We start from the raw sequence: 115,343 nt of genomic DNA on the forward strand, positions 1-115,343 counted from the left end.
ATATAACAGGATGGGCATTTGTAACGTAACGTCACGCTTGCGCCATCCACAGCGGCGTGTCGTAGATCCTGTCAGAAATGACACCACGAGTGATCTGGCAAATAGTATTACCATTTATTTTTACGGACGTCGAATTTCAGCTATACCTGCCAGTGCAGCCACCGCCGGAGTCCGGTTGTCCAACCCCGGGATCCAGCCATTTCCTATAAAAAACTACGGAACGCCTTACATGCCTATTCATCAAAAACTGCTCAGCGCCATTGGATTGACCCTCATGACTGCTTCCATCTCTGCCCATGCGGCAGGCTTGACTTCGACCCGCGAAAGCTTCGGCGCGCTGCCCGATGGCACGCCGCTGGAAAAGATCACCCTGAGCAACAGCCACGGTATGAAAGCTAGCATCATTACCTACGGCGCCACCTTGCAGGCGCTGCACGTACCCGACAAAAAAGGCCAGGTGGCGGATGTGGTGCTGGGCTTCGATGACGTGCAGGGCTACCAGGCCAATCCCACCGTGTATTTCGGCGCCACCATCGGCCGCTTCGGCAACCGCCTGGCCGGGGGCAAGTTCAGCCTGGACGGGCAGACCTATTCGGTACCGCTCAATGACAAGAGCAATGCCCTGCACGGCGGCACTCGAGGGTTCGACAAACACGTCTGGGCCGTAGAGGCCACGCAGGATGCCGACCAGGTCGCGGCCACCTTCACCTATCGCTCGCCCGATGGCGAGATGGGCTTTCCCGGGACCCTGGCGACCCAGGTCACCTACAGCCTGAACGAACGCAACGAACTGCGCGTGCAGTACAAGGCCACCACCGACAAGCCGACCGTGCTCAACCTGACCAACCACAGCTATTTCAATCTGGCCGGTGCCGGCAGTGGCGATGTGTTGAAGCAGGTGGCCACCTTGCATGCGAGCCGCTACACGCCGGTGACGGCGAAGTTGATCCCGACCGGCGAGTTGGCACCGGTGAAAGGCACGCCGATGGATTTCCTCGCCCCTACCGCCATTGGCAAGCACATCGGCGCCAAGCATGAGCAACTGGCATTCGCCGAGCCGAAACAAGGCGGCTTCGATTTCAATTGGGTGCTCGACAGCGCAGGCGACTTGAAACGCGAGGCCGCCAAGGTGACCGACCCGGTGTCGGGGCGCACCTTGACGCTGTACACCACCGAGCCGGGCGTGCAGTTCTATACCAGCAACTTCCTCGACGGCACCGTTCGCGGCAAGGGTGGCAAGGTGTATCCGCACTGGGGCGCCTTCACCCTCGAAACCCAGCACTTCCCCGATGCCCCCAACCAGCCCACGTTCGCCAGCACCCGCCTCGATCCCGGCCAGACCTACACCCACACCACGGTGTTTGCCTTCTCGGCGCAGTGATTCGGCCTGACCGACCGCAGCGCCCGTTTCGCGGCCACGGACCGCTCCTACGTGAGGTAGACAGCGCCTGTAGGAGCGGTCATCGGCCGCGAAAGGCTGACTGCGATGTGCCTGACCGACCGCAGCGCCCGTTTCGCGGCCACGGACCGCTCCTACGTGAGGTGGACAGCGCCTGTAGGAGCGGTCATCGGCTGCGAAAGGCTGACTGCGATGTGCCTGATCGACCGCAGCGCCCGTTTCGCGGCCACGGACCGCTCCTACGGATATCGGGCATGGATCGTGGGCAAAAAAAAGCCACCGCACTGACGTGAGGTGGCTGAAAATCTAACCAAAGAGAGTTGAAGCAGAGCACTGGGCCAGTCGCTATGCGGGGAAGAATCAGCGCCTGGCCTCGTATTCAAACTTCGAAATCAAAGATACCAGCCGAACCGAGGCGCCACTATTGCGTTCGTCAATAGTCATTATCGACACACCAAACGTGCCGCAGGCACTCAACGGTGCGCAAGCGGATGCGCACCTGACACCTGATCACGTACACTCGGTCTTCGTTAACATCTTGATACGTATGCGCTGATCGCGTGACCCATTGACTGGCACAAGAACGTCGACCTTGAAACGCAACTCCACCGCCATATTCTCCCAGCCCGGCTTCCGTGCCTTCCTCATGGTGCGTCTCGCGGCCATGTTCGCCATGCAGATCCAGGCCATCGTTGTCGCCTGGCACATGTACGACATGACCCGCCATCCACTGACACTGGCCTACGTCGGCCTGGCGCAGTTCATCCCCATGGTGCTGTTGCTGCTGCCGGCCGGGGATCTGCTGGATCGCTTCGACCGGCGGCGCATCCTGCAGATCAGCTGGAGCGTGTCGGTGCTCTCCTCCGCCGCGCTGCTGTGGCTGGCCCTGAGTGAAACCGTCGACACCTGGCCCTACTACGTCGCGTTGTTCGTGTTCGGCTGTACCCGCGCGTTCACCGGGCCCGCCGTGCAGAGCCTGCTGCCGCAGATCGTTGCGCGCGAGCATCTGGCCCAGGCCATCGCCACCAACAGCATGATCATGAAAGTGGCGGTAATTGCCGGCCCCCTGCTGGGCGGGCTGCTGTATGCCGCCATCGGTGGCTGGACGTTCGGCATCTGCCTGCTGGGCTTCGCCCTGGGTGTGCTGCTGCTGCAGTGGGTACCCAGCGTGCGCATCGTGCGGCCGGTGGATGATCAGACCACAGCAGTGAGTCGCTTCACCGCTGGCATCCGCTTCATCACCTCGCGGCCGATCATCCTCGGTGCGATATCGCTGGACCTGTTCGCGGTGCTGCTCGGTGGCGTGGTCGCCCTGTTGCCGATCTATGCTGCGGAAATTCTCCATGTCGGCCCCGCCGGGCTGGGCCTGCTGCGCAGCGCCATCGCACTGGGTGAACTGGGCATGGGTTTCTACCTGAGCATCCGTCCGCTCAACGCGCGGATGGGCCAGCGCATGTTCCTCGCGGTGGCCGTGTTCGGCGTGGCCAACCTGGTGTTCGCTTTGTCCACGTGGTTCTGGGTGTCGTGCGCGGCGCTGTTCGTCGCTGGGGCAGCAGACATGATCAGCGTGTACATCCGCTCTTCGCTGATCCAGTTCGCCACGCCCGACGATATGCGTGGACGGGTCAGCGCGGTGAACATGTTATTCATCGGCTCTTCGAACGAACTGGGCGAATTCCGTGCAGGGGTCAGCGCGACGGCGCTGGGCACGGTGCCAGCAGTGTTGTTCGGCGCTGTCAGTACGCTGGTGATCGTCGCCTTGTGGACACGGCTGTTCAGACCGCTGTGGACCATCGAGAACAACGAGCAGGCATTGCCCGAGCGCCAGAAGACACCAGCCTGATCACGACCGGCTAGCGCCGCGCGGGGCATGGCGGCAGAACCACTCCTGGTTGCCCTTGAGCTCGGCACGCAGCTGCGCCACCAGTTCGGCAATCGCCCGACTGCTGGACAACGGCTGGGTATCGACACCTACCATCAACAGGTCGACCTGACCACTGGCCGGGTCGGACACTTCGACCGTCATGGTGCCCCCCGGATTCAATGTGCAATGGCATTTGAGGGGTGCGAAGCTGGCTTCGACGATGCGGCGCATTTCAGTGGTGGGAATCATCTAGAGCTTCTCCTGGCGATGTCATGGCTGGAGACGTGTCGCAGCGTGAGTACGGCCACTCGGCAGGGCGGCGCGCTCACGCTTTCAGCGTGGTGCGGCAGGCAGGCACCGAGGGCTGCCTGCACAAGGCTACCAGACTCAGTCCTTGGTGCCATAGGGCGGATATTTATCTGCGTCACCGGTTTTTTCCGACGTGTCGCCTTCGGGCTTCTTGGCGGGCCCGATCGGATCGACCTGCGGGTCGGAAAGGTCGGGAGAGTCCGGGTCGAACCCCAGGTCGTTATCGGGCTTGGTCTCGTTGCTCATAAATCCTCCGGTCTTGAATGGGGGCCATCGGCGCGATAGCGCTGCTCCAGCATCAGGCGACGCCTGGCGGGATGCCGTCCTTGTTGAAATCCTTCAGCCGTTCCTTTTCTTCCGGGGTGGAATGGGCGGGCGTCTGGTCCTCGGTGTCCTCGGCGGGCGGTTGCTTGTCATCGGCCATGATCGGTTCCTTTATCAATGAGGGGCTCTACACTGTGAGCCTGCAGACCGATCCGGGGTTCCGTGCAATCGACCCGGCCGCTGTCGTCATGGCCGATACATCGCGTCGCTCCTTTCGCGGCCGATGACCGCTCCTACGGTGGCATGAAACTTTCGTCAGCTCCAGGCACTCAATGTGCAGCCGCGCTCGCATGGCTGCTGGCGGTCCGACTGACAATCCCGAGGAATACACGATGATCGCTCGCTGGCGCTGGGCCCTGGGTCAGATGACCAAACGCTTGTGGTTCCGCGCAAGCCTGTTCTCCCTGACGGGCATCGCCACGGCGCTGATTGCCATCGTCTTCAAGGACTTCGTGCCCGCCGACCTGCCGACGCGGATCGGTGCCGATTCGGTCGACAAGATCCTCGCGATCATCGCGTCGAGCATGCTTGCGGTCACGACCTTCTCGCTGAGCACCATGGTCAGTGCCTATGGCGCCGCCAGCAGCGGCGTAACACCGCGTGCCACCTCACTGGTGATGGAAGACGCCACGACCCAGAACGCGCTGGCAACGTTCATCGGCTCGTTCCTGTTCAGCCTGGTCGGGATCATTGCCCTGAGCACCGGGGCCTACGGCGCTCAAGGGCGGGTGGTGCTGTTCGCGGTGACCATCGTCATGATCATCCTGATCGTCTATACGCTGCTGCGTTGGATCGACCACCTGTCCAAGCTGGGCCGGGTCGGCGAAACCATCGACCGGGTCGAAGCCGCAGCGTTGCAATCCCTGGAAAACCGCGCGCGCTGGCCGTACATGGGCGCGGCGCCCTACCCGCTCGATCTGATGACTCCGCCAACGGCAGCAACCGTGCGCAGCGAGGACACCGGCTACGTGCAGCACATCGATGTCGCCGCCCTTGGCGCGCTGGCCGAGAAGCACGGGCTGCAGATCTACCTGAGCGTACTGCCAGGCGCTTTCCTTCACCTCGGCGCAGATCTGGCCTGGTTTACCGCGGACAGCGACGGCCAGGCGCAGACCCAGGCAGACCTCGCCGCGGAAATCCGCACCGCTGTCACGATCGGCCTGCGCCGTACCTTCGAACAGGACCCACGTTTCGGCATTTCGGTCCTCGCGGAGATCGCTTCGCGCGCCCTGTCGCCGGCCACCAACGACTCGGGCACGGTGATCGACGTGATTGGCCGCGGAGTCAGGTGCTTCACCGCCTGGCATGTACACAGCACTACCGATTCGACATCCCGCGAGATTGATCCACACTGCCGCCGAGTGCACGTTCGCGGCTTGCAGGTGGCCGATCTGTTCGACGACTTCTTCACCTTCGTGGCGCGCGACGGCGCCGGGCTGCTGGAAGTCGACATTCGCATGATCAAGGCGCTGATCAGCCTGAACGAGATCAGCCCGCAAACCTTCGCCGCCCAGTGCCGGCTGCATGCGACGCGCCTGCTGAAACGCGCCGACAGCGCGCTTACCCTGGATGAAGACAAGCAGCGGCTGCGTGAATTGGCCAAACCTCTGCTGGGCTGAACGCCGAGCACCGCCGCCCGAAGCGTCCACTGGGGCGATGGCGCTGAACTTGTGCAGCTGTCGACGGGCCTGAGTTGACACCTGCACTTGCAGGCAATCACTGCTCAGACGGAAAACGATGATGAACATAGCCTGGCTGGCCTGGGGATCGCTGGTATGGAAGCCGGGGGCTTTACAGGTCTGCAGCCCGTGGCACACCGACGGCCCTGCATTACCCGTCGAGCTTTGCAGGGTCGGCGACGGCGGCGAGCTGGCCACGGCGATCTGCCTGAATGCACCTGCTGTGCCATCTCTCTGGGCGTTGCTGGACACCACCTCGCTTGACGACGCCTGTCAGGCACTGCGCGAACGTGAACAGATACCCCATTCGCGCGATGATGGCATCGGCAGTTTCATCTGCAGCGACCGGTCGACCGGGGTCCTTGCCCAATGGGCGCGTGAGCGAGAACTGGATGCAGTCATCTGGACCGCTTTGCCGCCGCGATTCGCGGGTATAGAGGCACGGATACCCACCATCGACGATGTTCTCGACTATCTGCAAAACTTGACGGGTGAAGTGCGAATACATGCGCGGGAATACATTGAACAACTGCCGCAGCAACTAGATACGCCTTACAGAGACGTCATTCGTCGTTCGCTGGGTTGGGGAGGTTGAAGCAGTAGGGGAAGTGCGCGGGGGTTGCTGCACTTCCCTACCGTTCAATGGGCTGAAGGCCAGCAATCGAACGGTTGGGAAGACACTTTACGCGCAGCAGAATCAGCGACGCAGGAAACGGCTTACCAGTACGAAAATGGCAGCGCCAATGGCCAACGAGGCACCTGGCTTTTCCTTGACGAAGGCAGACACATTGTTCAGCGCGTCGCCGTAGGTCTTGGTCAGTTGGCCAGCCGCTTCACGACCTGCGCCTTCTGCCTGCAGGGAATGGTCACCGACCAGTTTGCCCACTACACCTTGAGCCTTGCCGGCGATCTTTTCTGCTACGCCTTCGATTTGTTCGCTTTTCATGTTGAGCCTCACTTTGATCATCGTTTTAGTTACAGTACTTGAAGTATGTAAGCCGGAAGCTTCGTACTTGCTGCCTGAACTTAGGGCGTTGCCGGTTGGAAATAGTTCCGATCTTATTTTCAGTGTTCATGTTGGCGAATTCGGACGCTCGGGCACGCTCAACCTACGGCTTCCAGCGGAGCACCGATCGACAGCGAGCGCAGATAGTCGCCGAAGCCTTCACGGCAGCGACAATCCAGCCGGGCGCTGGTCGTCACGCAGTTGATCGAAGTCCAGGTAATGGACGCCCCGACCTCTTTCAGGTCGGCCACCAGGTGCACGTCCTCGTGGGCCGTGAGCGGCTTGAACCCGCCAACCCGGCGGTAGGCCTGGGCACTGACGCCCATGTTGGCGCCGTGGACATGCTTGTGACCTTCCACCGGGGTATAAAGAGCGTCGTAACGGCTGCGAACTTCCTCGGCATGCAGCGACCAGTCATCCACGCGCACCGTGCCGCAGACCGCGTCAGTGCGAAAGCGCAGCTGATCGACCAGCCAGGTGGGCGGCACGAGGGTATCGGCATCGGTGAACGCCAACCAGCGGGCGCCTTGATCCAACAACAGTTGAGCACCCGCGGCGCGCGTACGACCGACGTTGCAGTGCGCCACGGCCACGCTCTGTACGGGGTAGCGGTTGACCACTTGCTGGGTACCGTCGGAACATTCGTCCAGCACGATAACCACCTTGACCTCTTCGCCCGACAGTCCAGGATGCTCACCGGCAATCAGCAACGACTCGATGCATTGAGCGACCACTGCTTCTTCATTATGAGCTGGGACAATGATTCCGATCATGGACGATACCTGTCGAGGAGATGCCGGCATCCGGCGGCTGTAAGTCTCTTGACCTATCTATCGCGCGTTGGTTGCAGATAGATACGACGGGTGGTAGTTCGGCAAATGTTCATTCCAATTTGCAATTCACTTTCTCCCCTCCAGAGGCCCAACGACCCGTACCGGGGTGTCGATCAGCCAGCGCTGCAAGCCTGAACGAATTAATGTAGGGCATGGTGATCAACTGCAACAGAGGACTTGGCGAGGAGCGTGACAATGGCAACTCGAAGGACAAGCATAGGCTACTGGCACTGGGTGTTGCTGCTGGCGGTGATCGCCTCGGGCTGGCAGCCGCTGGACCGCCAGACCTGGCTGATCGAAAACATTCTGGTGCTGGTGGGCGCCGTGGCCGTGTGGTTCACCCGTGACCATTTCCAGTGGAGCCGACGCGCGTGGGTGATGGTGATCATCTTTCTATGCCTGCATCAGGTGGGCACGCACTTCACCTACCCCCAGGTTCCCTACAACGAAGCGTTGTACCTGGTCAGCGGGGTGGACGTGAATGCAGCGCTGGGCTGGGAGCGCAATCAATATGATCGCTTCGTGCACCTGGCCTACGGCCTGCTGCTCAGCCTGCCGTTGCGGGAAATCGTCAGTGAGAAATGCCAGCTCAAGGGTGCGTGGGCATCATTGATCGCCTGGTCGCTGGTGCTGTCGACCTCGATGCTCTATGAACTGATGGAGTGGGCAGGCGCCGCGTACGTGGGCGGTGGCGACTCGGCCTTCGTCGGTGCCCAGGGCGATTTCTGGGATGCCCAGAAAGACATGGCCGTAGCGGCGGCTGCCTCGCTGGTGGTGCTGACCTGCCGCGGCCATGCGCTGCGCGCCGGGGTTTCGGCGCTGCGCGGGCGATTGACACCGCACTGAAACGCCCAGCGGCTCAATGCATCGATACCTCAATGCATCAATACATAGCCAAGCATCTGTTTCGCCATGCGCCACGGCTGCCAAACCGAAAGGTGATCGAAGACTCTCCCGGAATTTCCCATCACCCCCATGACCGTCACGTAGACGACGCCTTTCCTGATCAACCTCGATATCTTTTTCTTGCTGTAACGCAACAATCAGGACACCTGCACAAGTGGGTTTCGCGACATGGCACTTCTGCAACGGCGAAAACGAAAAAGCCCCGCCAATGCGGGGCTTTTCGATGTTTGGCGGGAAACCAGGGATTCGAACCCTGGGAACGCTATTAACGTTCGCCGGTTTTCAAGACCGGTGCATTCAACCACTCTGCCAATTTCCCGAATGTCTTGCTGGTTGCTTTGCGGGCGCCATAATACCGGAATGAAACACGCTGTCAAACTCTGGATAGAGCGGCTGGGCAAGGGTCTGATATGATCTTTGCATCTGAACGTTTCAGACGTGTTCAATCAAAGGAGTCTCGCCATGCGCGAACAGGATTATGCAGTTAATCAAGGCTCGCAGGTGCAGCAGCTAGAAGTTAGCCGCGTCCTGCGCAACACCTACGGCTTGCTGGCACTCACCCTGGCTTTCAGTGGCGTGATGGCCTACGTCGCGCAGCAGATGCGCGTCGGCTACCCGAACATCTTCGTCGTGCTGATCGGCTTCTACGGGCTGTTCTTCCTGACCAACAAGCTGCGTGATTCGGCCTGGGGCCTGGTGTCCACCTTCGCCCTTACCGGCTTCATGGGCTTCCTGCTCGGCCCGATCCTCAACCGCTACCTGGGCATGCAGGGCGGCGCCGAAGTGGTCAGCTCGGCGTTCGCGATGACGGCGCTGGTGTTCGGCGGCCTGTCGGCCTATGTGCTCATCACCCGCAAGGACATGAGCTTCCTGGGCGGCTTCATTACCGCAGGCTTCTTCGTGCTGCTGGGCGCCGTGCTGGCGAGCTTCTTCTTCCAGATCGCCGGTCTGCAGTTGGCGATCAGCGCCGGTTTCGTGCTGTTCTCGTCGGTGTGCATCCTGTTCCAGACCAGCGCGATCATCCATGGTGGCGAACGCAACTACATCATGGCGACCATCAGCCTGTACGTGTCGATCTACAACCTGTTCGTGAGCCTGCTGCAGCTGTTCGGCATCATGGGTCGCGACGACTGATGCACCGTTGCCCTGTCGAAGCCCGCCTCGTGCGGGCTTTTTCTTGCCCCTGGTTCGGGTATCTTCGGCAAAAACCGGTTTGCCCCATGGGCGCCGCGCCGTAGAATCGCGCTCCTTTCGATTGAGCCATCGCGCTCTTTTTGCCGGAGCCTTCGCGCTCTTTCTCAGGAGCCCTTGCCATGAGCACCCCACAGCCACCCAGCGACGAATTGATCCTGGGCCTGGAAGACCGCCCTCGCCCACTGCTGGGCATGCTTGCCGCGCTGCAGCACCTGCTTGCGATCATCGTACCGATCGTCACGCCTGGCCTGCTGATCTGCCAGGCACTGGGCGTCAGCGCCCGTGACACCAACATGATCGTTTCCATGTCGCTGGTCATTTCAGGCATCGCTACCTTCGTTCAATGCCGACGCATCGGCCCGTTCGGCGCGGGCCTCTTGATCGTGCAGGGCACCAGTTTCAACTTCGTCGGCCCGCTGATTGCCGGGGGTGCGCTGATGGTGCAACAGGGCACACCGGTGGAAGCTGTGATGGCGGCGATCTTCGGCGTGGTCATCGCAGGGTCGTTCGTGGAAATCGGCATTTCGCGAATCCTGCCCTTCGTCAAACGGCTGATCACGCCGCTGGTCACCGGTATCGTCGTACTGATGATCGGCCTGACCCTGATCAAGGTCGGTCTGATCAGCATGGGTGGCGGCTTCGGCGCCATGGCCAATGGCACGTTCGCCAACGGCGAAAACCTCATGCTCTCCGGCCTGGTACTGGCGATCATCGTGGTGCTCAATCGCATTCCGGTGACCTGGATGCGCAGCGCCGCCATCGTCATCGCTCTGGCCATGGGCTACGCGCTGGCCGGTTACCTGGGCCGACTGGATTTCACCGGCATGCACCAGGCCGCGGTATTTCAGGTGCCCGTACCGCTGCACTTCGGCCTCGGTTTCTCCTGGGCGTTGTTCATTCCAATGCTGGTGATCTACCTGGTGACGTCCCTGGAAGCGATCGGTGACGTGACGGCGACCAGCAAGGTGTCACGCCAGCCCGTAGAGGGCCCGCTGTGGATGCAGCGCATCAAGGGCGGCGTGCTGGTCAACGGGACCAACTCGCTGCTGGCCGGTGTCTTCAATACCTTCCCCAGCTCCATCTTCGCGCAGAACAACGGGGTCATTCAGCTCACCGGCATCGCCAGCCGCCACATCGGCGTGTGGATCGCCGGGATGCTGGTTCTGCTCGGTCTGTTCCCGACGGTTGCCGGGGTGATCCAGGCGGTGCCGGAACCGGTACTGGGTGGCGCTGCCATGGTGATGTTCGGCGCGGTGGCCGCCTCGGGCATCAATATCCTTGCCAGCGTCGACCTCGATCGTCGGGCACTGCTGATCATCGCGGTATCGCTCGCCCTCGGCCTGGGTGTGGCTCAGGTGCCGGAGTTCCTCGCGCACATGCCAGGCGCATTGCGCAATGTGCTGGAGTCGGGTGTAGCCACTGGCGGTATCTGCGCGCTGCTGCTGAACTGGTTTTTGCCAGCCGGGCCTGTGACTCGTCACTGAGCTGGCCCGAGCCTGCGACAAGGCCTGCAGGCTCAAAGATCGAAGCGGTCCACGGCGCGGCGACGCTCGTTGTCGTCGCGCATGTCGTAGGCCGCAGTGGTCTGGATATTGGTGTGGTGCGCCAGCTTCTGGGCAATCGACAGGTCGTGCTCTTCGATCACTCGGGTGATGAACGAACGTCGGAAATCATGGGGCATGATCTTCACGCCGACCTGAGTGCCGCGTTGTCGGGCGATGTAGTAGATGGCGTGCTTGGTGATACGCTCGCGGGTGATGTGCGCGCCGCGGCGGATGCGATTGAAAAGAAAGTCGTCATCGGCCTGGCCTGCAGGAAGCTGGCTGCGGCGAAACGCCAGCCAGGTCTGCAGATGCGCGAACGCCCAGCCTGGCGCGTACTTGATCAACTCCTTGTTGCCCTTGCCGGTCACGCGAAGGCTGCGCTCGCTGAAGTCGACCTGGGCCAGGTCGAGGTTGACCGACTCCGACTTGCGCATGCCAGAACCATACAGGATGGCGATGACGGCGGCGTCGCGCAGTCCCTGCGGCCGTGGATCGTTGGCGCAGACCTCCATCAGGTCGCGGATCAGGCTGCGCTTGAGGTTGCGGCCGTTGCCCAGGCGGGTGCCCTGCATGGGCTTGACCGAGCGAATCTTGAGCAGGTGATCCTGGTCGATCAGGCTCAGCCGCCACGCCTCGTTCATGACCCCGCGCACGGCGTTGACGTAAAGCGAGGTGGTGTTGGGGGCGTAGCCATCTTCGCGCAGGGCGGCCACCAGCGAGGTAACGTGCCCGGGTTCGAGACGGTGCCAGGGCACCTCGCGAATGTCGACGTCCTCGAAGCCCAGCCGGTCCGCGGCATCCTGCAATACGTATTGCATGGTCGTGCGGCTGGACGGCATCAGCCGCGCGAGATATTGCAACAGAGGGTTCTGCAGATCAGACAAACCGGGGGATCCTTGAGTGCCAGGGTAGACGCCCGACATTCTAGCATCCGCGTCGATGCCTGGCCCGTCCGCCCTACCCGGCCGGTTCGATCAGAAGTTACCGCGCAGCGCCTGCAGGCCACCTTGATAGACACCGTCGAAAATTTCCACCGCCTCGGCATCACTCATGCCGACCGGGTTGAAGCGACCGCCCCACTCCACTCGGCTGTTGCCGGCGTCCACCTCGATGACCTTGAGCGTCGCCAGGTAATCGCTCACCGGAAAGGGACCTTCGATGATGGAGTAGCTGTAGGTGCGCGCGGCGTTGTCGTAAGTCTCCAGACGCTCGACGATGACGGTACCGTCCACCGTGGTCAGGTGGCGCAGCCGGCCGTTTTCCTGGGCTTCGCTGTGCTGGATCATGGGCAGCCAGTCGGCCAGGGAGTTGAACCCGGCCACCAGATTCCAGACCTGATCGGCCGATGCCGGAATGTCGATGCTCGCTTGCGTGCTTGCCATGTCATGGCTCCTGTCGGTGGGCTGAGGCTACAACGGTAGCGGTCGTTCGAGTGCGCGGCAAGCCGTTAGTGCATTCGTTATGCGGCCGATCCAGCTGGGGCGATCATGCCCTCGCAGTGGGCGCGGGCGCGGCACCAGCAATGGATACATGCTGCGCAAACGTTGTCCCATGGAGGCCAGCCCGGCCTGGATCCGTTCATTGAAGGGGCGTTTGCAGCGTCATGAGAATCATCGAAAAGACCGGCGCGCCAGTACGCGCCCTGACCCCTGCCGAACAGCAGTTGGTCACCGAATTCGTCGAAGGCCGCAGTGAAGGCCCGAAGCTCCTGCAGGCCAACCAGTGGCTGATGAAGGTCCGCGCCCAGGGCCAGTGGCTGGCGTGCGATTGCCGGCCCGGTACGCTGCCGGTGATGAACGTGACGCTCAACAGCAGTACCGGCACGCTGTTTTTGAAGAACAACCCCGGCACGGCCGAGCATGCCGAGGGTTGCCCCTTCATCCATGACGAGCGTGACAGTACGCCTGGGCGCGAGGATGAAGGGCCACTGCCGGCCGCCTGGTTGCCCCCCGATGTGCCGCTGAAGCTGATTGGCGATTTCCGCGCCCCGGCCATGCCCGGCACGCCTGGCACCGCCGTGGTGGCAAGTCAGCGACGGGAGCAGCACCGGTTGCTCTCGCTGCTGCTGACGTTCATCGAAGCCTCTGGGCTCAATGTGTACGCCACGCACCTGAAGAAGGATCTGACCCGCCAGTTCGCCGACCTGCGCGAAGTGGCCACGCGCTACCCGCTGATCGACAGGGTACCGGCGAGCAATTATCTGGAAACCCGCATCGACATGAAGCACATGATGATGCTCAAGGCACGCCTGAAGGATTCCACCGCCTTCATTGGGCAGCGCCGCTATGGGCTGCTGCTCGACTGCGTGTCCGACGTGGTCGGGCGCAAGGTGCTGACCGAGCGCAGCACCGCCGGCTTCGACTTCCAGGGCCATCATCTGTTGTGGGGTGGCGCGCGCAGCAGTGGGCCGCTGCTGGCCCTGGCCCTGTATTCACCGGCAACCGCCGGCAGCCAATTCTATGAAATGGTGCATGTGGCGACGGTGCCGGTGCTGACCCGCGGGCATCTGTTCCCGGTGTTCCGCGACGAGGAACGCGAAGCGTTGAAGATGCTGGTGTCGCTGATCGACTGGATGGCCAGCAAAGGCGTCAAGGTCGTGATGCGCCGACCGGTGATCGGCGCCATGGTGATGGACGAACTGGTGCTCAGCTCTGACCTGGACCGGGTCCTCTCGGTTTCGCTGATGAAAGAGCCGCTGGGTCCGGAGCCCAGTTCCGAAACCTTCAAGCGCCTGGCCGACTTCAAGAGCCTGGAGACCTTCCGCAAGTACGTGGCGGGCTTCTTCATGCGCGAGCGCGATTGACCCACGGCGCGCTTGCGTCCTAACCGCGCAGCTGCCAAAGCAGGGCGATATCGCGGGCGCGATCGCTGAGCAGCGCACTGGCTTCGGCGCACGCCTGCTCCAGGGTCATCGGGCCGGACGCAAGGGAAAAAGCGGCATCGATGCCATGGGCGTACAGGTCCTGGTAACCTTCGCCCAACGTGCCGGCCAGTACCACCACCGGGACACCCGCAGCGCGCGCAACGCGGGCCACGCCGAAGGGGGTTTTGCCGCGCAGGGTCTGGGCATCGAAGCGCCCTTCGCCGGTGATCACCAGGTCGGCGCCGATGACGGCATCGGCCAGGCCCACCAGTTGCGCTACCACTTCGACCCCTGGGCGGAACGAGGCACCGAGAAAGGCCTTGGCCGCGAAGCCCATGCCGCCTGCTGCGCCGCAACCAGGCGCGTCACGGCAGTCCTGGCCCAGCACCGCTACGCAGTGATCGGCGAAGTGGTCCAAAGCCTTGTCCAGGGCCAGCACCTGTGCGTGTGTAGCGCCCTTCTGCGGGCCGAAAATGTGCGAGGCGCCGTGGGGACCGCACAGCGGGTTGTCGACGTCTGCGGCGACTTCGAACTGCACATCGGCCAGACGTGGGTCGAGGCCGCTGGCGTCGACCTTGGCTACTTGTGCTAGCGCCAGGCCGCCACGGGGCAATTCAGTGCCCTGAGAATCGATCAGGCGCAGACCGAGCGCGCGGAGCATGCCAGTGCCGGCATCGTTGGTGGCACTGCCGCCGATGGCGAGGATGATGCGTCGTGCGCCGGCCTCCACGGCTGCAGCGATCAATTGGCCAGTGCCATAGGTGCTGCTGTTGCAGGCATCGCGTTGCTGGCGCTGGAGCAGTTGCAGCCCGCTGGCTTCGGCCATTTCGATGACGGCGGTGCGCTCGTCGGGCAGCCAGCCCCAATGGGCCTGAGTGGCTGCGCCCAAAGGGCCGTCGACGACGAGGCTGCGCAGCTCGCCCTGGCAAGCCGCCATGATGGCTTGCATGGTGCCTTCGCCGCCATCGGCCATCGGCCGCTCGACGAGCTGGGCGTCGGGCAGGGCCTGGCGCAGGCCCTGGGCGATGGCTGAAGCAACGTCGGCGGCGCTCAGGCTGTCTTTGAATGAGTCAGGGGCGATGACGATCTTCATGGCAGTTCTCCAGTTCTTGTGCGCCCATGCTGCCATTTTCACCGCCTCCGCGCGACTGCCGTCACGCGTAGGAGCGGTCATCGCCCGTGAAGGGCTTGGCGCGGAGTGCCTGATGCACCGCGGTGCCCTTTTCGCGGCCACGGACCGCTCCCTTTTCGCGGCCACGGACCGCTCCTACATGGGTCGTAGGAGCGGTCATCGGCCGCGAAGGGCTTGGCGCGGTGTGCCTGGTGGAACGCGGTGTGGCCTTCGCGGGCAGAGCCCGCTCCCACATGGGAGTGCGGGCTTGACCTTCCCATGGTGGGAAGGGTCAGAGTCGAGGTACAGGCTGAAAGGAGGAAGGCAGCATGGCTGCGAACGAAAGTGTGATCGAGCTGGGTATCCACGGTATGACCTGCGCGTCGTGCGTGGGTCGGGTCGAGCGAACCCTGCTCAAGGTGCCAGGTGTGACGGCAGCGGCGGTCAACCTGGCCACCGAGCGCGCTCGCGTGGAAGGCCGCGGCGTGGACGCCCAGGCCCTGATCGCCGCCGTCGACAAGGCCGGCTACAGCGCCAGGCCGCTTGAGCACACTCCAGACGCCATGGCCCAGGCCAATCAGGAAAGCCAGCAAGACGCCGCGCGCCTGCGGCGCGACCTCGGTTGGTCGGTGATGCTCTCGCTGCCCGTGGTGATAGTGGAAATGGGTGCGCACCTGATACCGGGCTTCCACGCCTGGATCCAACTGCACCTGAGCCAGCAGGATAACTGGCTGCTGCAGTTCGCCCTGACCACGTTGGTGCTGATCACCTGTGCCAGGCGCTTCTACCTCAAAGGCACCGTGGCGCTGCTGCGCGGCGCGCCAGACATGAACTCACTGGTGGCGGTGGGCATCCTCGCCGCCTACGGTTTTTCCCTGGTGTCCACGTTCGCCCCGCAGCTGCTACCCAGCGCTACGGCCACCGTGTATTACGAAGCGGTGTGCGTGATCATCTGCCTGATCCTGCTGGGCCGCACGCTCGAAGCACGCGCCAGGGGCCGCACGTCCCAAGCCATCAAGCGCCTGCTCAGGCTCCAGCCACAGACTGCCTATGTGCAACGCCAGGCGGGCTTGATCGAAATCCCGCTGGAGCAGCTGATACAGGGCGACGTGGTGCAGGTTCGCCCCGGCGAGCGGATTGCCGTCGACGGCACGGTGCTCGCCGGCGACAGCTTCGTCGACGAGTCGATGCTCACCGGCGAGCCCATGCCGGTGCGCAAGCAGCCCGGCGACCAAGTGGTCGGCGGTACCCTCAACCAGAACGGCACGTTGCAGCTTCGAGCCACAGCCTTGGGCAGCGCCAGCATGCTGGCGCGGATCGTCGCCATGGTCGAGCGGGCCCAAGGCAGCAAGTTGCCGATCCAGGCGCTGGTGGACCGGGTGACCGTGTGGTTCGTGCCGGTGGTCATGGCACTGGCACTGGCCACTTTCATCGGCTGGTACTGGCTTGGCCCGACCCCAGCCCTGGGCATGGCCCTGGTGCATGCGGTGGCCGTGCTGATCATCGCCTGTCCGTGTGCGATGGGCTTGGCCACGCCCACCTCGATCATGGTCGGCACCGGCCGTGGGGCCGAGTTGGGTATTCTGTTGCGCAAGGGCGAAGCATTGCAGCAACTGAGCCGCGCGCGAGTCGTGGCACTGGACAAGACCGGCACGCTCACCGAAGGCCAACCGCGTCTGACCGACCTGCAACTGCTGCCCAACTTCACCCGCGAGCAGCTATTGCCTTTGCTCGCAGCCGTGGAAGCGCTCTCCGAGCACCCGTTGGCACGGGCCATTGTGACAGCAGCGCAGGACGCTCAGCTCGACTGGCCCGAGGCCCGGGATTTTCAGGCGCACACCGGCCATGGCGTGCGCGCAACGGTCGGCGCACAGGACGTGGCCATCGGTGCCGAACGCTATATGACGCAGTTGGGGGTGGACACAGCCGCCTTCGCCAGCCCGGCACAGACGCTGGCCGAACAGGGCAAGAGCCCCTTGTATGCGGCGGTCGACGGCCAACTGGCGGCGATGATCGCCGTGGCAGATCCGCTCAAGTCGACTACCCTGGCGGCTATCCAGACCCTGCACCGGCTCGGCCTGAAAGTGGCAATGATATCCGGGGATGACCGCCGAACCGCCCAGGCCATCGCCACCCAGTTGGGTATCGATCAGGTGGTGGCGCAGGTTATGCCAGAAGGCAAGGTGGCCGCCGTCCAGGCGTTGCAGCGCGAGTATGGCCTCACGGTCTACGTGGGTGACGGCATCAACGATGCACCGGCGCTGGCCCAGGCCGACGTCGGCATTGCAGTGGGCAGTGGCACGGACATCGCCATCGAAGCCGCGGATGTGGTGCTGATGTCGGACAACCTCGGCGCGGTGGCCACGGCCATCGCCTTGTCTACGGCAACCCTGAACAACATCCGCCAGAACCTGTTCTGGGCCTTCGCCTACAACGCGGCCCTGATTCCACTGGCGGCGGGGCTGCTGTACCCGGTCAACGGGCTGACCATGTCGCCGCAGGTCGCGGCGGGAGCCATGGCACTTTCATCGCTGTTCGTGCTGGCCAACGCCCTGCGGCTCAAGGGCTTTCAGGCATCTGCTAGGCGATCATAGACGCTGCCGGTCGATTCCGTTCGCCACGCGCAGGATATCCGCCATGACGGCCAAGGCAATCTCGGCGGGCGTCTTGCTGCCCAGGTTCAGGCCGATCGGTGCGTGGATACGCTGCTGGGTGGTCGCGTCCAGCCCACCGATGCGCTCGAGACGCTCGAAGCGCTTTTCGCTGGTGCGCATCGAGCCCATTGCACCGATATAGAAAGCCGGTGTGCGCACCGCCTCGAGCAGGGTCAGGTCATCGAGTCGAGGGTCGTGGGTCAACGCCACCACGGCGGTCGCCGAATGACAGCCGCCGTCGGCGATGAACACCGCAGGCAAGACTTCGTGCACGTGCACGCCGGACAGGTCGAAACGAGCCAGCACTTCGGGACGCGGCTCGCAGAGGATCACTTCATAGCCAAGGGTCAGGGCGAACCCCGCGCAGAATTCGGCGACCGGCGACAGGCCGGCGAGGATCAGGCGCTGTACGGCGCCGATGCGAATGCAGATTTCTTCGTCGCTGACCCGCACCCGTGCATCGCCCATGTGGCCTGCACGGATGCTGCGCCGATCGCTGCCCGGCACCACCTGCCGCGCCACCAGTTCGCCGCCGGCGAAAGCCTGTTCGATGTGCGCCAGATGCTCCAGCGTGGCTGCATCAGGCGCGAGGTATTCGACCAACACGTCGAGAACGCCGCCGCAAGGCAGCGCCATGGTCGGCGCCAGGCCGCCGTCGCCGTAGCGCACGACCTGATTGATTGGTGTGAAATAACCGGCAGCGACACGCTCCAGAAAGTCGTCCTCCACACAACCACCGGACAGCGATCCGCAATGTTCGCCATTGTCCAGTGCGACCAGCATCGCCCCCGGCCCGCGTGGAGCCGAACCGTAGGTCGACAATACCGTGCACAGCCATACGCCCCGGCCCTGGCCGAGCCAGGTCCGGGCCTGCTGTATGACCTGCAGATCAAGCTGCTTCATCTATTGATACCCGCCATCATCCTGCGCAATGTGCCAGCGCCCTGCCCTGCGACGCCCGCTCTGGTGCAACAGACCGCACGTACAGGGCAATAGTTTTCCGCAGACCGTGAAAGGATGACGGCAGGGGCTTGCGACTAGGACCCGCGATAGGTGCTGAAGCCGTAGGGGCTGAGCAGCAAGGGAATGTGATAGTGCTGCTCGGTGTTCTTCACTTCGAAAATCACCGGGATTTCCGGGAAGAAGGTTTCATGCCCGACCTTGCGGTAGTAGTCGCCGGTCTTGAACACCACCCGGTATTCACCCGGCGCAAAAGTGCGCTGTTCCGGGTAGAGGCCGGCGATCCGGCCTTGCTCGTTGGTCACACCCTGCCCCAACGGTTGCCACTGGTTACCCGAATGCTGCTCCAGGGTCACTTCGATACCGGCCGAAGGCACACCCGTTTCCAGGTTCAGTACGTGCACGCTCAGGGGGTTGGCGGCCATCGCGAGGCTGGACAGGGAGGCCAGGCTGGCGGCCAGGATAATTTTCTTCAACATGGTGTATTGCTCCTTCAAGAATGAATGGCCAGACCGACGGATTCGGTGGCCTTGATTGCGCAGGCTTCGTCCTGCTCGGCGCCGCCGGCACCGGCGATGCCGATCGCACCGACCAACTGCTTGCCTTCGTAGACCGGCACGCCGCCGCCCAGCAGCAGCAATTGCCCCAGCGAGGTCAGATTGGCGGCTTCGGGGTTGTTGCGGGCACGCTCGGCGAACAGCCGCGTCGGCGTCTTGGTCGACAGCGCGGTGTAGGCTTTCAACCGCGCGGCCTCGGTGTTGTGCGGGCCTACGCCGTCGCCGCGTTGCTGGACGATGACGTTGCCGCCACGGTCCAGCACCGCCACGGCGGCCATGCAGCCGCTGCCATTGGCCAGCCGCTGCGCGGTCGCCAGGTCCAGGTCAGGGTGCTGGGCCAGGGCGGCGTGGGCCTGGGTGGCGAGCAGACAAGCCAGGGTGAATGTCATGCAAAGGGCTTTCATCGAGCATCTCCGTGATCAGTGGCTGGCACCTTAGCAATCCGGTCACGACAGAACCCCGTCGCAGCGATTACAACTTTGTAATAGGCAATCGGCCGCCGGGGGCCTAGCCTATGCGCGGGTACAGGAGCTGAACGATGCGTGTGTTGCTGGTTGAAGACGAAGCGAAAACGGCGAATTTTCTCGCCAAGGGCCTGGGTGAGTCCGGCTTTGCCGTGGACGTGGCGCTCAATGGGCTGGATGGGCGCTACCTGATCGAGCAGCAGCCCTATGACCTGGTGATCCTGGACGTCATGCTGCCCGGCCTGAACGGCTGGCAGTTGCTCAAGCTGATTCGTCAGCAAGGCGCGACACCGGTGTTGTTCCTGACCGCCAAGGACGCCATCGAAGACCGTGTGCGTGGGCTGGAGCTGGGCGCCGACGACTACCTGGTGAAGCCGTTCGCCTTCGCCGAACTGCTGGCACGCGTGCGAACGCTGCTGCGCCGGGGCGCGGTGCGCGAGGTCGAGCATTATCAGGTGGCAGACCTGGAGGTGGACGTACTGCGCCGCCGGGTCAGCCGCGGTGGACAGCGCATCAACCTGACCAACAAGGAATTCGCCCTGCTGCACATGCTGATCGGCCGGCCCGGCGAGGCGCTGTCGCGCACGCTGATCGCCTCTCAGGTATGGAACCTGAATTTCGACAGCGACACCAACATGGTGGAAGTGGCGGTCCGACGCTTGCGGGCCAAAGTCGACGACCCGTTCATGCCCAAGCTGATTCACACCGTGCGCGGCGTGGGCTACCGGCTGGAGCACCTGGATGAGTGAACGCCGCCACTCCCTGGCCTGGCGCCTGGCGCTGGCCGTGGCGGTGGTCTGCTCACTGGTGATGAGCGTGGTCGCGGTGTTTCTCTACCGTTCGCTGGCGGCCGAAATCGCCTACCGCGACGACATCGCGCTGCTCGGACGGCTCGAGCAGGTGCGTACCCTGCTGCACGACAGCGACAGCCTGGGCGCACTGCAGCAGCGTCCGCAGCTGTATCAGAACATGCTCGGCAATCAGGAAAGCGTGCTGCGCGTGCGTCGCGCCGATGGCAGTGTGGTGTTCGAGATCAACCCCCACGGCGAAACCTTGGGCGATCCACCACGCATCGGCCTGGCTCGGCGGCCGAGCCGGGCCGACATTCGCCTGGACCACGGCGCCTCGTTGCTGGCCGGCGACGCTGTCGGCCCGGCCGGCGAAGCCTTGACGGTGATGGTCGGCAAACGCCTGCACGAGCGCGAGGCGATCCTGGCCAGCTACCGACTGCGCCTGTACCTGGCAGTGGCTGCCGGGGCGCTGCTGGCCTGGGTCATCGGCCTGTTGCTGGTGCGTCGCGCCCTGACGCCGTTGCGCGAAATGGCCGACGCGCTGGCGTTGATCGATCTGCGCAATCTGCACCGGCGACTGGCCGATACCGCCGCGCCGGTGGAGCTGCAGGCGCCGATCCAGGCGCTCAACGGCATGCTGGTGCGGCTCGAACAGGGCTTCGAACGGCTGTCGCAGTTCTCCGCAGACCTCGCCCATGAAATCCGCACGCCGCTGCATAACCTGTTGGGCAGCACCGGCCAGGCACTCAACCAGCCTCGTAGCGTGGACGAATACCGGGAACTGCTCGGCTCTAACATCGAAGAGTACGAGCGGCTGAACCGCATGGTGGAAAACCTGCTGTTTCTGGCACGTGCCGACCACGGGCAGCGGCCGGTGCACTTGCAGGCCATTGACCTCACCCACCTAGGCGAAGAACTCTGTGATTATTTCCAGCTGCTCGCCGACGAGCGCGGCGCCGCCCTGCAGCACGCGCTGCACGGCACCCTGCAGACCGACCTGCAATTGCTGCAGCGGGCTCTGGGCAACCTGCTCGCCAACGCGGTCCGCCATGCCCGCCCCGGCACCACGGTGCTGCTCAGCCGCCACGACGAGGCTGGGTTCGTTGGTCTGACGGTGCGTAACGAAGGCGACACCATTGCACCCGAGCATTTGGCGCGATTGTTCGATCGTTTCTTCCGCGTCGACCCGTCGCGCACGGAACCGGGAGACTCGGGTGGCCTGGGCCTGGCAATCGTGCAGTCGATCATGGTTCTGGTGGGCGGCAGCGTCAGTGTCCACAGCGCTGAGGGCGTGACCAGCTTCACTTTGAGTTTTCCCGATAAAGGCGCTTTGGAGTCGTGAGACGCAGGGTCATAGCGACACTTCATCGGTCGGATAGAAAATATCTCTGAGCAATACCGGTTTGTCTGCGGTCGATTTCCATAGTGGTTACAGACCCAATCCCGCAAACCCGTACCAGGAGATTTCAAATGGCCGTTGCCAATGTGAAACAGGAACTCAAGACCGTATCGTCCGTGAAGGCCAAGGCCGAGAAAGGCGAAGGCGCCAGCTTGCAGAACCAGGCCCAGGTCGGTCAGGAACTGGCAGTATTGCTGTCTGACGTGTTCGCGCTGTACATCAAGACCAAAAATTACCACTGGCACATGAAAGGTTCGCACTTCCGCGACTATCATTTGCTGCTGGAAGAGCAAGCGACCCAGATCTACGCCATCACCGACGTGATTGCCGAGCGCGCCCGCAAGATCGGCGAGCCGACCGTACGTTCGCTGGAGCAGATGGTGCAACTCAAGCGCCTGGCCAGCAGCGAAGTGGCTGACCTGTCGCCAGAAGACATGCTGACCGAGCTGCATGACGACAACCAGTCGCTGGCTGCCTACATGCGTACTACCCACGGCGTCACCGACGAAGCCAACGACCTGTCCACTACCAGCCTGTTGGAAGAGTGGATCGACCAGGCCGAAGAACGCGCCTGGTTCCTGGGTCAGACCGTCGGCAAGTAATGCCTGTGGTGGGTGTTTGACGCTGGCATCAGCCCCGCGTCATTACATCAGTGAGCATGAGCGTGGTCGGGGGCATTCAGTGCCCTGGCCACGGCTTCGACTTCCAGAGTTTCCTCCTCCCCTTGTGCGTTCTTGATCTTCAAGGTCAATGGCACCGCGTCGCCCTCCTTCACCTGCGTTATCAAACCCATCAGCATCACGTGATAGCCATTGGCATCGAATACCACGGGCTCGCCCGCAGGCAGGCTGACTTCGTCGACCGGGAGCATGCTCATGACATCGCCGTTCATGGTCGACTGGTGGATTTGCGTGTCTTTGGCGACGGGTGACTGGACGCTGATCAGGGTGCTGTCGGAGTCCGCTGTGAGGGTCATGAACGCACCTGTAGCGGGTTGCCCCGGCACAGTGGCGCGCGCCCAGGCATCTTCGACCGTGGTCTGGGCCATGGCGTAGCCGGTCAGGCTCAGGGCTGCCAGGAGCGTGGCGAGTTGGCGGACGGTATTCTTCTTGGCAATGGGTTTCATCAGCAGACTTCCATTACGGTGAGCAGATCCTCGGCGCACTCTTGTGCGGTGAGGGAATGGGACAACCCCAGGCGCAGCACGCCGCGGGAGTCGAAGACGTAACTGGTCGAGGTGTGGGAGATGGTGTAGGTGTCGCCGATCGGGACCTTTTCGTAGAACACCTTGAACTCCTTGGCGACATCGGCGGTTTGTTCCAGGGTGCCGCGCAGGGCCACGAAGGTGGGGTCGAAAAGCTTGACGTAGGCGTCGAGCACTTCGGGGGTGTCGCGCTCGGGGTCCAGGGTGATGAAGATCACCTGCAGGCGGTCGCCGTCACGGCCCATCAGCTTCTTGGCCTGGACGGCCCGCGCCAGGGTGGTCGGGCAGACGGCCGGGCACTGGGTGAAGCCGAAGAAGACCATGGGCATCATGCCGCGGAAGCTGGACAGGGTCTTCTCGTTGCCTTGCGGATCCTTGAGCCGGAACGTGCGGCCGAGGATCTCGTTGCTCAGGTCTTTGCCGTGCTTGAACGACAGCTTGTTGCTGTCGCCACATCCGGCCAGCGCGCCAAGACCGAGGATGCCCATGCCGGCGAGTACTCGACGGCGGGTCGGAAAATCGTTCATGCCATTGTGCCCTCTGGAGAGGGCCGCAGTTTAAAGGCCAACGCTACGCTTGGGCACCGCAACCTGTCACATTTTGTTTAATCGCGGCCGATGATCGCTCCTATGGATGTACCGAGATTCTACGTAGGAGCGGTCCGTGGCCGCGAAAAGGGCAGCGCGGTCATTCAGGCATACCGCGTCGCGCCCTTCGCGGCCGATGACCGCTCCTACGGAGGTGCCGGGATTCTACGTAGGAGCGGTCCATGGCCGCGAATGGGGCGCTACGGTCGGTCAGGCGCACGGCATCGCGCCCTTCGCGGCCGATGACCGTTCCTACGGAGGTAACGTGACTCGCCGCACTTCTAAAAGACCGACCAGCCGATCCGTTCGCTGAGCAGCTCGAGGGCCGCCATGCCGGCCAGGGAATTTCCGGCAGGATTGAGCTCCGGCGACCAGACGCAGACGGTGAACTGCCCCGGTACCACTGCGACGATGCCGCCACCCACGCCGCTCTTGCCAGGCAAGCCGACGCGGTAGGCGAAGTTGCCGGCCTCGTCATACAAACCACTGGTGGCCATGATCGAGTTGACCTGCTGGGTTTGGCGCCGACTCAACACCTGCTCGCCACTGTGCTTGCAGTAGCCATCATTGGCCAGGAAGCAGAACGCGCGAGCCAGGTCGACGCAGTCCATGCGCAGTGCGCAGTGGCTGAAATAGCTGCGCAGCACGGCCTCGACATCGTTGTGAAAATTGTCGAACGACTTCATCAGGTAGGCCATGGCAGCGTTGCGCGCGCGGTGCTGGTACTCCGACTCCGCCACCCGACCGTCGACGATCACCTGGGGGTTGCCCGACAGCCGTCGGGCCAGGTCACGCATGGACAGCGCCGGTGCGGCAAAGCGCGACTGGTTGATATCGCAGATCACCAGCGCACCGGCGTTGATGAACGGGTTACGCGGCCGACCGCGCTCGAACTCCAGCTGCACCAGGGAATTGAAGGGTTGTCCGGAGGGTTCGTGGCCCAGGCGCTGCCAGATGTCTTCGCCCGAGTGGCCAATCGCCTGGACCAGACTGAACACCTTGGAGATGCTCTGAATGGAAAACGGGGTATGCGCATCGCCTGCGCTGAACACCTCGCCGTCGTTGCCGTACACGGCGATGCCCAGCTGCGCGGCAGGCACATCGGCCAGTGCCGGGATGTAATCGGCAACCTTGCCTTGTCCGATCAGGGGGCGGACGGCATCCAGTATCTCAACCAAAAGCGCTTGCATCGGGCTACTCGCATCATGGGATCAAGCCATAGACGGCCGCTCTCGCCTACGAATCACAGCCCCCCTGTGGGAGCAGGCTCTGCCCGCGAAGAATGGCACGCGGTGAACCGGTAAAACCGCAGCGCACCCTTCGCGGCCACAGACCGCTCCTACAAGGGATTGCGCTTCCCCTGTAGGAGCGGTCATCGGCCGCGAAGGGCGTTATGCGGCAGGCCTGTCAGCGATAACCCCGCGCCTGCAGGTCGAACAGTTCCGCGTAGCGTCCGCGCTGGGCCATCAATTGTTCATGATCGCCGCGCTCCAGCACCCTGCCCTGTTCCAGCACCACGATATGATCGGCGTTGCGCACGCTCGAAAAGCGATGGGAAATCAACAGCGTCATGCGGCCTTGAGCGTACTCGCGAAAATGCTCGAACACTGCCGCTTCCGCGCTGGCATCCAGCGCTGCGGTGGGCTCATCGAGTATCAGGATGTCGGCATCGCGGCGCATGTAGGCGCGGGACAGGGCCAACTTCTGCCATTGCCCGCCGGACAGCTCCTGGCCGCCCGCAAACCAGCGTCCCAACTGCGTGGCATAGCCGTGCTCCAGACCTTCGATGAACGGCTCGGCCGTGCCCTGCACCGCTGCCTCGCGCCAGCGCTGCGTGTCGTCGAACGCGCGCGTATCACCGACCCCCAGGTTTTCCCCGACACTGAACTGATAGCGGATGAAATCCTGGAAAATCACGCCGATACGCTGACGCAGCGCGTCTTCCTGCCATTCCTGCAGGTCGCTGCCGTCGAGCAGGATGCGCCCCTGGTCCGGACAGTACAGACGCGTCAGCAGCTTGATCAAAGTGGTCTTGCCCGACCCGTTTTCGCCCACCAGCGCCAGGCTCTTGCCAGGTACCAGGTGCAGGTCGATGCCTTGCAACGTCGCGCGGCTCGCGCCGGGATAGCTGAAACCCAGCCCTTCGCAGCGCAGGCCATCGCCGGGCTTTACGCCCTGGGTGATATCGCCCTGCGCAGGCTGCACCGGGTAGGCCAGGTAGTCATACAGGTCGGCCAGGTAGAGGCCGTCCTCATACAAGCCGCCGATCGCCGTGAGGCTGCTGCTCACCGCGCTCTGGCCCTGCTTGAACAACACCAGGTACATGGTCATCTGGCCCAGGGTGATATGGCCGTTCACCGTATCGATGACGATCCAGCCGTAGGCCAGGTAGAACGCCGCCGTACCCAGCAGGCCCAGCACGAAGCCCCAGCCGTCACGGCGCAAGGTCAGCCGGCGGTCCTCGGTATACAGTTTGGTGAAGGTGTCGCGGTAGCGCTGCAGCAACAACGGCGCAAAACCGAACAGCTTCACCTCTTTGATATAGCCTTCGTGGGAAAGCAACGTTTCGATGTAGTTCTGCCGACGCGTCTCCGGTGCGCGACGACTGAACAGGCGGAAGGCATCCCCGGAAAAATGCGCTTCGGCAAAGAACACCGGCAACGCGCCGACCACCAGAATCGCCAATGCCCAGGGGGAAAAATGCACCAGCAAGACGCCGAAGCTGACCAGCGAGATCAGATTCTGCACCAGCCCCAGCGACTTGCTCACCAACGCCAGCGGTCGCGTGGACGCTTCGCGGCGCACCCGTACCAGTTTGTCGTAGAACTCCGAATCCTCGAATTGCATCAGCGACAGGGTCTGGGCTTTCTCCAGAATCAGGGTATTGACCTTCTGCCCCAGTTGCACCCGCAGCAGCGCCTGCTGCACGGACAGGCCGCGCTGCGCCGCGGCCAGCAATGCCAGCACGCCGGCTTCCATCAACACGTAGCGCAGCACTGGCCACAGGGGCGCCGCACCGGTTTGCTGGTGCATCTGCATGGCCGCCACCACCGCATCGACGATGCGCTGGCCCAGCCAGGCGGCCAGTGCCGGCAGGATGCCCGCAGCCAGCGTGGCCAGCACCAACCCCAGCAACAGGCCGGGCGAGGTCGCCCACACCAACTGCAGGGCGCGCCGGGCCTGGCCCAGAAAAGTCTTGAGGCGGGAGAAGGCAGGCATCGACGAAAGCATTCCTTGAACGAGATAAATGGCCGCGGCCATGACACAATTTAGGTTCCAGCCCAAAGTCGACAACTGCGTGGCGGACTTATTCCAGGCACCCATGGTCATTTAACGGATGAATGCATTCAAATCTATCGCCCTACCCGTCTGGTTGCGTCGCGTCCTGCGGCCATTGCTCGATCCCTACCGCCGTTACCGGCATGCCCGCCTGATCCACGCGGCGCGCATCGTCGCCGCCTTGCTGGTGTCCATCCTGCTGACCAGCGGTTTCAGCCTGCCCCACGGCGAATGGGCCTCGGTCACCCTGCTGATCGTCATTGGCGGCCTGCAGCATCACGGCAACATCGGCAAGAAATCGGTCGAACGTGCCTACGGCACGCTCATCGGTGCCGCGCTCGGGCTGGCGGTGGTGGCCCAGCAAAACTACTTCGAAATGCCCATCGTGACCTACCTGCTGATGTCGGTGGCGTGCGGCTTCTTCGCCTACCACGCCATCGGCAAGGGCGGCTATACCGCGCTGCTCTCGGCCATCACCTTGTTCATCGTCGCCGGCCATGGCGATAACCCGATCACCGATGGCCTGTGGCGCACCGTGGACATTCTCATCGGTATCGCCCTGGCGCTGGCGTTTTCATTCGCCCTGCCGCTGTATGCGGTGTATTCGTGGCGCTACAACCTGGCCACCGGACTGCGCGGCTGCGCGACCATCCACAGCCGCATCGTCAGCGGCCAGCCGGTGTCGGCCGACGAGCACTTGAAGCTGATGTCCAAGCTCAACGCGAACATGGTCCAGTTGCGCTCGCTGCTGCCGTCGGTGTCCAAGGAAGTGAAGATTTCCATGACCGAGCTGGACGCGATCCAAGGCCACTTCCGCATGTGCCTGAGCACCCTGGAAATCCTAGCCAACCTGCGCCCCAGCGGCACCGACCGCAATGCCATGGCGCAATTGCAGCAGTGCCTGAGCGGTGAACACCGGCATATTCGTCGACAACTGGTGGGCATGGCCCGCGCGCTGCGCGACGGTGCCACCGAGCGGCTCGAGCGCAACTATGCCGGCCTCGATGCCGACGCGCCCAATGTGGTGCCCGGTGAGCTGATCGGCTATCGCCTGTTGACCCTGCAGTTGGTCAACAACCTCGATGGACTGCAGCAACTGCTGGCCAAGACCGCCGGGCGCTGGAAGATCTGACCTGGGTTGCCGCCATGGGCAGCACACCGCCACTGGATTGAACTCCGCCGGTGTGGGCCGCCTCAAACCTTGCATGAGGCAAGAGCGATGGCCATTCCGGTCCATCACGCCGTTTCGAGGTCGTGCATGAACATCGATAAATTGAGTAGTCACGTCAACAATGGCGAGGTCAGCGAAGTGAACCTGGTGTCCATGGAAGGTGGATCGTACGTGCTGCACGCCATCCTGGAAGGCGTGTCGCAGCCGGTGGCCGATGCCAAGGGTGCGACCCTGCACGTGGCCTCGGTCGAGGAAGCGCGCAAGGTGCTGTCCGGTGTCGCCGATATCAAGCTGTTTCTGGTGCAGGGCAATGCCCACGATGAAATGATCGGCAACCCCGAAGAAGGCCACCAGGTCATGCGCGAAGAAATCCCCCTGCGTTCCAGCCTGTAACCCGCTTTTCTCCGCAACGACGGCGAACTGTCCAATGGCACATCCCTGGATGTGCCATGCTGCATGGCCCCTTCGGGTAACGGACAACCGCCATGAACGCGTTTCTGAATACCCCCTTCCGAGCTGCCCTGCGCAGCGATCCCTGGCTTGCCACCGCCCCCGTACGTGAAGAACTGTTCGGTATCGAACGCCTCGAACAGCATGCCCAGAGCCTGGCTGCTGCGCAGACCGTGAGCGCCCGGCCGCCACGGGTGTTGTCGTTGCAACGTCGCCTCAAGGACAACGCTCAGGTGCTGCTGGTGGCCTACCGGGCCAGCGCGGCGGCGGTGGCCGATGGAATCGCCGTGGTGCCCGCCGCCCAGTGGCTGCTGGACAACTACCCTCTGGTCGAAGAGCACGTCCGCGGTGTCCGCGAGGACCTGCCCGCAGGCTATTACCGGCAATTGCCCAAGCTGGCGAGCGGGCCCTTCGCCGGCTACCCAAGGGTGTTCGGCCTGGCGTGGGCGTTCGTCGCGCATACCGACAGCTTCTTCGATCCAGCGACGCTGCAGCGCTTCATCAACGCCTATCAAAAGGTCCAGCCGCTGACCATCGGCGAGTTGTGGGCGGTGGCGATCACCCTGCGGATCGTGCTGATCGAGAACCTGCGACGGCTGACCGATCAGATCACCGCCGCTGACCTCGCTCGCCTGGATGCCGAAGCTCTGGCCGATCGCCTGTTCGCTGCCGGCTGTGCGCAAAGTGCGCTGGACGACGACATCCGCAGCCGCAGCGCCGAGCCGTTGTCGGAACTGTTCGCCGCGCAATTGGCCAAGCGCCTGCGCGACAAGGACCCGATCACCACCCCGGCCCTGGCCTGGCTTGCACAACGCCTGCACGAACAGAACAGCAGCGTCGGCCAGGCCGTCAGTCACGCCCAGCAGCGCCAGGGTGCCTCCAACCTCAGTGTGCGCAACGTGATCACCAGCCTGCGGCAGATTTCGTCACTGGACTGGGCGCAATGGTTCGAAGACGTCAGCCTGGTGGACGCCAGGCTGCGTGCGGGCAGCCGTTTCGCCGCCATGGATTTCACCACACGCAATCTCTACCGCAGTGCCATCGAACAGTTGGCACGCGGTTCCACCTTTTCCGAACTGCAGATTGCCGAGCAGGCCCTGCAGTTGACCAGCGCCAGGCCCGAGCAGGAACGCGAAGCCGATCCTGGCCACGTACTGATCGCCGAAGGCCGACCGCTGTTGGAAGCGGCGATAGATTTCCATCCATCGGTCGGCTTGCGCTGGCTGCGCTGGCAACGGCAGCTAGGCGTTGGCGGCTATGTCGGCCTGCTGCTGGCACTGACCGCCGGGCTGCTGGCCATCCTGGTGGCACTGCTGCCCGCCGCGCCGGCCCTGTGGCTGACGGCATTGGTGGTGCTGGGCGCGCTGCCCGCCTCACAGCTGGCCAGCGCCCTGCTCAACCGCGCGGTGACCCGATCCTTCGGCGCCATCGCACTGCCGGGGCTGGACATGCTCGAAGGCGTGCCCAGCCCATGGCGCAGCCTGGTCGCTGTGCCCACCCTGCTGGGCAGCGAGGCAGATCTGCTGGAAGACATCGAGCAACTGGAAGTGCATTACCTGTCGGGCAACTGTGGCGAGCTGTATTTTGCCTTGCTGGTCGATGGTGGTGACGCCGCTGAACAGCACAGGGACGACGATCGGACCCTGCTCGAGGCCGGCCATGCGGCCGTGGCCACACTCAATCGGCGGCACGGTCCGGGCGAGGCCGGCGCGCGATTCATGCTGCTGCACCGCGAGCGCCGCTACAACCCGGCACAGGGATGCTGGATGGGCTGGGAGCGCAAGCGCGGCAAATTGCACGAGCTCAACCGGCTGCTGCGCGGCGATGCGCACACCAGTTTCGGTGAGCAGACCGTGCCGGCAGACGTGCGTCTGGTGATCACCCTGGACGCCGACACACGTCTGCCCCGCGACGCCGCGCAGAGGCTGGTGGGCAAGTTGGCGCACCCGCTCAACCGACCGCGGCTGAGTCGCGACGGACGCAACGTAGTCACCGGCTACGGCATCCTCCAGCCACGGGTCACGCCGAGCCTGCCGCTCGACGCCGAAGGCTCCCTGTACCAGCGGGTGTTCTCCAGCCCAGGCGGGGTGGACCCCTATGCCGCAGCGGTATCGGACGTCTATCAGGACCTGTTCAGCGAGGGGTCCTACACGGGCAAGGGCATCTACGATGTGGATGCCTTCGAGGCCGCCCTGGACGGCCGTGTACCTGACGACAGCATGCTCAGCCATGACTTGTTCGAAGGGATTCACGCGCGGGCCGGGCTGGTCAGCGAGATCGAAGTGGTCGAAGCCTTTCCGGCGCGGGTCGACGTTGCGATGCGCCGGCAGCACCGTTGGACAAGGGGCGACTGGCAGTTGCTGCCGTGGCTGTTGAAGGCGCAACTGCCGGCACTTGGCCGCTGGAAAATCATCGACAACCTGCGTCGTTCGCTAGTGGCGCCGGCCACTTTGGGCGCCCTGCTGGTCGCCTGGTGCCTGCCTGGGCCGGCGGCCTGGATCGCAACTTTCGCCGTGCTTGCCTGCAGCGCCCTGCCTGCCGTGTTGGCACTGCTCCTGGCCGCGCCGCGCAAGCGCCCGGCGGTACTCTGGCGCAGCCATGGCCAGCGCCTGACCCATGACCTGCGCCTGGCCAGTTGGCAGTTCGTGCTCGACCTGGCGTGGTTGCCCGACCAGGCCTGGTCGATGCTCGATGCCATCTTCCGTAGTGTGTACCGGGTCTTTCACAGCAAGCGCCTGCTGCTGGAATGGACCACTGCCGCCCAGGCCGGCGCAGCGCCGCGCCCGGGCCTTGGCGCACACGCTCGACGCATGGCCCCGGGACTGCTGCTGGCCTTGGCCGGTTGCGCCGTCGCACTGGCCAAGGCGCCTGGCAATGCCGCGCTGATCGTGCCGTTTGCCCTGCTGTGGCTGACGGCCCCATTCATCGCACAATGGGTCAGCCGCAGCAGTTCGATCACTCCCTGCGCGCCCGTGAACGCCACGCAGGCACAGGACCTGCGGCTGATTGCCCGACGCACCTGGCGCTACTTCGAAACCTTCGTGACGGCCGGTGACAACCACCTGCCGCCCGACAACTTCCAGGAGCAGCCCCACCCGGTGGTTGCCCACCGCACCTCACCGACCAATATGGGCCTGTACCTGCTGGCGGCCGCCAGTGCGCGGGACTTCGGCTGGGCCGGCACCCGCCAGACCTTGCTGCGCCTGGAGGCGAGCCTGGCGGTGATGCAGACGCTGGAACGCTTTCGCGGGCATTTCTACAACTGGTACGACACCCAGGATCTGCGCCCGCTGCCGCCGGTGTACGTGTCGGCGGTCGACAGCGGCAATCTGGCCGGGCATTTGATCGCGTTAGCCAATGCCTGCGAACAGTGGGCCGAGCAAGGTCCGCTGGAGCCATCCTCCGGCCTGCACGACACCCTGCTGCTGGTCATTGAAGAACAAGGGCGCAGCCAGCCGCTGACCCAGATACAGGCGCACCTGCAGACCCCGTTCGACCTCGGTCGACAGGCAGTCGCCAGGCTGTTGGGGGAAATCCCGGCCGACCCTGGTAATGGCGTCTGGCTGCCAGCCTTGAAACAGGCATTCGCGGCTCACCTGGATGACCGCCAACTGCACGGCGACACCTCGGCGCGCCTGCGAGCGTTGGCCGATAACGCGCGGCGCATGGCCATGGACATGGAGTTCGGCTTTCTGCTCAACCGCAAGCGGCAGTTGCTGTCGATCGGCTACCGCGTCGCCGAGCAGCAACTGGACAGCAACTGCTATGACATGCTGGCTTCCGAGGCACGCCTGGCCAGCCTGTTCGCCATTGCCAAGGGCGATGTCGCTACGCGGCACTGGTTCCGCCTGGGCCGCAGTGCCACACCGTTGGGCAATGGCTCGGCCCTGATCTCTTGGTCCGGGTCGATGTTCGAGTACCTGATGCCGTCCCTGGTGATGCGCGCCCCCGCCGGCAGCCTGCTGACCCAGACACAACGCCTGGTGGTGGAGCGTCAACAGGCCTACGGCAAGTCGCTGGGCATCCCGTGGGGGATTTCCGAATCGGCCTACAATGCGCGCGATCTGGAATTCACCTATCAATACTCCAACTTCGGCGTGCCCGGCCTCGGGCTCAAGCGTGGGCTAGCCGACGACCAGGTCATCGCACCCTATGCCACGGCATTGGCAGCGATGGTCGACGCTCCCGGCGCCTGGGCCAATTTCGCCACTCTGCGGGCATTGGGCGCGCTCGGCCAGTACGGTTTCTACGAAGCGGTCGACTACACCCCGACACGCTTGCCCGAGGACACTTCGCAGGCAATCGTGTGCAACTACATGGCTCACCACCAGGGCATGACAGTGGTGGCCATCGCCAACGTGCTGCTCGACGGTGCCATGCGCGAGCGCTTTCACCGCGAACCGATGATCCAGGCCAGCGAGCTGTTGTTGCAGGAGCGCATGCCCGCCAATGTCGCAGCCCTGCAAGCCGCTGCCGAACACGGCCATAACGTCGCCGCAGAGACGCTGGAAGGTCGCACCCAGCGCGCCCTCGATGGCCTGCCGGTGGCAGCGCCGATCACCCATCTGCTCTCCAACGGGCGCTATTGCGTGATGTTGACCGGCCTCGGTACTGGCTACAGTCGCTGGCGCGATCTGGCCGTGACGCGCTGGCGCGAAGATCCGGTACTGGACCCGTGGGGCTCGTTCGTGTTCGTGCGTGATCTGGATCGGGACACCCTGTGGTCCGCTGCCGACACCCGTGCGCACGGTTGCCTGGGCGAGGTCACGTTTGCCGAGGACCATGCCCAGTTCATCAGCCACCGCGACGGTTTGACCAGTACATTGACCGTGCTGGTGTCGGGCGAGGACGACAGCGAAGTGCGCTCACTCACCTTGACCAATCGCAGCGAGCGGACCCGCTCCGTGGAGCTGACCACCTACAGCGAACTGGTACTGGGCGCCGCTTCGGCCGACAGCGCTCACCCGGCCTTTGCCAAGTTGTTCGTGGTTACCGAGTACCTGCCTGAATATGCCGCGTTGGTGGCTACCCGGCGGCCGCGCAGCAGCGAGGAGCCGCAGGTCTGGGCCGCTCACTTCGCAGTACTCGACACGCCGCTGGACGGCCCGGTGCAGTACGAAAGTGACCGCGCCGCCTTTCTCGGCCGCGAGCACACCTTGCTCCAGGCCAGCGCCCTGAAGTCCGGCGCAACACTGTCCAACAGCGTCGGCACGGTGCTCGACCCGCTGTTCGCCCTGCGTCACTGCCTCAGCATCGCTCCAGGCCAGAGCGTGGACATCGCCTTCTGGACCGTGGTGGCCGACAGCCGCGAAGCGCTGCTGGGCCTGATCGACAAGCACCATGAGCACAGCGCCTACGAGCGCGCCAAGACCCTGGCCTGGACCCAGGCACAGGTGCAACTGCGCCATCTGGATATCGACGCCGAGGCGGCAGCCGACTTCCAGCGCTTGAGCGCGTCCCTGTTGTACGCTGACGCTCAATGGCGCGCACCAGCGCTGAGCATCCTGCGCGGTGCAGGCAGCCAGGCCGGCCTGTGGCCAATGGGCATCTCGGGTGACCTGCCCATCGTACTGCTGCAGATCGACGACATCGAAGATCTGCCGCAAGTGCGCGAACTGCTGCTGGCCCACGAATACTGGCGAATGAAGCGCCTGAGCGTGGACCTGGTGATCCTCAACGAGCGTGACGCCAGCTATCAGCAGGACCTGCAGATTGCCGTGGAAACCGCAGTGCGCAGCAGTCAATCGCGACCCGGACCCAGCGCGGTATTGAGCCGCGGCGCGGTTTACACGCTGCGGGCCGACCTGTTGCCGGGCGATGCGCGCAGCCTGTTGCTGGCAACCGCGCGGCTGGTGCTGCGCGCCCACAGCGGCGACATCCACGCGCAAATCGGTCTGCGTCCGCCTCATGTCTTACCTGAAGGCGAAGCGCAGTGGCCACAGCGGGCGACCAGCGCTGCGAGTACTGCAGGCGCCCCCGAGGTGGCCGAGGAAGTGCTGGAGTGCTTCAACGGCCTGGGCGGTTTCGCCGATGAAGGCCGAGAATACGTTACCGTGCTCGAGCGAGGCGCGCGTACCCCGGCACCCTGGCTGAACGTCATCGCCAATCAGAACTTCGGCTTTCAGGTCTCGACCCAGGGCGCCGGCTACACGTGGGCGCAGAACAGTCGGGAAAACCAGCTCACCCCTTGGTGCAACGACCCGGTGGGCGACGCCAGCGGCGAGGCCCTGTACGTACGCGACAACGCCAATGGCGTCATCACCGGGCCCTGTGCATGGCCCGTGCGTGACGAAGGGCGCTACAGCGCGCGGCACGGGTTCGGCTACAGCCGCTTCGAGCACAGCGCCAACCAGTTGCACATGAGTCTGCTGCAATACGTGCCACTGGAGGACGCCGTCAAGATCACCCGTCTGAGCGTGCGCAACCTCAGCGACAAACCGCGCCGGCTCAGTGTGTTCAGCTACCTGGAATGGGTGCTGGGTACCTCGCGCGCGGCCACCGCTGCGGGGCTCATCAGCGAAGTGGATGCTCGTACCGGGGCCCTGCTGGCACGCAACCCGTGCGCCATCGCCTTTGCCGGACGCGTGGCATTTTCCGACCTGGCCGGTGGTATCGGCCACTGGACGGCCGACCGCACCGAGTTTCTTGGCCGTCACGGCAGCTACGCCGCCCCGGCTGCGCTCGCCTCCTCGGCGCCGTTGGCCGGCGCCAGCGCCGCCGGGCTCGATCCCTGTGCCGCCCAGCAGCATGAAGTGCTGTTGGCAGCCGGGCAGCAGATCGAACTGGTATGGCTGGTTGGCCAGGCGCCGTCGCTGGAACAAGCCCAGCGTCTGGTGCTCAAGTACCGCCACGAACATCTGGACGGTGGGCTGCAACGCGTGCGCGACAGCTGGGCCGACAAGCTCGAAGCCGTGCAGGTGCGCACCCCGGACCGGGCACTGGACATCATGCTCAACGGCTGGTTGCTGTACCAGACCATCGTCTGCCGCCTGTGGGCACGCTCGGCGTTCTACCAGGCCAGTGGCGCCTACGGCTTGCGCGATCAGTTGCAGGATGGCTTGGCCTTGAGCCTAGCAGCACCGCACCTGACCCGCGAACATCTGCTGCGCGCTGCAGGTCGGCAGTTCGTCGAAGGCGACCTGCAGCACTGGTGGCTGCCTCATTCCGGTCAGGGGGTGCGCACCCGCATCAGCGACGACCGGGCCTGGTTGGCTTATTGCACTGCCGAGTACGTACGCAGCAGTGGCGATGAAGGGGTGCTCGACGCCCCTGTCGCCTTTCTTGAAGGCGAGCCCCTGGCCAGCGGCGAAACCGATCGCTTCTTCCTGCCGCAAACCGCTGCGTTATCCGCTTCCCTGTACGAGCACTGCGCCCTGGCGCTGGACTGCAGCCTGGAGCAGATGGGCGACATGGGTCTGCCGCTGATCGGCAGCGGCGACTGGAACGATGGCATGAACCGGGTGGGTGAACAGGGTCGCGGCCAGAGTGTCTGGCTGGGCTGGATGCTGCTGGCCAGCCTGGAGCGCTTCATCGCCTTGGCCGCCCGGCGCGACTGCCCGCGAGCACAGCGCTGGCAGCAAGCCTACCTGCAGTTGCAGACCGCGCTGGAAACCCACGCGTGGGATGGCCAGTGGTATCGCCGCGCAACGTTCGACGATGGCACGTGGCTGGGCGCCGAGGGCAATCCGGAATGTCGCATCGACTCGATCGCACAGAGCTGGGCGGTGCTGTCCGGCGCCGCGCAGCCCGAACGAGCCCAGCAGGCCATGAGCGCAGTGAATGAACATCTGGTGCGACCGGCAGACGGCATCGCGCTGCTGTTCACTCCGCCGTTCGAGCACTCGCCGCACGATCCCGGCTACTTGATGGCGTATCCACCCGGCCTGCGCGAAAACGGCGGGCAATACAGCCATGCGGCCATGTGGGCAATCCTGGCCTTCGCCAGGCAGCACCGCGGTGATGAGGCACTGGCGTTGATCGACCTGCTCAATCCCATCAACCATGCGTTGGACGCCGCCAGCGTGCAACGCTACAAGGTCGAGCCATACGTGATCGCCGCGGATGTCTATTCGGTTGCGCCCCATGTCGGGCGTGGTGGTTGGACCTGGTACACCGGCTCGGCCAGCTGGATGTACCGCGCCGGCATCGAGGGCATTCTCGGTGTGCGCCGCGAGGGACAATGGCTGCTGCTCGACCCTCGTATCGCGGCCCGGTGGGCAGGGTTCAGCGTGCAGGTTCGCGTGCCCGGCGGGCACGTGCACATCAGTGTGGAGCGCAGCGACGACGGTGGTCGTGGCTGCCTGCTGGACGGTAAGCCACTGGTGCTGGATGAAGGTGTCGCGCGCATCCCATTGGCACCGCACCTGGTCCACTACACCCTGTAGACGGCGCCTGGCTGGGGCGCTTTACTTCGTCACCACGCACTCATAGGATGACTGACTACAACAACAAAGCCGAGGTTCTTCCATGCGTAAACATCTGCTTCTTGCCGCCGCCATCGGCTGCGCCGGCGGCCTGGCCCAGGCCAGTACCTTCGCCTATATCTCGAGCCCCGAGGACGGCATGATTTCCCAGTACCGCCTGGACGAAAACACCGGATCGCTGACGCTGGTGCACCAGACTCACGCGGGCGACCAGGTCAATCCCATGGCCCTGAGCCCCGACGGTTCGACCTTGTACGCCGCCCTTCGGGTCAAGCCGTTCCGCGTCATGGCCTATCGCATCGACCCGGCCAGCGGCCAACTGGACGCCGCCGCCGAAGCCCCGCTGGCAGCCAGCCTGGCCTACCTGAGCACCGACCGTACCGGCCGCTACCTGATGGGTGCTTCCTATGGGGGCAATGTGCTGACCGTACAACCTATAGATGCCGAGCACCGTCCCGGCGAAGACATCAAGGTCTACCCGACCGGCCCCTACGCCCACTCCGTGCGCAGCGACCCCAGCAACCGTTTCGTCTACGCAGGCAATCTGGGCGTGGACCAGGTGTTGCAATTCACGCTGGACGACAGCAGCGGCACCCTGGAACCCATCGGTAACGGCCATGCCTCAGTCACCGCCGGCAGCGGCCCCCGGCATATCGCGTTCGCGCCAGGCGGCAAGTTTCTCTACGTAGTGGGCGAGCTGAGCGGTACGGTCGACAGCTTTTCCATCGACGCGCAGACCGGTGCCCTGACCAAGGTCGCCCATGTCGAAGGCGTGCCCAAGTCGCTGAACCTGGTGCATGGCGAGATTCGCAATGCCGGCAACAACGACCTCAAGGATGATCCGACGCCACGTATCTGGGCTGCGGACATTCGCGTATCGCCTGACGGTCAGCTGATATACATCACTGAACGCACCACCAGTTCGGTCTCGGCGTTCAAGGCCGATCCCGCCAGCGGCACGCTGAGCTTCCAGGGCAACTACCCGCTGCAGGAGAAGCAGCCGCGCAACATCGCCTTCTCGCCCAGCGGACGCTGGTTGCTGGTGACCGGGGAAAAGGCCGACAAGGTAGGCAGCTATGCCGTGGGCGCAGCGGGTGCGCTGACCCGTACGGCAGAAGCGCCTTCGGGCAAAGGCGCCTTGTGGATCGAGATGTTGAACCTGCCGGGCGCTTGACCGGCTGCTGCTTGACCGGCTGCTAGGTGCGCGTGCGGCCGATCCATTCGACCGCCGTGCGCCAGAAGCACACACCCAGGAAGTACGCCGACATCAAGCTCCACAGACCCATGGCCACTGGGTTGCTGGCGGGATGGTTGAGGATCAGCACGAAGGTGCACAGCAACCAGATCGACGTCACTGCGATGTTGACCGCCATGAAGCGGCGAACCCGGAACGGGTGCAGGAACTTCATCTTGGTGACGGTCAGCAGCGCCAGCCCGACAACGGTGAGCAGCGCGATCCACGGCGACGGCGAGATGATGTACATGCACAGCGCAACCACGTTCCACGCCGCAGGAAAGCCGACGAAGTAGTTGTCCTTGCTCTTCATGTTGACGTTGCAGAAGCAGAACAACGACGACACCAGAATGATGCTGACGGTGATCAGCAAGGTGAATTCGGGGAGTGGAATGTAGCGATAGATGAACAGTGCCGGAATGAACACGTACGTCAGGTAATCGATGACCAGATCGAGTGTCGAGCCATCGAAGTGCGGCAGCAACGACTGGGTATTGAGCTTGCGTGCCAGTGCACCGTCGACGCCGTCGACCACCAGCGCCAGGCCCAGCCACAGCAGGCAGATTTTCGGCTGGCCGTCGAACAGCGCCAGTGTGGCAAGAAAGGCCAGCACCACGCCGGTGGCGGTGAAGCCGTGGGCGCCCCATGCTTTGAGCGTGGCCGAGGGTCTGATCAGTATCACGGGGTGTTCTCCAGGAAGTAGACGGGCCATGACAACCGCTGGCAGGTATCCACAGCATTGACCCGAAAGCGGCACAAGTAAATGAATGGGCCGCAGCTATCGACCGGGCGTGTGGGTGTAAGGTTCACGACTCGGTCGACGTAAGTGTCACAGGTAACCCGGTGCGCTGCCAAGCGATTCACTGCATTGAAGTTTTTGTGGCGACGGACGTTGACCGCCGCGCGGCACCGCGGAGTAAGATGAAGCCGGTGTCCAACTGCCCCAAGATTGGGGCGGAACCGGTTTTTCACCCGCAGGACCAGCAGACTCAGCGCCCGGGCCAGACAGCCTGGCGCCGGTGAAGTCGCTCATTATCCGGATGGCGCGGCCCATGTGGCCGCGCTACGTTGCGTTAAGGGAATATAGAATGGCCCCAAGAAATGTGATCAATGCGTCGGTCAGCCCCAAGGGCAGCCTGGAAACCCTCTCCCAGCGTGAAGTGCAGCAACTCAGTGCCGCCGGTTCAGGCAGCACCTACACCCTGTTTCGCCAGTGCGCCCTGGCCATTCTCAATACCGGCGCCCATGTCGACAACGCCAAGACCATCCTCGACGCCTATCGGGATTTCGAAGTGCGTATCCATCAGCAGGACCGTGGCGTGCGCCTGGAGCTGCTGAACGCCCCGGCGGACGCCTTCGTCGATGGCGAGATGATCGCCAGTACCCGCGAGATGCTCTTCAGCGCACTGCGCGACATCGTCTACACCGAAAGCGAGCTGGACAGCCAGCGCATCGACCTGAGCGATTCCCAGGGCATCACCGACTACGTCTTTCATCTATTGCGCAACGCCCGCACCCTGCGTGCTGGCCTCGAGCCGAAGATGGTGGTGTGCTGGGGTGGGCATTCGATCAACTCGGACGAATACAAATACACCAAGAAAGTCGGCCATGAACTGGGTCTGCGCCGGCTGGACATCTGTACCGGTTGCGGCCCTGGCGTGATGAAGGGGCCGATGAAAGGCGCCACCATTGCCCATGCCAAGCAGCGCATGAGCGGCGGGCGCTACCTGGGCCTGACCGAGCCGGGCATCATCGCCGCGGAAGCGCCGAACCCGATCGTCAACGAGCTGGTCATTCTTCCGGATATCGAAAAACGTCTGGAAGCGTTCGTGCGCGTCGGTCACGGGATCATCATCTTCCCCGGCGGCGCAGGAACGGCCGAAGAGTTTCTGTACCTGCTGGGCATTCTGATGCATCCGGACAACCAGGGCTTGCCGTTCCCGGTGATCCTGACCGGCCCCAAGAGTGCGCAGGCGTACCTGCAGCAGCTGGACCAGTTTGTCGTGGCGACCCTGGGCGAAGCGGCTCGGCAGCATTACCAGATCATCATCGACAACCCGGCCGACGTGGCGCGGGAGATGACCGAATCGTTGAAGCAGGTGAAGCTGTTCCGCCGCGAGCGCAACGACGCCTTCCACTTCAACTGGCTGTTGAAGATCGAGGAAAGCTTCCAGCGGCCGTTCGACCCGACCCACGCCAATATGGCCAATCTTGAACTCAGCCACGCCCTGCCCCCGCATCAACTGGCGGCAAACCTGCGCCGGGCGTTTTCCGGGATCGTGGCGGGCAACGTGAAGGACAAGGGCATTCGTCTGATCGAAGAGCATGGCCCGTACCAGATTCGCGGTGATGCCGCGATCATGGAACCGCTGGACAAACTGCTGCAGGCGTTCGTCGAGCAGAACCGCATGAAACTGCCAGGTGGCGCAGCCTATGTGCCGTGCTACCGCGTCGTGACCTGACCCGCCCCCGTACGGTGGGAGCGGTCATCGGCCGTGAAACTCCCACCGTGTATTACCTGATACCCCCGCCGCGCCCTTCGCGGCCACGGACCGCTCCTACGATTTGAACTCTGTAGGAGCGGTCATCGGCCGCGAAACCACCACCGCGTAATACCTGACACCCCGCCGCGCCCTTCGCGGCCACGGACCGCTCCTACGATTTGAACCCTGTAGGAGCGGTCATCGGCCGCGAAACCACCCCCGCGTAATACCTGACACCCCGCCGCGCCCTTCGCGGCCACGGACCGCTCCTACGATTTGAACTCTGTAGGAGCGGTCATCGGCCGCGAAACCACCACCGCGTAATACCTGACACCCCGCCGCGCCCTTCGCGGCCACAGACCGCTCCTACGATTTGAACCCTGTAGGAGCGGTCATCGGCCGCGAAACCACCCCCGCGCAATACCTGACACCCCGCCGCGAATCTTTCAGCCGTTTACTCAAGCCCAAGATTTCCAAACAAACCTGTTGCGCATCCCGCGAGATAATTCTATCGTTATTCCACATCAACTATCGCATTGAGATAAACATGTCAGACATCGTGCTAGAAATCAAAGGGCCTGTCGCTGTCATCACCCTCAATCGTCCGGCAGTGCTGAATGCCTGGACCACGCCGATGCGTAACGAAATCATCGAAGCCTTGAACGGCTACAACGCCGACCCGGAAATCAAGGCCGTGATCATGACCGGCGCTGGCGACCGCGCTTTTTCGGCAGGCCAGGATCTTTCCGAAGCCCACGATTTCGACGGTGACCGCGCCGTGGAATGGGTCGGCGAGTGGGAGCGCTACTACGCCACCCTGCGCGGCCTGTCCAAACCACTGATCATCGCCCTCAATGGCACAGCTGCAGGTTCCGCGTTTCAGGTCGCACTGCTGGGCGACATCCGCGTTGGCCACCCAGGCGTGCGCATGGGCCAGCCGGAAATCAACTCCGGCATCCCCAGCACTACCGGTCCATGGATCATGAACAGCATGCTGGGCATGTCGCGCACCATCGAGCTGACGCTGACCGGCCGTTTGATGGACGCCGATGAATGCAAGCAGATCGGCTTGATCCACCATTTGGTGCCAGCCGATCAAGTGATGAGCAAGGCCCTGGAAATCGCCGAAGAACTGGCCGCCAAGCCCCCGATCGCCATGCGCCTGGACAAGCAGCGCTTCCGCGAAATGAGCGATCCTGGCTTCAAGGACTGCATTGCTGCCGGCCGTCGCCTGCAGAAGGAGGCATACGACTCCGGCGAGCCACAGCGAATGATGGAAGCCTTCTTCAAGGCCCGCGCCAAATAAAGCCCTGCCTTGTGAAAGTGAGTTGATTGTGGGAGCGCGGCCCTGCCCGCGAAGGCAGCAACGCGGAGTCACTGATATACCGCGGAGCCCTTTTCGCGGGCAGAGACCCGCTCCCACAGAGCCCGCTCCCGCGGGAAATGATTTCATCGCACCACGCACGGCGGCGGCCATGTACCTACCCCGGCTCTTGCAATGCTTTGACTGCCGACGTCCTGACTACCCAACGATCCATTCGTTTTCTGTAGGAGACTGTCATGCACACACCTTCCAACCCCGGACGCCGTCGGTTGCTCAAGGCCGGCGCCACGGTCGCACTGGTCTGCGGCCTGCCCAGCGTGGTCCGCGCCGCCGATAAACAGATCATCGTCTCCGACCCCGGCGGTCCCTACACCGTGGCCTACCGCAAGGCTTTCTACGACCCCTTCGAAAAAGCCACCGGCATCAAAGTCATCAGCGTGGCGCGTGAGTCCCAGCCGGTGGCGCAGTTCTCGGCCATGGTAAAAACCCGCAACTACGTGTGGGACGTCACCACCCTGACCATTTCCGCCGACATCCCCTACCTCGAAGCCCAGGGCTTTCTCGAACCGATCGGGTTGTCGGCGAGCGAATACCCTGACCTGCTTCCCGAGGCCATCACTGCCAACTTCCTCGGTGTCGACGTGTACTCCACGGTGCTGGCCTACCGCACCGACACCTTCAAGGACGGCAACGGCCCGCAGAGCTGGGCAGATTTCTGGAACGTCGAGAAATTTCCCGGCCGCCGCTGCCTGCGTCGCAGCCCGCTGGACACACTGGAACAGGCCCTGCTGGCGGACGGCGTCAGCCTCGACGAGCTGTACCCGATGGACGTCGACCGCGCCTTCAAGAGCCTGGACAAGATCAAACCGCACATCGACCTGTGGTGGACCTCGGGCGCGCAAGCCATGCAAGCCATCCAGAGCGGCGAAGTCGACATGATCTCGGCCTGGAACGGCCGCGCCCAGGCCGCCATCGACAACGGCGCACCGGTGCAGATCGTCTGGAACCAGGGGCTCTATTCGATCGAAGGCTGGGCCATCCCCAAGGGCACCCCGCACGCCGACATGGCCAAACAGTTCGTGCGTTTCTGCGCCGACGCCAAGCGCCAGGCCGACTTCACCGACACCCTGGCCTACGGCCCGACCAATCGCAAATCCTTCGAGTTCATCCCGGCTGAGCGCGCGGGGCTGCTGCCGACCGCCCCGCAGAACCTGAACAACATGCGTCTGCCGAGCCCTGCCTGGTGGGCAGAGAACCGCACCGCCGTGACCGAGCGGTTCAACGCCTGGATCTTGTCGTAAGGGAGTCGATGCATGAGCGTGAAACTTGAAACCCGTGGCCTGGGCAAGACCTATGGTCAGTTCGTCGCCCTGCAACCCACCGATATCCAGGTGCGCGAAGGCGAGTTCCTGACCCTGCTCGGGCCTTCGGGCTCGGGCAAGACCACCTTGCTGCAGATGATTTCCGGGCTGGTCCCACCGGACAGCGGGCAGTTGCTGATCGATGGCCAGGATGCGACCCACATCGCCCCCGGAAAGCGCGGCATCGGCCTGGTGTTCCAGAGCTATGCGTTGTTCCCGCACATGAGCGTGCGTGACAACGTGGCGTACGGGCTGCGCATGCGCAAATACCCCAAGGGCGAAGTCAACCAGGCGGTCGACGACGCCTTGGGCATGGTGCGCATGGAGGATTTCGCCCATCGCTACCCGAACGAACTGTCCGGTGGCCAGCAACAACGGATCGCCCTGGCCCGCTGCTTCGCCTACCGTCCCTCGATCATCCTGCTCGACGAGCCGCTGGGCGCCCTGGACAAGAACCTGCGCGAGCACATGCAGCTGGAAATCCGCCGCATGCACAAGGAACTGGGGGCTACGTTCATCTATGTCACCCACGACCAGGAAGAGGCGCTGACCCTCTCGGATCGCATCTGCCTGATGAACCGCGCGCGCATCGAACAGCTGGCCACGCCAGAAGAGCTCTACGATCGCCCGGCAACACGCTTCGCCGCCGAGTTCATCGGCCACTCCAATCTGCTCCAGGGCCAGCGCGACGGCACCGGCCACCTGCAGGTCGAAGGCCAACGGCTGGACCTGGCAGGCTGCGCCGGGCACCAGGCGCCGAGTGCCGGCACGGAAGCGTTCCTGCTCATCCGGCCCGAAGCCGCGCGCTTGACCGAACCCACTGCCGGCTTGCTGCAGGGCATCGTCGATGAATGCGTATTCCTGGGCAGCGACACCCGCGCCCTGGTCCGCCTGCCTTCGGGCAACCGCTTCAGTGTGCGCTGTTCCCGCGAGCTCAGTCCGTGCGTCGGCGATCCGGTTGGCATCGCCTGGAATCCCACACGGGCCACCCTGCTGCCCGCGCAGGCCACCTCATGAACTGGCGCAAAGGCCTGATTCCGGCCATTCCCGCCCTGCTTTTCCTGGCACTGTTCTTTCTGCTGCCGGTGGCGGAAATGCTCATGGGCAGTTTCCAGAACGCCAGCGGCGAGCTGAGCCTGGGTAATTTCGAACGGATCGCCTCGACCCCGGTGTACGCCCGCGTTCTGGGCATTACCTTCTGGATCTCGGCGCTGACGGCCGTGCTGTCGGTGCTGCTCGCGTACCCAGTGGCCTACTTGCTAACCCGGCTCTCGCCCATGGGTCGCGAACGCTGGCTGCTGTGGATCATGCTGCCGTTCTGGACCAGCTACCTGGTCAAGACCTATGCCTGGATGCTGCTGCTGTCACGCAAAGGCCTGCTGACCACGCTTGCCGCCGACGTGCTGGACAACCCGTCCGGCCTGGTGCCCGCACTTTCGGGGGTGCTGATCGGCATGGTCCACTCGATGCTGCCGCTGGCGGTGATTACCCTGCTGCCGATCATGCGCAGCATCGACCAGCGCCTCGCGCCGGCCGCACAGACGCTGGGCGCCAGCGGTTCGATGAGTTTCTTCAGCATCTTCCTGCCGCTCTCGGCCCCCGGCATCGCCGCGGCGGGTCTGCTGGTGTTCATCACCAGCCTTGGCTTCTTCATCGTGCCTGCGCTGCTGGGTTCGCCACGGGAAATGATGGTGGCGCAGCTGGTGATTTCCTCGGTGCTCGACCTGTTCGACATGAACTTCGCCGGCGCTCTTTCGGTGGTGCTGTTGGCCTGCTCGCTGGTGGTGTTCGTGATCTACGACCGCATCGCCGGGCTGTCTTCGCTCGGCGGCGAGGCGCCCAAGGAACGTCAGTCCGGAATGGGCCTGCAGATTCTGATCTGGCTGGGGCACTGCTTTTCGGGCCGGGGCAAGGCGCCGCGGCGCAGTGGCGATGGCGCCTTGCTGACCGGTTACAGCGTGCTGCTGGTCATGCTGCTGATCCTGCCCGTGCTGGTGGTCGTTCCGCTGGCATTCACCAGCAGCCCGTTCATTGCCTTCCCGCCCAAGCTGTTCAGCTTGAAGTGGTTCGAGGAATTCTTCACTTCCGCGGTGTGGCAGGCCGCCCTGTTCCGCTCGCTGGGCGTCGGTGTGGCCACCGCGCTGCTGGCGCTGGTGTTGGGCTTCGGTGCGACCCTGGCCTTGACCCGGGTAAGAGCGGGGTGGCGCAAAGGCCTGTTCGCGTTGTTCATCGCCCCGCTGATCGTGCCGCGCATCGTGATTGCCCTGGGCCTGTTGTACCTGTTTTCCAGGCTTGGCCTGGCGGGCAAGGACATCGGCCTGGTGCTGGGCCACACGGTACTGGCCCTGCCCTACGTGGTGGTCACCCTGTCGGCGGCGTTCAAGCAGTATGACTGGCGCCTCGACGATGCCGCGCGGATTCTCGGCGCCGGTGCGTTCACGCGACTGCGCACCGTGACCCTGCCTCTCATGTCGGCGAGCCTGATCTCCGCGTTTCTGCTGGCCTTCATCACCTCGTTCGACGACCTGACCATCGCCATTTTCGTCAGCGGTGGCATCAATACCACGCTGCCCAAGCAGATGTGGGACAGCATCCAGCTGGCGCTCACCCCCACCCTGGCTGCGGTTTCCACCACGTTACTGGTGTTCATCGTGTTGTTTGCCGTCATTGCCCAATGGGTATCGCGGCGTTCCACTTCCAAACGTCAAGGGCTCTGAACGATGCATCCATACACTCGCTTCTTCCCGCATCGCATCAGCCACGATCAGCTCACCACCGCGCCGCTGATCCATGCCGGCCTGCTGATCGACGACCATGCCGTGCGCGTCACCTTCGAGGGCCGATCGCTCGCTACCCTGGAGTTGCGCCAACGGGTCGCCGCCTTGCAGCAGGTACTGGCCGAACGCGGCCTGCGCGCCGGACAACGGGTAGCCGTCATGCTGGGCAACAGCGACGACCAGATCGTGTTGATCTACGCGCTGATCCTCAGCGGCCTGGTGTGGATCCCGATCAACACCAAGTTGCGCGGCCCTGGCCTGGACTACCCGTTCGAGCACGCTCGTCCGGACCTGGTGGTCGGCGACGCCGAGTTTGCCGAACGCCTGGCGGACAGCGTTGCCGCCCAGCTCGACTGTGTCGGCATCGACGTGCTGCACGAGCAGGCCCTGGCCTACCCGGCAGCGAAGCTGCGGCTCGAGGACAGCGCGGCCGATGCCACGCTCTGCGTGATCTACACCTCCGGCACCACCGGCGCGCCCAAGGGTGTGGTGTTCACCCACCGCATGCTGCGCATTGCCAGCGAGGCGGTTCTGCAGGTGGCCGACGTCAAGGCAGGTGACCGGCTGCTGTTGTGGGAGCCCCTGTGCCACATCGGCGGCGCGCAGATGCTGCTGATGCCGTTTCTGGCCGAAGTCAGCCTGAACGTGGTTCGACGCTTTTCCGCCAGCAAATTCTGGGCGCAGTGCGTGCAAGTGCAGGCGACCCAGTTGCATTACCTGGGCGGGATCATCGATATCCTCATGCAGCAGCCGGCCGAGCAGTGGCCTGCCCGGCATAGCCTGCGGACCCTTTGGGGTGCGGGTGTGAGCCTGACCAATTGGGCAGCGATCGAGCAACGTTTCGGTTGTCCGCTGCGCGAGTGCTACGGCATGACCGAGTGCTCCAGCTTCGCCACCTTGAACCGTACCGGCAAGCCAGGCTCGATCGGCCGCGCTTTGCCTTGGCTGAGCGTAGAACTGCTGGATAGTGACGGTACGCCGGTCGAAGTGGGGCAACTGGGGGAAATCGTGCTGTCCAGTGAAGTCGAAGGCGTTTTCCTGCCCGGCTATCTGGACAACCCAGAAGCCACCGCCAGCGCCCTGCGCGATGGCCGGCTGTTCACCGGTGACATGGCACGCATGGATGCCGAGGGCGACCTGTTCTTCGTCGGACGCCGCACCGACAGCATGCGCGTGCGTGGCGAGAACGTTTCGGCCTGGGAAGTGGAGCGGGTGTTCAGCGCCCACCCTGCGGTGAAAGCCTGCGCGGCGCTGGGCGTCGAATCGGCCGTGGGCGAGCAGGAGATTCTGCTGTTCGTACAACTGGAGGCCGGCACCACTGCGCACTGGCAGGCCATGCGCGAGTGGGCGGCGCTGCGCTGCGCCTCCTACCAGTTACCACGCTACTACCAACAAGTGGAGCAGTTCGAGCTGACGCCCAGTGAGCGTATCAAGAAGCACCTGTTGCCCAAGGATGTCACCCAAGCCTGGGACAGTCGCGGTTGAACGATGCGCCGCGAGCGGCCTGTGCGGTAACGGTTTAGTGAATAGCGATAGAAAGTGGCGGGTAACTGCCGGATAATCGGTTTTTTCACCAATGTGTTGCGTTCATGGCCAGTACCCCGAAGAAACCTCCTGCCGACCCAACGGCCTCCTCGCTGTACGTGCAGTCCGTCGACAAGGCCATGAAAGTGCTCATGGCCTTCGACGGCAGCCAGCGTCAGTTATCGCTGTCCGACATCGCCGGGCTGACCGGCATGGACCTCAGCGCCGCACAGCGCTTCACTCATACGCTGGCAACCCTGGGCTACCTGAACAAGGACAGCAGCAAGAAGTACGAGCTGTCGCCGCGGCTGCTGGACTTCACCTACCACTACCTGACGTCCAGCGAACTGGTGACCCGTGCCGCGCCCTACCTGCAGCAGCTGAGCGCGGACACCGAAGAGGCAACCAACCTGACGGTGCTCGACGGTACCGACATCGTCTATGTGCAGCGAATCGTCAGCCGGCACGTGTTCAATGCCAGCGTCATCATCGGCACTCGCCTGCCGGCCTGGTGCACCGCGCCGGGCCAGGCGCTGCTGGCGACCTACAGCGACGACGAAGTGAACGCTATCTTCGACCGCAGCCAGTTCGTCCAGCACACGCCGGCGACCATCACCGACCGAGAGCAGATCTGGGCCAGCATCGAGCAGATTCGCCAGCGCCGCTATGCGCATACCGAAGACCAGTTCTTTTACGGCGACGTGTCCACGGCCGCGGCCATCGTCGATGGCAATGGCCGGGGCATCGGCGCGGTGAACCTTGCGGTATCCCGCTCGCGCTGGGTACCGGAACGCGACAGCAAACGCTATGCCGACCTGGTGATCAGCGCGGCGTCGTCGATCTCGATCAAGCGCAAGGTTTGAGTTTCAAGCGAGAACGGCGTCGTGCCCTTCGCGGCCGATGACCGCTCCTGCAGAGGCATCGCGAATTACTGTAGGAGCGGTCATCGGCCGCGAAAGATTCGATGCGGTCTACCCACCACCCCCGTCATCCCCCTGCAACATCACTGTCTTAATCTGCGAGGCTTCCCGACCTGGTGAGCCGCCATGCGCCGTCTGCTTCTCATTCTGTGCATCCTGAGCCTGGGCATGAGCCTGAGTACGGGCGCGCTCGCGGATTCGGCCACCTTGCGCATCCAGGGCTCCAACACCATGGGTACGGAGCTGGTTCCGGCACTCATACGCGGCCTGCTCGAAAGCCGAGGCCTGGCCCCTGTCCAGACACTCGATCCTTCCACGGGCGAGCTGCTTATCACCGCCCACGAGCCGAACGGTACTGCGTTGCGTTTCGAAGTCGGCGCCCACGGCTCCAGCACAGGCTTCGACAGCCTGTTGGCCGGGCAAGCGGATCTGGCCGCCTCCTCCAGGCCCATCAGTGACCAAGAGCGCAGCCGACTGGCACCCCTGGGCGACCTGAGCAGCTTCGGCGCCGAACACGTGATCGGCATCGACGGCGTGGCCGTGATCGTCCATCCCGACAACCCCCTGCGGCAGCTGACCACTCGCCAGCTTGCCCAGGTATTCAGCGGCGAAATCAACGACTGGAACGTACTAGGTGGCCGTGGCCCGATCCATGTGCTGGCCCGCGATGACCGCTCGGGCACATGGGAGACGTTTCGCGACCAGGTACTGACCCCACATGCCGGGCGCCTGACGGCCCATGCGGTCAGGCTGGAGTCCAGCGAGCAGCTGTCGGATCGGGTCAGCGCCGATCGATACGCCATTGGCTTCATCGGCCTGGCCTCGATACGTGGTGCCCGCGCGCTGGCCATCGCAGATGGCGACAGCCAGTTCATGGCGCCTACGGTCAGCCTGATTGCAACCCAGGACTATCCCCTGAGCCGCCGGCTGTACCTGTACAGCACACCAATGCGCCCCTCGCCATGGGCCGACGCATTGATTGCTTTCGCGCAGAGCGAACCGGGACAGGCAGTCGTTGCCCAGCAAGGCTTCGTGGCGCAAACGGTGCAAGCCATGAGTGTCCCCGCCTCGCCCGACATGCCCATGCTGTACCAGCAATTGGCCCGTGAGGGCCGGCGTCTGTCGGTGAGTTTCCGTTTTGCCGAAGGCAGCGCCACGTTGGATAACAAGGCAATGGCCGATGTGGTGAGGGTGCAGGATTACCTGCGCAGCCATCACCTGCTGCAGAACAAGACCACACTGGTGGGGTTCGGTGATGCCAAGGACGATTCCGCCCGCGCGGTGTTGCTGTCCCGGCTACGCGCCATGGCGGTTCGCCGTGAACTGGCCAGGGCGGACGTGCTCTTCCGCGATATCCAGGGCTTTGGAGCGCAGCTGCCGGTGGCGACCAACGCGGTCGATGAAGGGCGGATCAAGAACCGTCGAGTGGAAGTCTGGGTTAACCCATAGCTCGGGGCACCGTGATTGATGCCGACGGCAGACACAAAGTGTTACCGGTGATGCCTACGCGGGAACGAATACGGGTAACAAGGGAACAGATCTGCGTCACTCTGCCGCACGCAGCATTCTCAGGAAATTCAAGTTATTGATTTAAAACGATTTGTGAAAGTTGGCACGCGCCCTGCTATGTCATACGTACAACAATAACAACAACGCGATAAACCAATAAGAACAAGATGAAACGACTCTGACATAACAAGAACAAACGCGACAGAGGCGTAGCTAACAGATTTTTTTGGAGAGGAAATGCTTTTCAGAGGCTAGCCCCGCAGCCAGGTAGAGAACAACAAAACTACGTTCAGTAGCTACCCACTGGTTGGATCGACGATAAAAGCAGATCAGCGCTCAAAAAAATACGTTTGCTCTTGACCCCGCCTGGGGGTCGCACAACAAGCGGCAAGGGCCACGGCTGACAAATACAACAACAGGTCGCCCCTCAATAATAAAAAAGAGCATGCAACAAACCCTTGAGGGGAGCCCAGGCTCCCCTCAGTGCTTTCTGCGATCTGGCTTTGCAGGCCCTGGCGCGTATCAAACACCAAGGCCTGCAACCGGTCAGATGGGCGAGGCACTCACCACACGCAGAGCCAGACCCTCGTACGGATCCAGGGTAATTGTGAATTCACCGGCTTCGGTCAAATCACCCTCGACCCGCTCGTTGATGATGTCCACCACAGGTCCCGCAGCGATACCCGGAAGATGCAACGTCTCCACGATCGGTTCATTGCTGAAGTTCAAGGCGGTGATCTGGGTACCCTTGCCGGCAGGCAATTCGTGCACCATCAGCAACAGGCCCGGGTGCTGAACATCCGGAATCAGGATTTGCTTGCTGGCGGCGATGTCATACGCACGCCGTACCGCCAGAATCTTCTTCAACTGCGAAGCGAAGCTGTCCGGGCGTTGCAACTGATCTACCAGGTTGCCGTAAAGCGTCTTCGGACGCGGCATGTTGCCCGCAGAAAATTCAGCCTCGGGATCGAGCCCTACCAGGTCGTAGGCGCCGCGGTGGATCCAGCGCGTGTCACCGTCTTCCATCAAGTGCGCGACCTGATCGGCTGGCAAAGTCAGCGCGCCGACCAGATCCCATCCCGACAGCGCGAAAACGCCGGGTTGCATGGCGTTGTACATGACCAGCAGCAGGTGAATATGCTGGATCTGCTTGATGTCCTGATCGGTGATCGCCTCCAGATCGCGGATGCCCAGTGCCGCCGTGATGATACTGGCGGTGGTGCAGGACACCCCATTGGTGACGAATTTCAGGTTGTAGGGTGCATGCTCGCCGGCCAGGCGCTCGTACATTTCCTCGCGGATGTGCTCGCGCAGAATGTTGCCGGGAAAAGTCTGCCCTTGGTACAGATAGGTGTCGTGGGCGTGCAGCGTCCAGAAGTGCACCAGTTCGAGGGTCAGCTCGTCGTGGTTCTGCAAGGCGTGGATCAACGAGGCCGGGTCGATACCGAATGCGTGAACCTGACGCAGCATGAGGCGCAGGAACTCGGTATTGCCCAGCAGCAACGCGTGTTGATAGGCCGGCCGAGTGATGAAGTCATAGGACAGGTCCGCGCCGCCATGGGACATCGAGGCAATGTCATCGATGGTGAGGTTCAGTTCCTGGAAGCTGAAACCACCGGCCTTGCGAATGGCGCCACCCAACAGCTGGTTGCCGTTCACCGACAACGGGTGGCTTTCCGACCAGGCCGGGCCTTCGGCACGACGCTCGACGCCGAGGAAACCGTTGGCGTCCAGACGCAGGATGCGCGCACCCATGACGTCGATGGAATGCAGGGCATCACCGATGATCATCTGCTGGGCGGCGAAGGTCGGGTCCAGCCAGTTCAGCGATGGCTGGCCTTCCTTGAAGTAGTGCAAGTAGACCCAGCGTCGCGCCTTGCCGTCCACGCCAACCACCACTGGAGTCGCACTCCAGTCGGTTTCCTTGACGCCGGGCTCGAAGAAGATCACACGTTGCAATTGACCAACGATGTAGTGCTTGTCCTTGAGAATGTCGCAGACTTCCGGGGTCAAGTTGATCGCGTCGCGACCGGCCGGCACTTCAGGCAACAGCCCCCAGTCTTCTTCCTTGATCTCGACCATGTGGTAGAGGCCTGGATAATCCGCGTGGGCCATTTCGGCCAGGCGGAAATCCGCGCCCTTGCCGGTGTGCGAAGGGATCGCGTCGTCGATGACGACAGCATTGTGCGCTGCAGCCATGCGGCTGAGCTGGATCATGTCGGCTTCGGTACCCAGCTCGGGGTCGATGTCGAAGCTCATGCGGTCGAAGTTGCCGTCGACGCTGGGGGTGCGATCACGTCCACGCAGACCGCCGGACAGTTTCAGCGGGCCGTTATGAATACCCTGGATGCCGATCTCGGACAACGCATGCCACAAGGTTTCATCGCCAAGGGCCTGCAGTACCGAGCCCTCTTCGCGTGTAACGATGGAAGCCGGGTAGGCTGTGAACCAGACCGAAGCAATGGCTGATGCGTCCCGAGGCCTGGCCTGGGCGTAGGGTCGTTGCCACAGCCGCGCTTGTCCGGCATACAGCTTGGCGCGCTGTTTGGCGGTATGCAGCATGGACTGGTCGACCAGCCATTGGATGTAATCCTTGTCCGGCGTCGTCATCGTTACTTGCCCTCGAAAAGTGTCCTACAGTATGAGTACGACGGAGGGTTATCGTTGCATCCGTCGAGGATTTCCCTGAAGGCGCCACGCTGACCTGATCCGATGAACGGTATAAAGCATTGTGCCATCAGGCCGATACAGCAATTGGCAGGGGATCATCCCTGCGCGGGCGATCAACAGGAGAGACCCATGATTACCTTTCTGCTGGGCTGGTGCGCACTGTCCGTACTCGGGACCTTCGTTTTCGTGGGGCTGATACGGGCAGACAAGCGACGAGAAGTACAGGCCATGGAAAATGCGCGCACGCAGTTCCAACGCATTTCTTTTCAGACGCAGCTGGCGAGCTGAAATCGCAAGGTTTGACCTGAGGCATGCAGAGTCGATGCGCGATGCTCGACACTGATGAAGATGCCGCTCGAGCGAGCGGCTACGGGATGCAGGGCAAGCAGGCCGCCAAGTGCCGGCCTGCCCTGAAGATCAGACCTTGACGATCCAACCCTGTGGAGCTTCCACGTCTCCGGACTGGATACCGGTCAACTCCTTGTAGAGGCGTTGGGTGAATGGGCCCACTTCTTCCTGGCTGAAGAACACGTGCAGCTTGTCCTGGTATTCGATTCCCCCGATCGGGGTAATCACTGCCGCGGTGCCGCAAGCGCCGGCCTCCTTGAACTGGTCGAGCTGATCGATCACCACATCACCTTCGATCACTTTCAAGCCCAGGCGCGATTGCGCCAGTTCGATCAACGACAGACGAGTGATGCCAGGCAGCACCGATGGCGATTTCGGGGTCACGAATTCGTCGTTGCGGGTGATCGCGAAAAAGTTCGCCGAACCCACTTCTTCGATCTTGGTGTGGGTCTGGGGGTCCAGGTAGATGCAATCGGCAAAGTTGGCCTTCTTCGCATTGGAACCCGGCATCAGGCTGGCAGCGTAGTTGCCACCCACCTTGGCGGCACCGGTACCGTTGGGCGCAGCGCGGTCGTAGCCGGAAATGACGAAATTGTGCGGCTTCATGCCGCCTTTGAAGTAGGGGCCGACCGGGATGCAGAAAATCGAGAAAATGAACTCGGGCGCTGTACGCACGCCGATGTTGTCACCCACGCCGATCACGAACGGACGCAGGTAGAGGGCGCCGCCTGAACCATAGGGCGGAATGAAGCGCTCGTTGGCGGCGACCACCTGGCGGCAGGCGTCGATGAACACATCGGTGGGCACTTGTGGCATCAACAGGCGACCACAGCTGCGCTGCATGCGCAGGGCGTTCTGGTCGGGGCGAAACAGATTGATCGAACCATCCTTGCAACGGTAGGCCTTGAGGCCCTCGAAGCACTGCTGCCCATAATGAAGCGCGGTCGAGCCTTCACTGATGTGCAGCACATTGTCTTCGGTCAGGTTGCCCTGGTCCCATTCACCGTCGCGCCAATGCGACAGGTAGCGCAGATCGGTCTTGATGTAGTCGAAACCCAATTTGTCCCAGTTGATGCTTTCGTGACCCATGACACCCTCTACCCTTTGGCGATCGCCTGAACAGCACAGGCTTTTACGAATGGACACAACAATACTGCATTTGCCTGGCCCGCGCAGCCTGGCTAGTGGAAATCGCGGCTGGGTACATCCAGCCCATGGAGCATGGCGCTGACATCGGCCATATGCCCGGCAATGACGTGGCGCACGCCGTCCTTGTGCTCGAACCGGCCCTTGACCTGCATCATCTGCGAACCCACCAGCACCCGCCGCTGGCGCTCGGCCAGATCCCGCCAGACCACCACGTTGATCATGCCGAATTCGTCTTCCAGGGTGACGAAGGTCACCCCGCTGGCGGTCGACGGCCGTTGCCGGCCCGTCACCAGCCCGGCCACGGTCACCGGACGGCCGTGGGCCAGGCTTTGCAGGTCATGAGAACTGCGGCAGCGCAATGCTTGCAGACGCTCGCGCAGCATGGCCAACGGATGCGGACCGAGGGTGGTGCCCAGGCTGGCATAGTCGGCGTAGAGGTCTTCGCCGACGCTGGGGACCGGCAAGGCCACGGGCTCTTCGCGCAGGCCGGGCACCTCGGCGAACAACGGCAACTGTTGCTCGACGCTGGCGACATCCCAGCGGGCCTGATGGCGATGCCCCACCAGGCCGAGCAAGGCATTGGCATCGGCCAGCTGTTCCAGGCTGCGGTTGTCCAGCGCACAGCGCCGGGCCAGGTCGGTCACGTCGCGGAACGGGCCGCCAAGGCGAGCCTGCTGCACGGCGCGACCGGCCTCTTCGCGCAGGCCCTTGACCATCCGCAACCCCAAGCGTATGGCCGGTTGCCCACCTTCGCCGGGCTGCAGGCTGCAGTCCCAGTCGCTGTGGCACACGTCCACGGCGAAGATCTGCAGATGATGGCGACGTGCATCCTGGAGGATCTGGTCGGGACTGTAGAAGCCCATGGGCCAACTGTTGATCAGGGCGCAGGCAAAGGCTGCCGGCTCATGACATTTGAGCCAGCAACTGGCGTAGGTCAACAAGGCGAAACTGGCCGCATGGGACTCGGGGAAACCGTAGCTGCCGAAGCCCTTGATCTGCTCGAAGATGCGTTCGGCGAACTCACGGGTATAGCCGTTCTTGAGCATGCCTTCGGTGAGGCGGAGCTGATGCGGTTCCAACCCGCCGTGGCGCTTCCAGGCGGCCATCGAACGGCGCAACTGGTCGGCCTCCCCTGGCGTATAGCCAGCGGCGACGATCGCCAGCTCCATCACCTGTTCCTGAAACAGGGGCACACCCAGCGTGCGTTCGAAGACTTTCTTCAGGGCCTCGGAGGGATAGCTCACGGCTTCCTCGCCGTTGCGCCGGCGCAGATACGGATGAACCATGTCACCGACGATCGGCCCCGGCCGGACGATGGCGACTTCGATCACCAGATCGTAGAACGTCCTGGGCTTGAGGCGCGGAAGCATTGCCATCTGCGCCCGGGATTCGATCTGGAACACGCCGATGGTGTCGGCGCGGCTGATCATGGCGTAAGTCTGCGGGCACTCCTTGGGCAAGGTCGAAAGGGTCAGTTCGCGGCCACGGTAGCCGCGTACCAGATCGAAACAGCGGCGGATCGCGCCGAGCATGCCCAGCGCCAGAATGTCGACTTTCAACAGGCCCACGGCGTCCAGGTCATCCTTGTCCCACTGGATCACCGTGCGCTCGGCCATGGCGGCGTTCTCGACCGGAACCAGGGTGTGCAACGGGTGTTCGGAAATGACGAAGCCCCCCGGATGCTGGGACAGGTGACGGGGGAATCCGATCAGCTGCTCGGTCAGCGCCATCACCCGCTTGAGCACCGGGCTCTGGGTTTCGAAGCCGGCCTCTACCAATCGCTCGAGCGGTGGCAAGTGGTCGCTCCAGCGCCCGAAGCAATCGGCCAGGGCGGTGATCTGATCTGCTGGCAGGCCCAATGCCCGTGCCACATCACGCACCGCGCCCGCCCCTCGATAGCTGCTGGCGACTGCGGTCAGGGCGGCACGCTCGCGACCGTAGCGACGGAACACGTATTGCAGCACTTCCTCGCGCCGCTCGTGTTCGAAATCCACGTCGATGTCCGGTGGTTCGTTGCGTTCCTTGGAGATGAAGCGCTCGAACAGCATGTGCGTTTCACGCGGGTCGAGCTCGGTGATGCCCAGGGCGAAACACACCACCGAGTTGGCGGCCGAGCCGCGTCCCTGGCAGAGAATGTGCCGCTCGCGGGCAAAACGGACGATGTCGTGGACGGTCAGGAAATAGCTTTCATAGCCCAGCTCGATGATCAGTTGCAGTTCCTTGTCGAGCAATGCCTGCACCTCGGGGTCCACTCCCGACGGCCAGCGCCAGCGCGCGCCCTGGGCACTCAGGTGGCGCAGCCAGGCACCGGCGTCGTAGCCACGCGGCACCAGCTCGCACGGATATTGATAGCGCAGCTGGCCCAGGTCGAAGCTGCAACGCCGGGCTATATTCAAGGTTTCCTGCAGCAGCGCGACGGGGTAGATGTCGGCCAGTTGAGACAGCCCGCGCAGATGGCGTTCGCCGTTGGCGAACAGCACATGCCCCGCTTCGGCCACCGGCACGTGATGGCGTATGGCAGTGATGGTGTCCTGCAGGGCACGCCTGCCGCGGGCATGCATGTGCACGTCGCCGCAGGCCACGGCCGGCAGGCCCAGGGTCTTGGCCAGGCCCAGCAGATTCTGCAGGCGCCGCTGGTCATTGGCGCCGCGGTGCAACTGCACGGCCACCCACAGGCGCTCGGCAAAACGCCCCTTGAGCCAATGGCCGTGGGCCAGATCGTGGGGTTCATCGGCTATCCACAATGCCAGCAAGCCGTCGCGTTCGACCTCGTCGAGGTCATCACGCAGCAACCGGTACTGGCCCTTGCTCGCGCGCCTTCGAGCCAGGGTGATCAAGCGGCACAGGGCCTGGTAGCCCTGGAGATTCTGCGCCAGCAGCACCAGCTTGGGGCCTTGTTCGATGCGCATTTCACTGCCGACGATCAACGTCATCGAATGGGCCTGGGCAGCCTGCCAGGCGCGCACGATACCGGCCATGGTGCATTCATCGGTGATCGCCAACGCTCGATAGCCCAGCGCCGCAGCCTTGGCGAACAGTTCCTGGGCGCTGGACGCGCCGCGCTGGAAGCTGAAGTTGGAAAGGCAATGCAGTTCGGCGTAGCCCTGGCTCATGCGAACCAACCCTGCAACAGCAACTGAGGGTCATCGCCCACTGCGCGGTAGGCCCACCCCTTTCGCCCTGTTGAGGTTTCGATCAGATAGTAGTCGCGGCGCACATCGCCACCGTCCCACCACCCCGATTCGATGCGTTCAGGCCCTGCCAGCACACGCAGGCCATGGGCGGGCAAAGGCTCGGCCTGTTCGAGCAACCAGCCTGGACGGGCTGCGCCCAGGTCTGGAGAGGCCGGCACCCAAGCACCATCGTTGCGCCAGGCCCGCTCGGGGCGATGGTCAGCGTGGGCGCGCAGATCCTGCAAAGCATCGTCGCCGAGGCGTGCTCGCAGGCGTTCGCGCAACTGCTCCCAGGGCTGGGTCTGTTGCGGTCGCTGGTCGAACAGCTCCTTGCAGGCAGGTACGAAGCGCGGCAGATCGAGCGCGCTCAACCGTACCACCTGCACAGGCCGGGGCACCTGCAGATGCTCGAAGCGCCCGCGGGCCAGTTCGAACAACAGCGCGGCGTCGCGCTCGGCAGCGAGCAAGCCGACTTCGACCAGGGTGTCCTCGCCCTCGGCATGCTTGAGATGCAGGGTGAAACGCTGCACCCCAACATCCCGCCCGGCCAGATACACCGCCAGGTCGTTGATCAGGCGCCGCAGGGGAAACAGCAGCGCCTGATGGGATTCCACATCGAAGTTGAGTTCGATGTGTTGATCGAATACATCTGCAGGAATGAAGAATTCCAGGGCCAGGGGCCGGTACCCGAGCAGGGTGTCCAGATGACTGAGCACCTGGGCCGAAAAGCGCCTGGCAAGTTGCGCCCTGGGCAGCGCCAACACCTGGCCCAGATGGCGCATACCCATGCGCTTGAGCGCGACGGCATCGGCGGCGGCGAGCCCGACCCGCTCCACCGGCAGGCGCTGGAGAACATCGGCCAGTGTCGATTGATCCTCAACGCTGAGACCGTCATAGGCGTTGGCCAGCATGCGTGCCGCAGCCGGGTTGGGGGCCAGGGTGATGCGATGGCGGAAGCCCAGGGCATCGAGTTCGCTGCGCAACCGCGCCTCGAACTGCGGCCATGGCCCGAACAGTCCAAGGGTCGACTGCACTTCGAGCAACAGGACCCGGGGGTAATGCACGCTGACCTGGGAACTGAACCGATAGGCCCACGCAGCCAGGAAACGCTGCCAGTGTTCGATCTGGGCCGGGTCGTAGGGTGCGGTGGCGAAATCACGGCTGAGCATGTAGGCGGCGGTGAGTGACTGCCCCGGTTTCAGGCCCAGTTCACGTGCCGCCGGATTGACTGCTTGCAGCACGCGTCGCTGCAGCGGGCCGGTGACCAGGGCAAGCGGTTGCTGTGGGTCTTCGCGTTGGCGCAGCACGGCGTCGAGCGCCAGTTGCGGCAGCAGAATGCAGGCCCACAGCATGGCAATCTCAAACGTAACTGACGAAGGTGACGGGCATCGCGGGCGGTATCCCGCCGCGACATTTGAGTACCTGCACCTGCCCTGCAGGCGCATGCAGCGACAGCCGCAGCGCTGCCGGTGACGGGTTGAGCGCCGCCCGCTGTTCGCGCAAGGCAAAGCCCAGGGTCTCGCCGGTTTCTGCCGCCACCTGCAGGCGTCGCAAGGCCTTGTCATCAGGGTTCTGCGGCCAGCAGAGTACCGCTGCGCAGCTGCCGGAACGCAGGCATTGCTCGGCAGCCCACAAGGCATCCTTGCCTTGGGCCTTGAGCACGCAAAGATGCTGCAAACGGACACCCGCCGCCATCCAGGCATGGGGATAGGGAATGAACGGCGGTGCTATCAATACGATTCGTTCGCCCGCCTGGCTCAAGCGCGCCAGGGTCGGCCAGAGCAACTGCAATTCGCCACTGCCGTTGGCGGCTAGCAGGATTTCACTGAGTGCCGCCGGAGGCCACCCACCGTTGGGGAGCACGGCATCGAGGGCAGCATGCCCGGTGGGCTGCAAGCCGCTGGGAGCGGTTTCCTGACGTCCGCGCCAGATGCGGCGTTGGTCGATCAGGCCTTCAAGGCTGACCACGGCGCCCATCACTGCCCTGCCCTCGAGGCCAGGTTGCTGGGGGAATGAAAATAGGTGAGTGGGAGTGATCTGTTCATGGCTGCATTTTTACTACTGTATGCATGAACAGTAAAGCGTCTATTTTCAGTTCTCGCCACCAAGGGCGCCAACGGTACCGATCAGGCCGGCGTTGCCACCAGCAATTTGCGCAATGGAAAGCGCGATGCGCCGCTCCAACCGAGAAATTCCTGTTCCGGCATGGGCCGGGCGAAAAAGTAGCCCTGGGCTTCATCACAGCCCAGGGCGCGGATCATCTGCATGCACTTGAAGGTCTCGACACCTTCGGCCACGGTGCGGTAGCCCAGCTTGCGCGCCAGTTCCAGCACCGTCTGCACGATCAGTTGATGCCGCGGGCTATGCTCCATGCCGGTGATCATCGACTTGTCGAGTTTCACCACGTTGGCGGGTATTTCGTGCAGGTAGGAGAAATTGCTGTAGCCGGTGCCGAAATCATCGATCGCTACATCCACGCCCAATTCGCGGATGGCGGCCAGTTGTGTCAGCACCAGTGGGTTGGAACGCAGCCACTCGCCTTCGGTAATCTCGACCTCGAGGCGCTCGGGGTGGATGCCATAGGTGCGACAGGCCGCGCTGATGACCTGAGTGATGTCGTGGCCGTCGAAATCCAGCGCGGAAAGATTCAGCGACAGTTTGGTCAGCACCGTTGCAGGCCATTGGGCCAGCTTGGCCAAGGCTGCGTCGATGACCCAGCGCGTCACACTATGGATCAACGCACTCTTTTCCAGCACCGGAATGAACTCCGCGGGCGAAACCGGCCCAAGCCGTGGATGCTCCCAGCGCAGCAATGCTTCGGCACTGACCTGATCACCCTCGGGCAAGGCGAAGCGGGGCTGGAACACCAATCGCAGTTGCCCGTCGCGCAGCGCCTGGGTCACATCGGACGCCAGTCGGAAGGACCTGCGATAGGCGTTGTCGCGCACGGGGTCGTACCACGCCCACGCCTGACCGCCGAGCAACGCCAGTTCGGCCGCGTACATGGCTTTGCGCAGTGCATCGCGGACCGCTTCGAAGCTGATCTGAAATGGCGTGACGCCAGCGCGCACGGTGGGTCGAACCGGCATGCCTTCTATCTGGGTGGGACAGCGCAAGGCGTGTACCAGCATGTCGAGATAGCCGCCGACATCGGCTTGCTCGGCGTCCAGCACGAAGGCGAAACGCTTGCGGCCGATGTGGTAGACCGGGCCCTGCCCCGCGCGCAGGCGCAGCAGCCGACGGGCTATGCAGCACAACAGGTTCTCGAATGGGACCATGCCCAGGGCCAGCGTCATGTCATGGGCCCAGGCGGTATCCACGGCATCGATCAGTACCAGGTGGCGGGACGCTCCCGGATGCTGCAGCAACAGATGGCCAAGGTCGGTGAGAAATTGTCGCCGGTCGGGCAACAGGGTCAGCCGGTCACAGGACACTAGAGCCTGGGCAGAAGCATGAACGGGATCGGACATGACACTTTCCTGCAGATGTCAGGCTCGAGCTTCCTGCGAGAGACCGGGCAATTTGAGAGAGGGCAATTCAATTGATGGCAAAATAACATCACCCTAAATACTTGCCAAGCGTCATCTGCCCGATAGCCGGTCCGCGAGCATCGGAACTGCCATCCGACACTGCTACACTGCGGCAAACCCTGGGATGGAATGGACGATTCATGCTCGAAGCCCTGCTGTTCGACCTCGATGGCACACTGACTGAAACCGACGCCTTGCACCTTCTCGCCGTGCAGCAATTGCTGGCCGAGGAAGGTCGCGAATTCACCCATGAAGAGTTCCAGTTGCATGCCAGCGGCCGGGCCAATGCCGACATGTGCCAGTACCTGTTTCCAGAGCGCTCGGTGGCGGAGCACGAAGCGTTCGCCGATCGCAAGGAAGCGCGCTTTCGCGAACTTGCACCGCAACTTGCGCCGATTGCCGGGCTGTTGCGTTTGCTCGACTATGCCGAGCAGGCGCAACTGGGCATGGTGGTAGTGACCAACGCACCGCGTGCCAATGCCGAACACATGCTCGATGCCCTGGGCCTGGCCGAGCGCCTGCCGACAGTGGTGGTTGCCGAAGAGCTGGCACGCGCCAAACCCGATCCCCTGCCCTACCTGACCGGCCTGCAACGCTTGGGCGCACGCGCCGAGGCAGGCATTGCCTTCGAAGATTCGGTACCTGGGGTAACTGCTGCGGTTGCGGCTGGGCTGTTCACCGTAGCGCTGTCGACCAGCCAATCGGCGCAGACCCTGCGGTCCGCCGGGGCTAACCTGGTGATCGAATCCTTCGAGGATGAAAACCTCTGGATTCATATCGAAAAGATGCGCAATCCCCTGTAACCGCGAAACCGCCGACGCGGCTCTCCATCCCTGTAGCAGCGGCGCAAGCCGCGTCCGGGCTTACCGCGTTGGGCCAGATGCTCCGCGGATACCGCCGACGCGGCTCGCCATCCCCTGTAGCAGCGGCGCAAGCCGCGTCCGGGCTTACCGCGTTGGGCCAGATGCTCCGCGAAACCGCCGACGCGGCTCGCCATCCCCTGTAGCAGCGGCGCAAGCCGCGTCCGGGCTTACCGCGTTGGGCCAGATGCTCCGCGGATACCGCCGACGCGGCTTGCGCCGCTGCTACAACAGGTTGTCGAGCAAGAAATTCCCCGGTCGCTGCGGGGCGTCGTTTTCGATTTCGGGTACCAACGCTTCATCCTTGAGGTGGACGCCCGACAGCTTGCGTTGCCAGGCCTCGCGCATCAGGTACTGCAACTTGTGCGCAGCGGTGGCGTAGCTCAGGCCCTGCTGGCGAACATTGGAAATGCAGTTGCGCGCGGCATCGTTCAACCCCACTCGCGGTGCATAGGTGAAATACAGCCCGAGGCTGTCGGGCGAACTCAGACCCGGCCGCTCACCGATCAGCAGCACCACCATGCGCGCGCCCAGTGCCTGCGCGACCTCGTCGGCCACGGCCACCCGTCCTTGCTCGACCAGGCACACCGGCGCCAGGCTCCAGCCCTCGTCACCCGCGATCTGCTCGATGCGTTGCAGCATGGGCAGCGCATGCCGGTGCACAGCCAGCGCGGAAAGACCGTCGGCGATCACCACCGCCAGATCGAACCCTGCCGAACTCTCGCCGGCGTGAGTGAGCAACTGCTGCAGCGAAGCCTCGTCCAGGCGCCGACCCAGATCTGGACGCTGCAAGTAGACATGCCGGTCAGACGCGGCGCTGTGCAGGCTCAAACTACCGGGACAAGCCTCGGCGAGCGCTGCCTTGTCGAACGGCAGGTGCACGGCATCGCGGGCTTGCGCATGGGCGTACTGGAAGTCCAGCTGTGCGCTGCTGGGCAAGCTGGTGCCGGCTCGGCCCAGGGCTATGCGCGCCGGTGTCAGTGCACGCAGCGCGCTCCAGGGGTCGCCTCGGGTGGGAGTGTTGTCGTTCATGGCTCACCTTCGAGCAGATGGATAGCGTTAGCCAAACCTTGGCCCGTCAACCCAGACGGGCCAGGGCCGTGCCGAACAACGGCGGAACACCCGTACCCAGGCGCAGCTGGCCGTCCTGCTGTTGCAGAATGTCCATGCGCGCCAGCCAATCTTCGAACTCCGGTGCCGGCCGCAGGCCCAGGGTCTTGCGCGCATACAAGGCATCGTGAAAAGAGGTGGTCTGGTAATTGAGCATGACGTCGTCCGACCCCGGAATGCCCATGATGAAATTGATACCGGCCACGCCCAGCAGGGTCAGCAGCATGTCCATGTCATCCTGGTCAGCCTCGGCATGATTGGTGTAGCAGATGTCGCAACCCATGGGCACACCCATCAGCTTGCCGCAGAAATGGTCCTCGAGCCCTGCGCGGATGATCTGCTTGCCGTTGTACAGGTATTCAGGGCCGATGAAGCCGACCACGGTATTGACCAGGAATGGGTCGAACCGCCGTGCTACCGCATAGGCCCGCGCCTCGCAGGTCTGCTGATCGACCCCATGGTGGGCGTTGGCGGACAACGCACTGCCCTGCCCGGTTTCGAAGTACATCAGGTTGTTGCCCTGGGTGCCGCGCTTCAGACTCAGGCCTGCTTCATGGCCTTCCTGCAACACCGCCAGGCTGACACCGAAGCTGCTGTTGGCCGCTTCGGTGCCGGCGATGGACTGGAACACCAGATCCAGCGGCACGCCGCGCTCGATGGCGGCTATCGAAGAGGTCACATGGGTCAGCACGCAGGATTGGGTCGGTATGCCGTAATGCTGGATCACGCCGTCGAGCATCTTCAACAGCTCGCTGATGGCGCTGAGGCTATCGCTGGCCGGATTGATGCCGATCATGGCATCGCCGTTGCCATACAGCAGGCCATCCAGAACACTGGCAGCGATACCGGCCGGATCGTCCGTGGGATGGTTCGGCTGCAGCCGGGTCGACATCCGCCCACGCAGCCCTACCGTGTTGCGAAAGCGCGTGACCACGCGAATCTTCTGCGCCACCAGGACCAGGTCCTGCACACGCATGATCTTCGACACGGCAGCGGCCATCTCCGGCGTGATGCCGGGCGCCAGGGCCCGCAGGCTGGCTTCGTTGGCCTCGTCGCCGAGCAGCCAGTCACGAAAGCCGCCTACGGTCAGATGGCTGACCGCAGCAAAGGCCTGGGCATCGTGGGTATCGACGATCAGGCGGGTGACTTCATCCTTTTCATAGGGGATCAGCACCTCGTGCAGAAAACGCGTGAGCGGCACGTCCGCCAGGGCCATCTGCGCCGCCGCTCGCTCGGCGTCGCTGCCGGCAGCAATTTCCGCCAGGTAGTCCCCCGAGCGTGCCGGACTGGCCTTGGCCATCAACTGCCGGAGACTGTCGAAGCGCCAGGTCTGCCCGGCGATGCTGTGCACGAAACTCATGCTGCCCTCCTCACTCGCTGGCCATTGCGGGGTGGCTGTCGCCGCGGCTGCGCACGAATACGCAGAACAGCGAGCCGAGGCACATCAGACCGATGAAGATCCCGCAGATCATCGCATTGAACCACACCATCGCCACCAGACACACCAGCGCCAGCACCAGCGCAATGGCCGGCACCAGCGGATAGCCGGGCGCGCGGAAGGAACGCTCGAGCTGAGGTTCGCTGTGGCGCAGCTTGAACAGGCTGAGCATGCTCATGATGTACATGACGATGGCGCCGAATACGGCCATGGTGATCATCGCTGCGGTCAGGCTGAGCCCCTGCAGGTTCACCAGGCCATCGCTGAAGATCGCCGCGATGCCCACCACCCCACCGGCGAGGATGGCGCGGTGCGGGGTGTGGAAGCGCGATAGCTTGGCCAGGCCCTTGGGCAGGAAACCCGCCCGTGCCAGCGCGAAGAACTGCCGTGAATAGCCCAGGATGATTCCGTGAAAGCTGGCGACCAGCCCGAACAGGCCGATCCATACCAGCATGTGCATCCAGTTGGAGTTCTCGCCCACCACGCCTTTCATGGCTTGCGGCAGCGGGTCGTTGATGTTCGCCAGGGCGCGCCAGTCGCCGACGCCGCCGGCGAAGATCATCACGCTGATGGCCAAGGTGACCAGGGTCAGGATCCCGGCGATGTAGGCCCGGGGAATGGTGCGTTTGGGGTCCTTGGCTTCCTCGGCCGCCATGGCCGCACCCTCGATGGCCAGGAAGAACCAGATGGCGAAAGGAATCGCCGCGAACATCCCGCTCAATGCACCGAGGCTGAACGTGTCGGACCCGGCCCAACCGCCCAGGGCGAAGTTGCTGAAACTGAACGCCGGCGCCACCACGCCCATGAACACCAGCAGTTCGAACACCGCCAGGATGGTCACCACCAGTTCGAAGGTGGCCGCAATGCTCACGCCGACAATGTTGAGGCTCATGAACACGGCATAGGCACCGACCGCGGCCCATTTGGGATCGAGTCCGGGAAACTGCACGTTGAGGTAGGCGCCGATGGCCATGGCGATTGCCGGCGGGGCGAAGACGAATTCGATCAGGGTCGCCAGCCCGGCAATCATGCCGCCTGCAGGGCCGAATGCGCGCAGGCTGTAGGCAAATGGACCACCCGCATTGGGAATGGCCGTGGTCAGTTCGGTGAAGCTGAAGATGAAGCAGGTGTACATCACAGCGACCATCAGCGTGGTGCAGAGGAAACCCAGGGTGCCGGCACTGCCCCAGCCATAGCTCCAGCCAAAGTATTCACCGGAGATCACCAGGCCAACGGCGATACCCCAAAGGTGCAGCGTGCCCAGCGTAGGTTTGAGTTTCGAAACAGTCATGGGGTGTGCCCTCGAAGACGGATGTGCGCATAGGAGCGTTCCTGAAGGGTAACCATAGGCGCCAAGTGGCAACATGACGCCTCGAAAGTGAAAGCAGCCCTACTCTCGATGATCGAACCGCTGCGCCAGTCTGGGGCTTGCCGCGATTGACTGCCCCGATCCAACGCACCGATGCCCGCACTTGCCGGGCGGCGCAGGGCTGGGCCCACAGGAACGCCATTTCCTTGAAACATCTGCACACATCAAGCCAGTCCAAGCCTCTGCCAGGCATATCCTGGTTTGCTCATCCCGCAGAATGACGAACCCAGAGCCACACTCATGGTCGCACTGAGGGAGCGACGTGCTCGGTCCGGGAGTTACCCACTCATGTTTCGCTTATTGCGCAGTTGCTTGACCCTGGCACTTCTGGCCGGCATAGCGGGATGTTCGCTGTTGCCCTCCAGGGATCCGGTTTCCATCAGTGTGGTGGGCATCGAGCCCTTGCCTGCGCAAGAGTTGGAGCTGCGCTTCGCCATCAAGCTGCGGCTGCAGAACCCCAACGAAACCGCCATCGACTACGACGGCATAGCGGTGAACCTGGACGTCAACGGCCAGCCGTTGGCCAGTGGCGTCAGCAGCCAGAACGGTCGTATCGAACGTTATTCGGAGGAAGTGCTGGCCGTGCCTGTGAGCGTGTCTGCGTTTACGGCGTTGCGCCAGGCCGTGGGCCTCAATCCCGCCCAGAGCCTGAACGGCATGCCCTACCGATTGCATGGCAAGCTTGCCGGCGGACTGTTCGGAACGGTGCGCTTCAGCGACAGCGGTACGTTGAGCCTGCCGGCCGCAGCGGGCTATTGAAACCCGGCGCTTGTGCCGCCGAATCCGACAGCCCCTGGCTCAGCGTGCCGCGGCCATCAGCTTGTTCACTTCGGCACGCACCATGTTGGCGTACTCAGGGGGAGACATGCCGTCCAGCTCGGCGCGTACCCACTCGGCCCAACGACCCTTGCGTTTGGCCTTTTCCCCGATGAGTCGGGCAGCGTCGGCCTTGGCCTTGCCCAGGTTGGCTTGCCACAGCTCGTAGAGACGGGCCTTTTCATCCTCGATCATGGCGCGCTCGGCCAGCGAACGATTAGCGAGATTGAAGCTCATTGCGAGTACCTGCCAGCAGAAAAAACAGGCGACATCTTACACGTCTGGACATGAAAACCTGTAGGAGCAAACGCTGTGCCTGAGCCCTGCATGCAACTTTCCAGGGCGCCGGGACTCAATCTTGCACTGCCTTAAATAAACACCAGGAGTGAGTGAAATGGCCCGTAGATCAAGTGCTGAATCGGCCGAGGATCAAATCAAGGATCAAGTTTTCAGCGAGCTGCTGGCGTTGATCGAAGAATCGGAAAAAATGCTCAGGGACGGCGCCTCCCTGGTGGGTGACGACGCCAATAGTCTGCGCGCGCAAGTCAACTCCAAGCTGGAGCACGTTTCGTACTCCCTGGCCGGGCTGCGCGAGCGCGCCAAGCCAGTGGTCGAAGCCACGCAAACCTACATCGGTGGCCATCCTTGGCAGACCGTTGCTGCTTCGGCAACCTGCGGCCTGTTGCTGGGTCTGCTGCTGGGCCGTCGCGACTGATCAGTCCGCACTGCACCCACAGATTTCACCCGTGTTCTCGCATCGTTGTTCCGGGCCGTCGATCGCAGCGGCCCTTCCTGCATCATTCTCCAGCCAAAGCCCGCAATCTTTCCAACTCTTCGACAGGCATCGAAATGCCTTGAGTCGTTGCCAGTGCGCGCTGGCGATAGCGCCTGTCGCCCGAGAGGCGCGATTGCCCGGCTTCATGCATGCGCTCGACCAGCTCGCGGCTACGTTCGGCAAAGTTCTGGCCAGCACGCTTGTCAGGGTCGATGACGATGATCAACTGCCCGGTCCAGGGCGTCTGCGCACCGGGATGACGTGTCCAATCGAACTCGAAGGAAAAATTTCCACCGGTGAGGGCCGCTGAAAGCAGCTCCACCATCATCGACAACGCCGAGCCTTTATGGCCACCAAACGGCAGCAGCGCCCCGCCATCGAGAATTGCCGCCGGGTCGGTCGTCGGCTGCCCGTGCTTGTCGATACCGGCGCCCACAGGCACAGGATGCCCGGCCCGTGCCGCGATCTGCACATCACCGTGGGCCAGTGCGCTGGTTGCCATGTCGAAGACCAGCGGATCCTTGCCTGCGCACGGCGCTGCGAAGGCGATCGGATTGGTGCCGAACAGCGGTTTGGTGCCTCCATGGGGAACGACGCAGGTCATGCTGTTGACCACGCTCAGGGCCACCAGGCCTTCGGCAGCGAACGGTTCGACATCTGGCCAGAGCGCAGCAAAGTGATGGGAATTGCGGATCGCCAGCACGGCGATACCTGCCTCGCGCGCCTTGCTCACCAACAGCCCGCGCGCCGCGGCCAGTGCTGGCTGGGCAAAGCCACCGGCGGCATCCACTGCCACATAACCACTGGCAACTTCTTCGACCTGCGGACGCGCCTTGCCGTCCACCCAGCCGCTGGCCAGGGTGGAAAGGTAACCGGGAATGCGGAATGTGCCGTGGCTGTGGGCCCCGTCTCGTTGGGCAGTTGCACAGTTGTGGGCAAGAATGTCGGCCACCTCGGCAGAGGTGCCATGACGCAAGAAGATCTGACGCAGCAAGTGCGTCAGATCATCGAAGGACAGCGATTGAACGGCGGGGTCGCTAGCAGGCATGGGGCATTTCCTGGCGTCAACGGAACGAGGTCCTAGTACGCCACACCCACCCGCCTCAGGACAAGCCCGCGGGCATCAGTCCTTCTGATCGCGCAGCACGTTGCCCGACTGGCCGTCGATACGGAACTCGTAGGCTACGCCGTCGGCTTTCTTGCCCTCACCTTCCCAGTAGCCGTTGTCGTCAGCTTCGATTTTCCACACTTCCGTGTAACCCTTGGACTTGGCGGTCTCGATGGCTTTCTCGATGGTGATCCAACCAGCGCCGGGCTTGTCGGCCAGCGCCAGGCCAGCGGTCATCAGGGCGGAAGTTGCAACGACGGCAGTCAAAGTCTTCTTGAACATGGGGCACTCCATAACAGTGATTGGTTTGTGCTGCACTGTCTTGGAGCGTCATCTCGAAAAATTAGTTCAAAGGCCGCCCGCTTACGGTCGCTTGACCTTGCGACGCAGCACACCGTTGATCACCACCACCAGTACGGCGATACCCATGGCAATGTACTGAAAGAGTTTTTCGGTGATGACGCCCTGGGTCTGCAGATAGGACAGCCCGAGCATGATCAGCAAGACCACCAGGGCAATCAGCAAGGAATATTTGATACGTTGAGCTTGAGTCATGTAGAGGTCCTGACAGTCGTGTTGGCCCGGATTCTGTTGCCGGGATGTATCTGTTTGCATGCCATGTTACATCGCCAGGGACCACCGAGGCACAGTGTTCGAGCACATCGCCACGGCCAATGTCATGCCAATGACGGTATGGATTTCCCACGCAGTTGCCGGAACCTGCCCACAGCCAGAGACCTCTTGACTCCTAGAGCCTCAGGGGCGCCTGGACAAGAATGACCTCCGGCCGGATTGGCCAAGTGCTGCCACAAGGAAGTCACCATGAACACCCAACAGCTCCAGCAGATCGACGTCGAGCAACTGCCCCATTCGCTGCAGGTATTGATCGAATGCATCGGTGTCGAACAGGCCTACCGCCTGACCCAGCTCTACGGCGGACGCCCGCGCTACATCCCCAAACACCCGCAACGCACCGCCTTGGCGGAACATCTGGAAGCCGCAACGGTAGTGGCGTTGATCCAGCGCTTCGCCGGCATGGCCCTGGAAATTCCCAAGGCCGACCATTTCCTGCGCCAATGGCGCAACCAGCAGATCCACCACGAGACGCGCAACGGCACATCTCGTAGCGAACTGGCACACAAGTACGGCCTGAGCCAGCGGCAGATCGGCAATATCCGCCGAACCCTGGCCCTTTGAGCCTTCCCCCAGGCCCGATCCGTGGGCCCGGGGTTGCCATCAGAAGTCGCGTTTGTAGAACAGATCCAGCGAGCTGGCGACGCCGCTGGCCACTTCCAGATACAAACGCTTGCTCAACAGATAGCGCAAAGCGATGGTATTGGCCGGCTCGAACACACCTACGCCATAGCGCAGGCTGAGCTTCTCGGAAATGTTGCCGCTGGCGACCACACTGGTGGCATCGCCGCTGCCTTGGGTGTCGAGTTGGAAATCTTCGATACCCAGGTCGGTGGCCAGTTTGCTGGTCACCCCCGAGCTGCCCATCAAACCCAGCCCGAGCGCCGCCTGGGCGAGCATGTTGTTGTCCTCGCCGCCGTTGCCCAACGGGCGGCCCAACACCAGGTAGGAGAGCGCCTGTTCCTGGCTCATGGTCGGTTCCGAGAACACTTCGCTAGTGGGTTGCTCGGCATTGCCGGTCAAGCGGATCCCGGCGATCACATCACCGGTGGTGCGGATCGCTTCGATGTCCAGGTACGGCTGACTGATTGGCCCGGCAAACAGCAGGCGCGCGCGGCGTATGGTCAGACGTTGGCCATAGGCGTTGTAGCGCCCGTCATTGAGGGCCAGTTCACCCCGGGTGTCCAGGTTGTCGCCGATATGAACATGGCCTGCCAGGTTGGCGCTCAGGCCGAAGCCGTTGAACGTGAGTTTTTCCTGGCCCACTTCGACATCGATATCAATGGCCATCGGCAACGGCGTCTTGCCCTGCTCGGTCTGGTTGCCGACGATGACCACGTCATCGGACAGCTTCACGGTGGACGGCGGCAATTGCCGAACCACGATGGCACCCTTGGGAATGAACACCTTGCCGACCACGGCGAGACGCTCGCCATTCATCTGGATGCGCAGGTCGGGCGCCGCTTCCAGGGTTGCATAGGGTTCGACATTGATCGGCAGCCGCGAGCCCTTGAGCTGCACGTCTACATCCAGGGCATCGGCCCAGGCGACGGTGCCGCCCAGCGACCCTTGGCCGGTCTTGCCGCTTTTCCAGCTGCCCTGCAAACGCACGCTTTCACCGGCGATCTGCGCCTGCAACTGCAGGTCTTCAAGGGTGGTCGGCAGTTCCGGGCCGGCTATTTCGCCACCGCTGAGACGGACGTTGCCGTTGACCTGCGGTGCCATCAGAGAACCTGTGATCTGTCCGCTGCCATCGAGCTGCCCCTTGAGGGTTTCGACCATGGGCACGAAGGGCCGAGCGATGGAAAGGTCGAGCCCGGCCAGGCGGAAACTGCCGGTGACAGGCTTGCTCTCCGGGATCGGATCGATCTGCGCAATCACCTGCAATTGCCCCAGGCGATCCCCGCGGAAATTGAGCTCGGTATCGATTCGCTTCGGGTTCAGACGGCTGGTCAGACGCAGGGTTTGATAGGGGAAGTCGACCCACTGCTGGTCGTTGCGCACCCGCAAGGTGCCGTTGCCGGCATCGACCGTGATCTCACCGGCCGGACCGCTGGCGGGCACATCCACCGCCACGTCGGCATTGAGCAGGCCCTCCCAGGCGAAATCCTTCGGCAACCACTGGGCCAGGCTGTCCAGCGGGAACTGCTTGAGGTGGTAGCGCAGGCGCGGCTCGGGCGCCAGGCGCTGGTCTTCGCCACACAGGCTGGCCTGTCCTGAGCGCCAACAATGGGCACCGAAGTTGACCTGCCCGCCAGCCAGATATTCCAGTCGCGCTGGCGCCTGCAGACGCCAGTCCTGGCCACCGGCCTGCACCGAACCGCTGGCCAGTCGCCCGCGCCAGCTGCTTTGTGCGGTGAAGCCTTTGTCCAGCGTACCGTCCAGACTGGTCGCCAGGGCAAGCTGAGGTCCCTTGAGAGCCAGTTGCACTTGCTGTCGCTTGATATCGCCCGAGGCCTTGGCGCTCAAGGTGCCCAGGTCGGTTGCACCTGCACGAATGCCCGCAGCGGTCAAATCCAGCGTGCCGCGCTGGGCCCCATCGAGGCCGGCGTCCAGGGTCAGGTTCTGCAGACGGTTGCTGTCCATTGCCAACTGTTGGCCCACCAGCTTGAGCTTGCCTTGGGGTGCCTGCAGGGTACCTGCGGCATCCATCTGACCTTTCAACCGACCCTGCAGCCCCGGCCACAACTGCCCCAGGCGGGCCAGGTCGATGTCCAGCCGACCCTCGACTCCCTGCTGCAGGCTGCCTTGACCCTTGATGCGGTTATCACCCAGGCGAACGTCGAGGTTGCCCAGCGTCCAGCGTTCGCCAGCGCCTTGGGCCTTGGCCTGGAGCACGGCCGGTTGCCCGCGCAAGCGGCCCTTGAGGTCCAGGTCGGCATCGAGGCTGAGTCGTTCGTTCTTGAATTCACCCGTACTGCGCAGAGGGCCGGCGAGGCTGCCGGGCATCTGCGCGACCCAGTAGGCCGGATCGATGGCGCTCAAGGCGAGTGCCGTGTCCCAGACGATGCCGTCGGCAAACTTCACGTTCAAGTGCCCTGCCGCCTTGCCCTGCCCGGCTACCAGTTCCAGCTGGGGGAGGAAGACCTGCTGCAGGTCGCCGCTGAACGGCGTTACCAGGGTGAATGCACCGGCCGGGCCATCGAAGGCACCTTTCAGGTTGCCCAGGTACTTGCCGTCGCTGTAATCGATCTCGCCGTTGAAACGCCGCACCTTTACGGCTGGCTCGGCAATGACCGGGTACAGGCGGTGCCAGGGGAAGTCCAGCCAGTCGATCCTGGCCTTCGCCGCCAGGCCTTGTTGCCAATCCAGAGAGCCAGACAGCCGCAGGTGCTGTTGCGCGCTGGACGAGATGTCCAACGCCTGCACCACGGCACCCTTGGCATCCACCCGCGCGCCAAGCAACAGGGTCATCGGCGACTGCTCGGCCGGCAGACTGGCCCGGCCATCGATGGCATAGCCAGCCTGCAGGTCACCCTTGGCGAGGAGTTCCAGCTGATTGAAAGCCAGGGTGTCGGGCAGCCCGGCGCTGGGTTTGAACGCCTCGCTCTGAATGCGCAACTGCGCAGGCAAATGCTCGGCCAGCGGCTGCACCGTGCCGGTGATCAGCGCGGGCAGGTAGCCGCTACTCTCCCCGTCCAGGGTCAGTGTGTCCAGCAGATCGCCCGTGGCGTTGAGGGTGACCTGCCAGGGCTTGTCGTCCACTGCCGGCAGTTGCACCTGAGCGTCGAGATCGAGCGGCCATTGGCCGCCAGGGCGCAGAGTGCCGTGCACATCCAGCACCAGTTCATCGCGCTGCAGGTGGGCTCGGTCGATCTTGAGGCCGTCGGCGGTCCAGTGCGCTGCCAGCTCCAGACCGCTCAGCTGTTGCACCCCATCCAGCTCCAGGCTATCGATACGCACATCGCCAAGTTCTATCGCGACGGGCAATTGCAGATCGGGCAATACGATCGGACCGCTGCCGGCAGGCTCTTCGCTGGCAGGCAACTGCGCAAGAATGGCGCCGGTGTGCAAGGTGTCGATGCACAGGGTCATGCGCCACAGGCAAGCGGGTGACCAGGCCAGCTCAAGCGCCTGCACCTCGACTCGAGTCGCCTGCTGCTGCCATACCAGCCTGTCGGCCTGCCAATGCCCGCCCAGCCTGCCACTGAAGTTTTCCAGGGTCAGTCCGGGCACGCGAGCCAGCGCCCAGCGGCTGCCGGCTTGCGTGCCCAATACCAGCGACACGGCCACGATCACGGTCAGCAGCAGGGCTGCGACCGCGCCTAGGGAGATCAGCAGACCTCGTTTCACTGCGGGCTTCATAGTTCCGGCCCCATGGAAAAGTGCAGGCGCACGCCACCGTCGTCATCCATGGCGTGGGCCAGATCGAGACGAATCGGGCCTACCGGGGAGACCCAGCGTACGCCCACGCCGATGCCCGTCTTGAGGTCGGCGAACTTGAGGTCGTTGAACGAGTTGCCCTTGTCGATAAAGGTCGCCAGGCGCCATTTCTCGGCAATCGAGTACTGGTATTCCACGCTGCCGGCCACCATGTAGCGTCCACCGATGCGGTCGCCATCGGAGTTTTCCGGAGACAGGGTCTGGTAATCGTAGCCACGCACGCTCTGATCGCCACCGGCAAAGAAGCGCAGCGAAGGCGGAACGGATTTGTAACCGTTGGTGGCGTTGCCGCCCAACTGCACTCGGCCAAGCAAGCGATGATTCTGCGCCACGGTGGTCAAGCCCTTGAGCATTACGTTGCCATGCAACAGGTTGGTGTCCGACATCAGCCCTTCCTTGGCCACTTGCGCATCGAACTGCACACGGTAGCCATTGTGCGGGTCGACCTTGTTGTCGCTCTTGAGGTAGGTGTAGCTGATGCCTGGCATCAACAGGGTACTCAGGCCGGTGTCGTCGCCCAACCGGTATTCTTCGCGTTGCCACTTCAGCGAGATGACCCGCTGCCAGCCGCTGGGCAACTTGCTGTGCCATTCCGGGCCGAATGTCAGCAGTTTGCTCAGGCTGTCGGTGTCGGCCAGCTCTTCGTATTGATAGCCACCAGCCCAGCGCAGTTTGTCGGTGAGGGGTGGATCCAGGGGGATGTCATACCAGAGCCCGACGTTCTGCCGAGGCGCGGAAAGCTCCATTTCCGCACCATAGCTGTGGCCCTGGGGGTTGACCCAGTGGCGGGTCCAGTTGGCTTTGCCGCGCGGCCCCACATCGGTCGAATAACCCAGGCCCAACCCCATGGTCCGGGGCTTGCGCGTGGTCAGTTGCACGTCCACGGGAATGACCCGCTCGGTGGCTGCCGTTGGCGCCGCGTCGACCCGCACGCCTTCGAAATAGCCACTCGATTGCAGCGCCTGGTTAAGCTCGGCAATCAGTTCGGAATCGTAGGCGGTGTCTTCCTTGAAGGGCACCATGCGCTGCAGCAGTTCATCGTCGAAAGGCGTGTCGCCCTGGAAACTGACCTTGCCCAGCTTGAACCGCGGACCGCTGTTGTACACCAGTTCGATGTCGGCCAGGCCTGCCCGTGGGTCGACGGCCAGGCGCTGCTTGCTGAAGGTGCCACTGAAGAATCCATAGCGCGAGGCCTGGTTCTGGATAAGCTGCTTGGCATTCTCGTACTGACCGTGGTTGAGCACCGCGCCAGTAGCCAGCTCGCGACTGTGCGGTACGCGGAAGGCCTTCATTTGCGCCGCCGGACCTTCGACACGTACGGTGACGTTGCGCAGATGTATAGGCTCTCCCGGCTCTATGTGCAGCAGCAGGCGGGGATTTTCTCCCGGCTGTACTTCGCTGCTCACTCGCGCCTGGTAATAGCCCAACGCCTGCGCCGCTTTCTGCGCCTGCTCCTCGGCCCCGCGACTGAAGCGCAACAGTGCCTCGCCGTCACGATCGCCCAGGCTGCCGATATAGCCTTCGACATTGCTCTTGAGCGCCGCATTGGCAGGGTTGATGCGCACATCGAGTACGCTTTGGGCCTGAGCCGCCATACATGCAACCAGCAGCGCCAGGCTGCCGGCCAATCGTCCTGAATAGTTCATAGGCGAATGCTATCACGACCTGTACGTCGATTTGGACCCTGCCAGGCGTCGTGGATGACTGGAGTTCAGCCTTGTGCGTAACCGACTGTTTCAGAACTGCGGACCGTTTCAGGGCTGGGATGGAAGAACACGTACTCGACCACCGGACCCAATGGCACTTCGCCGATCTGGGTATAGCCTTGCCGTTCGAAGAACGCCAGATAGCGCGGATTGCCGGTGTCCAACACCACGCCTTCGGACGTCGGGTCCTGGGCGCACCAGTTGTGTACCGCCGTCAGCAGTTGCTCAGCCAGTTCAGGGCCCTGGTAATCGGGATGCAGCCCCATCAGCGGCAGCACATGCACCGCATCCGAAGGCAGGCAATGCTGCACGGCGTGATGGTATTCAAGATAACGGCGGGTACCTTCCACGCCGGTGCCCAGCATCATCCGCCATTGCCAGGCCCAGCTCTCGGTAATGCCCAGGCGACGCTGGGGCGGCGCTACCAGCGCAACGCCGGCTAGACGGTCATTGAAGAACAGGCCCAGCGCCGGTAGGTCCTGGAGGAAGTGCTGATTGACCAGTTGCCGCACCGTGGAACGCACGCGGCGTTCGAACCCAGGACGATCGGCTTCGAACAGGTAGGCAAAGGTCGGGTCCAGCAGGTAGGTCTGATAGAGCAGCGCACGGGTTTCCCGAGCGTAACCACCATCAAGCTGACGTACTTCTGCAGCGGTGGTCGAGGTCTGGAGCATGGAGGTCTGTCCTTGGCGAGTGCAACGAGTAGTCAATGGACGATGCGCGGCGGCAGGGGTTCCGTGCCTGGCGCAGGCAAGTCACGCTGGATTGCACGCCGCCGCGCTGGTCGCTTGCGCCACACTTCGTTAGCATCGCGCATTTGCCAGGATCCGCGACCATGAAAATCGTCTCGTTCAACATCAACGGCTTGCGCGCCCGCCCGCATCAGCTGGCGGCCTTGATCGACAAGCACCAGCCCGATGTGATCGGCCTGCAGGAAACCAAGGTGTCGGACGAGCAGTTTCCGCAGGCCGAGGTCGAGGCGCTGGGCTATCACGTGCACTTTCATGGGCAGAAAGGGCACTACGGGGTTGCGCTGCTTTCTCGCGCCGCCCCGCTGAGTATCGACAAAGGCTTCGCCGATGACGAAGACGACGCTCAACGCCGCTTCATCCGTGGCACATTCGCCGATGCCCAAGGCCAGGTCGTCACGGTGATGAACGGCTACTTCCCGCAAGGTGAAAGCCGCGATCACCCGACCAAGTTTCCCGCCAAACGACGCTTCTACAGCGACCTGCAGAGCTTGCTGGAAAGCGGATTCAGCAACGATCAGCCATTGATCGTGATGGGCGATGTGAACATTTCGCCCCAGGATTGCGACATTGGTATCGGGGCGGACAACGCCAAGCGTTGGCTGAAGACGGGCAAGTGCAGCTTCTTGCCCGAAGAACGCGAATGGATGCAACGGTTGCAGGACTGGGGCTTGGTCGATAGCTTCCGCCATCTGCACCCGGAAGTGGCCGACCGGTTCAGCTGGTTCGATTATCGCAGCCGCGGCTTCGAAGACCAGCCCAAGCGCGGCCTGCGCATCGATGTGATTTTGGCATCCCGCGGGCTGCTGCCGCAGGTTCGGGCCGCCGGTATCGACTACGACCTGCGCGCCATGGAAAAACCTTCGGACCATGCCCCGATCTGGTTGGAATTGGGGCCCTTGTAACGACCGTACGCGGATTGGCGCTGCGCCCGGACGCGGCTTGCGCCGCTGCTACAGGGTTGCGTGCGTTTGCTGGGTTGCTGGGCGTTGGGGGTGCGGTGTTTGTAGCAGCGGCGCGAGCCGCGTCGGCGGTGCATGGGATTGGCCTGCAGCATCGCCGTACGGCTTTTGAGGTGGGGGTTATTGCGTCTTGGCCTGCTGATCGAGCTGGGCGCGAAGTTCCGGGGCCAGGTTCAGGGCGGCTGCCAGTTGGTCGAGCCAGGCCCGCTCGCCGGCATCCTGCTGACCCATGAGCATCACGCTGGCGAGGTACATCTCTGCTGCCATCGCCGGGCCATCGGCGGCACTGGCCAGCTCTTGCGCGTCCAGCGGCCGCGCCAATTCTGCGTCCAGCCACTGCTGCAACTGCGCATCCTCGGCATGCTCGGTCAATTCGGCGCGAATCGCGGCTTCCTCTTGTGCATCCACTCGGCCATCGGCCTTGGCCGCGGCAATCAACGCCCGCAGAATCGCATGGCTGTGGCCTTCCACCTCGGAGTCGGACAGCTGATCGATTGTGCGCAACGCTTGCTGGGGTGCGGCTGCCTGCTGTTGCTGCCAGGTCTGATAGGCCTTGTAAGCCATCATTGCCAACGACGCCATGGCAGCGTACTTGCTCGAACCGGAACGACTGCCCCCGCTTCCGCCCAGCATGCCACCCAGCAAACCGCCGAGCCCACCCAGCCCGGCGCCGCCCGATGCGCCGCGGCCGCCACCGAGTAGTCCGCCCAGCAAACCGCCCAGTCCGCCCTGCCCTTTGGCAGCGCCAGGCTGGCCGGCCGAGGATTGTCCGCTGCGACCGCGCAGCAGTTGTTCAAGTAGATCACTGGTATTCATGGCAAGGCTCTCTCTGTGTGGCGATATGGAGTGCAACACCATAGATCATCGAGCGGTCGGGCGGGTTCAGCGCAACCTGTAGGCGCCGCCCTCAGAACCAGCGATCGTTACGCTTGCGACCACGCGTCATCATCGGCAGGATCAGCCCGGCCAGCAAACCAGCACCGGCAATGCTGCCGCCATAGACCATGTAGCTCATCATGACGTGCTTGTTTTCATCACCCAACTTCGCCTGGGTGCTGCGCAATTCGGACTGGGCATCGCTGAGCTCGGCGTTCAGCGCCTTGCTGCGCGCTTCCAGCTCGTCGATCAACTTCTTGCGCGCATCAAGGGTTTCCTGCATGCCCTGGACTCGGTTCTTCCAGCTGTCATCGATGGACTGCAGCTTGCCGCTCAGATCGGCCACCTGCTGGGTCAGCAGCGGAACGTGTTCGGCAGGGCCGGGGGTGGGTTGCAGGTCGCTGCTGGGGATCCAGACACTGGAACCACCCTCGCCGCGCACCTGGCTGTAGTCACCCTGAGTGGAAAGCAATTCGACTTTCTGACCGGACTTCAAGCTGCCGACGATGCGATAGCCATCGGTCGGGCCGCTGCGCACGAAGGTACTGAGGTTGTCGCTGACCCAGCGGCTGGTGTCGGGTGCTTCTTCGCCATGCGCAGGGCCGACAGTGAACAACAGCCCGGTGAACAGGCCGGTGGCAACCAGGCGGGTGCGGCTGAATACGGTAGAAAGACGTTGAGATGAGGGCATGGCGATCTTCACATGAATAAGAAAAAAGGCCCCGATGAACGGACCATTCGAAAGCCGGACAACAATGTCCCGCGGGCTGGGCCTGCACCGGTCGTGCCTGTCGCTACTACCGCTACGGGTGGCTACTACTTGCGAAGAGAGGCGATGAAAAGCCCCTCCTGGGCCTATTGCCCGGCATGCCGTCGGTTCAAGCCGCCAGCTGAAAGACCACAAAAAGGTGGCAAGGTTCACAAAAAGACTGTGACTGGGCGCACGGGTCGAGCGTGTTCCGGCGCTAGGCGTCGCCCAGTTGCACGGCAAAAAAACACCCATGGGGCTCGCGACTGCTCAGGCTCACGTGCCAGCCCTGGTTGACACAGATGCGCTGCACCAGGGACAAGCCCAGGCCCAGGCCCTCGCCGCGCTGCTCGTCCCCGCGCACGAATGGCTGAAACATGGCGTTGCGCTTTTCCTCTGGAATGCCGATACCGCTGTCCTCCACGTGGAACCCGGTTTCGGTCAGGGTCAGGCGCACGAACCCGGTGTCGGTGTAGTGCCATGCGTTGCGCAGCAGGTTGCCCATTACCGAATGCAGGAATGCATGGTTGTAGACCTCGCTCGAATGGTTGTCGGCCACATAGATGAATTCAAGGCCCTTGGCCTCTATCTGGCGCCCCCAGATCTCGACCAGTTCGTCGGCGGTCCGGCGCAAGGTGGCAGAAGGATTGCCATGGCTAGCCGCATCGCGGTCGCGTGCCAGCAACAGGAACGTTTCAACCAGTTGGCTCATGCCGTCGGTGGCCCGTGCAATCCGCGCCACTTGACGGTGCGAGCGCTCATCCAGTTCGGTGGCCAGCAGCAGGTCGCAGGAACTGGCGAGAATCATCAACGGCGTGCGCAATTCGTGGCTCACGTCGCTGGTGAACATCTGCTCGCGATTGAGCGCCGCGCGCAGCTTGCTCAGCGTTTCATCGAAGGAGCGCGCCAGTTCGCCGACTTCATCGTCGGTGTAATCGGGCGACAGCGGCGGAGCCAGGCCGAGCATCTTGTCGCGATGGCGCACCTGCCGGGCCAGCCGCACGACCGGCGCCATCACCCGGCGGGCCAGGAGTCCGCCCAGCATGATCGCCAGGGCGATGCTCAGCAGAAAGCCAGCGCCTACCACGATGAACAGCACATTGGCACGCTGTTCCATACCCTCCTGGTCACGCAGCAATACGTACTGGCGATTGTCGACGCGGGCGACCATGGCGTAGTAGGTGCGCGGCCCGAGCGTGAGCTTCTGGAAACCGATCGGCAGGGTCTTGAGCTCGTTGGGCATGCTCAGGTCGCCGTTGCCACCCTCGATGTAGAACAGCTCGTCTTTCTCGGGGCGGTGGCGCCAATCGTCCGCATTGTCGACCAACAGCAGGCGATGCATGTTGCCGCTCAAACTCATGGTCGTCAGCTTGCGCTCCACCAGATGCACGGTAGCCACGATACCCACAGCGAATACGCCGGCGACGAAAGCGCTCATCAAGGCAAACACGATGACGATCCGTCGACTCAGACTCTGCTTGAACTCCATACGGCTCCACTGGGTACTTGCACAGGACGCACCTTCTGCGCTCGGGCCGAGCATGATTATGGGAGACGCTCGAACAATCAAGCCTTGCCGGGGCTTTCGTGGGCCTGAGCAAGGGCAAGGCGCTGAGCTGCGGATTGCAAACACCGCGCGACAGGATCCATGTGCGGTGAAGCAGGCCGGAATGCGTGACTTGCAGGTCATAAATAAAATATGTAGTGCTGATAAGAAAGCACTACATATTCATTGACGCGACTCGTTGTGACTTGCATGATGAGGCCGTCTCCCTGATCGGGAACAGAGCAGAGGCGAAACCAGTCCTGCTCGATGAGCCATCGAGTCACTCCGATGTGATCCGCGTACCCCGCGGGTAGGTGCAACCTGAACGCCATGGCTTTCATGTAGTGATGGTTTCAAGCACTACACATCGAGCTCGAGCCAGTACTGACCTAGACGGACAACACGTGAAGCGTATCTGCCGACCCGTGTTGGGGACCACAACCTGACAGATCACACAGAGCTCAAGGAGCATACACATGAACCTGAACCAGCAGCCCACCGTTGACCAGCTCGCCCGCATTCTGGCAGCCGGCCGTGACAGCCTCGACGACCACATTCTTTGGGTCTGCCAGCGGGGCGATGTACATATCGACGCCCTCGCCAATGACGCCGACGGCGAGGATTTCGAGCGCAGCCATCCCGAACTGCGCGCGCGCATGCCGATCTACCGCCGCGGCAAGGGCTACGTCGGCAAGAAAGCGGCGGCCGATCGGCAGTTCGTCAACGATGTGTTCCAGACCCTCAATCGCGAGTGGACCCTGGGCCAGGGACAGGGCCAGGTACGTCGGATTGCCAGCTATTGCTGATGCAGGTGGACAAGCGCATCAAGCCGGACGCGGCTCGCGCCGCTGCTACAGGAGATGAGGTTCTGTAGCAGCGGCGCAAGCCGCGTCGGCGGCAACACAGTAAGCCTGTACAACCGCATCAAGCCAGACGCGGCTTGCACCGCTGCTACAGGGGATGGTGTCATTCTTTAGCAGCGGCGCGAGCCGCGTCGGCGGCCACCGCTGCATACCTGTTCGCCGCATGGATTTGACGTTGGGGGTGGGTTTATCCAAAGTAGCCGCCTCTTCTCGCTATCAGGATGCGTTGCGTGACCCATTTCCGTTTCCCCTGGCGACGCCTGCTCATCGGCGTCGTGCCGGCGCTGGCGCTGTTGTCCGCCTGCGACAACGACAACAAGCCCGTGCCACCCACACAACCCGTCGCCACCTACGCACCGGCCACCTGGGATGATTTGCCCAAGGTCAGCGACAGCGACCTGCAGGCCGGCTTCACTGCCTGGCGCTCGGCTTGCCAGCGGCTGGCCAAGGATGCGATCTGGGGCGCCACCTGCGCCTCGGCGCAAGCGGTGGACACTGCTCCCACCGCGATCCGCACCTTCCTTCAGGCACAACTGCAGGTCTACGGCCTGCGCTCTGCGGAAAAAGGCGAACACGGCCTGATCACTGGCTACTACGAGCCTGTCTATCCCGGCAGCCTCAAGGCCGACGCAGGGCATCCGGTACCTGTCTACGGCGTACCGGCAGACATGATCAGCGTGCAGTTGGACAGCCTTTACCCCGAACTCAAAGGCAAGCGCCTGCGCGGGCGGCTCGACGGCCAGGTGCTGCGTCCCTATGACGACGCGGCCACCATCCAGCGTCAGGGCATCGACAACGCGCCCGTGGTGGCGTGGATGCGCGACCCCATGGACCTGCAGTTCCTGCAGATTCAAGGTTCGGGGCGCCTGCAGCTGGACAACGGTCGGCAACTGCGCGTCGGCTACGCTGACCAGAACGGCCACCCCTACCGCCCGGTCGGCCGCTGGCTGGTGGACCAGGGCCTGCTGAAGAAAGAAGAAGTGAGCATGGGCCGCATCCGAGACTGGGCCGTGGCCAACCCCCAGCGCGTACCGGAACTGCTCGCCAGCAATCCGAGCTACGTGTTCTTCAGCCTTCGGCCGGACAGCAACGAAGGGCCGCGTGGCTCGCTCAACGTGCCCCTTACCGCAGGCTACAGCGTGGCGATCGATCGCAAGGTGATCCCGTTGGGTAGCCTGTTATGGCTCTCGACCACGCGCCCGGACGGCACCCCGGTCGTTCGCCCAGTGGCCGCGCAGGACACCGGTGGCGCCATTGCCGGCGAAGTGCGTGCCGATCTGTTCTGGGGGACGGGAGCAGAAGCCGGCGAGCTGGCCGGCAACATGAAGCAGGAAGGTCAGGTGTGGTTGCTCTGGCCCAAAGGGGCCGCATTGCCAACCCCCTGAAGCAGACGGCGAATGCCTACAAACAAAATGCCTGCAAACAAACAGGGCACCTGACCTTCAGGCCAGGCGCCCTGCTCGTTCAGGCCAGCAGTTCCTGGATCTGCTCGTGCAGCGTATCCAGGTCGAACGGCTTGGCCAGGATCGGTGCCTTGCGCGCGATCGGGCTGTTGGTTTCGAGGATTTCCGCCGGATAGCCACTGATGAATATCACCTTCAGGTCGGGCCGCAGCAATACGGCGGGCTCGGCGATCTTCACCCCGGAAATGCCACCGGGCAGACGATAGTCGGTGACCATCAGGTCCAGGTGCGGCTTGGTCGACAGAATTTCCAGTGCCTGCTCGCCATTCTCGGCTTTCAGGACGCGATAGCCCAGGCCGGACAAGTAGTCTGCCAGGACCATCAATATCAACGGTTCGTCCTCTACGATGAGAACGACATCTTGTGCATCTTCACTCATGGGGAAGCCTATGTACTTATATGTTTCGCTGCCATTACGACCATGACCTGCGACAGAGGTTGCGTGTGAGTGCGCTTATTCCTAAAGCGGCAGGCTGACCCGGAACGTCGCGCCGTCGCCCAGGGCGCTGTCGACTTCGATGCGCCCGCCGTGGGCCGCCACGATCTGCTCGGAAATGAACAGGCCCAGGCCCAGGCCCGCTACCACGTTGCTGCCCGACACCCGCTCGAATTGCTGAAAGATGCGCAGCTGGTTTTCCTTGCTGATACCGATGCCATGGTCCCGCACTTCCACGCGCGCCCAGCCGTTGTGCCCGTACACCGTGACCTCCACCGGCCCCTTGCCACCGTAGCGCAAGGCATTGGAGATCAGGTTGCTGACCACTTGCTCGATGCGGAACTCGTCCCAGATGCCCAGCACCGGCTCATCCGCACGCAGGCTGATGGTGCAGTCGGCGGCAGCCACCTGAGGCGCAAAACTGTCGACCAGATTGCGCACCAGTTGCGCCAGATCGAACTGGGCAGGACGGATGGACAGCTTGCCGGTGCGGATGCGCGACACATCGAGCATGTCCTCGATCAAGCGGATCAGGCTCTTTATCTGGCGCTCGTCGCGTTCGACCATGGCGCGCATCTTGTCGAGGGTGAAGGCATCGGCGTTATCGCGCGCCAGGTGCAGTTTGCGCAGTTGCGTTTCCAGGATCAGCCCATTGAGCGGAGTGCGCACTTCGTGGGAAACGATCGACATGAAGTCGTCGCGCATGCGCACGGCATGCTCCAGTTCGCTCTGGGTCACTTGCAGGCGCTTGAGCAGCACCTCCTGTTCCTGACGCGAGCGCTCCAGCGCATCGAGCTGTTCCTTGAGGGTCTTGCGCTGGCGGTACAGGTCGACGAACACGCTGACCTTGCTCTTCACCGCCTGCATGTCCAGCGGCTTGTGGAGGAAATCCACGGCGCCGCTTTCGTAGCCCTTGAAGGCATAGTTGAGCTCGCGCCCGGCGGCGCTGACGAACACGATCGGAATGTTCTTGGTCTTCTCGGTGCTGCGCATGAGCTCGGCCAGCTCGAAGCCGTTCATGCACGGCATCTGCACATCGAGAATGGCCATGGCGAATTCGTGCTGCAACAGCAGCGACAAAGCTTCGTCGGCCGAGAGTGCCTTGTGCACCTCGCGGCCGGGGCTGGCGATCAACGCCTCCAGGGCCAGCAGGTTCTCCGGCAGGTCATCGACGATCAACAGTTTTGCTTGGACGTTGCTTAGCATGTGCTTCGTTCCAGCTCGGCAAGCAGACAGCCAATGCCGTGGAGTGAAAGAATGTGATCAGGCGCCTGCAGGCGGATGGCCGCCTGCGGCATGACCGCGACCCGCGCCTCGGCGGGGTCCTGGACGATGGTCAAGCCACCTTTGTGTTTGATGCTGGCCAGACCTCGCGCGCCGTCTTCGTTGGCCCCCGTAAACAATACCCCGATCAACCCGCTGCCATAGGCATCGGCGGCCGAATCGAAGAGAAAGTCTATGGCTGGACGCGAATAGTGCACCCGCTCCTCCTGGCTCAACGACAGGCTGAAATCGCGCTCGACCGACAGGTGATAACTGGGGCCGGCAAAGTAGAACATACCGGGTTCGATGGGCTCCTTGTCACGCGCCTGGCGCACCGGCCGGTTCAAGCGCCTTTCGAACACTTCCGCCAACTGGCTGTGACGCTCGTCCGGCAGGTGCAGCACGGTCAGCACCGGCAGCTTGAAATCCATCGGCAACTGCCCGTACACCCCCAGCAGTGCCTCGACGCCACCGGCCGATGCGCCCACCACCACCGCTTGGAAACGACTCATGACTTGCGATAGATCCGTTCGGGGCGCGTCAGGGTTTCGAAGCGCGAACTGTAGGCCGAGAAATCCAGGGTTTCCTTGCTGCCGAGCATGAGAAAGCCGCGATGGCTCAGGGATTCGTGGAACAGCCCGAAGGCGCGGTCCTGCAGGCCTTTGTTGAAATAGATGAGCACATTGCGGCAGGACACCAACTGGGTCTCGGAGAACACGCTGTCGGTGGCCAGGCTGTGGTCGGCGAAGGTCACGTTCTCGCGCAGGCTGCTGTCGAAGATGGCGTTGCCGTAGGCCGCGGTGTAGTAGTCGGCGAACGAGCGGGTGCCACCGGCGCGCTGGTAGCTCTGGGTATAGGCGCGCACGCTCTCCATGGAGTAGATGCCTTGCTTGGCCTTTTCCAGGGAGGTCGGGTTGATATCGGTGGCATAGATGATGGTGCGGTCGAGCAGACCTTCCTCGCGCAGCAGAATGGCCATGGAGTAGACCTCTTCGCCGGTGCTGCACCCGGCGATCCAGACCTTGAGCGATGGGTAGGTCTTGAGCAGCGGCACCACCTCACGGCGCAGCGCCAGGAAGTGCTCGGGGTCACGGAACATCTCGCTTACCGGAATCGTCAGGTACTGCAGCAGCTCCATGAACGCCGTAGGCTCGTGCAGCACCCGAGCCTGCAACGACGAGACGCTGCTGCACTCCATCTGGCGCAGCGCGTGCAGGATGCGACGCTTCACCGACGCGCCCGAGTAATCGCGGAAATCGTAGCTGTAGGTGAGGTAGATCGCCTCGATCAGCAAACGGATCTCGATATCGATATTGCGCTCGGCAGCCGGCTGGGAGGGCTTGCCGGCCAGGGAATCACTCACTACATGCGCTCCAGTTGCGGCAACCACACGCGGATCAGCGAGAACAGACGATCCAGGTCGATGGGCTTGGCCAGATAGTCGTTGGAACCGGCCTGCAGGCAGCGTTCCTGATCGTCTTTCATGGCCTTGGCAGTGACCGCGATGATCGGCAGCTTGCGCCAGCGCGGGTCCTTGCGGATCTCGCGGGTGGCCTCGTAGCCATCCATCTCGGGCATCATCACATCCATCAACACCAGATCGATGTCCTCGACCTGATTCAACTTTTCGATTGCCTCTCGGCCGTTACGGCCTACTTCAACGATGGCGCCCTTGTGTTCAAGGGCACTGGTCAGGGCAAAGATATTGCGCACGTCGTCGTCTACCACGAGGATCTTGCGGCCCTCGAAGACCTTGTCGCGACTGCGGGCGGTTTTCAACATCTTTTGCCGCTCATGGGACAACTGCGATTCGACTTTGTGCAGGAACAGCGTCACTTCGTCGAGCAGCCGCTCGGGCGAACGCGCGCCCTTGATGATGATCGAACGGGAGTACTTGAGCAGCTCGGCTTCTTCGTCGCGGGTGAGGTTGCGCCCGGTGTAGACAATGACCGGCGGGAACGCACGGATCTCCTCGTTGGACATGCGCTTGAGCAGGTCGCCGCCGAGCATGTCGGGCAGCTTGAGGTCGATGATCATGCAGTCGTAGACGTTGTCGCGCAGCAGGTCGAGCGCCTCCTGGGCAAAGCCCACGGCAGTGATCTCGATGTCGTCGTCGCCGATCAGCAGGGAAATGCTCTCGCGCTGCAGGTCATCGTCTTCCACCAGCAGAATGCGCTTGAGCTTTTGCGTCAGCTTGGCTTCCAGGCGGCCGAAGACTTCCTTGAGTTCGTCGCGGGTGGTCGGCTTGACCGCATAGCCGATCGCGCCCATGTGCATGGCCGCCTCGACCCGGTCCTCGACCGAAATCACGTGTACGGGAATGTGCCGCGTTGTGGCCAGTTCCTTGAGGCGCTGCAGCACGGTCAGGCCGGAATGATCGGGCAGGCGCATGTCGAGCAGGATCGCATCGGGCACGAAGGTCGCCGCCAGGTCGAAGCCCTCATCGGCGGCGTGGGCCACCAGACAGTGGTAGTCCAGCTCATGCGCCAGGTCGTAGAGGATACGCGCGAAGTTCGGCTCATCCTCGACCACCAGTATGCAGCGCTTGGTGAACGGGCCCTTATCGCGGTCGTCGGCAAAGCGCGCCACGGTGAGCGGCGCTTCGAGCACGGCCGGGGTGTTGGACACCGGCTGCGCAGCGATCACCATGGGCTGGGGCGCATGCCGCGGTGCCTCGATGATTTCTTCGTAGCGTTGCGGCAATACCAAAGTAAAGGTGCTGCCCTTGCCCAGCTCGCTGCTGACGGTGATGTAGCCGCCGAGCATGTTGGCCAGGTCGCGGGAAATCGACAGGCCCAGGCCAGTGCCGCCGTAGCGGCGGTTGGTGGTCCCGTCCGCCTGGCGGAAGGCCTCGAAGATGGCCTGCTGCTGGTCGACGGCGATACCGATGCCGGTGTCGCGAATCTGGAAGGCGATGCCCTGGTTGGCGTGGCCGGACACCAACAGTTCGACACTGCCCTGCTCGGTGAACTTCAGCGCGTTGGCCAGCAGGTTCTTGAGAATCTGCTCAACTCGCTGGCGATCGGTGTACAACATCGCGGGTGCGTCGGGAAGGATCTGCACCGACAGTTCCAGGTGCTTCTGCCCGGCCAGCGGCTCGAAGGTCATGCGCAGGCCGTCGACCAGACGCGGCACGCTGCTGTTCTCCGGTCGCAGGTCGAGCTTGCCTGCCTCGACCTTGGAGATGTCGAGGATGTCGTTGATCAGGTTGAGCAGATCGTTGCCCGCGGAGTAGATCGACTCGGCGAACTTGACCTGGTCGCTGGTCAGGTTTTCCTGAGGGTTTTCCGCCAGCAGCTTGGCCAGGATCAACGAGCTGTTGAGTGGCGTGCGCAACTCATGGGACATGTTGGCGAGGAATTCGGACTTGTAGCGGCTCGAACGCTGCAGCTCGTCGGCACGCTCCTCGAGCTGTACCTGGGCCTGGTTGAGCTCCAGGTTCTTGCGATCCAGCGCATCGCGCTGCTGGCCCAGTGCATCGGTGCGTTCGGCCAGCTGCTCGTTGGTCTGCTCCAGTTCCGCCTGCTGGGTTTCCAGGTAAGCCTGGGACTCCTTGAGCACCCGCGACTGTTCTTCGAGCTCTTCGTTGGCGGTTTTCAGCTCTTCCTGCTGCACCTGCAGCTCTTCGTTGAGCTGCTGGGTTTCGGCGAGCACTTCCTGCAGGCGCTGACGGTAGCGGGCCGCTTCGATGGCGGTGCCGATGTTGTCGGCCAGCAGCTCGACGATTTCCAGGTCGCGGTCGGTCAGGGGTCGCAGGAAACCCAACTCGACCACGGCGTTGATCTGGTCGTTGTCGCTGGTCGGGATGACCAGCACGCTGCGGGCTGCGCCCTCGCCCAGGCCTGAGCTCAAACGCAGGTAATCGGCCGGCACGTCGTCCAGGCGGATGACCCGGTTGCGCTGCACGGCCTGGCCGGCAATACCCTCGCCATTGATCAGCAACTGGTCCGTCACCTCACGCTCGCGGGAGAACCCGTACGAGGCGATACGGCGCAGGTTGCCGTGCTCTTCGCGGATGTACACCGCCGCGACCACCGACCCCAGGTACTGGGCGAAGAACTGCAGCATGTTGCGGCCCAGCATCTGCAGGGTCTGCTGGCCCAGCAACTGCTCGGCCAGCTGAGTCTGGCCGGTGCGCAGCCAGGCCTGGTCCTGCAGGCGCTTGGCACCCTTTTGCAGGGCAGCCAGGTTGCCGCCATAGGAGGTCGACAGTTCGGTCATGTCGCGTCGGCCGAAATACGCCAGCAAGGCGCTGACCACCAGAACGAACAGTACATAAAGGCTGACCGATGCCCAGATGGTGCGCGACACGTTTTCGCTGCGCTCCACCCGCAGTTGCTGCTCCATGGCAATGAAGCCTTCGTATTCCTTGCGGATTGCGTCGGTCAGGCGCTTGCCGCGGCCGGTCTGGACCACGCTGGAATAGTCGCCGGTGGCGCGCTTGAGCGAAATCAGCTCCTCGCCGTAGGAGAGCCAGTCCTTCTGCAGCGCCATGATGCGGGTCAGGCGATCGACCTGGCGCGGGTTGTCGGCCACCAAGGCCTGCAAGGCTGGCAACTCGGCGGCCAGGCGCGGCTTGGCCAGCTCATAGGGGTCCAGGTAGCCCTCGGCACCCGAGAGCAGGTACCCCCGCATCCCGGTTTCCATGTCGATCGACAGCTTGGTCGCTTCGTTGGCGTTGTTGATGACCCGGTCGGTGTGCTCGACCCAGTCGATCACCGACAGCAGGTAAACGATGATCGCAATGAACACGGCCACGCTGAGCACGCCCACGCCCAGCGGCAAGCCAACGTTGCGACTGAGCAGGCGACGGAAGCTCTGCTCGTCGATCGAAGAGGGTTTGTTCATGTCCTTGGGCCCGGATCCTGTATTCGAGGTCGGGGATTTTGCCGCAATTCAGTCAATTTGTTAGGTTTTTTCCTCATGCTTCGTAAGAATTTTCACATCTAAACGTGGGAATGGTCTCGTTTAATGCCTCCACAAGCATGGCCTGACCCCGACCCATGCTTTATGATTGGCGCCCTGCTTCCCGGGTGCTCGTTGCCCTCGGGGCGTAACGTTATCTGCGACATGACGGCTCGGCGCCGTCTGCGCCCTTTGCCGACCAGGATCCGAACGATGTCCGATACCGCCAAAACCATTCTTGTCGTCGAAGACGATGCGATCGTCCGCATGCTGATCGTGGACGTGCTGGAGGAATTCGAGTTCAAGGTACTGGAAGCCGAGGACGGTCCTCAGGCGCTGACCTTCCTCAACGATTCGGCCAAGACCATCGACCTGATGATGACCGACATGGGCCTGCCCGGCATGGACGGCAAGGAGTTGGCCGTCGAGGCGCGCGCCTTGCGTCCCGAACTGCCGGTGCTGTTCGCCAGCGGCTACGCCGAAGCGCTGGACGTTCCGGCGGGCATGGCCATGATCGGCAAGCCGTTCTCCATCGACCAGTTGCGCGACAAGGTCAAGAGCATGCTGGCGGCCTGAAGCCGCGCCTGCCGCTACACCCCGGCGCGTAATCATGGCCTAATGCGCGCCCGGTTTTTGCCCCCGAGTCTGCCCCATGTCTTTTCAGCGCGTCCTGGTCATTGGCTATGTCTGGCCCGAGCCCACCTCTTCCGCGGCCGGCGGGCATATGATGCAGTTGCTGCAGTGCTTCACGACCCAAGGCTGGCACGTGACCTTCGCCAGCCCCGCCAGGGTCGGCGAGCACAAAGCCGACCTCGCAGCGCTGGGCATCGCCGAACGAGCCATCGAGCTCAATGACGACAGTTTCGACCGCTTCGTGGCGGAGTTGCAGCCGGACATGGTCCTGTTCGATCGCTTCATGATGGAAGAGCAATTCGGTTGGCGGGTCGAGCAGCACTGCCCGCAGGCCGTGCGTGTGCTGGAAACCTGCGACCTGCAGAGCCTGCGCGACGCGCGTCAGGGTTTGCTCAAGCAGCGCCTGCACGCAAGTGACGACGAAAACGACTTCTCGGCATTGTTCGCCGAAGCACCGGACACGCTCTACGCGCACATGAGCGACGCCGATATCACCCAGCGTGAAGTGGCAGCCATCTTTCGTTGCGACTTGAGCTTGATGATCTCGCCGTTCGAGACGCAACTGCTGACCGAACGCTTCGGCGTGCCAGCCAGCCTGCTGCATGATTGTCCGCTGATGGTCGAGCCGCCAGCCACCGCAGCACTGACCTTTGAGCAGAGAGCCCACTTCGTCTGCATCGGCAATTTTCGCCACGCGCCTAACTGGGACGCCGTGCTGTGGCTGAAGCAGCAGGTCTGGCCACGCATTCGCAAGCAGTTGCCGCGCGCGCAATTGCACGTGCACGGCGCCTACACACCGCCCAAGGCCACGGCCCTGCACAACCCTGCCCAAGGTTTCCTGGTCAAGGGTTGGGCAGTGGATGCGTTGCAGGTGGTGGGTCAGGCACGGGTGGCACTGGCGCCACTGCGTTTCGGCGCGGGCATCAAGGGCAAGTTGCTCGATGCCATGCTCTGCGGTACGCCCAGCGTCACGACCCCGACGGGCGCCGAAGGCATGCGTACCGGCGAGCGCTGGCCGGGCCGGATAGGCCACAGCGCAGACGAGCTGGCGCAGGCGGCCGTCGAGCTGTACGAAAACGCGGATCAATGGCAAGCCGCCCATGAACAGTGCCATGAGCATCTGGGCGCCCAGTATGCGACCGAGCCACACGCTCAGGCCCTGATCCTGCGTCTGCAACAGTTGAGCCAGAGCCTCGCGCAGCATCGCCGGGCAAACTTCACCGGCAGCATGCTCCGGCATCATCTGCACAAGAGCACGAAATACTTCTCGCAATGGATCCAATCCAAGAACCAATCGGTCTAAGCGGCCGCTGGCACTTTGTGGCCCGCGAACTAATCTCTGGTGTCCAAGGTAGTTCCTATTGCCCATTCAGGACGAACGACGATGGCGCTTATCGACAGTACCAAAGTGTACGATTCCGAGCTGATGCGCGCATTGCGTGGCAAGCACGAAGAGCTGCGGCCCGCGCTGAAGAAAGTCTCCACCTTCCTGCAAGCCAACCCCTACCGCAGCGCAACGCTCAACATAGAAGAACTGGCCGGGGCCACCGGCACCTCCACCGCGGCCGTCAACCGCCTGGCCAATGCGATCGGTCTCAACGGTTTCACCGGCCTGCGCTTTGCCCTGATGGAAAACCTGCTGGCCGTGGTGTCTGCGGCCGACGTCATCGAAGGCCGGCTCAAGCAGGCACCGGAGACGGGGTTCGATCTGGAACAGCAGATCAGCCTCAGCAAGCACCATCTGGACAACGTCACACGCATGAATGACAACCAGACCTTCGAGGAGATGGCCCTGCGCCTGGCCCGCTCGCAGAATGTGTTCGTGGTCGGTTTCGGCAACAGCTTTCACATCGCCGCCATGGCAGCCGCGGGGCTCAGCCCGTTCTGCGCCGGCGCGCACTGCGTGACCCTGGACGGCGGTCTTGAAGGGTCGGCCTATCGACTGTCCGGCATCACCCGCAACGACACCCTGCTGGCCATCGCCCTGCCCGCCTACACCCGCGACACCATTCGCCTGGCCGAATACGCCAAGTCCCGCGAAGCCTGTGTGCTCAGTGTGACCGACTGCCCGGCATCGCCGCTGGTGCAGGTGTCGACCCTGAGCCTGTTCATCCCACCTCACCACCCCGTGCTGCCCAATTCCAAGGTCGGGTTGATGGCCGCCATGGAAGCGCTGCTGGCTCAAGTACAGCTGCTCAAACCGGCAGCGAACGAGGGCCGGCCATCGCTTCCCGACTGGGAGCCGGACCGCGGCAGCCTGCCCCCCTCCTTGCCGGGCCTGCCGCGCTCGAACACGCCGCGCAAGAACGACGACGCCCGCTGAGCGGGGGTCGCTTCAACGCCGGGCTTCTCGACGCCGGACGTTTCAGCCTTGGACGCACAGGCCCGTCCACCGCTATGCTTGGGTGCGCATTTCCGATCGGCACAACTCCAAAAGCAGCCACGGCATGACTCGAGCAACGCGAATAACAGACCCTTCCTACGAGTTGATGGACGACCACGACGGTCGCTCGATCATCTATCGCCAGCACGGTTTCCCGTGCCCGCTGGTGCGCTGGCATTTCCATAAGGAATACGAACTGCACCTGCTGGTCGCCACCTCCGGCAAAGTGTTCGTCGGCGACTACATCGGCAACTTCAATCCGGGCAGCCTGTTTCTCACCGGGCCCAATCTGCCGCACAACTGGATCAGCCAGCTGCAGAACGACGAGTCGGTGAACAAGCGCGACATGCTGGTCAATTTCACCGACGAGCTATTCGACCATGGCCACCAGGTATTCAGCGAACTCAAAAGTCTTGCGCCGCTGCTCGAACGAGCCCGTTACGGCATCGAGTTCCGCTGTGCCCGGACCATCGCCCAGGCCGGTGCCTCGATGCAGCGCATCGCCGACAGCCAGGGTATCAGCCGCCTCGGACACTTCTTGATACTCATGGAATCGCTGGCGGCCTGCGAGGACTACCAGTTGCTCTCGGGCACTGCAGCGGCCCAGGACGCCGACGAGCACGCGGTGGAGCGCACCAACCGCGCGGTCGACTACATTTTTGCCCACTATGCGCGCGAGCTGTCTCTGGAAGAAGTCGCCGCCTACCTGGGCATGAAACCGACCTATTTTTCCCGGGTGTTCAAACAGGCCACCGGCCGCTGTTTCGTCGAGTTCGTCAATCGCCTGCGCATCAGCAAGTCCTGCGAGCTGCTGGCTGACGGCGATCGGCCGGTGACGGACGTGTGCTTCGAGTCCGGCTTCAACAATATTTCCAACTTCAACCGCCGCTTCCAGCAGCTCAAGGGCATGACGCCGTCGCACTATCGTCGCCTGGCCGTGCAGCGGTCGAGCTCCTGAAACCTGTACGAAACCTCACAACGATGCTGCGCACGCCTCTGGCGCGTCGCTGCGCCAGCCGGCTCAGTGCAAATAAGTATCAGCGTGGGTGTACTCAGGGATTTGTCAGAATGCCTGCGGGGGTCTGTAATCACAGGCAGTGCTTCACCTCTACGAAGACACAAGAATAATAACCAAGGCCGCCTCCCCGCGTGCCGAAGAGGAATGCGAGATGACGATAGACTACAAACGCCTGCTCGTTGCCAGCGGTCTGTGTGGCGCACTGGCTGTCAGTGGCTACAGCCATGCCGACACCACCCTGACCATCGCCACCGTCAACAACAGCGACATGATTCGCATGCAGCGCCTGGCCAAGACTTTCGAGTCCGAGCATCCCGACATCAAGCTCAATTGGGTGGTGCTGGAAGAAAACGTGCTGCGCCAGCGCCTGACCACCGATATCGCTACCCAGGGCGGCCAGTTCGACGTGTTGACCATCGGCATGTACGAAGCCTCGCTGTGGGGCGCAAAGGGTTGGCTGTCACCGATGAAGGACCTGCCCGCCAGCTACGACATAGACGATGTCTTCCCTTCGGTGCGCGACGGCCTGTCGGTGAAAGGCCAGCTGTACGCCCTGCCGTTCTACGCTGAAAGCTCGATGACCTACTACCGCACCGACCTGTTCAAGGCGGCCGGTCTCGAGATGCCGGAAAAACCCACCTGGACCCAGATCGCCGAATTCGCCGGAAAACTCACCGACAAGAGCAAAGACCAATACGGCCTGTGCCTGCGCGGCAAGGCCGGCTGGGGCGAGAACATGGCGTTGATCACTACCGTGGCCAACAGCTTCGGCGGCAGCTGGTTCGATAGCCAGTGGAAGCCACAGTTCGACAGCGAAGCCTGGAAGAAAGCGCTGAACTTCTACGTCGACAACATGAAGAAGTCCGGCCCTCCAGGCGCTTCGAGCAATGGCTTCAACGAGAACCTGGCGCTGTTCAACAGTGGCAAGTGCGCCATCTGGGTCGACGCCAGCGTCGCCGGCTCGTTCACCATGGACAAGACGCAAAGCAAGGTCGCCGACAGTGTCGGCTTCACCTTCGCCCCTCATGAAACCACCGACAAGGGCTCGGCCTGGCTGTACTCCTGGGCCCTGGCCATCCCAGCCAGCTCGAAGAACCAGCAGGCCGCGCAGCAGTTTTCGGCCTGGGCAACGTCCAAGGAATATGCAGCGCTGGTCGCCAAGACCGACGGCGTGGCCAATGTGCCGCCTGGCACGCGCAAGTCGACCTATACCGACGAGTACCTGAAGGCGGCGCCGTTCGCCCACATCACGCTCGAATCGCTGAAGGTCGCCGATCCCAAGCAGACCGATGCCAAGCCCTACGTTGGCATCCAACTGGTGACCATTCCCGAGTTCCAGGCCATCGGTACTGAAGTCGGCAAGGCATTCGCTGCCGCGCTGACCGGGCAGACCACCGCGGACCAGGCGTTGGTGGTTGCGCAGACGGCGACCGAACGCGCCATGAAGCGCGCCGGCTACCCCAAGCAGTAACACGTCCGCCCTGCTGCCCGCCGACCGTGGCGGGCAGCCCTGCTCACCAGGTGCGCACTCATGAATACTACGACTGCCAAGCCCCAGCCCGACGCCGCTGAGGTGACGGGCAAGCGCCGCTTGTCCAACCCCGGCTGGTTTCTGGTCACGCCGTCGGTGGCCTTGCTGCTGCTATGGATGATCGTGCCACTGGGCATGACCGTCTACTTCTCGCTGATCCGCTACAACCTGCTGTACCCCGGCGAGAACGAATTCGTCGGGCTGGAAAATTTCAGCTTCTTCCTCACCGACGCCGGCTTCATGCCGGGCGCCACCAATACCTTGCTGCTGGTCGGCAGCGTGCTGTTGATCAGCGTGGTCTTCGGCGTACTGATCGCAGCCCTGCTGGAAGCCAGCGAGTTCCTGGGCCGAGGTATCGTGCGAGTGATGCTCATCTCGCCGTTCTTCATCATGCCCACGGTTGGCGCGCTGATCTTCAAGAACCTGATTTTCCATCCGGTGTCGGGGATCCTCGCTGCGGTGTGGAAATTCTTCGGCGCCGAACCGGTCGACTGGCTCGCCCATTACCCGCTGTTCTCGATCATCGTCATCGTCAGTTGGCAATGGCTGCCGTTCGCCATCCTGCTGCTGATGACCGCCATGCAGTCGCTGGACCAGGAACAGAAAGAGGCCGCGCGGCTTGACGGCGCCGGCGCCCTGGCGATCTTCTGGCACCTGACGCTGCCGCATCTGGCGCGGCCCATCGCCGTGGTGGTGATGATCGAAACGATCTTCCTGCTCTCGGTGTTCGCGGAAATCTTCACCACTACCAACGGTGGTCCGGGTTTCGCCTCCACCAACCTTGCCTACCTGATCTACAACCAGGCGCTGGTGCAGTTCGACGTGGGCATGGCCTCCGCTGGTGGCTTGATCGCCGTGGTCATCGCCAACATCGCCGCCATCATCCTGGTGCGGATGATCGGCAAAAACCTCACCGACAAGAATTGAGGGCCTGCACCATGACACTTCAACAATCGCGTCGCCTGCAAAGCCTGGTCCTGGGCTGCCTGGCCTGGGCCGTGGCGATCCTGGTGTTCTTCCCGATCTTCTGGATGGTGCTGACCAGCTTCAAGAGCGAGATCGACGCCTTCGCCACACCACCGCAGTTCATCTTCACGCCGACCCTGGAAAACTACCTGCACATTCAGGAGCGCAGCGACTACCTGCACTTCGCCTGGAACTCGGTGCTGATTTCCTTCAGTGCCACCGCCCTGTGCATGTTGATTGCAGTGCCGGCCGCCTACTCGATGGCGTTCTACGAAACCAAGCGCACCAAGCAGACCTTGCTGTGGATGCTCTCCACCAAGATGCTGCCGCCGGTGGGTGTGCTGATGCCCATCTACCTGCTGGCCAAGGGTGCCGGCCTGCTGGATTCACGCGTTGCCCTGATCGTCATCTACACCCTGATCAACCTGCCGATCGTGGTCTGGATGGTGTACACCTACTTCAAGGACATCCCCCGCGAAATCCTCGAAGCGGCACGCCTGGACGGTGCCACACTGGGCCAGGAAATGCTTCGGGTGCTGTTGCCGATCAGCAAGGGTGGCCTGGCCTCGACGGTGCTGCTGTCGTTGATCCTGTGCTGGAACGAAGCCTTCTGGTCGTTGAACCTGACCAGCTCCGGCGCCGCGCCGTTGACCGCCCTGATCGCCTCGTACTCAAGCCCGGAAGGCTTGTTCTGGGCCAAGCTGTCAGCCGTTTCGACCCTGGCCTGCGCGCCGATCCTGATCTTCGGCTGGATCAGCCAGAAGCAGCTGGTGCGCGGCCTGTCCTTCGGCGCGGTCAAATGACCCATGCACGATGGCGCGGCGCACCCTTGTGGGAGCGGGTTCTACCCGCGAAGACGCCCGCCCGTACAACACCTCTTTCCAAAGGATCACTCCCATGGCCACTCTGAAAATAAAAAACCTGAAAAAGGGCTTCGAAGGCCTGCAGATCATTAAGGGCATCGACCTGGAAGTGCACGACCGCGAGTTCGTGGTGTTCGTCGGACCGTCAGGCTGCGGCAAGTCGACGCTGCTGCGTTTGATCGCCGGGCTCGAGGAAGTCAGCAGTGGCACCATCGAGCTGGACGGTCGCGACATCACCGAAGTGACCCCGGCCAAGCGCGACCTGGCCATGGTGTTCCAGACCTACGCCCTGTATCCGCACATGACGGTGCGCAAGAACCTGTCGTTCGCACTGGACCTGGCCGGCAAGCCCAAAGCGGAAGTCGAGAGCAAGGTAGCGGAAGCTGCGCGCATTCTCGAACTGGGCGCCCTGCTCGACCGCAAGCCCAAGCAGTTGTCCGGTGGTCAGCGCCAGCGCGTGGCGATCGGGCGCGCCATCGTCCGTCACCCCAAGATCTTCCTGTTCGACGAGCCACTGTCCAACCTCGACGCAGCCCTGCGCGTGCAGACCCGCCTGGAACTGTCGCGCCTGCACAAGGAACTGCAGGCCACCATGATCTACGTCACCCATGACCAGGTCGAAGCCATGACCCTGGCCGACAAGGTAGTGGTGCTCAACGGCGGCCGCGTCGAACAGGTAGGGGCGCCTCTGGAGCTGTACCATCATCCGGCCAACCTGTTCGTCGCCGGTTTTCTCGGGACGCCGAAGATGGGTTTCCTCAAAGGCACGCTCAGCCGGATCGATGGCCAGGGCTGCGAAGTTGCCCTCGACGCCGGTACTCGGATCTACCTGCCCCGCGTCAGCCAGACGCTGAAAGTCGGCGATGCGGTGACCCTGGGCATCCGCCCCGAGCACCTCGACCTGGCGCAGCCGGGACAATGCCAGTTGGCGGTGACCGCCGATGTCAGCGAGCGACTGGGCAGCGATACCTTCTGCCACGTCGTCACCGATTCGCAGGAACCGCTGACCCTGCGAATCCGCGGCGATCTGCGCAGTCAGTACGGCGAACGCCTGAACCTGCTGCTGGACGCCGAGTACTGCCACCTTTTCGATGCCCAGGGCATTGCCGTGGCCAAACCGCTGCAGGCCGCTGCCTGATACAGGACCGAACATGAAACTCAATCGACAGAATCTGCATCAGCTCGCCGAGCACATCCAGTTGCCCGCCTACGACCCGACGACACTCGCGCATGGCATCGTCCACATCGGCGTCGGTGGGTTCCACCGCGCGCACCAGGCGTTCTACACCGATGCCCTGATGAACCAGGGCGAAGCCCGGCAGTGGGCTATCTGCGGCGCCGGCTTGCGCAGCGAAGACCGCAAGGTCCGCGACGCCCTGGCCGAGCAGGATTTCTACTACACCCTGGTGGAACTGGGCGACACGCCGGATACCGAAGTGCGGGTGATCGGCGCGATCACCGACATGCTCCTGGCCGAAGAGAGCGCCGAGGCCCTGATCGTCAAGCTGGCCGAGCCCGCGGTGCGCATCGTTTCACTGACCATCACCGAAGGGGGCTATTGCATCGACGACAGCAATGGCGAGTTCATGGCTCACTTGCCGCAGATCCAGCACGACCTGGCTCACCCGCTGACGCCCACCACCGTCTTCGGCTTTCTCTGCGCGGCCTTGCAACGACGGCGCGACGCCGGCATCGACGCCTTCACCGTGATGTCCTGTGACAACCTGCCCCATAACGGCGCAGTCGCGCGCAAGGCGTTGCTGGCGTTCGCGGCGCTGCAGGACCCGGCGCTGCACGACTGGATCGCCAGCCATGTGCAGTTCCCCAATGCCATGGTCGACCGCATCACGCCGATGACCAGCGAGGCCCATCGCGCCCAACTGCGCGAACGGCATGGCGTAGAGGACAGCTGGCCGGTTGTCTGCGAGCCGTTCGTGCAATGGGTGGTAGAGGACAAGTTCGGCGCGGGCCGGCCCGCCTGGGAAAAGGTCGGCGTGCAGTTCACCGACGATGTCACGCCCTATGAAGAGATGAAGATCAAACTGCTCAACGGCAGCCACCTGGCCCTGACCTACCTGGGCTTCCTGAAAGGTTACCGCTTCGTTCACGAGACCATGAACGATCCGCTGTTCGTGCGCTACATCCGCGCCTACATGGACCTCGACGTCACGCCACAACTGGCTTCCGTGCCTGGCATCGACCTGGAAGGCTACAAGGACACGCTGATCGAGCGCTTCTCCAACCAGGCCATCGCCGACCAGTTGGAACGCGTGTGTTCGGACGGCTCCTCGAAGTTTCCCAAGTTCACCGTGCCGACCATCAACCGCCTGATCGCCGATCGGCAGGGCACCGAGCGTGCGGCGCTGGTGGTAGCGGCCTGGGCGCTTTATCTGGGCGGCGTCGACGAGAACGGCACGCACTACACCATTCCAGATCCACGCGCCGAGTTCTGCCAGACGCTGGTCGCCGACGAGGCGTTGCTCACGCAACGGCTGCTGGGGGTCGAGGAAATCTTCGGCACGCAGATCCCACGCTCGGCGGAGTTCGTCGCGGCCTTCGAACGCAATCTCCACAGCCTGCGTACCCAGGGTGTGCATGCCACCCTGAAGCAGCTGCTGGACGGCGAGGAGTAAGCGGCCATGTTTCTCGGGATCGACTGCGGCACCCAAGGCACCAAGGCGCTGATCCTCGACGCTGACAGCGGCCAGGTACTGGGCCAGGGCTCGGCCGCTCATCATATGATCAGCGGCGAAAACGGACGGCGCGAGCAGCTCACCAGTGACTGGCTGACTGCGTTCGAACAGGCCACCGCGCAGGCGCTGGCCCAGGCCGGTATCGATGGCCAGCAGATTCTGGGCGTCGGTGTGTCCGGCCAGCAGCATGGCCTGGTGTTGCTGGACGCAGACGGGCAACCGCTGCGCCCGGCCAAGCTCTGGTGCGACACCGAGAGCACGCCGCAGAACGAGCGCCTGCTGGCCGAACTGGGTGGTGAACAGGGCTCGCTCGACCGCCTGGGGCTGGTCATTGCGCCGGGGTATACCGTGTCGAAGCTGCTCTGGACCCGCGAGCATCATCCGCAGATATTCGAGCGCATCGCCCACGTGCTGTTGCCCCACGACTACCTGAACTTCTGGCTGACCGGGCTGGCGCGCGCCGAATACGGTGACGCTTCGGGCACCGGTTACTTCAACGTGCGCGAGCGCCAGTGGGACTTCGCCCTGCTGCGCCAGATCGACCCAAGCGGGCGGCTGGAAGCGGCAGTGCCGCCGCTGATCGAGTCGCATCAGCCAGTGGGCACGATTCGTCCGGGAATTGCCGCGCGCCTGGGTATCAATCCGTTGGCTGTGGTCGCCAGCGGCGGCGGCGACAACATGATGGGCGCCATCGGCACCGATAACACCCACCCTGGAGTCATCACCATGAGCTTGGGGTCTTCCGGCACGGTGTACGCCTGCAGCGACCAGCCTACCGTGCTGGACGAACCGGCGGTGGCGACGTTCTGTTCGTCGTCGGGAGGGTGGTTGCCGCTGATCTGCACCATGAACCTGACCAATGTGACTACGGCCGTGCGCGAGTTGCTGCAGTTGGACATCAGCGGTTTCAACAAGGCCGTGGCGCAGGCACCGATTGGCGCCGCAGGTATCGTGATGCTGCCGTTCCTCAATGGCGAACGGGTACCCGCGCTGCCTCACGCCACCGGCTCGGTGCTGGGGCTGACCAGTGACAACCTGAGCGCGGCAAACCTGTGCCGCGCGGCAGTGGAAGGCACCACCTTCGGCCTGCGCTATGGCCTGGACCTGCTGCGTGCAGGCGGCCTGCAAACCCACGTGATACGGCTGATCGGGGGCGGCTCGAAGAGCCCGGTGTGGCGGCAGATAGTAGCGGACATCATGGACGCCCCGGTTGTCTGCACCGAGCAGCCGGAAGCCGCGGCATTGGGCGCGGCAATCCAGGCGGCGTGGTGCGCCGGCCAGGATCCACAAGGCTTGGCCCCGTTATGCGAACGCTGCGTGCGCCTGGATGAAACCAGTCGCACCCAACCCATCCCCGCCAACGTCTCGGCCTATCACGGCGCCTACCAGCGTTACCGCCAGCATATCCCAGCGTAGCCCCGGTGCCACGCCCCCTCTGTAGGAGCGGTCAGCGGCCGCGAAGCAGCACTGCGGTATGACTGCCAGACCGCATCGCCCCTTCGCGGCCACGGACCGCTCCTACTGAGACTGGGATGACCCTGTAGGAGCGGTCAGCGGCCGCGAAGAAAGCGCCGCGGTGTGCGGGGCAGAAGGCTACAGGTCGGGCTGGATGATTTCGACCCAGTAGCCGTCAGGATCCTTGATGAAAGCGATGCTCTTCATGCGGCCATCGGTCAGACGCTTCTGGAAGTCCACGCCCAAGGTCTCGAAACGCTCGCAGGCGGCGTGGATATCCGGCACCGATACACAGATGTGACCGAAACCACGTGGGTCGCTGTTGCCATCGTGGTAGGCAAAGTCCGCATCGTTCTCGGTGCCGTGGTTGTGGGTCAACTCGAGAACCCCGGGCATCGACTTCATCCAGGTGGTGCGCGCCTTGTCATCCGTAGGAATCGTCGACTTGTCCACCAGTGCCAGGAAATACAGGCTGAACTGGGCCTCGGCAAAGTCCCGCTTCTCCACCAGGCTGAAACCCAATACCCGGGTATAGAAGTCCAGCGACCGCTCGATGTTCTTGACCCGCAACATGGTGTGGTTGAAGACGAACTGGGATGTGGCGGCTTCAGGTTGCGCGGTTACACCGGGCACACTGTTCAAATGATCGAGGCTCATGAAAGCTCCCTTGAATGAATGGGCAGTAGCTGCGAGTCATGATACGGAAGGCAATGGACGATGCCAAACGCGACGACGCTTTGAATGCGCGACAATGAGACGCGGAGAGTGTAACGCGGAAGATAATCTTGAATTTCAGGCAATAAGAAGCCCGCCGAAGCGGGCATTTGGGGCGCTGTTCCATCAGCGGATTTCATAATGGAACAGTGGCTGTGAAAAGGATGTGAAAACCTGAGCACTCACTCAGCGTTTTTCATCGAATTCACTCAGCGAAGCAACCAGCCGTCTACGGTGCTGACGCCATGCTCCTGTTTCCAGGCTTTGAGGCCGTGGTGATTGCCACCCTTGGTTTCGATGCGCTCGCCGGTGTGCGGGTTCTCGTACACCTTGACCACCCGCGCCCGCCGTTGCTGCTTGGGCGCAGGGGCTGGCGCCCTGGCGGAGGCAGTTTGCGGATCGAGAATGGCGACGATGTCGCGCAGGCCCTTTTCATAGGTTTTCATCAAACCCAGGAGCTTTTTCTCGAACTCGATTTCTTTCTTCAACCCCGCGTCGTTCTTCATTGTTTCGAGCTGAGCGAGTTGTTCTTGCAATGCCTTTTCGGCGGCACGGTATTCAGCGAGTCTTGACAATGTCTCTACTCCGGACAGAACCTGATGGCGCCCTGCCCTTTTTCGAGCCGGGCTCTCTTGCAGATGCCACGCTTGCTTGCACACGATAGTGCAACTTCGCAGAAACGTAAATGACGCAACAGTGGGGACGGCAACTTCTTTAGTTACTTGAAGTTTGTCTGGAAGATTGGGTGCGCAGCAGAAGTTGAAGCAGAGGGTTTGATATTGTCAAAAGCGACGCGGCTTGCGCCGCTGCTACAGGCGTACCCCGTAACAGCGGCGCAAGCCGCGTCAGTCAAGCGCCCCTCCTGTAGCAGCGGCGCAAGCCGCGTCAGTCAAGCGCCCCTCCTGTAGCAGCGGCGCAAGCCGCGTCAGTCAAGCGCCCCTCCTGTAGCAGCGGCGCAAGCCGCGTCAGTCCAGCGCCCCTCCCGTAGCAGCGGCGCAAGCCTGTAGCAGCGGCGCAAGCCGCGTCAGTCCAGCGCCCCTCCCGTAGCAGCGGCGCAAGCCTGTAGCAGCGGCGCAAGCCGCGTCAATTGCCCGATCAGGCAGGCGCAGAGGTGCGAATCAGGTGATCGAAGGCTGCCAGCGAAGCCTTGGCGCCCTCGCCGACCGCGATCACGATCTGCTTGAACGGCACGGTGGTCACGTCACCGGCAGCGAAAATGCCCGGCAGATCGGTCTCGCCGCGTGCATCGACCATGATCTCGCCGCGGTTCGACAGCTCGATGGTACCTTTGAGCCAGTCGGTGTTGGGCAGCAGGCCGATCTGCACGAAGATACCTTCCAGAGCGATTTCGTGATGCTCGCTGCTCTGCCGATCCTTGTAGCGCAGGCCGTTGACGCGCTGGCCGTCACCGGTCACTTCGGTGGTCAGGGCACTGGTGATCACCTTGACGTTGGGCAGGCTGTGCAGCTTGCGCTGCAGCACGGCGTCGGCACGCAGCTGGGTGTCGAACTCGATCAGCGTGACATGGGCAACGATACCGGCCAGGTCGATAGCGGCTTCCACACCGGAGTTGCCACCACCGATCACCGCCACGCGCTTGCCCTTGAACAGCGGACCGTCGCAGTGCGGGCAGTAGGCCACGCCGCGGTTGCGGTACTCCTGCTCACCCGGCACGTTCATTTCACGCCAGCGCGCACCGGTCGCCAGAATCAGCGTCTTGGCTTTGAGTGACGCACCGCTGGCAAAGATCACTTCGTGGGGCGCACCGTCCTTGCCAGGGATCAGTTTCTCGGCACGCTGCAGGTTCATGATGTCCACTTCGTACTGCTTGACGTGCTCTTCAAGCGCCACGGCCAATTTCGGGCCTTCGGTTTCCTGCACGGAAATGAAGTTCTCGATGGCCATGGTGTCCAGCACCTGACCGCCGAAGCGCTCGGCGGCAACACCGGTACGGATGCCTTTGCGGGCAGCGTAGATGGCAGCTGCCGCACCGGCAGGCCCGCCGCCGATCACCAGCATGTCGAACGCCTGCTTGGCGTTGAGTTTTTCCGCCTGGCGATCAGTGGCGCTGGTGTCGATCTTCGCCAGAATCTCTTCGAGGCCCATGCGGCCCTGACCGAAGTTCTTGCCGTTGAGGTAGACGCTCGGCACGGCCATGACCTGCCGCTCTTCCACTTCAGCCTGGAACAACGCGCCGTCGATGGCCACGTGACGAATGTTGGGGTTGAGCACCGCCATCAGGTTCAGCGCCTGGACCACGTCCGGGCAGTTCTGGCATGACAGGGAAAAATAGCTTTCGAACAGAAACTCGCCCTTCAACGCAGCGATCTGTTCGATGACCTCGGCACTGGCCTTGGAAGGGTGGCCGCCAACCTGCAGCAACGCCAGTACCAGCGAGGTGAATTCGTGACCCATGGGGATACCGGCGAAACGCAGGCCGATGTCCGCGCCGGGACGGTTGATGGAAAACGATGGCTTGCGTGCATCGTTGCCATTGTCGAGCAGCGTGATCTTGTCCGAAAGCGCGTCGATGTCGCGCAGCAGACCGAGCAATTCCTCGGATTTCGCGCCGTCATCAAGGGACGCGACGATCTCGATCGGTTGGGTGACCCGTTCCAGATAGGCTTTCAACTGGGCTTTAAGATTGGCGTCCAACATGAGGGCGATTTCCGTTTTGAATGTTTCGAAGACGACAGTTGCCCGCCGGGGTAATCGAGCCCGAGTGAGCGATGATGCTTTTTGAGAAGTTGAAAACTGTGGGAGCGGTCGATGGGCGCGAATCAGGCGCTGCGTTCTTACAAGCAAAACGCGGCGGATTTTCGCGGCCGATGACCGCTCCTACAGGGGTGATGCAGTCCTGCGGGGAGTGACCCGCAGGAGACAGCCTGGGAAGCTGCTTAGATCTTGCCAACCAGGTCCAACGACGGAGCCAGGGTGGCCTCGCCTTCTTTCCACTTGGCTGGGCAGACTTCGCCCGGGTGAGCGGCGACGTACTGGGCCGCTTTGACCTTGCGCAGCAGTTCGGATGCATCACGGCCTACACCGCCGTCGTTCAGCTCGACGATCTTGATCTGGCCTTCCGGGTTGATCACGAAAGTGCCACGGTCAGCGATGCCGTCGGCCTCGATCAGCACGTCGAAGTTCTTCGAAATGGTGTGAGTCGGGTCACCGATCAGTGGGTACTGGATCTTGCCGATGGTGTCCGAAGTGTCGTGCCAGGCTTTGTGGGTGAAGTGGGTGTCGGTCGACACACCATAGATTTCCACGCCCAGTTGCTTGAAAGCTTCGTAGTTGTCGGCCAGGTCGCCCAGTTCGGTTGGGCAAACGAAGGTGAAGTCGGCTGGGTAGAAGAATACGACAGACCACTTGCCTTTCAGATCGGCGTCGCTGACCGGCACGAAAGCGCCATTGTGGTAAGCGGTAGCGTTGAATGGCTTGACTTGGCTGTTGATGATCGGCATCGGTGACTCTCCTTCAGGGGGTTGAAATCGTGTTTGAATTCGATAGGCAGCATCCTAGACACATGCTCGACCGATAGCTCATTGGCAAACTGGATGCTGTCGATTGGTTTTGCCTATCGAAGCTACCCATAATAAAGAAGAAATATGAATACAGGGCAATGACACTGCTTTTTGTCGACTTTTCGCACAGTCGCACCCACGCACTCCCTACAGCCATGCCTGGGACCCGCCGGATAGCATGAGGCCCGCTTCCGCAGATGAGATCAACCAGGTGACTATCAAAACCATTGTGGCCGACGACCACTCGGCCGTTCGACTTGGGCTGCGCATTGCGCTGGAGCGCGCCCCGCGCGCGCGTTTCAGCGTGGTCGGCGAGGCCGAAAACGCCAACCGAGTGCTCGAATCGCTGCAGCAGCATGCCTGCGATCTGCTGATCACCGACTACCGCATGCCTCAGCTCGAGGGTGGCGACGGCCTGGCACTGCTGCGCCAGGTGCGTCTGCGCTACCCGCGCCTGCCGGTGTTGGTGCTGACCACGCTGGACAATCCCATGGTGCTGCGGGCTATCCTCGACAGCGGCGCCCGAGGGCTCTATGACAAGCAGGAGTGCCTGAGCCATCTGAGCACGGCGGCCCACAGCCTGATGCGCGGCAACCACTACCTCAGTGCACGCTTCACCCGACGCCTGGCCGAATATGAAGTGGAACACCGGGGCGCCCATGAACGCCTGTCGGCGCGCGAGCTGGAAGTGCTGAGGTTACTGGTGGGAGGCATGAGCGGACGCGACGTCGCTGCACGTCTGCAGCGCAGCGAAAAAACCATCAGCCGGCAAAAGCGCTGCGCCATGGAAAAACTGGGTATCAGCCATGACGCCGCACTGCAGGAATACGCTGCCGTGGTCGGCCTGCCAGACTGACCGGCAGGCCGCAGGCTCAAGCGTCCACTGGAGTGCGCATGGTGACGAATTCTTCGGCAGCGGTGGGATGCACGCCGATGGTTTCGTCGAAGACCTGCTTGGTCGCGCCCGCCTTGAGCGCAATTGCCAGGCCCTGGACGATCTCGCCGGCATCAGGGCCAACCATGTGGCAACCCAGCACCTTGTCGGTGTCGGCATCGACCACCAGCTTCATCAGGGTGCGCTCCTGGCTATGGGTCAGGCTCAGTTGCATGGGTCGGAAACGGCTCTCGAAGATCTGTACCGAATGCCCCTGCTCGCGCGCCTCTTCCTCGGTCAAGCCCACGGTGCCGATGTTCGGCAGGCTGAACACTGCAGTGGGGATGTGCTTGTAGTCCACCGGGCGATACTGCTCAGGCTTGAACAGGCGACGCGCCACGGCCATGCCCTCGGCCAACGCTACCGGGGTCAGCTGCACACGGCCAATAACATCGCCCAGCGCCAGGATCGAGGGTTCTGTGGTCTGGAACTGCTCGTCGACCTGGATGAACCCCTTGTCGTCCAGCTGCACGCCGGTATTTTCCAACCCCAGGTTATCCAGCATCGGCCGGCGCCCGGTCGCATAGAACACGCAGTCCGCCGCCAGCTCGCAACCATCCTTGAGCGTGACCTTGAGGCTGCCGTCGTCGAGCTTGTCGATGCGGGCAATATCGGAATTGAACTGCAGGTTCATGCCGCGCTTGGTCAGCTCTTCGCTCAAGTGCTTGCGTACCGCACCGTCGAAGCCACGCAGGAACATCTCGCCGCGGTAGAGCAAGGTGGTTTCGCTGCCCAGGCCATTGAAGATCCCGGCGAATTCGACGGCGATGTAACCGCCACCAACCACGATGACGCGCTTGGGCAGTTGCTCGAGGAAAAACGCCTCGTTCGAGGTGATGGCATGCTCACGACCCGGCACATCGGGAATCTGCGGCCAGCCACCGGTGGCAATCAGGATGTGCTCGGCGCTGAAGCGCTGGCCATCCACTTCGACCGTGTGCGCGTCCACCAGGCGTGCATGACCTTCCAGCAGTTTCACGCCGCTGTTGACCAGCAGGTTGCGATAGATGCCGTTGAGCCGTTCGATCTCCTTGTTCTTGTTGGCAATCAGCGTCGGCCAATCGAACGAAGGCTTCTCCAGGCTCCAGCCAAAACCGCTGGCGTGGTCGAAGTCGTCGGCGAAGTGGGCGCCATACACCAGCAACTTCTTCGGCACGCAGCCGACATTGACGCAGGTGCCGCCCAGGTAGCGGCTTTCAGCCACTGCCACTTTCGCGCCGAACCCTGCGGCGAAGCGCGCCGCGCGCACGCCGCCGGAACCGGCGCCAATCACGAATAAATCGAAGTCATAGCTCATGTTGCTCTCCTGGCACCTGCACGGCCCGCACGCGAGCCGTAGCCATAAACAAGAACGCCGCTGTCCAGAGGGCAGCGGCGTCGATCATGCTAACCGATTGGGCGTCAGATGAACGCTTTGCCGGTCTTGTAGAAGTTTTCGAAGCAGAAGTTGGTGGCGTCGATGTAGCCTTCGGCGCCGCCGCAGTCGAAACGCTCGCCCTTGAACTTGTAGGCCAGCACGCAACCGTTCTGGGCCTGCTTCATCAGGGCATCGGTGATCTGGATCTCGCCACTCTTGCCTGGCTCGGTCTGTTCGATGAGGTCGAAGATGTCCGGGGTCAGGATGTAGCGGCCGATGATGGCCAGGTTCGACGGCGCATCTTCAGGCTTTGGCTTTTCGACCATGCTGGTCACGCGAAAGATATCTTCACGGATCATGTCGCCGGCGATCACACCGTACTTGTGGGTTTCCTGCGGGTCGACTTCCTGAATGGCCACGATCGAGCAGCGGAACTGGTTGTACAGCTTGACCATCTGCTGCAGCACACCGTCGCCGTCCAGATTCACGCACATGTCGTCCGCCAGCACTACGGCGAACGCTTCGTCGCCGATCAGCGGGCGACCGCTGAGAATGGCGTGGCCCAGGCCTTTCATCTGCACCTGGCGGGTGTAGGAGAAGGTGCACTGGTCGATCAGCTTGCGAATGCCGACCAGGTACTTTTCCTTTTCGGTGCCCTTGATCTGGGTTTCCAGCTCGTAGCTGATGTCGAAGTGGTCTTCGATCGCGCGCTTGCCGCGCCCGGTGACGATGGAAATCTGGCTCAGGCCAGCTTCCAGAGCCTCTTCGACGCCGTACTGGATCAGCGGCTTGTTGACGATCGGCAGCATTTCCTTGGGCATTGCTTTGGTCGCAGGCAGGAAGCGAGTACCGTAGCCGGCCGCTGGAAACAAGCATTTCTTGATCATGTGAGTCCTTACAGAAGAGCAATGCTGACGAGTTACGGCACAGTCGGGTTCAGGCGTCGACTACCTAACAATGCCTGCCGCTGGCCAACCGATTGGTTGATAGAGAAATCCTGATGCAGATAGTTCCACTGCAAGGTAAATATTGCTACACCGGTCGAGCAACGGAAAATTTCCTTGCACAACTACCCTTGCCGCCTGGCAGTGTATAGCATTGCGCCACCGCATAGCGGCCCCCTTGTCTACCTGAAGAATCCCGCCCCATGAGCACCCTCCTGCGCACCACCCTGGCCTCCCTTGCCGTGCTTGCCGTTTCGGCATGCGCAAGCACTTCGCCCACCATTCTCAAGAACGGCCAACAAGGCTTGAACATCGATTGCTCGGGTCAAGCCATGTCCTGGGACAAGTGCGACGAACAGGCCCGCCTGGAGTGCCCTGCCGGCTATCAGACGGTCGCCACGCAAGGTGTACCGCGGCGTACCGGCGAGGTCGGGCTGGCAGATGCCGACCTGGGCAACTACCAGACCCGCAGCCTGGTGGTGGTGTGCAAGTAGAGACGGCTCAGCCGGAAATGCATTTCTCGGCCGCCTGACGCACGTCGGCAGGGCGCAGCGGCACGTTGGACAGACGTTCGTGCACCTTGATGCTGCTGCCGCCGGAGCGATCGTCAACGATCAGCACGGCGGCTGGATCCTTAGAGAGTTTCTGCGGAACGATGATCCGATAGCCGTCATGCTTCTGCTCGATCACGGAGGGCCCGCGACTGTCGCTCAGCTGGGCGACCACGCAGGTGGAATACTCCTTGGGGGTCTTGCCGGAAATCACGCTCATGGTCTCGGGGCTTTTTTCGATGTCCGTCACGGTGGCACAACCACCGAGCAATACCACTGCCGTCAACCAGGCCCACTTCATGATGCATCTCCGTCATTAAATACCCTGTGACCGCAAGGTCATGAATTTGCTCCATGCATCGGTAGAATTTATCCGTGCCGCGGCGCGCATGATATCGTTGCGCTTTTGCGCGCACCTGTAACTCGCGCACCGGCAACAGTGGAGAGCCCATGAAATTCGTTCACCAGCGCGAGCACCTCAATGAAGATGACCTGGTCGTCATCGAGTGCTCCCAGCTCTGCAACATCCGCCTGATGAGCGATGCCAATTTCCGCAGCTTCAAGAACGGTGGACGACACACCTACCACGGGGGCGCGTTCGATACCTTCCCGGCCAAGATCAGCGCGCCGAGCACAGGCTTCTGGAACATCACCATCGACACTGCGGGCACCAAGCTGTCCAGCGTGGCGCGCAAGAGCAGCTTCACCCACAAGATCAAGATCGTGCGCCGCACGGCTTCCAAATTCACCTGATACAGGGGCGCCCATGATCAAGTATGTGATCCGCTACAACCTCGACGGCCAACGCCGCTGGGACTTCGCCCACCTGGCCACCGGCTCGCTGGAAGAGGCCCAGGCTGCCTTGGTCGCCTTGCACGGCGACGCTGCGGCGAGCATCAGCGACATTCACGTCAGCAAGGCCCTCTGAGTCCAATCCGCGGCGCGCCCTTCGCGGGCGATGACCGGTCCTACAGGGGTGACAGGTACCTCGGGGCATATGCATTCTGGTTCTGTGCATATACTCAAACATCACTTTTACGTCTATTTACAAACTGTTATCTTCCGTCGGCTCTGTCGAGAGCCCGCGACCGTGCGCGTGCTTTTCTGATGATGCGACAAGACAGCCTGAGAACAGGATCACCATGTACGTTTATGACGAGTACGATCAACGGATCATCGAGGACCGCGTCAAGCAGTTCCGAGATCAGACCCGCCGCTACCTGGCTGGCGAACTGAGCGAAGAAGAGTTTCGCCCGCTACGCCTGCAGAACGGCCTCTACATCCAGCGTTTTGCCCCGATGCTGCGCGTCGCCGTGCCCTATGGCCAGCTGACATCGCGGCAGACGCGCATGATGGCCAAGATCGCTCGCGACTTCGACAAGGGCTACGCGCACATCAGCACGCGACAGAACGTGCAGTTCAACTGGCCGGCCGTGGAAGACATTCCCGACATCCTGGCCGAACTGGCCACCGTGCAGATGCATGCGATCCAGACCAGCGGCAACTGCCTGCGCAACGTCACCACCGACCAGTTCGCCGGCGTGGCTGCCGATGAAGTGATCGACCCGCGCCCGTGGTGCGAGATCGTTCGCCAGTGGACCACGTTCCACCCGGAATTCGCCTACCTGCCGCGCAAGTTCAAGATTGCCGTGAATGGCGCAAGCACCGACCGCGCCGCCATCGAAGTGCATGACATTGGCCTGGAGCCTGTGCACAACGACGCTGGCGAGTTGGGCTTCCGCGTACTGGTCGGTGGCGGCCTGGGCCGCACGCCGGTAGTGGGCGCGTTCATCAACGAGTTCCTGCCCTGGCAGGACCTGCTCAGCTACCTCGATGCCATCCTGCGCGTATACAACCGCTATGGCCGTCGCGACAACAAGTACAAGGCCCGGATCAAGATTCTGGTCAAGGCCCTGACGCCGGAAGTGTTCGCCCAGAAAGTCGATGCCGAGATGCAGCATCTGCGCGGCGGCAGTACCACACTGACCGAGGCCGAACTGCACCGCGTGGCAAAGCACTTCGTCGACCCGGAGTACAAGGCCCTGCCCGACTTCGCCGCCAACCTGGCGCAACTGAATGCCGAGCATCCGGGTTTCGCCCGCTGGCGCTCGCGCAATACCCTGGCCCACAAGAAGCCGGGCTATGTGGCCGTGACCCTGTCGCTCAAGCCCACCGGCGTGGCACCCGGCGACCTGACCGACAAGCAGCTCGACGCCGTCGCCGATCTGGCCGACAAGTACAGCTTCGGGCAACTGCGCACCTCACATGAGCAGAACATCATTCTGGCCGACGTCGAACAGGCGCAGCTGTTCAGCCTCTGGAACGAGTTGCGCGAAGGCGGTTTCGCCACCCCGAACATCGGCCTGCTGACTGACATCATCTGCTGCCCGGGCGGTGATTTCTGCTCCCTGGCCAACGCCAAGTCGATTCCGATCGCCGAATCCATCCAGCGCCGTTTCGACGACCTGGACTACCTGTTCGACATCGGCGAACTGGACCTCAATATTTCCGGTTGCATGAACGCCTGCGGTCACCACCACGTCGGCCACATCGGCATCCTTGGCGTGGACAAGAAAGGTGAGGAGTTCTACCAGGTGTCCCTGGGTGGCAGCGCCAGCCGCGACGCCAGCCTGGGCAAGATCCTCGGCCCGTCGTTCGCCCAGGACGCCATGCCGGATGTCATCTCCAAGCTGATCGACGTGTACGTGGAAAAACGCACCGAAGACGAGCGTTTCATCGATACCTACCAGCGGATCGGCATCGACCCCTTCAAGGAGCGCGTCTATGCAGCGAATCATTAAGAACAACGAAGTCGTCGACGAAACCTGGCACCTGCTGCCCAAGGACACCTCGTTCGACGGCATCAGCAACTGTGACGACCTGATCGTGCCCCTCTCGCTGTGGCGCGAGCACGGTCCGGCGCTCAAGGCTCGGGACGGTGGGCTGGGCGTATGGCTGGACAGCGACGAAGAAGCCGAGGAAATCGGTGAACAGGCCAACGAGTTCCAGGTCATCGCCCTGAACTTCCCGGCCTTCACCGACGGCCGCAACTACTCCAATGCGCGCCTGCTGCGCGATCGCTATGGCTTCAAGGGCGAACTGCGCGCCATTGGCGACGTGCTCCGCGACCAATTGTTCTACCTGCACCGCTGCGGGTTCGATGCCTTCGCCTTGCGCGCCGACAAAGACCCCTACGAAGCCCTCGAAAGCCTCAAGGATTTCTCCGTGAGCTACCAGGCGGCCACCGACGAACCGCTGCCGCTGTTCCGTCGCCGCTGAACCCTGGTTGCAGGCTGTAGCCGCCGCGCCACTGCTGGCGCGGCGGTCAGAAACTTGCACGCCGCCGCTCGATCCTTCCTAAGAACCGACCAACGCTGCCCGGGTCAGCGCTCGATGGAGCGCGTCCAGCGCCTTTCGACGAGCCTGATCGATGGCCCCGTAGAGATCCAGCGTGGCTTGCTCGGTCAGCACCACTTTCGCCGCCTCCCCCTGCTCGCCCTGCCATACCACGTCAGGCGCCAAGGTTTTCAGCTGCTCAAGCAACGGCGGCAGCCCGGATACCTCTGTGGTGAATGCAGCGTTGGCATCCAGGGCTTCTTCGAAATGGTTGATCACCTCGGCCCAGAAGTCCGCAAGCGCTGACATACGCTCCGGGTACACCTTGCGCAGGTACAGCTGCCAGAAAGGCTGATCCACCAGCCAGTCGGTCAGTCCGCTGTCGGTAGCGCGCTCCAGCACGGCGCGTACCACATGCTCGACAGTGGCCGAAGCGATCTGCTCGGTGTAGAGCATCTCGGGTTGCGCGCGCAGCCCCAGGCGTGACTGCGCCAACCCGCACAAGCGCAAGCGAATCTCCACCTCGTCCGGCACGGCGGCCTGCAGTTCCGCCTCGGTGATCTCGTCGAACGGCAATAGCGCCGGCGCAGGATCGCCAGCCAGCAACGCCTCGCGCCGTTTCAGGCGCGCCTGGGTGATGCCCACGGCGTATTCGTCCACCAACGCCGCCTTGTACAACTGGCGACTCAAGGCCAGCAACGGCTTGAACATCGCCGCCCCACCATCGATGGCGCTGGACGCCGCCTGCCAGGCCAGGACCCGGGTTTCGAAGGCGTCTATCACCACGCTGATGCCATCGCCGCAGGTGTTCTCGGCCAAGGTCGCCTGATCGAACAACTGCTGACGCAGGTCCACCACACCCAGCCCATCACCGGCGCCCCCCTGCACCGGCGGCACCAGGGCCTCCATGATCGCCCACATGCGCTGCTTGTAGGCCAGGGAGTGTCTGGCGTACCCCGCCGTGCGCGAGACTTGATCCATTACCCGATAGAAAGCCGCCGCCCCCTCACTGCTGCGATCCGCCGCGATGCGCTGCGCAAGGCCCGCTTCGCAGCCTTCCAGCCAGCGCTGGTCGACCACTGGGCGGCCTGCTGCGCCAGCACCGCCCATCCAGCGTCGACGCGGGAACACACCGGCCCGACCCAGGCGCTGATAGCTGGGTTCCGACAAGGGGTTGTTGTCCAGATTGAGCACCGGACGGCCGTGGTTGACCAGGTTCAGGTTGATCTGCGCCATGGCGCTGTTTTCCAGCACGGGCACGCGGACGATCTCGTTGCCGCTGAGGTTGGCAATTCTGATCACCTGAGGCACACGATTGAAAACCTGCGTCAGCCCCGGCGGCCAGGTGCCGATGCCAGTCCCGCTCAACCCCAGATAGCGCAACGACAGCAGTCTGTCGAGCGTCGGCGGCAGCAGCAGCGGGTTGCCGTTCAGATCCAGGGTCTGCAGGCCAGACAAGCCTGCCAGCGCCGTGCGTCGTGCCTCGCTCAAGCGAATATGGTTGCGCTGCAGGCGTAAGGTTTCCAGTTCCCGCAATTGCCCCAGGGCGGTACAGGCGGCATCGTCGAGGGTCAGCGCATTGCTCGACAGATCCAGCTCGCGCAGATGCGGAATTTGCCCCAGCGCCTGCAGTGCTTCAGCCGGCAGAGGGTTATCGACGATGCTGCCCTCGGCCAGGCGGATCGCGAAGCTGCGTCGCAGGCTGAGGTAGCGCAGCGCGGTCTGGGTGGGGTGGCTGATCAATGCATCGAACATCTGTGGCGCGGGAGCCAGCAGGTTTTCGTCGAAGTCCAGGGTCATCAGCCTGGCCATCGAGCGCACCTGCCCCGGAATGGCTGTCAGCCGGTTGTTCGACAGGTTCAGGCTGAACAGATTGGGAAACACCGACAGGAAGAACGAGGGATCGCCTTGCAACCCCATGGCGCTCATGCGCAAGTGCCGCACATGGCTGAGGTCGGCCACCAGCAATGGCAGATCACCCAGGCGCTGCCCGCCAAGGTCCAGAATCGTGGTTTCCCTGCGCCAGGCGCTGATGATATCGCGAGCAGCGTTGTCCCTGTTCACGTCCACCGGCGCGCGCCGGCGCCAATCCTTGAGTTCCCGGCGCAATACCTGAAATTCCTGCTCGAGGCGCTGCAATGCCATCTCGAACGACTCATCGGGCCGTACCATCGATTCACGCAGCACCTGCAGACTGGCTTGCGACAAACCCGGATACAGGTGGCGCAACCGGCGGTTCTGCCTCCAGCCTGGTTGGCCACGCCCGCTGAGCGCGTAGCCGATGCCCTGCGAGTGGCGTTCCGGTGATTTGAACCAAGGCTGTACCTGACGTTGCCCGAGCAGTCGCGACACGCGGCTGCGGTCGGCGCGAACCAGGCCACTCAAGCGCTGGCGCAGTGCCTCCCCGGCGCTGGGATTGAGGTCCAGGGCGCTGCGTTCGGCGTCGGGCAAGGCGCGGCAGATGGCGCTGTACAGATCCATCCACCCGCCCAGTTCCTGGTCGCGCTGGTCATAGGCGCGGTAGCGGCCCTCACTGGCCACGATGTACTTGAGCTCGGTATCGACCCCGACGCCCGCTGCCGCGGTGACGTCGCCGGCCTGGCCGCCGTCGCGCAACTCCAGGCGCACCCGGCCCGTCCATCCCGGCAGGCTGGGCAACAGGCCGATCACCACCTTGTCGCGGTCCGCAGAGCCACCGGTGTCGAAGATCAGCGCGCTACAGGCCTGGCTCGAACGCCACTGCGCCAACCGCGCGCGCGCCTGCTCGGCCACACGCAGCGGCAGCCGCCCAGCTTCGCGGATACGCGTGCGCTCGGCAGCGCTGACCGACGCGCCGATCTCATTGGCGATTCGCACCGGCAGGCCCGGAAAATCGCGACGCAGTATTCCAGCCTCGCGGCTGGCAGCAGGCTGCTGGCGCTCGATCAGCGAGGCCAACAGCTGCTTGCCCTGCTCATCGAGCATACCCTGGCCGCTGGGCCCCATGCGCGCGGCCAGGTCCTGATGGGCCTGGTAGCGAATGACACCCTCGTGCAGGGCCGCCGGCAGTGGCTCCTGGTCGACGTGCAGGCGACGCAACCGGTCCAGGGGTACGCCATGGATCTCGGCCAGGGTCAGCAGGTCGTCGTCGCCGATGCGCTCGGTCATGGGACCGAAGCGGCGCATCAACCCGGCGCCGCGCCATTGCAACGGCTGCTCCAGAGAGTGCTGCCAGGCGCCTGCGCCATTGTGCCGGACGCTGGGGCGATAGGCCGTCGAGCCTGTGGGATGAATCACATGGCCCCGAGCCTGATCGGCAGTGAGTTGCACCTCGAAAAAGTGATCGTCGAGCCGGATGAAGGTCTTGCCCAGGTGGCGGTAGACGCCTTGGTCGTCGCCCTCGCTAGCGACGGGCAAATCGACTGCCCGGTAGTCCTGCAGATCCGGGTGCAGCAGGCGTTGGCGACCGTCGGCCAGCCGCAC

Annotated in this window: 96 protein-coding genes and 1 tRNA gene (1 of these 97 running past the window's edge); 48 read left to right on the forward strand and 49 right to left on the reverse strand. The window is 63.0% G+C overall.

Going from position 1 to position 115,343, the window contains the following annotated elements; genetic code table 11:
- Positions 1-229: 229 nt before the first annotated feature.
- Both H7993_RS03150 and H7993_RS03155 read left to right on the forward strand, forming a co-directional pair.
- The gene (locus tag H7993_RS03150) at positions 230-1,381 is read left to right on the forward strand and encodes an aldose epimerase family protein (protein ID WP_244646831.1); all 1,152 of its coding nucleotides are present in this window, start codon (positions 230-232) and stop codon (positions 1,379-1,381) included.
- Between the two features lie 586 nt (positions 1,382-1,967).
- Positions 1,968-3,242, forward strand: coding sequence for an MFS transporter (locus H7993_RS03155; protein WP_425311965.1), 1,275 nt, complete (start codon positions 1,968-1,970; stop codon positions 3,240-3,242).
- On the opposite strand, the gene H7993_RS03160 is transcribed toward H7993_RS03155, so the two are convergent.
- From H7993_RS03160 to H7993_RS20810, 3 genes are all read right to left on the reverse strand, one after another.
- Positions 3,243-3,512 (reverse strand): DUF1652 domain-containing protein, encoded by a 270-nt coding sequence (locus H7993_RS03160; RefSeq protein WP_122477018.1) that lies wholly within the window; start codon positions 3,510-3,512, stop codon positions 3,243-3,245. It abuts the gene before it with no gap.
- Positions 3,513-3,650: 138 nt separating this feature from the next.
- The gene (locus H7993_RS03165; protein ID WP_185793410.1) at positions 3,651-3,818 is read right to left on the reverse strand and encodes a DUF6021 family protein; all 168 of its coding nucleotides are present in this window, start codon (positions 3,816-3,818) and stop codon (positions 3,651-3,653) included.
- Positions 3,819-3,870: 52 nt separating this feature from the next.
- Positions 3,871-3,996 carry a hypothetical protein gene (locus H7993_RS20810; RefSeq protein WP_090358366.1) on the reverse strand — a complete coding sequence of 42 codons (126 nt, stop codon included), beginning with the start codon at positions 3,994-3,996 and terminating at the stop codon, positions 3,871-3,873.
- Positions 3,997-4,228: 232 nt separating this feature from the next.
- Here H7993_RS20810 and H7993_RS03170 point away from each other — a divergent pair, with 232 nt between their 5' ends.
- Positions 4,229-5,515, forward strand: coding sequence for a DUF2254 domain-containing protein (locus H7993_RS03170; RefSeq protein WP_185793411.1), 1,287 nt, complete (start codon positions 4,229-4,231; stop codon positions 5,513-5,515).
- Between the two features lie 121 nt (positions 5,516-5,636).
- Entirely contained in the window at positions 5,637-6,170 is a 534-nt protein-coding gene (locus tag H7993_RS03175; RefSeq protein ID WP_185793412.1) for a hypothetical protein, read from the forward strand.
- A 102-nt stretch (positions 6,171-6,272) separates the two neighbouring features.
- On the opposite strand, the gene H7993_RS03180 is transcribed toward H7993_RS03175, so the two are convergent.
- Together H7993_RS03180 and H7993_RS03185 are read right to left on the reverse strand one after the other, a co-directional pair.
- A complete protein-coding gene (locus H7993_RS03180) occupies positions 6,273-6,521 on the reverse strand; it encodes a CsbD family protein (protein WP_122477013.1) in 249 nt (82 codons plus the stop codon).
- Between the two features lie 158 nt (positions 6,522-6,679).
- On the reverse strand, positions 6,680-7,354 hold the full coding sequence (locus H7993_RS03185; RefSeq protein ID WP_185793413.1) for a glycosyltransferase family 2 protein: 675 nt from the start codon (positions 7,352-7,354) through the stop codon (positions 6,680-6,682).
- 255 nt (positions 7,355-7,609) lie between these two features.
- On the opposite strand from H7993_RS03185, the gene H7993_RS03190 reads away from it, so the two are divergent.
- Entirely contained in the window at positions 7,610-8,260 is a 651-nt protein-coding gene (locus tag H7993_RS03190; protein WP_185793414.1) for a DUF2238 domain-containing protein, read from the forward strand.
- A gap of 288 nt (positions 8,261-8,548) precedes the next feature.
- On the opposite strand, the gene H7993_RS03195 is transcribed toward H7993_RS03190, so the two are convergent.
- Positions 8,549-8,639 (reverse strand) — tRNA-Ser (locus H7993_RS03195).
- A gap of 143 nt (positions 8,640-8,782) precedes the next feature.
- On the opposite strand from H7993_RS03195, the gene H7993_RS03200 reads away from it, so the two are divergent.
- Both H7993_RS03200 and H7993_RS03205 read left to right on the forward strand, forming a co-directional pair.
- Positions 8,783-9,454: a Bax inhibitor-1/YccA family protein gene (locus tag H7993_RS03200; protein ID WP_043189407.1), complete on the forward strand. Its 672-nt coding sequence runs from the start codon at positions 8,783-8,785 to the stop codon at positions 9,452-9,454.
- A 179-nt stretch (positions 9,455-9,633) separates the two neighbouring features.
- Positions 9,634-10,998 carry a nucleobase:cation symporter-2 family protein gene (locus tag H7993_RS03205; RefSeq protein WP_185793415.1) on the forward strand — a complete coding sequence of 455 codons (1,365 nt, stop codon included), beginning with the start codon at positions 9,634-9,636 and terminating at the stop codon, positions 10,996-10,998.
- Between the two features lie 32 nt (positions 10,999-11,030).
- On the opposite strand, the gene H7993_RS03210 is transcribed toward H7993_RS03205, so the two are convergent.
- Together H7993_RS03210 and H7993_RS03215 are read right to left on the reverse strand one after the other, a co-directional pair.
- The gene (locus tag H7993_RS03210) at positions 11,031-11,981 is read right to left on the reverse strand and encodes a site-specific integrase (RefSeq protein WP_185793416.1); all 951 of its coding nucleotides are present in this window, start codon (positions 11,979-11,981) and stop codon (positions 11,031-11,033) included.
- Positions 11,982-12,032: 51 nt separating this feature from the next.
- Positions 12,033-12,440 carry an SRPBCC family protein gene (locus H7993_RS03215; protein ID WP_122477005.1) on the reverse strand — a complete coding sequence of 136 codons (408 nt, stop codon included), beginning with the start codon at positions 12,438-12,440 and terminating at the stop codon, positions 12,033-12,035.
- 221 nt (positions 12,441-12,661) lie between these two features.
- Here H7993_RS03215 and H7993_RS03220 point away from each other — a divergent pair, with 221 nt between their 5' ends.
- Complete coding sequence (locus H7993_RS03220) at positions 12,662-13,861, forward strand: hypothetical protein (RefSeq protein ID WP_185793417.1); 1,200 nt, start codon at positions 12,662-12,664, stop codon at positions 13,859-13,861.
- Between the two features lie 19 nt (positions 13,862-13,880).
- On the opposite strand, the gene H7993_RS03225 is transcribed toward H7993_RS03220, so the two are convergent.
- The gene (locus H7993_RS03225; RefSeq protein ID WP_185793418.1) at positions 13,881-15,014 is read right to left on the reverse strand and encodes a glycerate kinase; all 1,134 of its coding nucleotides are present in this window, start codon (positions 15,012-15,014) and stop codon (positions 13,881-13,883) included.
- Between the two features lie 347 nt (positions 15,015-15,361).
- Between H7993_RS03225 and H7993_RS03230 the strand changes: the two genes are divergently transcribed.
- Positions 15,362-17,626, forward strand: a complete 2,265-nt coding sequence (locus H7993_RS03230) for a heavy metal translocating P-type ATPase (RefSeq protein WP_185793419.1) — start codon at positions 15,362-15,364, stop codon at positions 17,624-17,626.
- Here H7993_RS03230 and H7993_RS03235 read toward each other — a convergent pair.
- From H7993_RS03235 to H7993_RS03245, 3 genes are all read right to left on the reverse strand, one after another.
- Positions 17,621-18,589, reverse strand: a complete 969-nt coding sequence (locus H7993_RS03235) for an XdhC family protein (RefSeq protein ID WP_185793420.1) — start codon at positions 18,587-18,589, stop codon at positions 17,621-17,623. The genes H7993_RS03230 and H7993_RS03235 overlap by 6 nt on opposite strands.
- 134 nt (positions 18,590-18,723) lie before the next feature.
- Positions 18,724-19,125: a hydroxyisourate hydrolase gene (gene uraH / locus H7993_RS03240; protein WP_185793421.1), complete on the reverse strand. Its 402-nt coding sequence runs from the start codon at positions 19,123-19,125 to the stop codon at positions 18,724-18,726.
- A gap of 14 nt (positions 19,126-19,139) precedes the next feature.
- Positions 19,140-19,607, reverse strand: a complete 468-nt coding sequence (locus H7993_RS03245; RefSeq protein ID WP_185793422.1) for a GlcG/HbpS family heme-binding protein — start codon at positions 19,605-19,607, stop codon at positions 19,140-19,142.
- Positions 19,608-19,741: 134 nt separating this feature from the next.
- On the opposite strand from H7993_RS03245, the gene H7993_RS03250 reads away from it, so the two are divergent.
- The 3 genes from H7993_RS03250 (at position 19,742) to H7993_RS03260 (ending at position 22,459) form a co-directional block, all read left to right on the forward strand.
- Positions 19,742-20,416 carry a heavy metal response regulator transcription factor gene (locus H7993_RS03250; protein ID WP_122476993.1) on the forward strand — a complete coding sequence of 225 codons (675 nt, stop codon included), beginning with the start codon at positions 19,742-19,744 and terminating at the stop codon, positions 20,414-20,416.
- Positions 20,409-21,800 carry a heavy metal sensor histidine kinase gene (locus H7993_RS03255; RefSeq protein WP_122476991.1) on the forward strand — a complete coding sequence of 464 codons (1,392 nt, stop codon included), beginning with the start codon at positions 20,409-20,411 and terminating at the stop codon, positions 21,798-21,800. The genes H7993_RS03250 and H7993_RS03255 overlap by 8 nt, the downstream gene beginning before the upstream one ends.
- Before the next feature lie 128 nt (positions 21,801-21,928).
- On the forward strand, positions 21,929-22,459 hold the full coding sequence (locus H7993_RS03260; protein WP_122476990.1) for a Dps family protein: 531 nt from the start codon (positions 21,929-21,931) through the stop codon (positions 22,457-22,459).
- A 47-nt stretch (positions 22,460-22,506) separates the two neighbouring features.
- Here H7993_RS03260 and H7993_RS03265 read toward each other — a convergent pair whose 3' ends face one another.
- The 4 genes from H7993_RS03265 to H7993_RS03280 all read right to left on the reverse strand — a co-directional run bounded on the left by H7993_RS03265 (position 22,507) and on the right by H7993_RS03280 (position 26,867).
- A complete protein-coding gene (locus H7993_RS03265; RefSeq protein ID WP_185793423.1) occupies positions 22,507-22,983 on the reverse strand; it encodes a copper chaperone PCu(A)C in 477 nt (158 codons plus the stop codon).
- Positions 22,983-23,588 carry an SCO family protein gene (locus H7993_RS03270; RefSeq protein WP_122476986.1) on the reverse strand — a complete coding sequence of 202 codons (606 nt, stop codon included), beginning with the start codon at positions 23,586-23,588 and terminating at the stop codon, positions 22,983-22,985. Before H7993_RS03270 ends, H7993_RS03265 begins: the two co-directional genes overlap by 1 nt.
- 341 nt (positions 23,589-23,929) lie before the next feature.
- Positions 23,930-24,838 (reverse strand): glutaminase B, encoded by a 909-nt coding sequence (glsB, locus tag H7993_RS03275; protein ID WP_122476984.1) that lies wholly within the window; start codon positions 24,836-24,838, stop codon positions 23,930-23,932.
- A 217-nt stretch (positions 24,839-25,055) separates the two neighbouring features.
- Complete coding sequence (locus H7993_RS03280) at positions 25,056-26,867, reverse strand: ABC transporter ATP-binding protein (protein ID WP_185793424.1); 1,812 nt, start codon at positions 26,865-26,867, stop codon at positions 25,056-25,058.
- A gap of 118 nt (positions 26,868-26,985) precedes the next feature.
- Between H7993_RS03280 and H7993_RS03285 the strand changes: the two genes are divergently transcribed.
- The 4 genes from H7993_RS03285 (at position 26,986) to H7993_RS03300 (ending at position 38,145) form a co-directional block, all read left to right on the forward strand.
- Positions 26,986-28,059: an FUSC family protein gene (locus H7993_RS03285; RefSeq protein ID WP_185793425.1), complete on the forward strand. Its 1,074-nt coding sequence runs from the start codon at positions 26,986-26,988 to the stop codon at positions 28,057-28,059.
- A 126-nt stretch (positions 28,060-28,185) separates the two neighbouring features.
- Complete coding sequence (locus H7993_RS03290; RefSeq protein WP_122477040.1) at positions 28,186-28,491, forward strand: DUF6482 family protein; 306 nt, start codon at positions 28,186-28,188, stop codon at positions 28,489-28,491.
- A 92-nt stretch (positions 28,492-28,583) separates the two neighbouring features.
- On the forward strand, positions 28,584-36,932 hold the full coding sequence (locus H7993_RS03295) for a glycoside hydrolase family 94 protein (RefSeq protein WP_185793426.1): 8,349 nt from the start codon (positions 28,584-28,586) through the stop codon (positions 36,930-36,932).
- Between the two features lie 82 nt (positions 36,933-37,014).
- On the forward strand, positions 37,015-38,145 hold the full coding sequence (locus tag H7993_RS03300) for a lactonase family protein (protein ID WP_122476978.1): 1,131 nt from the start codon (positions 37,015-37,017) through the stop codon (positions 38,143-38,145).
- 22 nt (positions 38,146-38,167) lie between these two features.
- Here H7993_RS03300 and pcsA read toward each other — a convergent pair whose 3' ends face one another.
- Positions 38,168-38,887, reverse strand: coding sequence for a phosphatidylcholine synthase (pcsA, locus tag H7993_RS03305; protein WP_240998720.1), 720 nt, complete (start codon positions 38,885-38,887; stop codon positions 38,168-38,170).
- Positions 38,888-39,293: 406 nt separating this feature from the next.
- On the opposite strand from pcsA, the gene ppnN reads away from it, so the two are divergent.
- From ppnN to H7993_RS03345, 8 genes are all read left to right on the forward strand, one after another.
- A complete protein-coding gene (gene ppnN / locus H7993_RS03310) occupies positions 39,294-40,667 on the forward strand; it encodes a nucleotide 5'-monophosphate nucleosidase PpnN (RefSeq protein WP_122476974.1) in 1,374 nt (457 codons plus the stop codon).
- 568 nt (positions 40,668-41,235) lie between these two features.
- Positions 41,236-41,994 (forward strand): enoyl-CoA hydratase/isomerase family protein, encoded by a 759-nt coding sequence (locus H7993_RS03315; RefSeq protein WP_185793427.1) that lies wholly within the window; start codon positions 41,236-41,238, stop codon positions 41,992-41,994.
- A 254-nt stretch (positions 41,995-42,248) separates the two neighbouring features.
- Entirely contained in the window at positions 42,249-43,313 is a 1,065-nt protein-coding gene (locus H7993_RS03320; protein ID WP_185793428.1) for an ABC transporter substrate-binding protein, read from the forward strand.
- Positions 43,314-43,325: 12 nt separating this feature from the next.
- Positions 43,326-44,390 (forward strand): ABC transporter ATP-binding protein, encoded by a 1,065-nt coding sequence (locus tag H7993_RS03325; protein WP_185793429.1) that lies wholly within the window; start codon positions 43,326-43,328, stop codon positions 44,388-44,390.
- Positions 44,387-46,090: an ABC transporter permease subunit gene (locus H7993_RS03330; protein WP_185793430.1), complete on the forward strand. Its 1,704-nt coding sequence runs from the start codon at positions 44,387-44,389 to the stop codon at positions 46,088-46,090. Before H7993_RS03325 ends, H7993_RS03330 begins: the two co-directional genes overlap by 4 nt.
- 3 nt (positions 46,091-46,093) lie before the next feature.
- A complete protein-coding gene (locus H7993_RS03335; RefSeq protein ID WP_185793431.1) occupies positions 46,094-47,635 on the forward strand; it encodes an AMP-binding protein in 1,542 nt (513 codons plus the stop codon).
- A gap of 104 nt (positions 47,636-47,739) precedes the next feature.
- Positions 47,740-48,537 (forward strand): IclR family transcriptional regulator, encoded by a 798-nt coding sequence (locus H7993_RS03340; RefSeq protein WP_197975699.1) that lies wholly within the window; start codon positions 47,740-47,742, stop codon positions 48,535-48,537.
- Positions 48,538-48,720: 183 nt separating this feature from the next.
- Entirely contained in the window at positions 48,721-50,043 is a 1,323-nt protein-coding gene (locus tag H7993_RS03345) for a substrate-binding domain-containing protein (protein WP_185793432.1), read from the forward strand.
- A gap of 606 nt (positions 50,044-50,649) precedes the next feature.
- Here the strand turns inward: H7993_RS03345 and treS are convergent.
- Positions 50,650-52,713, reverse strand: coding sequence for a maltose alpha-D-glucosyltransferase (gene treS, locus H7993_RS03350; RefSeq protein ID WP_185793433.1), 2,064 nt, complete (start codon positions 52,711-52,713; stop codon positions 50,650-50,652).
- A 189-nt stretch (positions 52,714-52,902) separates the two neighbouring features.
- Here treS and H7993_RS03355 point away from each other — a divergent pair, with 189 nt between their 5' ends.
- On the forward strand, positions 52,903-53,061 hold the full coding sequence (locus H7993_RS03355; RefSeq protein ID WP_163007479.1) for a hypothetical protein: 159 nt from the start codon (positions 52,903-52,905) through the stop codon (positions 53,059-53,061).
- A 129-nt stretch (positions 53,062-53,190) separates the two neighbouring features.
- Here the strand turns inward: H7993_RS03355 and H7993_RS03360 are convergent, their stop codons facing one another.
- From H7993_RS03360 to H7993_RS03380, 5 genes are all read right to left on the reverse strand, one after another.
- Positions 53,191-54,210: a branched-chain amino acid aminotransferase gene (locus H7993_RS03360; protein WP_185793434.1), complete on the reverse strand. Its 1,020-nt coding sequence runs from the start codon at positions 54,208-54,210 to the stop codon at positions 53,191-53,193.
- 92 nt (positions 54,211-54,302) lie between these two features.
- A complete protein-coding gene (locus H7993_RS03365; protein WP_185793435.1) occupies positions 54,303-57,383 on the reverse strand; it encodes an error-prone DNA polymerase in 3,081 nt (1,026 codons plus the stop codon).
- Complete coding sequence (locus H7993_RS03370; protein WP_185793436.1) at positions 57,380-58,795, reverse strand: Y-family DNA polymerase; 1,416 nt, start codon at positions 58,793-58,795, stop codon at positions 57,380-57,382. Before H7993_RS03370 ends, H7993_RS03365 begins: the two co-directional genes overlap by 4 nt.
- 7 nt (positions 58,796-58,802) lie before the next feature.
- Entirely contained in the window at positions 58,803-59,420 is a 618-nt protein-coding gene (imuA, locus tag H7993_RS03375) for a translesion DNA synthesis-associated protein ImuA (protein ID WP_122476956.1), read from the reverse strand.
- A 149-nt stretch (positions 59,421-59,569) separates the two neighbouring features.
- Positions 59,570-60,913, reverse strand: a complete 1,344-nt coding sequence (locus H7993_RS03380) for a putative bifunctional diguanylate cyclase/phosphodiesterase (RefSeq protein ID WP_185793437.1) — start codon at positions 60,911-60,913, stop codon at positions 59,570-59,572.
- 200 nt (positions 60,914-61,113) lie between these two features.
- On the opposite strand from H7993_RS03380, the gene H7993_RS03385 reads away from it, so the two are divergent.
- The gene (locus tag H7993_RS03385; protein WP_185793438.1) at positions 61,114-61,776 is read left to right on the forward strand and encodes an HAD family hydrolase; all 663 of its coding nucleotides are present in this window, start codon (positions 61,114-61,116) and stop codon (positions 61,774-61,776) included.
- Positions 61,777-62,058: 282 nt separating this feature from the next.
- Here the strand turns inward: H7993_RS03385 and eutC are convergent, their stop codons facing one another.
- The 3 genes from eutC to eat are packed head-to-tail and all read right to left on the reverse strand — an operon-like array spanning position 62,059 to position 65,672.
- Positions 62,059-62,865, reverse strand: coding sequence for an ethanolamine ammonia-lyase subunit EutC (eutC, locus tag H7993_RS03390; protein ID WP_185793439.1), 807 nt, complete (start codon positions 62,863-62,865; stop codon positions 62,059-62,061).
- Positions 62,866-62,911: 46 nt separating this feature from the next.
- Positions 62,912-64,303, reverse strand: a complete 1,392-nt coding sequence (locus tag H7993_RS03395) for an ethanolamine ammonia-lyase subunit EutB (RefSeq protein ID WP_185793440.1) — start codon at positions 64,301-64,303, stop codon at positions 62,912-62,914.
- Between the two features lie 10 nt (positions 64,304-64,313).
- A complete protein-coding gene (gene eat / locus H7993_RS03400) occupies positions 64,314-65,672 on the reverse strand; it encodes an ethanolamine permease (protein ID WP_185793441.1) in 1,359 nt (452 codons plus the stop codon).
- Between the two features lie 366 nt (positions 65,673-66,038).
- Here eat and H7993_RS03405 point away from each other — a divergent pair, with 366 nt between their 5' ends.
- Positions 66,039-66,509: an LEA/WHy family protein gene (locus H7993_RS03405; RefSeq protein ID WP_185793442.1), complete on the forward strand. Its 471-nt coding sequence runs from the start codon at positions 66,039-66,041 to the stop codon at positions 66,507-66,509.
- Positions 66,510-66,548: 39 nt separating this feature from the next.
- Here the strand turns inward: H7993_RS03405 and H7993_RS03410 are convergent, their stop codons facing one another.
- Positions 66,549-66,803 (reverse strand): hypothetical protein, encoded by a 255-nt coding sequence (locus tag H7993_RS03410; RefSeq protein ID WP_122476946.1) that lies wholly within the window; start codon positions 66,801-66,803, stop codon positions 66,549-66,551.
- Between the two features lie 157 nt (positions 66,804-66,960).
- Between H7993_RS03410 and H7993_RS03415 the strand changes: the two genes are divergently transcribed.
- On the forward strand, positions 66,961-67,281 hold the full coding sequence (locus H7993_RS03415; RefSeq protein ID WP_122476944.1) for an ElaB/YgaM/YqjD family protein: 321 nt from the start codon (positions 66,961-66,963) through the stop codon (positions 67,279-67,281).
- 82 nt (positions 67,282-67,363) lie between these two features.
- Here H7993_RS03415 and H7993_RS03420 read toward each other — a convergent pair whose 3' ends face one another.
- The 3 genes from H7993_RS03420 to H7993_RS03430 form a co-directional block, all read right to left on the reverse strand.
- Positions 67,364-68,389, reverse strand: coding sequence for an Ldh family oxidoreductase (locus H7993_RS03420; protein ID WP_185793443.1), 1,026 nt, complete (start codon positions 68,387-68,389; stop codon positions 67,364-67,366).
- Positions 68,390-68,464: 75 nt separating this feature from the next.
- The gene (locus H7993_RS03425) at positions 68,465-68,731 is read right to left on the reverse strand and encodes a PepSY domain-containing protein (RefSeq protein WP_122476941.1); all 267 of its coding nucleotides are present in this window, start codon (positions 68,729-68,731) and stop codon (positions 68,465-68,467) included.
- A gap of 81 nt (positions 68,732-68,812) precedes the next feature.
- The gene (locus H7993_RS03430; protein WP_185793444.1) at positions 68,813-69,004 is read right to left on the reverse strand and encodes a hypothetical protein; all 192 of its coding nucleotides are present in this window, start codon (positions 69,002-69,004) and stop codon (positions 68,813-68,815) included.
- Between the two features lie 267 nt (positions 69,005-69,271).
- On the opposite strand from H7993_RS03430, the gene H7993_RS03435 reads away from it, so the two are divergent.
- Positions 69,272-69,646 carry a Mor transcription activator family protein gene (locus H7993_RS03435; RefSeq protein WP_185793445.1) on the forward strand — a complete coding sequence of 125 codons (375 nt, stop codon included), beginning with the start codon at positions 69,272-69,274 and terminating at the stop codon, positions 69,644-69,646.
- Positions 69,647-69,685: 39 nt separating this feature from the next.
- On the opposite strand, the gene H7993_RS03440 is transcribed toward H7993_RS03435, so the two are convergent.
- The 3 genes from H7993_RS03440 to H7993_RS03450 form a co-directional block, all read right to left on the reverse strand.
- A complete protein-coding gene (locus H7993_RS03440) occupies positions 69,686-73,375 on the reverse strand; it encodes a translocation/assembly module TamB domain-containing protein (RefSeq protein WP_185793446.1) in 3,690 nt (1,229 codons plus the stop codon).
- Positions 73,376-73,383: 8 nt separating this feature from the next.
- Positions 73,384-75,111 (reverse strand): autotransporter assembly complex protein TamA, encoded by a 1,728-nt coding sequence (locus H7993_RS03445; RefSeq protein WP_185793447.1) that lies wholly within the window; start codon positions 75,109-75,111, stop codon positions 73,384-73,386.
- Positions 75,112-75,176: 65 nt separating this feature from the next.
- Positions 75,177-75,845 (reverse strand): N-acetyltransferase, encoded by a 669-nt coding sequence (locus H7993_RS03450; RefSeq protein ID WP_185793448.1) that lies wholly within the window; start codon positions 75,843-75,845, stop codon positions 75,177-75,179.
- A gap of 161 nt (positions 75,846-76,006) precedes the next feature.
- Here H7993_RS03450 and xthA point away from each other — a divergent pair, with 161 nt between their 5' ends.
- Positions 76,007-76,825 carry an exodeoxyribonuclease III gene (gene xthA, locus H7993_RS03455; protein ID WP_185793449.1) on the forward strand — a complete coding sequence of 273 codons (819 nt, stop codon included), beginning with the start codon at positions 76,007-76,009 and terminating at the stop codon, positions 76,823-76,825.
- A gap of 177 nt (positions 76,826-77,002) precedes the next feature.
- On the opposite strand, the gene H7993_RS03460 is transcribed toward xthA, so the two are convergent.
- The 3 genes from H7993_RS03460 to H7993_RS03470 all read right to left on the reverse strand — a co-directional run bounded on the left by H7993_RS03460 (position 77,003) and on the right by H7993_RS03470 (position 79,995).
- Positions 77,003-77,698: a DUF533 domain-containing protein gene (locus H7993_RS03460; protein ID WP_185793450.1), complete on the reverse strand. Its 696-nt coding sequence runs from the start codon at positions 77,696-77,698 to the stop codon at positions 77,003-77,005.
- A 91-nt stretch (positions 77,699-77,789) separates the two neighbouring features.
- A complete protein-coding gene (locus H7993_RS03465) occupies positions 77,790-78,449 on the reverse strand; it encodes a TIGR04211 family SH3 domain-containing protein (RefSeq protein ID WP_122476930.1) in 660 nt (219 codons plus the stop codon).
- Positions 78,450-78,723: 274 nt separating this feature from the next.
- Entirely contained in the window at positions 78,724-79,995 is a 1,272-nt protein-coding gene (locus tag H7993_RS03470) for a sensor histidine kinase (RefSeq protein WP_185793451.1), read from the reverse strand.
- 533 nt (positions 79,996-80,528) lie between these two features.
- Between H7993_RS03470 and H7993_RS03475 the strand changes: the two genes are divergently transcribed.
- Both H7993_RS03475 and mltA read left to right on the forward strand, forming a co-directional pair.
- Positions 80,529-80,858 (forward strand): hypothetical protein, encoded by a 330-nt coding sequence (locus tag H7993_RS03475; RefSeq protein WP_122476924.1) that lies wholly within the window; start codon positions 80,529-80,531, stop codon positions 80,856-80,858.
- Positions 80,859-81,145: 287 nt separating this feature from the next.
- The gene (mltA, locus tag H7993_RS03480; protein WP_425311966.1) at positions 81,146-82,300 is read left to right on the forward strand and encodes a murein transglycosylase A; all 1,155 of its coding nucleotides are present in this window, start codon (positions 81,146-81,148) and stop codon (positions 82,298-82,300) included.
- A 79-nt stretch (positions 82,301-82,379) separates the two neighbouring features.
- Here the strand turns inward: mltA and H7993_RS03485 are convergent, their stop codons facing one another.
- The 5 genes from H7993_RS03485 to H7993_RS03505 all read right to left on the reverse strand — a co-directional run bounded on the left by H7993_RS03485 (position 82,380) and on the right by H7993_RS03505 (position 88,925).
- Positions 82,380-82,757 carry a response regulator gene (locus tag H7993_RS03485; protein WP_122476920.1) on the reverse strand — a complete coding sequence of 126 codons (378 nt, stop codon included), beginning with the start codon at positions 82,755-82,757 and terminating at the stop codon, positions 82,380-82,382.
- An 81-nt stretch (positions 82,758-82,838) separates the two neighbouring features.
- Positions 82,839-84,020 (reverse strand): hybrid sensor histidine kinase/response regulator, encoded by a 1,182-nt coding sequence (locus H7993_RS03490; protein ID WP_185793453.1) that lies wholly within the window; start codon positions 84,018-84,020, stop codon positions 82,839-82,841.
- A complete protein-coding gene (locus H7993_RS03495; RefSeq protein ID WP_185793454.1) occupies positions 84,014-84,589 on the reverse strand; it encodes a chemotaxis protein CheB in 576 nt (191 codons plus the stop codon). Before H7993_RS03495 ends, H7993_RS03490 begins: the two co-directional genes overlap by 7 nt.
- Positions 84,586-85,440 carry a CheR family methyltransferase gene (locus H7993_RS03500; RefSeq protein WP_240998718.1) on the reverse strand — a complete coding sequence of 285 codons (855 nt, stop codon included), beginning with the start codon at positions 85,438-85,440 and terminating at the stop codon, positions 84,586-84,588. Before H7993_RS03500 ends, H7993_RS03495 begins: the two co-directional genes overlap by 4 nt.
- Entirely contained in the window at positions 85,440-88,925 is a 3,486-nt protein-coding gene (locus H7993_RS03505) for a response regulator (RefSeq protein ID WP_185793455.1), read from the reverse strand. Before H7993_RS03505 ends, H7993_RS03500 begins: the two co-directional genes overlap by 1 nt.
- A gap of 270 nt (positions 88,926-89,195) precedes the next feature.
- Here H7993_RS03505 and H7993_RS03510 point away from each other — a divergent pair, with 270 nt between their 5' ends.
- From H7993_RS03510 to xylB, 10 genes are all read left to right on the forward strand, one after another.
- Positions 89,196-89,558 carry a response regulator gene (locus tag H7993_RS03510; protein WP_122476914.1) on the forward strand — a complete coding sequence of 121 codons (363 nt, stop codon included), beginning with the start codon at positions 89,196-89,198 and terminating at the stop codon, positions 89,556-89,558.
- Between the two features lie 76 nt (positions 89,559-89,634).
- The gene (locus H7993_RS03515) at positions 89,635-90,918 is read left to right on the forward strand and encodes a glycosyltransferase (protein WP_185793456.1); all 1,284 of its coding nucleotides are present in this window, start codon (positions 89,635-89,637) and stop codon (positions 90,916-90,918) included.
- 81 nt (positions 90,919-90,999) lie between these two features.
- Complete coding sequence (locus H7993_RS03520) at positions 91,000-91,938, forward strand: MurR/RpiR family transcriptional regulator (RefSeq protein ID WP_185793457.1); 939 nt, start codon at positions 91,000-91,002, stop codon at positions 91,936-91,938.
- Positions 91,939-92,062: 124 nt separating this feature from the next.
- Positions 92,063-92,956, forward strand: a complete 894-nt coding sequence (locus H7993_RS03525) for an AraC family transcriptional regulator (RefSeq protein ID WP_185793458.1) — start codon at positions 92,063-92,065, stop codon at positions 92,954-92,956.
- 211 nt (positions 92,957-93,167) lie between these two features.
- Positions 93,168-94,487 (forward strand): ABC transporter substrate-binding protein, encoded by a 1,320-nt coding sequence (locus H7993_RS03530; protein ID WP_185793459.1) that lies wholly within the window; start codon positions 93,168-93,170, stop codon positions 94,485-94,487.
- A 60-nt stretch (positions 94,488-94,547) separates the two neighbouring features.
- Positions 94,548-95,474 carry a carbohydrate ABC transporter permease gene (locus tag H7993_RS03535; RefSeq protein ID WP_122476905.1) on the forward strand — a complete coding sequence of 309 codons (927 nt, stop codon included), beginning with the start codon at positions 94,548-94,550 and terminating at the stop codon, positions 95,472-95,474.
- A gap of 11 nt (positions 95,475-95,485) precedes the next feature.
- Positions 95,486-96,316 carry a carbohydrate ABC transporter permease gene (locus H7993_RS03540; protein ID WP_185793460.1) on the forward strand — a complete coding sequence of 277 codons (831 nt, stop codon included), beginning with the start codon at positions 95,486-95,488 and terminating at the stop codon, positions 96,314-96,316.
- Positions 96,317-96,410: 94 nt separating this feature from the next.
- Positions 96,411-97,514, forward strand: a complete 1,104-nt coding sequence (locus H7993_RS03545) for an ABC transporter ATP-binding protein (RefSeq protein WP_185793461.1) — start codon at positions 96,411-96,413, stop codon at positions 97,512-97,514.
- 13 nt (positions 97,515-97,527) lie between these two features.
- Positions 97,528-99,009 carry a mannitol dehydrogenase family protein gene (locus tag H7993_RS03550; protein WP_185793462.1) on the forward strand — a complete coding sequence of 494 codons (1,482 nt, stop codon included), beginning with the start codon at positions 97,528-97,530 and terminating at the stop codon, positions 99,007-99,009.
- 6 nt (positions 99,010-99,015) lie between these two features.
- Positions 99,016-100,485, forward strand: coding sequence for a xylulokinase (gene xylB, locus H7993_RS03555; protein WP_185793463.1), 1,470 nt, complete (start codon positions 99,016-99,018; stop codon positions 100,483-100,485).
- Positions 100,486-100,662: 177 nt separating this feature from the next.
- Here xylB and gloA read toward each other — a convergent pair whose 3' ends face one another.
- The 4 genes from gloA to ahpC form a co-directional block, all read right to left on the reverse strand.
- Positions 100,663-101,181: a lactoylglutathione lyase gene (gloA, locus tag H7993_RS03560; protein WP_185793464.1), complete on the reverse strand. Its 519-nt coding sequence runs from the start codon at positions 101,179-101,181 to the stop codon at positions 100,663-100,665.
- Positions 101,182-101,447: 266 nt separating this feature from the next.
- The gene (locus H7993_RS03565) at positions 101,448-101,813 is read right to left on the reverse strand and encodes a histone-like nucleoid-structuring protein, MvaT/MvaU family (protein WP_122476894.1); all 366 of its coding nucleotides are present in this window, start codon (positions 101,811-101,813) and stop codon (positions 101,448-101,450) included.
- A 520-nt stretch (positions 101,814-102,333) separates the two neighbouring features.
- Positions 102,334-103,896 (reverse strand): alkyl hydroperoxide reductase subunit F, encoded by a 1,563-nt coding sequence (gene ahpF, locus H7993_RS03570; protein WP_122476892.1) that lies wholly within the window; start codon positions 103,894-103,896, stop codon positions 102,334-102,336.
- A 239-nt stretch (positions 103,897-104,135) separates the two neighbouring features.
- On the reverse strand, positions 104,136-104,699 hold the full coding sequence (gene ahpC, locus H7993_RS03575; protein WP_122476891.1) for an alkyl hydroperoxide reductase subunit C: 564 nt from the start codon (positions 104,697-104,699) through the stop codon (positions 104,136-104,138).
- A gap of 271 nt (positions 104,700-104,970) precedes the next feature.
- Between ahpC and H7993_RS03580 the strand changes: the two genes are divergently transcribed.
- A complete protein-coding gene (locus tag H7993_RS03580) occupies positions 104,971-105,615 on the forward strand; it encodes a response regulator (protein WP_163007478.1) in 645 nt (214 codons plus the stop codon).
- A gap of 16 nt (positions 105,616-105,631) precedes the next feature.
- On the opposite strand, the gene gorA is transcribed toward H7993_RS03580, so the two are convergent.
- A complete protein-coding gene (gorA, locus tag H7993_RS03585) occupies positions 105,632-106,990 on the reverse strand; it encodes a glutathione-disulfide reductase (RefSeq protein WP_185793465.1) in 1,359 nt (452 codons plus the stop codon).
- Positions 106,991-107,094: 104 nt separating this feature from the next.
- Complete coding sequence (gene galU / locus H7993_RS03590; RefSeq protein ID WP_122476885.1) at positions 107,095-107,937, reverse strand: UTP--glucose-1-phosphate uridylyltransferase GalU; 843 nt, start codon at positions 107,935-107,937, stop codon at positions 107,095-107,097.
- 260 nt (positions 107,938-108,197) lie between these two features.
- On the opposite strand from galU, the gene H7993_RS03595 reads away from it, so the two are divergent.
- Entirely contained in the window at positions 108,198-108,488 is a 291-nt protein-coding gene (locus H7993_RS03595) for a hypothetical protein (protein ID WP_240998717.1), read from the forward strand.
- 7 nt (positions 108,489-108,495) lie between these two features.
- On the opposite strand, the gene H7993_RS03600 is transcribed toward H7993_RS03595, so the two are convergent.
- Positions 108,496-108,846, reverse strand: coding sequence for a hypothetical protein (locus H7993_RS03600; protein WP_122476883.1), 351 nt, complete (start codon positions 108,844-108,846; stop codon positions 108,496-108,498).
- 149 nt (positions 108,847-108,995) lie between these two features.
- On the opposite strand from H7993_RS03600, the gene H7993_RS03605 reads away from it, so the two are divergent.
- The 4 genes from H7993_RS03605 (at position 108,996) to H7993_RS03620 (ending at position 111,824) form a co-directional block, all read left to right on the forward strand.
- A complete protein-coding gene (locus H7993_RS03605; protein ID WP_122476881.1) occupies positions 108,996-109,298 on the forward strand; it encodes a DUF1883 domain-containing protein in 303 nt (100 codons plus the stop codon).
- Positions 109,299-109,311: 13 nt separating this feature from the next.
- Positions 109,312-109,473, forward strand: a complete 162-nt coding sequence (locus H7993_RS03610; RefSeq protein ID WP_185793466.1) for a hypothetical protein — start codon at positions 109,312-109,314, stop codon at positions 109,471-109,473.
- A gap of 214 nt (positions 109,474-109,687) precedes the next feature.
- On the forward strand, positions 109,688-111,346 hold the full coding sequence (locus tag H7993_RS03615; protein WP_185793467.1) for a nitrite/sulfite reductase: 1,659 nt from the start codon (positions 109,688-109,690) through the stop codon (positions 111,344-111,346).
- Complete coding sequence (locus H7993_RS03620; RefSeq protein WP_122476876.1) at positions 111,330-111,824, forward strand: DUF934 domain-containing protein; 495 nt, start codon at positions 111,330-111,332, stop codon at positions 111,822-111,824. The genes H7993_RS03615 and H7993_RS03620 overlap by 17 nt, the downstream gene beginning before the upstream one ends.
- A 78-nt stretch (positions 111,825-111,902) precedes the next feature.
- Here the strand turns inward: H7993_RS03620 and H7993_RS03625 are convergent, their stop codons facing one another.
- Positions 111,903-115,343: the 3' portion of a dermonecrotic toxin domain-containing protein gene (locus H7993_RS03625; protein WP_185793468.1), read on the reverse strand. 1,566 nt of this gene lie beyond the right edge of the window; the window shows 3,441 of its 5,007 coding nt (coding positions 1,567-5,007); its start codon lies beyond the right edge, outside the window; the stop codon is at positions 111,903-111,905.

It is taken from the genome of Pseudomonas baltica (genome assembly GCF_014235765.1).
GTDB classification, from domain to species: Bacteria; Pseudomonadota; Gammaproteobacteria; order Pseudomonadales; family Pseudomonadaceae; genus Aquipseudomonas; species Aquipseudomonas baltica.

Excerpts from the sequence above, each read along its gene's own strand:
- H7993_RS03150 (WP_244646831.1), top strand. The coding sequence starts at position 230 with ATGCCTATTCATCAAAAACTGCTCAGCGCCATTGGATTGACCCTCATG.
- H7993_RS03160 (WP_122477018.1), bottom strand. The coding sequence starts at position 3,512 with ATGATTCCCACCACTGAAATGCGCCGCATCGTCGAAGCCAGCTTCGCA.
- H7993_RS03165 (WP_185793410.1), bottom strand. The coding sequence starts at position 3,818 with ATGAGCAACGAGACCAAGCCCGATAACGACCTGGGGTTCGACCCGGAC.
- H7993_RS20810 (WP_090358366.1), bottom strand. The coding sequence starts at position 3,996 with ATGGCCGATGACAAGCAACCGCCCGCCGAGGACACCGAGGACCAGACG.
- H7993_RS03170 (WP_185793411.1), top strand. The coding sequence starts at position 4,229 with ATGATCGCTCGCTGGCGCTGGGCCCTGGGTCAGATGACCAAACGCTTG.
- H7993_RS03175 (WP_185793412.1), top strand. The coding sequence starts at position 5,637 with ATGAACATAGCCTGGCTGGCCTGGGGATCGCTGGTATGGAAGCCGGGG.
- H7993_RS03180 (WP_122477013.1), bottom strand. The coding sequence starts at position 6,521 with ATGAAAAGCGAACAAATCGAAGGCGTAGCAGAAAAGATCGCCGGCAAG.
- H7993_RS03185 (WP_185793413.1), bottom strand. The coding sequence starts at position 7,354 with ATGATCGGAATCATTGTCCCAGCTCATAATGAAGAAGCAGTGGTCGCT.
- H7993_RS03190 (WP_185793414.1), top strand. The coding sequence starts at position 7,610 with ATGGCAACTCGAAGGACAAGCATAGGCTACTGGCACTGGGTGTTGCTG.
- H7993_RS03200 (WP_043189407.1), top strand. The coding sequence starts at position 8,783 with ATGCGCGAACAGGATTATGCAGTTAATCAAGGCTCGCAGGTGCAGCAG.
- H7993_RS03205 (WP_185793415.1), top strand. The coding sequence starts at position 9,634 with ATGAGCACCCCACAGCCACCCAGCGACGAATTGATCCTGGGCCTGGAA.
- H7993_RS03210 (WP_185793416.1), bottom strand. The coding sequence starts at position 11,981 with ATGTCGGGCGTCTACCCTGGCACTCAAGGATCCCCCGGTTTGTCTGAT.
- H7993_RS03215 (WP_122477005.1), bottom strand. The coding sequence starts at position 12,440 with ATGGCAAGCACGCAAGCGAGCATCGACATTCCGGCATCGGCCGATCAG.
- H7993_RS03220 (WP_185793417.1), top strand. The coding sequence starts at position 12,662 with ATGAGAATCATCGAAAAGACCGGCGCGCCAGTACGCGCCCTGACCCCT.
- H7993_RS03225 (WP_185793418.1), bottom strand. The coding sequence starts at position 15,014 with ATGAAGATCGTCATCGCCCCTGACTCATTCAAAGACAGCCTGAGCGCC.
- H7993_RS03230 (WP_185793419.1), top strand. The coding sequence starts at position 15,362 with ATGGCTGCGAACGAAAGTGTGATCGAGCTGGGTATCCACGGTATGACC.
- H7993_RS03235 (WP_185793420.1), bottom strand. The coding sequence starts at position 18,589 with ATGAAGCAGCTTGATCTGCAGGTCATACAGCAGGCCCGGACCTGGCTC.
- uraH (WP_185793421.1), bottom strand. The coding sequence starts at position 19,125 with ATGTTGAAGAAAATTATCCTGGCCGCCAGCCTGGCCTCCCTGTCCAGC.
- H7993_RS03245 (WP_185793422.1), bottom strand. The coding sequence starts at position 19,607 with ATGAAAGCCCTTTGCATGACATTCACCCTGGCTTGTCTGCTCGCCACC.
- H7993_RS03250 (WP_122476993.1), top strand. The coding sequence starts at position 19,742 with ATGCGTGTGTTGCTGGTTGAAGACGAAGCGAAAACGGCGAATTTTCTC.
- H7993_RS03255 (WP_122476991.1), top strand. The coding sequence starts at position 20,409 with ATGAGTGAACGCCGCCACTCCCTGGCCTGGCGCCTGGCGCTGGCCGTG.
- H7993_RS03260 (WP_122476990.1), top strand. The coding sequence starts at position 21,929 with ATGGCCGTTGCCAATGTGAAACAGGAACTCAAGACCGTATCGTCCGTG.
- H7993_RS03265 (WP_185793423.1), bottom strand. The coding sequence starts at position 22,983 with ATGAAACCCATTGCCAAGAAGAATACCGTCCGCCAACTCGCCACGCTC.
- H7993_RS03270 (WP_122476986.1), bottom strand. The coding sequence starts at position 23,588 with ATGAACGATTTTCCGACCCGCCGTCGAGTACTCGCCGGCATGGGCATC.
- glsB (WP_122476984.1), bottom strand. The coding sequence starts at position 24,838 with ATGCAAGCGCTTTTGGTTGAGATACTGGATGCCGTCCGCCCCCTGATC.
- H7993_RS03280 (WP_185793424.1), bottom strand. The coding sequence starts at position 26,867 with ATGCCTGCCTTCTCCCGCCTCAAGACTTTTCTGGGCCAGGCCCGGCGC.
- H7993_RS03285 (WP_185793425.1), top strand. The coding sequence starts at position 26,986 with ATGAATGCATTCAAATCTATCGCCCTACCCGTCTGGTTGCGTCGCGTC.
- H7993_RS03290 (WP_122477040.1), top strand. The coding sequence starts at position 28,186 with ATGAACATCGATAAATTGAGTAGTCACGTCAACAATGGCGAGGTCAGC.
- H7993_RS03295 (WP_185793426.1), top strand. The coding sequence starts at position 28,584 with ATGAACGCGTTTCTGAATACCCCCTTCCGAGCTGCCCTGCGCAGCGAT.
- H7993_RS03300 (WP_122476978.1), top strand. The coding sequence starts at position 37,015 with ATGCGTAAACATCTGCTTCTTGCCGCCGCCATCGGCTGCGCCGGCGGC.
- ppnN (WP_122476974.1), top strand. The coding sequence starts at position 39,294 with ATGGCCCCAAGAAATGTGATCAATGCGTCGGTCAGCCCCAAGGGCAGC.
- H7993_RS03315 (WP_185793427.1), top strand. The coding sequence starts at position 41,236 with ATGTCAGACATCGTGCTAGAAATCAAAGGGCCTGTCGCTGTCATCACC.
- H7993_RS03320 (WP_185793428.1), top strand. The coding sequence starts at position 42,249 with ATGCACACACCTTCCAACCCCGGACGCCGTCGGTTGCTCAAGGCCGGC.
- H7993_RS03325 (WP_185793429.1), top strand. The coding sequence starts at position 43,326 with ATGAGCGTGAAACTTGAAACCCGTGGCCTGGGCAAGACCTATGGTCAG.
- H7993_RS03330 (WP_185793430.1), top strand. The coding sequence starts at position 44,387 with ATGAACTGGCGCAAAGGCCTGATTCCGGCCATTCCCGCCCTGCTTTTC.
- H7993_RS03335 (WP_185793431.1), top strand. The coding sequence starts at position 46,094 with ATGCATCCATACACTCGCTTCTTCCCGCATCGCATCAGCCACGATCAG.
- H7993_RS03340 (WP_197975699.1), top strand. The coding sequence starts at position 47,740 with ATGGCCAGTACCCCGAAGAAACCTCCTGCCGACCCAACGGCCTCCTCG.
- H7993_RS03345 (WP_185793432.1), top strand. The coding sequence starts at position 48,721 with ATGCGCCGTCTGCTTCTCATTCTGTGCATCCTGAGCCTGGGCATGAGC.
- treS (WP_185793433.1), bottom strand. The coding sequence starts at position 52,713 with ATGACGACGCCGGACAAGGATTACATCCAATGGCTGGTCGACCAGTCC.
- H7993_RS03355 (WP_163007479.1), top strand. The coding sequence starts at position 52,903 with ATGATTACCTTTCTGCTGGGCTGGTGCGCACTGTCCGTACTCGGGACC.
- H7993_RS03360 (WP_185793434.1), bottom strand. The coding sequence starts at position 54,210 with ATGGGTCACGAAAGCATCAACTGGGACAAATTGGGTTTCGACTACATC.
- H7993_RS03365 (WP_185793435.1), bottom strand. The coding sequence starts at position 57,383 with ATGAGCCAGGGCTACGCCGAACTGCATTGCCTTTCCAACTTCAGCTTC.
- H7993_RS03370 (WP_185793436.1), bottom strand. The coding sequence starts at position 58,795 with ATGCTGTGGGCCTGCATTCTGCTGCCGCAACTGGCGCTCGACGCCGTG.
- imuA (WP_122476956.1), bottom strand. The coding sequence starts at position 59,420 with ATGGGCGCCGTGGTCAGCCTTGAAGGCCTGATCGACCAACGCCGCATC.
- H7993_RS03380 (WP_185793437.1), bottom strand. The coding sequence starts at position 60,913 with ATGTCCGATCCCGTTCATGCTTCTGCCCAGGCTCTAGTGTCCTGTGAC.
- H7993_RS03385 (WP_185793438.1), top strand. The coding sequence starts at position 61,114 with ATGCTCGAAGCCCTGCTGTTCGACCTCGATGGCACACTGACTGAAACC.
- eutC (WP_185793439.1), bottom strand. The coding sequence starts at position 62,865 with ATGAACGACAACACTCCCACCCGAGGCGACCCCTGGAGCGCGCTGCGT.
- H7993_RS03395 (WP_185793440.1), bottom strand. The coding sequence starts at position 64,303 with ATGAGTTTCGTGCACAGCATCGCCGGGCAGACCTGGCGCTTCGACAGT.
- eat (WP_185793441.1), bottom strand. The coding sequence starts at position 65,672 with ATGACTGTTTCGAAACTCAAACCTACGCTGGGCACGCTGCACCTTTGG.
- H7993_RS03405 (WP_185793442.1), top strand. The coding sequence starts at position 66,039 with ATGTTTCGCTTATTGCGCAGTTGCTTGACCCTGGCACTTCTGGCCGGC.
- H7993_RS03410 (WP_122476946.1), bottom strand. The coding sequence starts at position 66,803 with ATGAGCTTCAATCTCGCTAATCGTTCGCTGGCCGAGCGCGCCATGATC.
- H7993_RS03415 (WP_122476944.1), top strand. The coding sequence starts at position 66,961 with ATGGCCCGTAGATCAAGTGCTGAATCGGCCGAGGATCAAATCAAGGAT.
- H7993_RS03420 (WP_185793443.1), bottom strand. The coding sequence starts at position 68,389 with ATGCCTGCTAGCGACCCCGCCGTTCAATCGCTGTCCTTCGATGATCTG.
- H7993_RS03425 (WP_122476941.1), bottom strand. The coding sequence starts at position 68,731 with ATGTTCAAGAAGACTTTGACTGCCGTCGTTGCAACTTCCGCCCTGATG.
- H7993_RS03430 (WP_185793444.1), bottom strand. The coding sequence starts at position 69,004 with ATGACTCAAGCTCAACGTATCAAATATTCCTTGCTGATTGCCCTGGTG.
- H7993_RS03435 (WP_185793445.1), top strand. The coding sequence starts at position 69,272 with ATGAACACCCAACAGCTCCAGCAGATCGACGTCGAGCAACTGCCCCAT.
- H7993_RS03445 (WP_185793447.1), bottom strand. The coding sequence starts at position 75,111 with ATGAACTATTCAGGACGATTGGCCGGCAGCCTGGCGCTGCTGGTTGCA.
- H7993_RS03450 (WP_185793448.1), bottom strand. The coding sequence starts at position 75,845 with ATGCTCCAGACCTCGACCACCGCTGCAGAAGTACGTCAGCTTGATGGT.
- xthA (WP_185793449.1), top strand. The coding sequence starts at position 76,007 with ATGAAAATCGTCTCGTTCAACATCAACGGCTTGCGCGCCCGCCCGCAT.
- H7993_RS03460 (WP_185793450.1), bottom strand. The coding sequence starts at position 77,698 with ATGAATACCAGTGATCTACTTGAACAACTGCTGCGCGGTCGCAGCGGA.
- H7993_RS03465 (WP_122476930.1), bottom strand. The coding sequence starts at position 78,449 with ATGCCCTCATCTCAACGTCTTTCTACCGTATTCAGCCGCACCCGCCTG.
- H7993_RS03470 (WP_185793451.1), bottom strand. The coding sequence starts at position 79,995 with ATGGAGTTCAAGCAGAGTCTGAGTCGACGGATCGTCATCGTGTTTGCC.
- H7993_RS03475 (WP_122476924.1), top strand. The coding sequence starts at position 80,529 with ATGAACCTGAACCAGCAGCCCACCGTTGACCAGCTCGCCCGCATTCTG.
- H7993_RS03485 (WP_122476920.1), bottom strand. The coding sequence starts at position 82,757 with ATGAGTGAAGATGCACAAGATGTCGTTCTCATCGTAGAGGACGAACCG.
- H7993_RS03490 (WP_185793453.1), bottom strand. The coding sequence starts at position 84,020 with ATGCTAAGCAACGTCCAAGCAAAACTGTTGATCGTCGATGACCTGCCG.
- H7993_RS03495 (WP_185793454.1), bottom strand. The coding sequence starts at position 84,589 with ATGAGTCGTTTCCAAGCGGTGGTGGTGGGCGCATCGGCCGGTGGCGTC.
- H7993_RS03505 (WP_185793455.1), bottom strand. The coding sequence starts at position 88,925 with ATGAACAAACCCTCTTCGATCGACGAGCAGAGCTTCCGTCGCCTGCTC.
- H7993_RS03510 (WP_122476914.1), top strand. The coding sequence starts at position 89,196 with ATGTCCGATACCGCCAAAACCATTCTTGTCGTCGAAGACGATGCGATC.
- H7993_RS03515 (WP_185793456.1), top strand. The coding sequence starts at position 89,635 with ATGTCTTTTCAGCGCGTCCTGGTCATTGGCTATGTCTGGCCCGAGCCC.
- H7993_RS03520 (WP_185793457.1), top strand. The coding sequence starts at position 91,000 with ATGGCGCTTATCGACAGTACCAAAGTGTACGATTCCGAGCTGATGCGC.
- H7993_RS03525 (WP_185793458.1), top strand. The coding sequence starts at position 92,063 with ATGACTCGAGCAACGCGAATAACAGACCCTTCCTACGAGTTGATGGAC.
- H7993_RS03530 (WP_185793459.1), top strand. The coding sequence starts at position 93,168 with ATGACGATAGACTACAAACGCCTGCTCGTTGCCAGCGGTCTGTGTGGC.
- H7993_RS03535 (WP_122476905.1), top strand. The coding sequence starts at position 94,548 with ATGAATACTACGACTGCCAAGCCCCAGCCCGACGCCGCTGAGGTGACG.
- H7993_RS03540 (WP_185793460.1), top strand. The coding sequence starts at position 95,486 with ATGACACTTCAACAATCGCGTCGCCTGCAAAGCCTGGTCCTGGGCTGC.
- H7993_RS03545 (WP_185793461.1), top strand. The coding sequence starts at position 96,411 with ATGGCCACTCTGAAAATAAAAAACCTGAAAAAGGGCTTCGAAGGCCTG.
- H7993_RS03550 (WP_185793462.1), top strand. The coding sequence starts at position 97,528 with ATGAAACTCAATCGACAGAATCTGCATCAGCTCGCCGAGCACATCCAG.
- xylB (WP_185793463.1), top strand. The coding sequence starts at position 99,016 with ATGTTTCTCGGGATCGACTGCGGCACCCAAGGCACCAAGGCGCTGATC.
- gloA (WP_185793464.1), bottom strand. The coding sequence starts at position 101,181 with ATGAGCCTCGATCATTTGAACAGTGTGCCCGGTGTAACCGCGCAACCT.
- ahpF (WP_122476892.1), bottom strand. The coding sequence starts at position 103,896 with ATGTTGGACGCCAATCTTAAAGCCCAGTTGAAAGCCTATCTGGAACGG.
- ahpC (WP_122476891.1), bottom strand. The coding sequence starts at position 104,699 with ATGCCGATCATCAACAGCCAAGTCAAGCCATTCAACGCTACCGCTTAC.
- gorA (WP_185793465.1), bottom strand. The coding sequence starts at position 106,990 with ATGAGCTATGACTTCGATTTATTCGTGATTGGCGCCGGTTCCGGCGGC.
- galU (WP_122476885.1), bottom strand. The coding sequence starts at position 107,937 with ATGATCAAGAAATGCTTGTTTCCAGCGGCCGGCTACGGTACTCGCTTC.
- H7993_RS03595 (WP_240998717.1), top strand. The coding sequence starts at position 108,198 with ATGAGCACCCTCCTGCGCACCACCCTGGCCTCCCTTGCCGTGCTTGCC.
- H7993_RS03600 (WP_122476883.1), bottom strand. The coding sequence starts at position 108,846 with ATGAAGTGGGCCTGGTTGACGGCAGTGGTATTGCTCGGTGGTTGTGCC.
- H7993_RS03605 (WP_122476881.1), top strand. The coding sequence starts at position 108,996 with ATGAAATTCGTTCACCAGCGCGAGCACCTCAATGAAGATGACCTGGTC.
- H7993_RS03610 (WP_185793466.1), top strand. The coding sequence starts at position 109,312 with ATGATCAAGTATGTGATCCGCTACAACCTCGACGGCCAACGCCGCTGG.
- H7993_RS03615 (WP_185793467.1), top strand. The coding sequence starts at position 109,688 with ATGTACGTTTATGACGAGTACGATCAACGGATCATCGAGGACCGCGTC.
- H7993_RS03620 (WP_122476876.1), top strand. The coding sequence starts at position 111,330 with ATGCAGCGAATCATTAAGAACAACGAAGTCGTCGACGAAACCTGGCAC.